The sequence below is a fragment of the Bradyrhizobium sp. Rc3b genome (assembly GCF_900114915.1).
GTDB lineage: Bacteria > Pseudomonadota > Alphaproteobacteria > Rhizobiales > Xanthobacteraceae > Bradyrhizobium.
In genome coordinates this window covers 115,343-227,260 of record NZ_FOUS01000002.1, presented here as the reverse complement: position 1 = coordinate 227,260, position 111,918 = coordinate 115,343, and the positions used below count along the sequence as shown (strand labels likewise).

The window sequence follows — 111,918 nt, the reverse complement described above, 5'->3', positions numbered from 1 at the left end:
GCCTCCGATCAGCAGATTGTCCTCGACAGAGAGCGCACCGAAGATCTGGCGCCCCTCGGCGACCTGAGCGATGCCCATTTCGCAGATGTCCCACGGCGGTCGCCGGGAGATATCGACTCCGTCGAGCCTGACGGAACCGCCCGACGACGGCACGATCCCCGCGATTGATCGGATCAGAGAGGTCTTGCCGGCGCCGTTGGCGCCGACCACGCAGATCAGTTCACCCCTGCCGATGCGGAGCGACACGCCGTTCAGCGCATTGGAGCCGTCATAGGCCACGCACAGATCGTCGATGGCGAGAAGCGCGTCGTCAGGCATGGAAGCCGGCTCCCAGATAACTTTCCAGCACCGCAGGATCCGCCACCACCTCTGACGGTTTGCCCTCGGCGATCTTGGCGCCGTGGTGAAGCACCACCACGGTCGATGCCACCTCCATCACGATCCGCATCACGTGCTCGACCAGCAGGATCGTCAGTCCGCCCTCGGCGAGCCTGTGCAGCACGCCGACGACACCGGCCGCTTCGGTCGGACGCAGCCCCGCCATCACTTCGTCGAGCAGCAGCAGCTTGGGGCGGGTCGAAAGCGCCTTCGCCATCTCCAGCATCTTGCGATCGGGCAACGTCAGCTGATCCGTCCGGGCATTCGCCTTGCCGGCGAGCCCGACATTGTCGAGCGACTCATACGCCTTGTCCCGCGCCTCCTTGACGTTCGTCGTCCAGCTGAAGGCGCCCACCATGGCATTCTCCAGCACCGACATATCTTTCATCGGCCGAACGATCTGGAAGGTGCGGGCAATGCCCATGCGGCACACCGCTTCGGGCGGCTCGCGCTCGAGCGAACGCCCCTCGAACAGCACCTGCCCGGCGGTCGGTCTCAGCGCCCCGGCCACGAGATTGAAGCAGGTGGTCTTGCCGGCGCCGTTCGGCCCGATCAGGGCGGTGATGCGGCCCGCCTGCAGTGAGAAGCTGACGTCATTGACCGCGACCAATCCAACGAACGCTCTGGTCAGGTTCTTCACTTCGAGCAGCGCGGTCATTCCTCGACCTTCCGCAGTTGTGGGATCGGGCCGCGCGCCGGCAGCTGGATCGCCCCGTAGAGCCGGACGATCGACGGCCAGATGCCGTCGGGCAGAAACCACACGACCAGGATCAGCACCGCCCCGTAGGCGACGCTGTTCAGTCCGGGGAGCCCCAGGGCGTCGCCGAGAGCTCCCATGGCGTGATGCAGCGGGATTGCGGCCATCGAGCCGACCAGGGGGCCGAACGCCGTGCCCAATCCGCCGACCACGGGGCCGATCAGGACGTCGACCGAGATCGCCATGCCCATGATCGAATCCGGAAAGATCGCGCCCTGCACCAGGCCCAGCACGCCGCCGCCGATCGCGGCCGTCGCGGCCGATATCGAGACCACCAGCACCTTGTGGCGAAACGTCCGTACCCCCAGCGCGCGGGCGGCCTCGTCGTCATCCCGCATCGCCCGCCAGACATAGCCCCAATAGGACCGCGAGATCAGCTCCGTTCCCGCGACGCCGATGGCCGCAAGCGCGAGCGCGACGAAGTAGTAGAACCGCGCGTCACCGCGCAGCATCCCGAGGTCGATCGCGCTGCTCGGCGCCTGATAGAACAGGCCCTGCATGCCGCCGACATAGTCCCACCCGCCGAACATGATTCGGGCGAATTCGGCGGCTGCGATCGTGAGCAACGCGAAATAGATGCCACGCACCTCGAAGCGGAAGCTCAGCCACGCCAGCACCGCGCCGACGAAGCCCGCAATCACCGCGCCCAGCAGCAGACCGATCCACGGGGTGACGCCGTATTTGATGTTGAGGATCGCCACCGCATACGCGCCGATTCCAACGAACAGCGCGTGACCGATGGATAGCTGCCCGCCGATCCCGAGCATCAGGTTCCACGATTGTCCCATGAAGGTGAACAACAGGACGATCGTCAGAAGCGAGATGACGTATGCGTTGGACATGCCACCCACCACGGCCAGGGCGGCGAAGACCAGAGCGCCGGCGCCCCAACGCTTGATGTCGCTAGCTTGATCAGATGTCCTTTGCACCGAAAAACCCCCTCGGACGGAAAATCAGGATGATGATCAGGAGCGCGTAAGGGAGTGCTGTTTTCATCGACGGCGTGAACATCAAGGCCGCGATCGCTTCGGCGACCCCGATCGTCAGGCCGCCCAGAAGAGCGCCGCCGAAGCTGCCGAGACCGCCGACGATCACCGTCACGAAGGCCAGCAGCGTGAAGTCGACGGCGAGATAGGGCTGCGCATCGAACAGCGGCGAGATCAATGCGCCGGCGACGCCAGCGCAGGCGGTTCCGATGCCGAAGGTCACCGCATAGACCCGAGGGATATTCAGCCCGACCACTAGTCCGCCCAGTCGATTGTTGGCGGCGCCCCGCAGCGATCGGCCGAATGCGGAGTACTTCAGATAGGCTCCCAGTGCGGCGATCAGCAGTCCGGCCGTAGCGGCCGCCTGGATGCGGGCCCAATCCAAGGTGAGCGGTCCCACGCTCACGGTCTGGAAGGACAACTGAGACGCCGTCGGCCGCGGATCCGGACCGAACGACATCAGCAATACGCCGCTGAAAAGCAGTGAGAGGCCGATGAAGACGATGAACTGATAATGATGCGGCCGATTGACGAACCGCTTCACTACGAGCGTCTCTAGCAGATAGCCGAATACGAACATGACGACCGCGGCGATCGCGGCGGCTAAAACGATCGGGACGTCCCAGATTCGAACGGTCCAGTATCCGATGTAGATCCCGAACACGACCATCTCGCCATGAGCGAAATTGACCACGCGCATGACGCCGAAGATGATCGTGAGACCGAGCGCGACGAGCCCGTAAACCAGCCCGATGAGCACCCCGCCGGCGATGACATTGAGCCAGAGCGACAGCATCAGCGACCGACCGCCGATGGATGCGCGATAGAAAGTCTTCGTCTTCCTTGCATGCTGATCGGTTCCATCTTGGCTGTAGCGGAAACGTAGCGGCGCCTGACGTCGTCCTGTGTTTCAGACCGCCTTTGGCGCGGCGAAACATCCGGCGATGTAGACGAGCGACTCACATCCGGCCCTCGTGGTCTGAGCCACCACCTCTCCGGTGAAAATGGTGTGACTACTGTCGCTGTAAGCATTCACCACGCGGCAATCGAAGCTGCAGACCGCGCCGACCAGACTTGGTGCTCCGGTTTTGAGATCGCACCACACACCGTCACCGAAGCGGATATCGCCCTTGCTGCCGTCCTGCCCGGAAAACTTGAGCGCCAGATCGCGATGCTCGACCCCTAGAATATTCCAGCAGAACGACCCACTGCTGAGAATGGTGTCGTGCGCACCGGCAGATCGATTGACGCAAACCAGCACGCTCGGCGGAGCCGCCGACAGCGAGCAGCCCGCCGTCAGTGTCAGACCATGGCGGTTCGGCGCCCGGCCTGTCGTGACGATCGACACGGTGCCCGGCACGCTGCGCATCGCAGCACGGAATGCTGCGGCATCGAGTGGGCTCGTTTCGGACAGCGGCGGTGTTGCGGACGGCATGGCTACGACCCTTGGATTCATGGGATGGATGCGCCCTCTTTGTCTGGTTGTGAGGCCGGGCATGCAGCGCTGCCCCGGCGAACGTCTGAGCTATCCGGCTGCTTGATAGAACTGGATGACGTTACCGCCCGGATCCCGCACCTTCCCCGCACGGCCGTGACTTTCCATGTCCCGGACCGCGCCGACTTGCGCCCCCATGGCTGCGGCACGCTCCATAGCGGCATCGAGGTCATCGACATCGAAGACAAGAACAGCATCTTGCAGCTGGTCCGAGACCGACTCCGTCGGTCCGGCGACGCAGAACGCAGCCGCATCGCTCACGAACTGGATCCACTTGCCGGGATCAGCGAAGCGCACCTTCAGACCCAGGCCTTCGTAGAACTCGGCCAGGCGTCCAGGATCGTTCGCTGTCAAATAGACTTGCTTCAGTTTCACGCTCGACATCCAAACCGTCGCTACCCAAGTGCGATCGTGGGTGGATAGTCGCCCGAGCCTCTCAGCATTACTGCTTGAACAACGCCTGTCACAGAAGCTTCATCAGCATTTTATGCTGTAACGACTTGTCGAGTCGCTAGATCCAACTCTGCATCCGGCCGATCTTTGCCATTTTCTGGTTGACGAGGGTGGGCGTCGTTGCTGCCGAACCTTTTGTCTCGCCCAACGCCCGCGGCATGGTCAGCGACGTGGGACCGGGGCCACACGCGACGACAGGCGGTTGTACGAAACAGGGCAGCTCTCGACATCGAGCTCTGCTGCACGTCCCGTCAAGTGACATGGGGAGCCAATCGATGGAGCGGCGGGCATTACATCTTGACCGAATCCGTGGATCAACGTCGGCCTGCATATCGCATAGGCAAAAAATGTATCGGAAGTAGGCAACTAACCTCCTGATCGCAATGCACAATGCGAAGGTTGACGGTTTTTCGATACAAATCGACGATTTGTCGAAATCCCACAAGCGCAATTGCGGTTAGCTTTTACCACGCGATTGTCATCACCCCGCAAATGACGGTGATACGCGCCGCAGAAGACTGCCATACTTGGGAGATACGCGATGTCGACAACCTCTCTCGACAGAATAGATATCAAGATCCTCAACGAGCTCCAGCAGAATGCGAGCTTGACCAATGTCGAGCTCGCATCACGCGTCAATCTCTCGCCGTCGCCGTGTCTGGCACGCGTCAGAACACTCGAAAAACTCGGCGTGATCGATCGACGGATCGCCCTTCTCGATCCCGCCGTGCTCGGCATTGGTGTAACGGCTTTCATCCAGATCAAGCTGGAAAAGCAGGTCCAGACGTCACTCGAGAGTTTCACCCGATCCATCGACCGGCTGGCCCAGGTGATGGAATGCTATCTGATGACCGGTGAGAGCGACTACATGCTCCGCGTCATGGCGGCCGACATCGAAGATCTCGAAGACCTAATCGTCAACAAACTATCCCGCATCCCCGGTGTCAGTAGCATTCGATCAAATCTGGCCCTCAAGCGCATTTCGTACAAGACGGTGCTGCCGATCGACACCAATCGGCCGGTCACCGTGAAGGCTTGCGTCAACCCCTCGCGCCCTCTGGAGCGCTCCCCAAGACCCCGATACGACGCAGCTGGTCCTTTGCTGTCGGACGCGCCGATCGGGCTCGACACCAATTGTCCCAGCTACAGCGTGGAAAGACTATGAGTCGCCCCGCCATGGGCTCCGGCCAGTTAGCAACAATGGTGAAGTCAAGATCGGCAGAGTGCTCGAGCGGCGCTCCGAGCCTGACAGTCCGCACACGACCCAACGCGAGCACACGTCGGCTCCGGCGAGCAGAGCGACCGAGATGACGGCATCGATCGAAGCGGCCCTGCAGGCGTTCGCCGACGGCGAAATCGTCGTGGTCACCGATGACGACGATCGCGAGGGCGAAGGCGACCTCGTCGTCGCCGCCTCGCGGTGCACGGCTGAGAAGATGGCCTTCATCATCCGCCAAACATCGGGAATCGTTTGCGCTCCGATTACCCTCGAAGACGCGAGACGGCTGCGGCTTGACCCGATGGTTCTCAACAACGACTCGGCTCACACCACGGCGTTCACCGTGTCGGTGGACTACCGGCCGGATAACGGTACGGGCATCTCGGCCGAAGAGCGGGCCTCGTGCTGCCGTGCACTCGCCAACCCCAACGTCGGCGCCGGCGATTTTTGCCGGCCGGGACACGTTTTCCCGCTGATCGCAAAAGAAGGGGGCGTACTCATGCGCTCGGGTCACACCGAGGCCGCCGTCGACCTGTGCAGACTGGCAGGTCTCGAGCCGGTCGGCGTCATCAGCGAACTGATGAACGACGATGGCTCGGTGATGAAGGGTCCGCAAGTCGCGGCGTTCGCCGACAAGCACAAGCTGAAACAGGTCACCATCGCAGACCTCATCAGCTTCCGGCAGGCCCGCGAGACGCTGATCGAGCGCGTCTCGAGCGTCACGGCGGAGAGCCCGATCGGCCCGCTCCAGGGCTATTCGTATCGCTCGCCGTTCGACCCCATTCATCACGTCGCCTATATCTACGGAGAACTGGGCGACGGCACCAACGTCCTCACGCGCTTCTACAAACCCAACATCCTGCGCGATTTGTTCTCGGGTCAGGAACAGGCCAAGATGAACGTCATTCTGCAACGCTTCAAGGATAATGGCAGCGGCGTGCTCGTCTATCTGCGCGACGGCGCGGCGGGCGTTCCGCCTGCGCCGTTAGGCCCGACCGGTTCGCGCGAAGACGACCGCAATCGGCAATGGCGCGAGATCGGCGTCGGCGCCCAGATCCTGCGGGATCTCAAGATCAGTTCCATCCGTCACCTCACGTCGTCGACGCATCACTTCAAGGGACTGTCAGGCTTTGGCATCGAGATCGTCCGAAACGAAGCGCTCTAATTCCAGCCATCTGCGTTGCGAAAGTCCATGAGCGGGTCCCGCACCTCAGGCATCCGGCGACGCTTGCAGTTCGTCTCGTGACAGATCTCCCCCGGCCCAGTCTGGCCGGCCTCGCGCTCGGAGAAGTAGCGCGCCGGCGACTTGCCGAGCGCCTTCTTGAACATGGTGATGAACGCGCTCACCGACTCGTAGCCGAGCGCCCCGGACACGGACTGAAACGTGTCGCCAGCAGAGCGCGCTTGACGAACAGGAAATGCGCGACAACAGCGTTGAACCCGCGACTTTCAAAATTGCCGAACGCTTGATGGCAATCGCACAGGAGCTGTTGCCTGCTGGCGCAATCTGCGGTCCAAATATCTCGCCCATCCAACTTGGCCGCGCATGATCAAGTATCGTGCAACGGGGTCCGAGATCAGCCAGTCCGGTCCATCATGGGTGCCACAGAAAAGCGATAGTGTTGCGATTCCAATGATTTACCTTACACTCTCAATGGGATGAAGCACGAACGTGTGCACTCCAAACTAGCCGAAATTGCACACGTTTGTACCCGTTTTGACCTCTCGGTGCACACATAGTGCACACGAAAGCCGGAGTGCACACGCGTGGCGACCTTCACTCAATTGGCATCGGGGAACTGGCGCGTCCAAGTCCGCCGCAAAACACGTTATGTGGCCGAGACTTTCCGACGGCGCAAGGACGGCGAAGAATGGGCGCTCGAAATGGAGCGCAACATTGACCGCAATGGATCGTCCAAGCCCCGTGCGGTCCGGAACGTTCACACATTTGGCGATCTGGTTGACTTGCACGACGAAGACATGCGCGAAGTCGGCAAGCCCCCTCGCCGATCAAAAGCCGCTGTGATGAGCTCGCTCAAAACTGAGCTCGGCAGTGTGAAGTTGACCGCGCTGAATCGAGAGCGGCTGATCGAGTTTGGAAGAAAGCGTGCCAAGCAGGGCGCCGGCCCCGCGACGTTGGCGATTGATATGTCTTTCATCCGCACAATTATAACGCACGCCGCCGCCGTACACGGCATCGAGGTCTCGGCCGAAGAAGCTCGCCTCGCACGCGTTGCGTTAACTCACCTCAATCTGGTTGGAAAGAGCAAGGAGCGCGACCGACGGCCGACGCAAGATGAACTCGACGAACTCATCGAATACTTCGAGACGAATCGTCGGCAATTCATACCGATGGGACGAATCGTCAGATATGCCGTGGCAACGACGTTGCGCCAAGAAGAAATCTGCAAACCCGAGTGGCCTTTGGTTGACATGAAAAAACGATTGGTCGTCATTCAAGACAGAAAAGATCCGAGGAATAAGGATGGAAATGATCAGAAAGTACCTCTGCTGAACCTAACCGGCTATGACGCGTGGGAGGTCATACTTCAGCAGCGGATTGTGACTCGAGGCTCTGGACGGGTCTTTCCCCATAATCACAGATCCGTAAGCGCGGCTTTCACCCGAGCATGCGATGAACTCAAGATTGAAGACCTGCACTTCCACGATCTGCGTCACGAGGGAACGAGCCGTCTGTTCGAAGCGGGACTTCCAATCGAAAAGGTCGCGCTGGTCACCGGCCACAAGGATTGGCGACAGCTCCAGCGGTACACCAATCTCAAAGTTGAAGATCTTCTCAAACTGCAATACGCGCAGCAGCCATCAATGGAGGAATTTATAAAGATGTTGGCGTAAACCCCTCCATCAAAGAACTCGTAGTTCTCAGCCAGGTCCTCAATCTTGCCTTCAGGGCTATCGTCGGCCCTGGTCGACCTTTAATAGGCTGACCCAACACAACGCGAAAATATCGCCTTGGGGGCACTCGACGTCATTTCGAATTCAAGCCCTGTGCTAACGGGGAACGAATGACGCACACGGCGATTCGTCGTAGCAGGAGCTATTTAAATGCTGATGACGCGTGAACGGACGCCACCGATACGGACGCTTCGCGGATGGGCGATCCAGGTTCTCCAGGAAGCGGGGGCCATCCGCGAGTGCGAAGAACACGGTTGGATGCAAGATCGCGCCGATCCGCATGCACGGGAGCGGGCCTTTGATAACGCCCGTCGAGATCCGCCAGCAGGCGTCTCCCCTGATGCAGCGGCGGCTGAGGTTCGCGACGTGCTGAACTCGATCGGAGATACCTGTCCGAAATGCCCCGCAGACTAAGGGTTGGTGTTAAGCCTCAATGTCAGCCCGGCCTTCCCATTTCAGCGGCCCAGCCTCTTCTCGACGCGCTTGCGAGAATTTCCGACCTTCTTGACGGCCTTCTTCACGGCCGATGCCGAGCGGCCGGCTTTCTTCGCTTCGTATCGGACTTCGTAGTCCTGTCCCTTGGCCACGCGTGCCCGGTCCTGTTTGCGTCCACGCGCGGTTTTCGCCTTCTTAGCTGCAGCCATAGGGTCCTCCTCTTGCGAACGATGCCAGTGCAACGCCGCAAGGACTCGCGAGGTTCCTTGCTGTCGGCGCAGGCTCGCACTTCTGGCGGAGAGGGCGGGACGTGTCAGTCGTCGATAGTTGGCTCAGTGGCCGCAAGGATGCTCGAGCATGGTAGGAGTCCATCCGTCGAGAAGCAGGCCATCCCAGGATACGACCCCTTCGTCCCACTTGGCGGCGTGTTCGCGGTACGCCGCGGCCCACTGGGGTCTCCATTCGATCAACTGGTCGTTGAGCCCGTCGTGGACCTGGCAGGCACGATCCGGATCGAACGTGTCCATGGAATTCACGCGGGATGCCCGGGGTCGACATCCTTTGGCGTCTTCTTCTCCCGCTGAGGTGTCATCTTCGCCGGACTTTCCTTTCCGGGAACGCCGCGAGGACCGAGCTCTTCGCGCTGGATATCGTCTTCGGAGCGTTCGGGCTCGACGCCATCGATGGGCTTGTCGGGCGTCATTCCATCCTCGCCTTGTCCTTAAGGTCGCGGATCCGGATCTCCGCCTCCTCCTTCGAGGTCACGATCTCCGATTCATCGGGCACGCGCGCTATCGCGCTGAGCCTCTTCAGTTCGGCGAGTTGTTCCGAAGATGGCTTTTCCATTGTCGATTCCTCGATCACCTGCACGACGGCTTCGTCGTCGAGCACATCCAGAAGCTGGTTTATGGTTTGCTCGCAATCTCTGGGGCCGGGCTCGACAGAACGGGCCAAATGGCCTGAGCCTCTTGCACCGCCTTCAGCACTCGCTTGTCCAAATCCATGACCGGTACTCCAGATACTCTGAAGGCAAACGCCCCTAAGAACGGCGTGTTCCTTTGCTCAGGCCCTTGAACGAGCTTGCCCGCAGAAGGCCTTCGGAGGTGATGTCGCGGTATTCGATGTCCGCGTAGAACTTGGGCTCTACCCAGGTGGCCTTCGGCTTCCTGATGGTCTTCGTCAGCTTTTGCTTCGGGCTCACGACAGTGTCGAGCGCCTTGCGGATCTGCGCAGACGTGGTCCGGCTCCATCCGGTGCCGACCTTGCCCATGTAGACGAGGTTCTTGCCTTCCTTCTTGCCCAGATATAGAGCGGCCACGCCGGAAGGGTCCTTGATGAAGCCGACCACGGGGAATTTGCCCTTCTGGACGACCTTGATCTTCTGCCAGGCCTCCACCCGCTCCGACCGGTATGGCGCGTCCACACGCTTGGAGACGATGCCTTCGTAGTTCAACCTGGTGGCAGCGGCGAACAGCGCCTGGCCGTCTCCTTCGTGATGCTCGCTGAACAAGATTGGCTCCTTAAGCTCGTGCTCCTCGATCAGCTCCTTGAGCAGCCGCTTCCGCTCGATCTGCGGCTCCTTTCGCAGATCTCTGCCATCGAGCCAGAGCAGATCGAAGGCGAAGTAGATCAGTCGATCCTGATCTCCTCTGCCGAGATCCGCCTGCAGCTCGGAGAAGTTCGTGCGCCCCTCATGGATGACGACGACCTCTCCATCGACGATGGCCTGACGTTCGATATCGAAGGCGCCAGCTATCCGAGAGAACCTGTTGACCCAGTGGTAGCCCTTACGGGTGTAGGCTTGGCGGTCGTCCCCGTCGATCCGGAGCTGGATGCGGTACCCATCGTATTTGATTTCGTGAATCCACTGCGATCCCGAAGGCGCCTTCATCTTCAGGGTCGCAAGCTGGGGACTGATGAACCCCGGCATCTGAGAGGCTTCCGGCTCCGCGGCCGGTGCCTTGGTGCGCTTTGGCACGCTACGCAACTCACAAAAAACCCACCGCCGGTCGGGCCGACGGCGGGCAGTTCACCTACCTTATCAACGAGTCTTCCAACTTCGAAGGCCTTCGCGTGTTCCGAAGGCCGCGGAGGTGTGGTCGTCACGCCCGCCGCAGCCGCCCTCTAGGGTTCCTATCTGTCCGCCGGACCTCCATCCTCATCGAATTCGAACGAACTATGGGCGAGATCCGGCGTTTACGGAGATCATGTCAGACGCCTTCGACTATTTCCGAGCCTATGCCGTCCGAGCTCTTTGCAGGGCCCGATCGATGCCGCGGGGCAAGATGAAGCACCTACAACTGGTGGTCGGTCGAATCTACAATCTTCTCAAGAAAGAGGCCGCCTACGGCCCGAACATCCAACACCTTGACGATTTTCGGGCAGCCCAGAAGCTCGAGAGGTCTCTCGATCGCAAGCCGGATGATGGCTCGATCGCTCAGACTCGCTTTGCTCTAGGGAGTAAGCAAAGCACGGGACGGGAGGCTCGTTGAATGCCCACCGTCGACGCTCCCGGTGTAGCGAGCCTCTTGCGAGAATACGCACAGCGAACTGCCTTGCGTGGCGGCAATCCTTACAGGGCCAAGGCCTATTCGCGGGCCGCGGACAGCCTGGCAGCCCTTGTGATCCCCCTTCATGTGCTCATCGTCGAAGATCGGCTCACCGAGATTCCCGGCGTTGGCGAAGCGATTGCGGACATCATCACCAAGCTGCACACGACGGGCACTCATCCGAGCCTCGAAAAGTTGCGGATGGAGATTCCGGAGGGGGTGCTCGAGATGATGGCCGTGCCTGGCCTCCGCCCCGAGAAAGTCCTGCGTCTCTACAAGGATCTCGGCATCACCTCGCTCGCGGAATTGGAGGCGGCCGCCAGGGACGACCGCATCAAGAAGGCCAAAGGACTCGGCGCTGCGCTGCAGACCAAGATCCTGCAGAACCTCGCCATCGCGAAGAGCGGTGAAGGCCGCCTCCACCTGCACCGTGCCGCCGCCCTGCTCGCGCATGCCAAGGACTCGATCCGCAAATCCCGACCCGAGCTGAAGCGCATCACGATCGCGGGCGACTTTCGCCGGGGCTGCGAGCTTGTCGGCGACCTGGCGATCGTTGCGGAAGCGCCAGGCATCGCCAAGATGTCGAATGCGTCCGAAGCGGACCGGTTGCAGATCCGCCTGTCCGATCGCAAGCACTTCGGCGTCGCCCTTCTTTTCGCCACAGGCTCCGCCGCTCACATCGAGCAGCTTCAGGCTCTGGCGGAGGAGAAGGGAATGCGGTTGGAGGCCGACGGCTTGCGCAAGGGCCGCACATTGATCGCCGGCGAGGAGGCCGAGATCTATCGCGCGCTCGGCCTACCCTTCATCGATCCTGAACTTCGGGAGGGGCGCGGCGAGATCGAACTCGCTCTGAAGGGGAAACTGCCGAAGCTGGTCACGGACCAGGATCTTCGCGGAATCCTGCATTGCCATACCGATGCTTCGGACGGCACCGAGACTCTGGACACGATGGCCAAGGCCACACGCCAGCGCGGGTTTGAGTATTTCGGTGTCGCCGACCATTCCAAGTCCGCCCACTACGCCGGCGGTCTGTCCGTCGAGCAGATCGTCGAGCAGCACCGGGAAGCGGACCGACTAAACAAGCGATTGGGCAAAGATTTCCGGATCCTCAAGGGCATCGAGTCCGACATTCTGGCCGACGGCTCGCTAGACTATACGGACGACGTGCTGGAAAGCTTCGACTTCGTCGTCGCCAGCATCCACGGGCGCTTCAAACTGGATCGTAAGGCGCAGACGCAACGCCTGCTTCGGGCCATATCCGACCCTCACACCACAATCATCGGCCACATGACGGGGCGGCAGCTCCAGCGGCGGCCCGGTTACGAAATCGACATCGAGAAGGTGCTGCGGGCCTGCGCCAAGCACGACGTCGTCGTCGAGATTAACGCCCACCCATGGCGGCTCGATCTGGATTGGCGCTGGCACCAGGCGGCGCTCGAATTCGGCTGCATGCTGAGCATCAATCCAGACGCGCACTCGATTCCCGAGCTCGACCACACGCACTGGGGCGTCGAGATGGCCCGCAAGGGCGGTGTCCCTGCCGACCGCGTCCTGAACGCCATGACGCTTGCGGAGATCACGCGCTACCTCCGCCACAAGCGGTGCTCACTCGCCCGGGCGGCCTGATCGGCGGCAATATATGAATGGGAGATACCGATGACAGATGTTTCCAAGATCAAGGAGCACATGGACGTGCTGTCGTCCGATAGGAAGATGGTGGGAAAAGTCGATCATCTGGACGGATCCGACAAGATCAAGCTGACGAAGCAGAGTTCGCCGGACGGTCAGCATCATCACTTCATTCCGCTCTCTTGGGTCGATCATGTCGATCAGCACGTGCATCTCAACAAGAGCGGCTCCGACATCACCTCACACTGGCAGCACGCTCAAAGCTGACCAAAACGTGCGGAAGGCGGAGGCGCCGGCGTGCGCCTCGTTAGGAGGACAACTTATGGGTATCGCGAAATACGAAATATTTGGGAAAGATGGCACTTGGCGCATACGCCACGACGGCAAAGCGGAGAATGAATACGCTACGAAGGAAGCTGCATTCGAGGCTGCAATTGCAGCGGCTTCAATCGCGCTCCGCGAGGGCCACGATGTCACAGTGACCGCTCCGTCTAGTGAGACCACAACCGGTGCGGCCAAGCACTAACGAATTCTGGAGACCGAAGCGGGTCAAGTGCTTCCAGCGCGCAGCACCGACGCTTCGAGCTCTGAATCGGTGCGTTCCGATGGCAAAGGCCAAGGTGGCAACGGCGGCAAGCCGAGGACTTCACGCACAGGGCCAAACGAACGTCGATGGGCAGCGCATGCGCCTAGCCTGGACAGAGCAGCATAATGGGCGCGCACTGGGTAACCCTTGTGGTCAGCGAAGCCGTAGCCGGGATGACGCATGTCGAGCGTTCGCATCAACGCATCGCGCGAGACCTTCGCCAAAATAGAGGCGGCAGCGATGCTCGCGGATTTGGCGTCGCCCTTGATGATCGCCTGCTGCGGGATCGCGATGTCCTTCAAGCGTTTCGCGTCGATCAGAAGATGCTGCGGAGTCACCCCCAGCCCTTCAACGGCCCGCCGCATGGCAAGGATTCCCCCCCAGTAGATGTTGATGCTGTCGATCTCATCAACCTCGACAAACGCGACAGACCATGAGGCCGCCTTTTCCTTGATCTCTTCGGCGAGAGACTCGCGCGAATTCGCGTCCAGTTTTTTGGAATCGTCGATACCAAGGATGCGCGTGCCGGGCTTGAATATTACCGCCGCAGCGGCGACCGGCCCCGCAAGCGGGCTCATTCCGGCCTCGTCAATACCTGCGACCGCTTCCTTCCCCTCTTGCCAGAGAAGTGTTTCGAAGCGGAGCATCTTGCGAAGCCGCTGCCCTTCGGACCGGTTCTCGAAGCGCCGCTTTTCAATCGAGGCGAGGATTGAACGCGCTCCCGCGCGGCCGTCGGCGCGCAGCATTTCCTCGAGGCCGGCCTCAAGAGGCCTGCCCTCGATAACGTAGCGCTGACGTAATTTTTCGAGTGAGTGGCGGTTCATGAGACCCCTCGACTGGAATAAGACCAGTGATCGCCAAGCTTTGTGGCGATTATCTGATGTCACAGCCAAGGAACTCTCGCGTTCACTCTTGTCGCGGCCTTCTGCGCCGTCCCGGCAAACAGGTAATGGCGGTGCGGTTGGGACTGTGGAGGCCATCGACAGTCCGGGACTTCCGAGCCGCCGCGCCAAGCTTTATTGGACCTCGATCACAATTCAGGAGGCGTTGGCTCTGGCCCGTTCGCGCGCTTCGCGGCGACGTTCACGGCGTTCGCGCCGCCGCTTGGCCCGATCTGCGGGCTGCCGAAGCGGGGGAACGGGCGCTGGCGAGGTCGCGATGGTCTCCCCAACCGAAGGCGTCTGGATCGCCTCCGAGGCTGCTGGGCGGGACTCCATGAACTCGAGAACGGCCCGTCCCTGAGCAGTGATCTTCCATCCGCCGCTTATGCGCTCGACGAGTCCTTGCGAGAAGATGTCGAGATCCGGAACCCGCGCAGCGAGGCGCCGGGTGCGATCCGCCCAATCGCGGCCGCTTGTCGCCAGGATGGCCATGTCGCGTTTGAGGTCCTCCATGACGGCGAAGCCGTCCGGATAGCTCACCAGGATCTTGAGGACCGTCACCTGGAAGTTCACGCCCGCCCCGGATCGATCAGCGCCACATGGTGGGCGCTGGGGACAGGGCGTCGCGGCCGACCTGCCTGAGGCTATCGGGCGAAACCTCGCCTCTGGTCGCGGCCTCCAGGATCTTCGATGCGACGTGAGTACGTGCTTCGATCTCGCGGTGCGAGACGGTTTCGCATACTTCGTCGAGGACCGCGCGCAAAAGCGCGGTTGTTGCGGTGTCGAACATGAGCTGCCCCCATCAGGGAAAACGACACTCTAGCTCAATTTTGGCGCTGAGGAATCAACCATGTTAAGTCTTGCGGCAAGCCTTCCGGCCGGAAAACCGCGGCTTGAAGGATCCATGCGATCTCACGTAGACTGACGGTCCGGGACCAAGCAGACTCCCGGCGAGACTTCGGTCCAAGTTCTGCGCAGCACGCAACACGTGGAGCTTGCGCATGGATACCGAACGACAACCCTCCTCCAGACGTACCGTTGCCATCCTCTCGCGAGGAGATGCCGTCGTACGTCGAGATGCCACCTCGAAAAGCGGCCGCTTCGTCGACGTCTTCGAAGCGCTCGCAGCCGTGGGCGTCGAAGGGCGCCCAGCCATCTACGACGAAAGCTTCGCCGACGCCGTCCGCGAAGAACTGCTCGCAGTGGACGGCGTGCTCGTCTGGGTCAACCCAATTCAAGACGGCCGAAACCGCGCCGATCTCGACGCGCTGCTGCGCGACGTCGCCGCGCAGGGCGTGTGGGTGAGCACTCATCCCGACGTCATACTCAAGATGGGTACCAAGGAGGTCCTTTACCGCACCCGCTCGATGGGTTGGGGATCAGACACGGCCCTGTATCAAACCGCCGCGGTGATGCGCGCCGAGTTGCCGGTCCGGCTCGCCGCCGGGCCACGGGTGATCAAACGCAACCGCGGCAACGGCGGCCAAGGCGTCTGGAAGGTCGAGAAGCTGCGGGATTCATCCAGGATCAAAGTCCTGGACGCGACTAAGGACGCGCCGGAGGAACTGACGCTCGATGATTTCCTGCATCGCTGCGCGGAGTATTTCGAGAACGGCAGCGTCATCGACCAAGCGTTCCAGCCCCGCCTGAGCGAAGGCGTCGTGCGCTGCTACATGGCCGGCGACCGCTGCGCCGGCTTCGGTTATCACAAGGTCAAAGCCCTGGTCGAGCCGCCTTCCGCGCGCGCCGGGGCCGGCCCGCGGCTCTACACGTCCAACGCCGACCCGCGCTTCCAGCGGCTGCGGCGATTGATGGAGGACGAGTGGACGCCGCAGCTCACCTCATTGCTGGACATCGCGCGAGACGACCTGCCCGCGATCTGGGACGCCGACTTCATGCTCGGTCCCGTCCAGGCCGATGGAAGCGACAGCTACGTGCTCGGCGAGATCAACGTCAGCTCGGTGCATCCCTATCCGAGTGAAGCGCCGACAGAGATCGCCAGGCGGGTTGCCGACCGCTGCAGCTTAAGCTCTGACGCATGCTGACGGTCAACGGGCTCAAGCGCCTGCACCTCTGCGTATCATTCGACCTGCAGGACGGCGAATGCGTCGCCCTGCAGGGGCCGTCTGGAGTCGGAAAGACCTTGCTGCTCCGCTCCATCGCGGATCTCGATCCAAACGAAGGAACGGTCAAGCTAGACGGCACGCTCAGAGAGGCGATGCCCGCCCCGGCCTGGCGAAGGCGGGTGACCTACCTCGCCGCCGAACCCGGCTGGTGGTCCGACACTGTGCGGGAGCACTTCACCGCTTGGGATGATGCCCTGCCGCTGGTCACGCGCCTGGGGTTGCCGGACGACTGCGGACCTTGGTCGATCCAACGGCTTTCGACCGGCGAGAGACAGCGATTGGGGCTCGTGCGGGCGCTCGTGCTGCGATCGCGGGTGCTTCTGCTGGACGAGCCAACCTCTGCGCTCGACCCGGCATCCGTTACAGCCGTGGAAGCCTTGATTGCCGAACGCATTGCGAATGGAACGAGCGTGCTCTGGAGTACCCACGACCACGGCCAAGCCCGGCGCGTCGGGTCACGGATTTTCGCAATGAAGTCCGACGGCGGTATCGAGGAAAGCCGGCCGTGACCTACATCCAGCTCTCGTACGGCAATCTCGTACTACCCGCGCTCCTTGTGGTCATAGACGGCGTCCTGTCGCTCGTGCTCCGCCTCAAGCTCGAGAAGCAACTGGCCATTGCGACCGTGCGCATGGTGGTTCAGCTCGTGCTCGTCGGATACGTTCTGACGTTCCTGTTTACCGCGGTGTCGCCGGTCTGGACCGCTCTCGCCGCCCTGATCATGGTCTTATTCGCTTCGCGGGAGATCGTCGCGCGACAGAAGCGACGACTGACGGGTGTTTGGAAGTACGGCCTGGGAGCAACATGCACCCTTCTCGCCGCCGGCACCATCACAATGTTCGCGCTCCTGACGGAGCTACGGCCGGATCCTTGGTATCACCCACGTTATGCGTTGCCTTTGCTAGGCATGATGCTGGGCAACACGATGACCGGAGTAAGCCTCGGCTTGGACGTGCTGACAAACAGCCTGGTGCGCGAACGAACTGCCGTAGAAGCTTGTCTTGCACTCGGTGGCACCCGACACCAGGCCCTGTTGCCGATCATACGGGACGCCTTGAGAAGCGGCTTCATGCCGATCATGAACAGCATGGCGGCGATCGGCCTCGTTTCCTTGCCGGGTATGATGACGGGCCAGATTCTCGCAGGCGTCGAGCCGGTCGATGCAGTAAAATATCAACTGCTGATCATGTTTCTAATTGCTGGCGGGACCGGGCTGGGAACGTTGGCCGCGGTCCTGGGCGGCGCACGTCTGCTGACCGATCACCGACACCGGCTACGTCTCGATCGCATTTTGACCGAAAACTAGGGAAGCGGTCTCGCCCTTTCGAAATAGGTAGCGGATTGAAGAAACCTATTGAGACCGTAGCCGTCAGCGACCTCCAATCAACAGCTCATTATCACCTCCGCTTCTGGCCCTGCGCGTCATTTAGCTGCACCGCAGAACTTGGTCGCCATCGAGGCATAGCGGGCTCTGGCAAGCCGTACCCTGGAAGATAGATTCACGGTCTAACCGCGCGCGCGTCGCAGCGCTGCTTCCAATCGCGCCTTCTCTTTATCCCAGCGGGCTTCTTCTGCCTGCGACCTCTTCTCGATAGCCTCGAGCTCAGCCTGGATGGCCGCAGCCCGCTTCGCGTGCTCCTGCTCGGCCCTGTCCAACGCAGCCTGTGCCTTGTCGACCGCCTGCTGACGGCGTTCACGTTCCTTCTGCCTGGCAGCCTCTTCCTTCGCTCGCTCAAGCTCGCGGCGCCGCTCTTCCCGTTGGTAGTCGAGAGCGGCCTTGCGCTCCGCCGCCTTGTCGACGCGGCGAGAGGAAGGCTTCTTCGCCTTTGAGCCTTTCGACTTGCGGGCAGCTTTCGTTGGTCTGCGGCCCTCAAGATTAGTGGGCAGGTCGGCATGCTCTTTGAAAGATCCGTTGGATCCGACCGGGCGCCTGAGCACGACGCCAGGCTTTGCCATGGTTGCGGCGATGACGTCCGGATCATCGCTTTCCTTCGCCGCGCCCTGATGAAAGAGATTGCTGTCTGCGCCCCACGCTTCGAGCGCAGCTTTCATGGAAGGAGCGGCTATAGCCAGATCGAAGAAGCCCAGCGACGTCTGGTAGGTTTTCAGTTTTCTGGCCACCGGTCTGATCAGACCTTCCCCTTGGTAGTGCGCACTCTGAGATGCCGCGGCGTCTGACGGAACATGCCCTGGCTTTGCGCGTTCCCTCATTCTTGAAGGACGTCCGTGCATCACGCAACTCGCTCTGAAGGATTGGCCCTTGAATGAGCCGGATGTCGACCTTGCCCAAGCGCCTACAACCGATGCTCGCCACGCTCACCGACGCGCCCTTCGACGACGCCGGCTGGGTTTTCGAGGACAAGTACGATGGCTTTCGGATGATCGCGGAAATCCGGCGGGGCAAGGTTGCGCTCTACAGCCGCAACGGCAAGATCATCAGCCGCAGCTATATCGAGGTGGCGAAAGCGCTGGAGGGCGTGAAGGGCGACGCCGTGATCGACGGCGAGCTCGTCGCGATCGGAAAGGACGGCGTCTCGCATTTCCAGCTGCTGCAAAACGCGCTGCGCCATGAAGCCAAGCTCCAGTATTGCGCCTTCGATCTCATGTTTCAGAACGCAGTTGACTTGCGCAAGCAGCCTCTTCTCGAGCGCAAGAAGAGGCTGAAGGCGATCCTGCCGCGCGACAGGCTGATCGCCTTCAGCTCTCACCGCAAAGCGAACGGCACAAAATTTTTCGCCGAGGCCGAACGGAAGGGCCTGGAAGGCATCATGGCGAAGCGCGCCGACAGCGAGTATGCGTCCGGAAGCCGGACGGCGGATTGGCTGAAGATCAAGACAGCAAAGCGGCAGGAAGTGGTCATCCTGGGTTTCACAGCGCCCAAGCGCACCAGGCCCTTCTTCGGCGCCCTGGTCCTCGCCGTGCGGGAAGACGACGCATGGCGCTACATCGGACATGTCGGCACTGGCTTCAGCCACAAGGTCCTGGGAAACCTCCACGCCAGGCTTGTGAAGCTGACGACGCCGAAATCACCCTTCCCTGCCAAAGTGAAGGACGAGGCGACCACGACCTGGGTCAGGCCCTCCTTGGTTGCCGAGGTCAAATTCGCGGAGTGGACGAGCAAGGGCGAACTGCGCCAGCCCGTCTACCTCGGGCTCAGGTCGGACAAGCGGCCGAAGGACGTCGTGCGTGAGCGAGAACGTCCGCGCAAATAGCGCTCCCTTCGGGCGTAGCCGGCAAACGAAACGGATTAACGCATTCGCCTCCTCGGCTGTGAATCCCTCCGCGGTGGCGGTCAATCCCCTCCAAGGTCGTGGATCTCCGGTCGCATGCCGTTAGGCGTGAGTTCGAGGATCGCAAGTGTGCTCGGTAGCTTGAAGCGCCGGGGTCCCGCGCTGCCCGGATTCAGATAGAGAACGCCACCGACCGTGTCGATCTTCGGCACGTGGGAATGCCCGGAGACGATGACGTCAATGCCACCGCCTGGATCTGCCTCCAGCGTCTTCAAGTCATGCAAAACGTAGATCGACTTTCCCGCTAGGCGCACAAGCTTCGTGTCGGGATAATCGCGGGCCCACTCGCCAGTGTCCACGTTTCCACGAATGGCTGTGACGGGCGCGATGCGGCGAAGCGCGTCGACAATGTCGGGGCGCCCGATGTCGCCGGCATGGATGATGTGATCGACGCCCGTCAGGCCCCGTTCCGCCTCGGGCCTCAACAGACCGTGCGTGTCCGAAATGATTCCAATCCTGAACATCATTTCCCGGCGCTCTCCACCACGATTGCCAAAAGACGATCGAGAAACTCTCCCTGAGCGGACAGCATTTTGGTCCGCGCGAGCTCGATATCGAACCATTCCGCGCGGTCGACTTCGGGAAAGCTCTGCCGCCGACCGCTTCGGGGCGGCCATTCGATATCGAAGGTATTGCTGGTCAGCGCCGCCGGGTCAAAATGGCCCTCGCCGGCGAATGCGATGACGCGCTTCCCGCCTCGCTGCCGGACTTGTCCCAGCGTCTGGAGTGGACCGATCGAAGCGCTCGGGCCCAGTTCTTCGGCAAACTCGCGTCGGGCGACCTGCTCCGGAGCGTCATTGGCATCGATTTCGCCCTTCGGAATGGACCAGGCGCCATCATCCTTGTTGCGCCAGAACGGACCTCCGGGATGAACGAGCAGAACCTGGAGCCCACCAGCACCCTTGCGGTATGCGAGAATGCCCGCGCTCGAGGCCGATTTCCTGGAAGTCTTTTTCACCGCAGCCATATCGCTCCTATTGTGCAGAGCAATCCAAAGCTGAGCAGGCAAGGAGCGCTGAGGCGCGACGACTGGCTAACTGCACAGCAAAGATCGTCCGAAACAGGCCAGTAGCGCAGCGGGCCCCCGTTGTACCGCCTTTTGTAAAACCTCGTCGAGATTGGGACTTGCCATCCGCCAAAGCCGCCCGCGGACGACGAAGCAGAAGCCGTCCGGCGTCACCGCCACAAAAATCTAAGCCGACTTCCGCTGTGGCTTGGCCGCCGGCTTTTTCGCCGCGGCCTCTTTCGCCGGCTTCTTGCCCGCGATCGGCATTAGCATTTCCTTCTGCCCTGCCGCCGCCTTGCGCGGCTTTTTGCCTGGCTTCTTGGGTGTCTCTGCCGCCGCCTCTCTTCCAATGCTCTTACGCAGCGCGTCCATCAGGTCCACCACGTTCTCGCCGCGGGGACGCGCTTTCGCGGTGATGGGTTTGCCGGCGCGCTTCTGGTTGATGAGATCGATGAGGGCGGTTTCGTACTGGTCTTCGAACTTGTCCGGCTCGAAGTGACCTGCCTTCTGATTGACGATGTGCCTGGCGAGATCGAGCATGTCCTTAGTGACTTTGACGTCTTGAATATCGTCGAAATATTCCTCCGCGGAACGGACTTCGTAGGGATAGCGCAGCAGGGTCCCCATCAGCCCCTTGCCCAGCGGCTCGAGCGCAACGATGTGCTCGCGATTGGTGAGCACCACGCGACCGATCGCGACCTTGTTCATTTCGCGGATGGTTTCGCGGATGACCGCGAAAGCGTCGTGCCCGACTTTGCCATCTGGAGTCAGGTAGTAAGGGCGGATCAAATAGCGTGGGTCGATCTCGCTGCGGTCGACGAATTCGTCGATCTCGATCGTTCGCGTCGATTCCAGCGCGACATTCTCGAGCTCCTCCTTTGTCACCTCGATGAATGTGTCCGTGTCGACCTTGTAGCCCTTGACGATGTCCTCGTTGTCGACCTCCTCGCCGGTGTCAGCGTCCACCTTGGCGTACTTGATGCGATGGCCGGTCTTTCGGTTGAGTTGGTTGAACGAGACCTTTTCGGATTCCGACGTTGCCGGATAAAGCGCTACCGGACAGGTGACGAGGGAAAGACGCAGAAAGCCTTTCCAGTTAGCGCGCGGGGCCATCGCGGGGAACTCCATTACTGACGCCGGATTCAAGACGAACGACTTGGCTTGGTTCCGACATCGCGCTCCCTTCCAAGAGATGATTTTTTCACGAGGAGGGTCCGAGTGGACTCGACATTTGTTCTTGTTATGTTCTAATTCGGAATGACCGATCGACCCGCGAGCTGGCGTATGCCGACCCCCAAGCAGATGGAAAAACTGGCCGCAGAAGCTGCCCGTAGACCCGCCCCTTCCACTGCGGCCCCGGATGCGCCGCTCCCGGCCGAATATTGGGAATCGGTCCTGAAAGACCCTCGCGTCGCCGTGACCGGAGCCGAGAACCGACACCGCAGTCTTTCCGAGACTCAACGCCACTTGCTGCGCGTCTCCTGTCGCCGCTGCGAACGCACCGTGGAAATCCAAAAGGCCGATGCAGTCCGATTGTACGGCGGCAATGCACTTTGGAAGGACGTGGCGCAGCGGTTGCTCGACAACACCTGCCAGCAGCGCACCGGCAGGCATGAAGAAGACGGCTGCTGGCCGGCGTTCGAGACGCCGTAACTTATCCCGATGCCGATCCGATCTCTTAGCGCCTGGATATCCGGATGGCCCCGAAGTATCACCCCACGCCCCTGTCGGGCAGCGATCGCAAGGCTCTGTCGAAAGAGCTCGGCAAGGCACGTGCGATGGCGAACATGCTGGCTGCTCAATCGTCAGAGATGCGGGCCAAGGGCGAGGCCATGATTCAGCAAGCTGACAGGCTGCTTTGCGAAAGCTGGAATGAGCGTATGTGGAGCGATGGCGAACCTATCGATCCGTCACCCACCATAGATCAGGCCGTGAATGGAGGCTTCCCGTGGCTTGAGATCAGGTGCGCTCGCTGCAAGACGCCGAGCGACGTCGACCTTGCGGCTATGAAACATCCACCGACCACCTTCGTGCATGATCTTGCAAGCCGGCTACGCTGCCGCAAATGCGCCAAGGCGGGCCGGCGTCCATCCGCGACTCTGCTACAACTGGCTTGGCAGCCGCGCCACCCCAGAACCGAAGCCTGACTGATGTGCAATCTCTATTCGATCACGACAAACCAAGCTGCCATCAGCGCGCTGTTTCGCGTCGTAAACCGATACGTGGGCAATCTGGCACCCATGCCCGGCGTGTTTCCCGATTACAAAGCACCGATCGTGCGGAACGGAGCCGAGGGCCGCGAGCTCGCCACAGCGCGATGGGGAATGCCATCGTCATCAAAGGCGCTGATGGACGCCACAAAGAAACGAGCCGAAAAGCTGCAGGCAAAAGGCAAGGCAGTGGATTTCAAGGAATTGCTCAGAATGGAGCCGGACGGCGGCACGACCAACATCCGCAATGTGAAGAGCAAACACTGGACGCGATGGCTGGGAACCGAAAACCGCTGCGTCGTGCCATTCAACTCATTCAGCGAGTTCAACAAGGTCGAAGGCGGCGACATCTGGTTTGCGCTCGACGAGACCCGGCCTCTCGCCTGTTTCGCCGGCATCTGGACCAATTGGACCAGCGTCCGGAAGGTCAAGGAAGGTGAGACGACCAACGACCTCTACGCGTTCCTCACGACAGAGCCGAACGCAGAGGTCGGCGCCATCCACCCGAAGGCCATGCCGGTGATTTTGACATCGCCCGATGAAGTAGAGACCTGGATGACGGCTCCTCCGGACGAGGCCTTGGAGCTGCAGCGGCCGCTTGCTGACGGAACGCTCAGGATCGTCGCCCGCGGCGTCAAGGAAGATCCGCCCGGGTCGACGGCGTGACCGACGAGACTAGTGTGCCAGATTTCCCGATGAACCGCGCACGACGCTCACGACAAACAAGCTGCGCGACTCCGACCATGGGTCTTGAAATCCACGGGCGTGAGCTGCGATCTTATGGCGCGCTCGGAGGGCATTCGCATTTTTTGTGATTTCAAAGGGTTACAGCCAAGCACAACGCGTTTTGGTGCATTTCAGGCTCAAAAGCACCTTTGGCGCAGTTGCCGTGGAAGAGCCCTGTCCTACGCGAGGTCTGATTGGTCCACCTCTCAGAACTGTCTGATTGCGCGTTCAAACCTGCTGCGGCGAGCGTCCTCAAGCTCCTCCACGGGGAAGACACCGGCAGCCACGGCATCGAGCGCCGTGATCTTGTGGAAGCTGTAATGGGCTCTTTGGCCTCCGCCTTGCGGCAGCCGATGTAGAACCAATTTTTGCGGCCTTTGACGTTTCCGATGATGTGGATTGGTCCGCGCGTTGCTGTGAGCGTTGAGCGGACGGCGTGGAAGGCCTCCTCCCTCATCCGGGAGGCTTCGTCCATCACGCAGGCCCAGACATCTTCGCGATACAGGTTGTCCGGCTTCTCCGCCGACTTGAACCGCAAGACCCGATGGTGATGGTCATATCGGTATGGTTGATGACGTTCCGTGTAGCCGACTTCCAGAGCTGACCGCTGAATAAAGTCTCGGGTCATGCGGCCAGTCTACCGGCTCGGGCCTCAAGCTCCGGTGAGGCAAAGTCCCGTAAAACCACGGGTTTTCGACGTTTTTTCGGGGATAAGTTCCAAAAGCCGCCCGTACAACTATGCGAATCTGCGAGGCTTCGCATATAGACAGCAAGTTGAGACCCCCTAAGTATGGTGTCAGGGAGCCTAGGCCGATACAGAATGTAGACATAGCCCGGAGCGATTCGCAATGTCTCTGCAATTGGATATCCCCGAGGAATATTTCGACGCGAAGCCGTACTATCGCAACCGCGCCGCCGCCGAGGCCGTGGTGCGCGAGATCAAGGACCACATCAAGAAGACCGGCGAGCCGCACACCTGGCGGCACCACACGCATTCGAAGCCGGTGACTGGATCTCGCATCGTCTATCTCGGCACCTACGACTTGCCGCCGAGCCACCGCGCGCCAGACCGACACGCCCCTTGCCCTTGCTGCTCGCCGCGGGCGCCGAAGTATTCCCACAACGGCAAGATCGCTTGGTTTCCCGACGAGCACGTTATTCGGATGATCGGCCCTGATTGCTTCGCCACCCTCAATCCCGAGGGACATTGGGAGGCCATGGAGCAGTTCACGCGCGAGGAAGCTGAGCGTCGCACGATCGCGTACCTGCTCACCAACCTGCACTTGAACCGGCCGGCTCGCGAGGTAATCACCGACGCCCTACCCGCTCTCGAAGCCGTCGACGAGGTTCACACGGTCCTTCAGCACCGCCTCACCGAGATCATCCGCATTGACTTGTGGCGCCATGTCGGTCGGGGCTCGCTTGATGTGACGGAGATGTCGCGCCGCATGCGCCGTACCCGCGGCGGAGCCGAAGAAGTCGAGAGTTTCCTGGACGTCAGGAAGCTCTTTGACTTTCCAGGCTACCAAATGTTCAGCCCGAAAACCTCTCGCTTGGCGGGACGCATCAAAGGGACTGCGAAGCGGCTGAGCCTGCTCGATTTGGGTGATGAAACTCAGGAACGCGTTCGGGCAATGACTAAGGAAGATCAGGCTAAAGCAGCTCGCATGCTCTCGCAGGGCATAACAGCGGCGGCCAACATATTCGCTGACGCCGAGGCGATCCGAAGCGGCTTTAGACCGATGAGTATCGCCAACCTCAGAGGCTGGACCAAGCACAAGGGATGCCCGGTACGGCTGGTCATTGCCGGCGACGAGCGCAATTTCTATATCGGCCCCGACGAGCAGCATCAGCTACGCGTGGAAATACCGCCGGCATTCTGGCGCAGCTTTGGAGAGCTTCCCAAGATCCTGACGCTAACGAATTGGAGCGAGGACTAAGTCACATGTATGCGTTTATGAGTTACCAGACCGAGGATCGCGCTGTCGCGGCCAACGTGGCCGGTCTCCTCGAAACCTTGGGCATTCGGTCATTCATGGCCCACGAGCACATCGAGGTATCTGTGCAATGGCGAGACGAGATATTGCGCCAGATCGGCCTTGCCGACCTGTTCGTTCCAATCTTAAGCGCCCGCTACTATGCTTCGATTTGGTGCAAGCAAGAATCCGGCATCGCCGCGTTCCGGCGCATGACGATCATCCCGTTGTCCCTCGACGGATCAATCCCGCAAGGCGCCATCAGCAACATCCAATCGTCACTCCTGCAAAACGGGCAAGCAACCTATCAGCAGATTTTTCCGGGCCTCGCATCCCAGGATGTTGCCTTTACCATCAATGCTGGCACAAGGCTCGTCGCGGGATCGCGTAGCTTTCGCACCGCCGAGTACAATTTTCAGCTACTCCTGCCGTACCTAAATCGCGCAACAGACGCGCAGATTGTTGAGCTTCTGAACGTCTCCCAACGGAACGGCCAGGTCGCTCATGCTTCCTTTTGCGCACGAGAATATTTGCCGCCACTACTGAGAAGCCATGGCCACCTGCTCGAACCGCAAATCCGAGATCAGCTCGCACAGGTGTTGGCGCAATATGCGTTTCCCCCGCCTGGCACATTTTAGGTAGGTACACATGAGTGACTTTGGCAGTGACCCGTACCAGGATTTGCCCGACGACCCTGAAGAGGCATTCCTGAAGCTTGAGAGCCATTTCCGTGCGGAATGCGACCGGCAGTTGGGGGCTCTTGAGCATAACGACCGAACTGACATCGTTTACGTTGACTATATCGCAAGGGTGCTGGCGGCGATCAAAGCTCTGGAACTCGAAGGCGAGTTTAAGAGCGAGGTCCCATCAATCGAGGACGTCAACTTCAACACGTACCTGAACTTCAATAAAGACGTGATGCACTATTGCACGATGCTCCGCATTAGGCGCAGCCAGCGCGAACAGGGGTATTCGGTTCAGTTCGATGAGACAGCGAGGCGGAAGGTCCACCACCACCTTGACCAGGTCCTGGATATTTTTCAGAAACTAGAAGTCGACGACCGGAAGCGGGAGAAACTCATTTCCCGGCTAAATGACCTGCAAGCTGAGGTCGATCAACGGCGCACTCGTTTCGACCGGTTTGCGGCCCTCACAATGGAGGTTGCAGGCGTCATCGGAGACGCAGCCGAGCGATCAAAAATAGTCGACATTCTCGATGCGGTCGGTCGCGTGTTTTGGGGCTCGCAGACGGAGAAGCAAAAGCAGCTGCCAGCACCGAGGCAAAAGAAGATCGAGCCGCCCAAGCCGAAAGTTGAAGAGCGGAAGCAGCCCGAGATGGACGACGATATTCCATTCTGATTATTTGCGCGGCGGTACCCGCTTGCCCATGCTCTTCGCCTCGTCACCATGTCCGAAGATGGGCGCACATACGCCATCTAAAACATCAAGCGCGATACGGAGATCCTTTTCTTTAGGAGTGTATCCACGGTGCATGGCCGCATCGCCGACGTCTAGTGTGGCTCGCATTGCGTCCCGCTGGATGACTGAGATCAGTCCGGCGCTCTGAAATGCGTCAAGATTCTTTTGGAAAGTGCCATGGTCGCCCGTCTTAAAGATCATGATCTGCTCTAGTGCGGCGCGAATACCCATCGCGGCTAAGCGATACTGTTTTGCATCAACAGCCCGATAGACCTCGAAGATCAAGTCTCCGATGGTCTCTTCCGTATCGTCGAGTCCCAGCCGCATATACTGCAACCACCTCGGCTGTTGGCGCGAGACCGGCGATGGGTAATATTCATTCGTCAGGCTGCCATCCGATAAGTAGCGAGTTTGAACACCCATTGAAATGGTTTGGCAGCCACCACAGGAAATCATCACGTACGCATAATTGAAATCGCCATCGGTCTGCGTTGTCTCAAATAGAACAGTGTGGGTGGTCTCTCTGATGCAGGTTGAGCAAGGTGCTTTTATTTTTCTTTCGACCTCAGCCATATGTCCCCTTCTCCTATTATGCTGGACGCTTGAGGTAGAATATTTGGTGCTTCCCTTCAGCCGGCTGGATCGAAACCAGCTCCCAGCCTTCCTGTCCCTGTTGGTTGAGCCACTTCGCTACCACGGCGGCCATCTTCTCTGGCGACGCACTTGGCCAGTCGGAGAAGTGACGCACCTGGTATTCCCACTTCATGTTGCCCTCCATATCGCCGAGAAGAATACGACCCGCGAATAGGCTCAAGCAACAAAAAGGCTCGACTTGGGGCCCTTTTTGTTGAGGGCAGCGACAAGGACAAACGGCAAAGCGACTTCTGGCGCCCTCTCCTCGGCTCCGTTGTTCGACACGGTGGCCTGGTCTCAGCCTACTCCGGGTATGTCTACCGTTGAGGCCATTTCCCGACTTCGGACTTTCCCGCGCGATGTGCTCGCGTGAACGGGACAACCGAATTGGACACAGTTCGACTACACAATTATACGTTTGTCTCTTTGATGCGCAGCACCAGCTGTGTGATCTCCGCGCATTTCGCTTTAATCTCTTTGAGATCTCTGGAATGCAAATCTGGCTTAAGCGAACTCCTTGAAACGTGGCGCGCACCACTCGTACTCCATACACCATGCGCAATCACTACACGATTGGCGGCGTTGAAGCCCTTGCAGTCCTTAAAATACCTATCGACCATTTTTCGCTTAGCATCATCTATTTCCGGCTTTGCCTTCAGCGTCTCTGCGCTCACTGTGCACAGCACCGCAAAGTCGTAAGGCGCCGTGATGATATCAAACAGCTCTTGTTTGAGCCCAAGCTCCTTGAATAGGCGGTATTTAATGAGGAACTCCAGTTGGGAGAACTTATAGACGAACTCCCCGATGGCCTCGTAGTGGTCAACTTCGCGGAAGCGGTTCAGAAACGCCCGCATCTCATCCTTGTTGAGTATCTTCCTGGTCGCCATTTTAATGCCTTGCGGAATTACTTTTTGCAGGGAAACGCGGCGACCAAAGACTCGTGTAGCAGCACGTCGGCACTGTTCTGGCGAACCTCGGGCTTATCTCTCAGATATTTACAGAAGACGTCACCCACCTGCGAAAGAACGACGTTCTCGGGCAGGCAGTATTTCAGTATCTGGTCTTGCAGCTTGCCAATGCCGGTCACGAAGCTCTCGTGATCCTTCATCTCTTTAAACAAGCGGATGTAGGTTGCCCCGGTGAAGTCGGCGTCCGCCATTGCCTTGTCTACGACGCCGGCGACGTACCCATAGACGTGCGAGATATTGCCGTTGCAGTAAGGGAGTATGGTGTTGCCAGTGTAGAATCCAGCCTCGCTTGAGGCACTGGTCAGGCAAACCAACATGCCAACTGCCGCAATCAGCCTTCTTGCCATCGTGCCCGCCCTCAGAAAAATGCCGGAGCACCATATTTCAAGACCAAGCCGCCCGCCACAGTCCCGGCCGCAATCAGCCCGCTCCACCAAAAGGATCGAGGCTTAGCAGCCTTCATCGACAGCCAGTACAGAAGTGCCCCGAGGATGGGGCCGTAGTGCTTGCTGAAGTCGCCGTTGCGCTTCAGCACCTCGATCAAATTTTCATTCCGCAATTCTTGGTCAGACACAGCCGACCTCCTGTTCCGAAGCAGCGACGAATCCGAAATACGCCCCTAAATGCCACGAGTGCCGGGGTTACTGTTCGCTAGCCCGACTTTTCACCGCATTTAGCATTCTGAGGATATTCGTTCTCATTACGTTCCAGCGCACTAGACTACTGTTTTGCCCGACGGCGCAAGTGAAATTTTCGGTAAAGACGAAGCCTACTCATAGGAACAGCCGGCCTCCGAAGGTCTTGATTGCTGCAAGAGCAACGATGGCCCACGCAACGATGCCAAAAACCATGACTGATGAACCCTAGCCGCGGACCAAAAGCGCTGGACACATCGGTGGCCTTTTCCAGGATAGCTGGGAGCCCGAATTTAAGGCGAGCGAAGCCGCGCCCAGAAATGGACGAACGTTGAGACCCCACGATGTCAACCTCCTTTTGCCGCGCACGCTATCGTTCGCGAGAAAACTAATTCTCGCACCAGGCGTAGCGAGTTCCGCTACCTACTGAAACGAAGCCCGTTACTGGACCGTTCCTCAGCCGACCCGTATCGGCGTGAGCACCTGACGATCATTCGACACCCGCATTCAACGCACTGACCTAACTGACGAACGGTTGAGCACACGAATCCCTATCGCGCGGCGCCTTCTAGCGGCGACGCACGGTCTGATTCTCTCAGTTTTGCAGTGATTTAGTTGTCAGTGCCGGAGAGTGTAGCATCGAATGTCAGACTCGCTGCTGACAAACGACAAGGGGCGGAACTAACGTCCCGCCCCACTTTCATCTCTATGATTTGCCGACTGTTTTGCCCGGCTTGTCGAGATTGCGTGCAGAGCATCATGCACTTCCACCAGCGACTTCGCCCGCTCGGCGAGCGAGTATTCGCTGCCGCCGACCGAACCGAGCAGGTAGAGGATCTGCTTACGCCTTCCCCACCGTCCCTATCAGCATCCCGCTCTCATCGTAGATTCTCTAGGTAGTCGCAGGGGTTCATAATTCGCGGCGACTTCAAGAGCTGGCGAGACAAATACGCCAACACCCCACGCAAAGCTGATCTTGCCTGGACGGTGCTAGCGCGCATTCTTTCTTTCGAAGGACCGCGGCATCATCACCAACAATCCTTGCGAGCGCGGAGGACGGCTCAGCGGCCTTACATTTTACGATCTGAGGGGCACTGCGGTTATTCGGCTTGCGATTGCTGGCTAGCGTGCCGCAGATCACGGCCGTGACTCGTTGAAGGACGTCGAAGGCATTCTCGTTGCGCACTATCACCTGCGCCGCGCGCCATAGCTATGAGGTCCCATGTCCGAAGGACCAGCTGACATCGCTGGCCGCGAATACCAAAAAGAGCGCCAAGAGCAGTTCGCAACGGGCGTCGATGCGATCCCGCTTGATGTTTCAGGGCTGGGCAAGGCGATGAACCTGTTGATTCGCGAGGACATACGCTTTATCCCCGTGATCGCGTGCACCTTCGCCGACGATGAAATGGCGGGGATGTTCAAACATTTCCTCCCCGACGATATCCCGGGCGGCAAGAAGAGCATGCTCGGGCGTTACGGTCCGATATCAAGTCTCTTCGCGCGCATCCAATTCGCCTTTGCTTTCGGCATGGTTCATTCCGACATTTTTGTCGGCCCTCGATAAGCTGAGGGGCCACCGGAATGACATCGCGCACGCGTGGGACCAAGACTCGCTTAGGGATTTCATGGAAACGCCCCTCCCCTACATGGAGGAGATGGAGGACGCGCTCATTCACATCGACATCAAAGATGGAGGATACGGCGACAGCCTCTCGCCCGACGCTTCACTGCGGCTTCGAACGTTTTGGCTTCTTGCTAGACTATTCTATGAGGTCCGGTTCTACCCCCTGGCCAAGATGGCCCAGCTCAAACCCTTCAACGCGGTATGGCACTGGCGCCCCGAAGGCGCTCTGCACCATCCAAGATCCAGCAGCCTTTTACACCAAACTAATCTGCGACCGGGATCGCGGTACTTCCTGAGTCCACTTAAGTACGTTGGTTCTCTTCGCCGGTAGCCGAGACTATCGTGGAAATGCTGAAGGCGGGTCAGTAGGCCATTCGTCAGACAGCTTCGTCCTTCCCTTCGGCAACTCTGAGTACGGCCCGTGCAGGCGCAGGAAATCCCGCCAGAACCGCGGAACCACTTCAAAGAGCATTGTAGCAGGGGCGATATTCGGAAGAATGCATGCCCATATCCACCGCGAAGTAAGAATATCCTTCGTTATAGGCCGCCTCGCCGAAGGCAAAAGTATTGAGCGGACCTACCTCGTGCATCCTAATTTGCAGACCGCTGGCAGGCTGGAAATGCTTCGAGCCGTTGGCCAACGGCTGCATCTGAGCAAGCCAGATGCTCTGCGAGTAGAGCCATTCCCGAAACCCGTGGACATTCTTGTCATCGAGGCCGAGCTGTTTCCTCTTCGCTCGATCCTTGTTGAGGAATCCAACCCACACCCAATCGCTCATGTGATGCGCGGTGATGACGAAATTCATCGCATGGCGCGCCGAGCCAGGGTTTTCGCAGAAATCGTCGAAGTCCTGGACCAGCTTTTGATAGAACTCCAGCGGATTTGTGATGCCGAGCACGGCACCCTCCATTCTAAGCGGCCAGTCCTAAGCCTCACGAAAAGTGGTGTCTTTGCAAGTGGAATAGCGCCCCAAATGCCCCTTCGACCGAACATAGTCCCCTCCATGGGCGGTCAGTCGGATCGCGCGGATTTTTGGGGGATTTCAGATGAAAGCCAAGACCGGCCGAAGCAGCTGCTGCAGATCGGGAAGAGCAAGGTGCTTGCAAAAGGCGTTTGGCGCCGTCGACGCGATGAAGTCCCGAGTCGGAGCCTGCCATGAGGTCCAGCATCGACTAGAACCACCTTCCCGCTGTTCGTTTGATCCCACGGAGATGTGGAAATCAATGTCAATGGGCTCCCTTGAGACTTGCTGTTGGCGTATATCCCAATAGAAGCTGATTCGCCCCGCTAACCTGGGCTTCAAGGATCGGCAGGTGCACAAGGTATGATGACTGCGGAAGTCAATTGGCTGCAGTTGAATATCCCGGCCAATTTGTGTGCAGTGACGGACGAAGTACGTCCCTTACAAGTACGTCCCCCAATCGGGGCAAACTAGGTTCTCTACTCGGCTCCGCCGGCGCCGAGTGAACATCGAAGGAGATCTCGCGGCGAGCTTCGGCTTCGCCGCGAAAATGCTTAACGAACGAATCATGAATCAACTCTGAGACGTAAGTGGCTAACGTGGTTGCGACTCATCTCGAAGTGCGGGCGCCGCGCCATGGCTGCGCTTCGAATGCCGGCTGGAGTGGAAGATGCCCGACCTGAAGAGTGTCGAGTCGGTGTACCTGGTGCTTGGCTTCATCGTGCCTGGCATGATCATCACGCTCGTCCGCGCGCAGTTCTTTACCGGCAGGGTGCGTACCCTCTCGGAGAACGTGGTGACCTATATCGCTCTCACCGTTCTCTACTACGGCATGGCCGCGCCGGTCGTGGAATATGTCCTTTCAATCCGCGAACCCGGGCGCGCAAAGATATTCGCCTGGCTGGGATTGATCATCCTTCTGCCCACCGCCATCGGCTTCGCCTTCGGCTTCCTCGGCCAGAACGATGTCTTTCGGCGTATCCTTCAATACTTCAAAATAAATCCGGTCCATGCCGCGCCGTCCGCCTGGGATTACGCCTTCGCCCGATTGCGCGGCGACCACTTCGTGATGGTCACCCTTTCGGACGGTTCGACGGTCAGCGGCGTCTACGGCAGTCACTCGTTCGCATCGTCGGATCCGACGGAGCGCGACCTGTTTCTCCAGGAGATCTACGACGTGGATAGCGACTCCTGGAAGAAAAGATCCGAGCAACAGGCCATTCTCATCCCCTCGAAAGAGATCAAACACGTCCAGATCTGGAATCCGAAAGGAGTTTGAAATGTCACGCACTAACGACGGGTATAAGCCGGCTCCACCGGCCAACATCGTCAATAAAGGTTATCAACCCTCTTCGCCCCAACAGCCCCCGAACCCGCAAAGCGGTCATCAGCCCGGGACAGGCTCGAAGCCTGCCGTTCCGACGACCGGAAGCGGCGTCAAGCCACCGTCCAAGCCATGATTGCCGAGCGAGACTAAACAAGCTCGCGGCGTACCATCCGGTGCGGATGCGGCGACGATACACGAAGAAGGGGTATTGGGGGTGGCCCAAAAACGGAGTGACGTACACCTATGGCGTTCCGAGGTTTGTTCATTGGTATCGATCGCTATCAGTCGCCGGCGATCGGAGACCTTAGCTGCGCACGCCGCGACGCGACGGCACTCGATGCGCTTTTCGCGGACACGCTGGGAGACAACTCGCGTCTCCTGATAGACGCCGACGCGACTCGAGCCCAGATCGAGGCCGAATTTTCGGCTCTCGCCGACTGCGATCCCGAGGACACCGTCGTCATCGGATTCTCCGGACACGGCTCCGAGACGCACGAACTGATCCCGTACGACGCAGACACGGCCGATCTCGGCACAACGGCAGTGCCGCTCGACCTGCTCCAGGATTGGTTCGCCCGGATTCCGGCCCGGCGGCTCGTCTTCTTTTTGGACTGCTGCTTCTCCGGAGGTCTCGGCTCGAAGGTCCTGCAGATCGAGGTCAAGCCGCGCGATCTCAGGTCCGCCGAGGCGAAGCTTGACGAGACCGCGGGCGATGGAAGACTGATTTTCACAGCCTCCCGCGCCGACGAGCCCGCGTATGAGAATGTCCGGCATGGCCATGGCTATCTGACCTTGTTCCTGATTGAGGCGCTGCGGGGAGCGGGCGAGGTCGTTCAGGGCTCGCGCATTCCGATCTATCGATTGCTCGACCACGTTTCGGCCCGCGTGTCAGCGGCTGCGGCCCAATTCGGCCTGCAGCAGCACCCGACCATGAAGGGAAGGATCGAAGGCGACCTTCACTGGCCGATCTTCGTCGAGGGCATGCGCTTCGCTGCGGCGTTTCCGGATCGCCGCAGGTCGAGCGTGACCGGCGATCTTGGAAGCCTGCGGCTCGCAGGCTTCCCTCAGCAACTGATCGAGGCCTGGGCGAAAGCCATTCCCTCGCTGAATCCCCTGCAGATCGCGGCGATCAACGACTACGGCGTCCTGAACGGAGATCACCTAGTCGTCTCGGCGCCGACTTCGAGCGGAAAGACCATGGTGGGCGAACTGGCGGCGCTGCTTGCGGTCCTCGATCGGCGGCGGGCGATCTTTCTCCTGCCCCTCAAGGCCCTGGTCGCCGACAAGCGCCGCCATTTCAACTCCGTGTACGGCGCGTTCGGCATCCGCACGGTCGAGGCGACCGGCGAGACCGACGACATTTCGCCGGTCTTGCTTGGGAAGTACGACGTCGCTCTGCTGACGTACGAAAAGTTCGCGGCCATCGCGCTCACGTTTCCGCACGTCCTGGCCGGTGCCGGCGTCATCGTCGTCGACGAGGCGCAGATGATCGCTGACAAGGGCCGGGGCGCGAACCTCGAATTTCTGTTGACGCTGATCAGGATGCGCCGTCGCGAGGGTATCGAGCCGCAAACGATCGCGCTGTCTGCGGTTATCGGAGACACTAACGGCCTCGAAGGCTGGTTGGGCGCGCGGCTGCTGCGTCACACCGAGAGACCGGTGCCCCTCGATGAGGGCGTACTACGCGCGGACGGCACATTCCGGTTCATCGATGCCGCGACTGGTGTCGAGAAGATCGAAGGACCCATCATTAGGCAGGAGTATCGCAAGGGCACGAGCCAGGACTGGGTGGTACCGCTGGTGCGCCAACTAGTGGGCAAAGGTCAACAGGTCATCGTCTTCAGGGAGATCAAGGGAGAGGCCCGGGGGACCGCAGGATACCTGTCGCAGTCGCTTGGCCTTCCGCCAGCTCGGGCGGCACTCGACCAATTGCCGGTTGCCGACGCGTCGCTGGCCAACCAGGATCTCCGCAAGGCGCTGACGAACGGCGTGGCATTCCACCACGCCGATCTCACTCCGGAGGAGCGCCGGGTGGTCGAGGAAGAATTCCGCCGCCCGGAATCCGGGCTGCGCGTCATCGCGGCGACGACGACCCTCGCTATGGGCGTCAACACACCGGCCTCATCGGTCGTCATCGTCGGATTGACGCATCCTGGCGACGAACCTTACTCAGTCGCCGAGTACAAGAATCTCGTCGGCCGCGCCGGCCGTCTCGGGTTCGCGGAGAAGGGATCGTCCTATCTGCTGGCAACCGATCCACGTGCGGAATACGATTATTGGAACAACTACGTCACGAAGACGCCGGAGGACCTCGTTTCCAGATTCCTCGACGTTGCCACCGACGCACGGTCCCTCATCGTCCGGGTCATCACGTCTCTCAGCCGCCTCAGTCCCAAGGGGGTTTCCAGCGAAGCTATCGTCGAGTTCCTGGAATCGAGCTTCGGCGCGTTCCAGGCGGCGAGGACGCGCGCCGGCTGGAAATGGGATCACGACGAGCTCGTCGGAGCGCTGCACGACCTAGAAACTAACGGCCTGATCTCTGATGTCGCAGGCCTATACCTGCTCACTGACCTTGGACGCCTCGCCGGAGAAAGCGCGACAGAAGTGACGTCGATCGTTCGACTGGTCGAATGCCTGCGCCAGATTCCGCCCGCCCAACTCACCGATCCGGATTTGATCGCCGCTACACAGGTTACTGTGGAGCTGGACGAACTGCTGTTCCCGATCAACAAGAAGAGCACGCAAAAGGAACCGCAGTTCTGGGTCAAGGAGCTCCGGCTGCAACTGACCGGCGGCGCGGTGCTCAACGCATTTCGTAGAGAAGTGGAGGATAGTCACACGGCGACCATCCGGGCGAAGAAATCCGTCTCCTGTCTGCTGTTCGTGTCCGGTCGGCCCATGTCCGAGATCGAAGGCATCGTCGGGCAGTTTGGCGGCGCGTTCGGCGGGGCATCAGGCCCGATCAGAAGCGTTGCCAACAGAACGTCGGATCTGGTGACGACGACAGCTAGGGTCGCCGAGATCCTCCATCCAGAACTCGATCTGGAAGATCGCGTCCGACGGCTCACGATCAGGCTCACTTTAGGCATTCCAGCGGCGGCGGTCGACCTCGCGCGAGAAGTCGGAATCGAGCTACTTCGCGGCGATTACTGCGCTTTGGCGAAAGTCAACCTCTGCGACGCGGACTCGATCGAAGCCGCATCGGAGACCGCACTGCTCTCCTGTCTGGGGGGCGACGCGGCCAAGTTGACAATTATCCGCGAGGCGGCTGCGGCGATGAAACGCCGGCAGAAAGCGGTAGCCATCGCGTCGAGTCCCGTGCTCGAACCTTACGTTGGCTGATCGGAGGTCGCCATGGCGAAGAACATCGTGGTCTATTCGGACGGAACCGGCCAAGACGGCGGCGCGCGACCGGAACAGCGCATCAGCAATATCTACAAGATGTACCGGATTTCGCGCGACCATGCGGACACCGGCATCGATCCGTCGCAGCAGGTGGTCTTCTACGACGCCGGGCTCGGTACCGACATCGGCGCCACCGCCCTCACCGCGCCCGTGCGCTTCGTTCAGAAGCTGCTCGGCTCGGTGACGGGCACCGGCATCAAGCGCAACATCGCGGACTGCTACGAATTCATCGTCAACCACTACGAAGACGGTGACAGGATCTTCCTTTTCGGCTTCAGCCGCGGCGCCTACACGGTGCGCAGCCTGGCGAACCTGCTGATGCTCTGCGGCGTCCCCACCAAGACGCCCGGCGGCCCTCTGATGCGGTACCGCAAGCCCGTCAAGGACATTGCCTGGGAAGCCGTCGACACAGTGCTCGAACACGGCGCCGGTCATCCGCGCGAAGAGTTTGAGGCGGAAAGACTCGAACTCGCGCGGCGCTTCCAGGTCAAATACGGGTCGGGCGACGGCTCCGACTCCAACGCCGCCGCCTACTTCATCGGCGTCTTCGACACGGTAGCGGCGCTCGGCGCCGCGGGCCCCAGGCGCCGTGCCATCCAGGCGGGACTGATATTCGGCATCGCCGCCGCGGCGTTTTTCGCCTCTCTCGTTCCGGCGGCTATTGTGGGCGTCATCGTCGCGCTGGTGACCCATGCAGGGCTATTGTGGGGCTTCATCGTACCCGCATGGTTCGTGACGCACCTCGCGATGCTGATCGCGGTGGGATGGCTCTGGCACCATCAGACCGCCGCCAACCGCAAGACCATCTACGATTTCCCGAACAAGGGCGATCCGCCCCGTACTCACATCGCCGAATGGACTGGCAAATACTTCGATAGACTCCTCAGCAAACACGTACGGTTCGCGCGATCGGCAAACGCCATAGATGAGACGCGCAAGGACTTCCAGCGTGTCGGCTGGGGCGGCACCGAGCCGCCCTCGCATCTAGAAACTCCGGGCGTCGACCGCCTTGTCCAGCTTTGGTTCGCCGGCAACCATTCCGATATCGGCGGATCCTATCCCGAGCCTGAATCGCGCCTCTCCGACATCGCCCTCGCGTGGATGTGCGAGCAGGTGCTTCACGTCCCGGATGGATTAAAGACGGGACCGATCTTCGTGGATGGGGTCAAGCTTGCAGGCAGCGGCGACGCAGGCCCGGCGCTCAATATCTTTCGCGCGGCAAGCGGCGTTCAGCATTGCGAGATCGCTGGGATGCGGGACACGCTCGACGCCTTCGCGGCCAAACTACCCAAGTGGAAATGGCTTCAGCGAATCATCGCCGGAAAGAATTGGGAAGTCGAACTCCGCGAGATCACGCACAACGCGCCGGTGCACCCGACAGTCCGGACGCGCTTCGACCTCCCAGAGGTCGCGCAGTGCGCCCGCGTCGGAGCCTACCGTCCGGACGCATTGGCGCATCATGACGAATTCAAACGGTACTATACGCTCACCTCGGCATCCTGGACGGAAGCGACATCCACGAAAGTGACGATACCCGGCTGAGACCGGCGAGCGCGATCGAACTCTCGCGCGTCGATGCTCGCCATCCCACAGTGCATTTTGACAAGCTTTTGCTGAATCCGCGGGAGATGAACGGCTCCCGCCCAATAAGACCTAATACTTGGGAACGCGATGCGTACGACAGTCAAAAGGTCCGTCTGAGCCAGAGCCCTTGATGTTGGCGTTATAGTATTGCCCCATCGACGGTGCCGCCAAAAAGGCATCGAAGATCGCCGCGGGCATCTCGCAATATGGGTAGTAGACCGATCTCAATTGCACGACCATGAACTGCTGGGACTTGTCATAGCACGCGCGGTTGATGAAGCTGCTCCTCGAGACATCGGTGCAGGCGAAAGGCGCAAGATCCAGCTTGCCGTAGTATTTTACGTCGATGGTCTCCGCCGCCGCCCAAGTGACGCTGGCGAGAGAAGCTGCGATGAGGATGGCAAATCGAAACATGCGGAATGTCTCCTTGTGCCAGACCCTTTGTTAGCATCATGGATGTTTTTCAGTTTTCGAAGCGCGGTCTTCAGCGGCGATTGCCTCCTTCTCGCACATATAGGCGCCGCGCTTCGTGCTGCCGTAGCTCTTCGTTCCCGCGAAGTGATAGATCTTCGACGGCAGGTTGACCCACACGACGGTGTCGGTCGGGCAGCGGGCTTTTGCGGAAGCTTCATCTGCAAACTGCCCTGCCTCGAGCGTAGCGTTGGAGGTTTGCGGTGCTGGAGCCGGCACGGGTGCCGCAGTCGTCGTGGGAGTCGGCTTTTGAGGCGCGGGGGCTGGCGCAGCTTGCGTGGCGGTTGGTGCCGTCCGGCTTGGCGGGGGCGCCGCGGGGGTTGGCTTGGGTTCGGGAGCGGTCGCAGTCGGCATGGTGCTGCCGGCCCTGCACTGCTCGACATAGGCCTTTTCGGTGACACCACGGGCTTGCATGCCCGCCTTGTCAGCTCGCCATTCGGCGATGCACTCCTTGGCGGTCTTCTGGGAAGACGAGGTACTCGTCGACGCTGACGGCGCCGCAGCGGGCGGAGGCGCTGGGGCGCTCGGCCTCGGCGGAGGGGCGGAAGCCGCTGGCGCCGCACCACCCCTGCATTGTTCAACGTACACCTTTTCGGTTACGCCTCGGGCTTGCATCCCGGCCTTGTCGGCGCGCCACTCGGCGGTGCACTCTTTTGCGGTTTTCGATCCGGTGGCCGTCGATTGCCTGGGCGCTGGCGGCGGCGTCGTGTCGGCCGGCTTCGCCGCTGGCGCGGCGGCGGTTGGCTCCGCTCCGCCCCTGCATTGTTCCACATACGCTTTTTCGGTTACGCCCCGGGCTTGCATCACGGCCTTGTCGGCGCGCCACTCCGCTGTGCATTCCTTCGCAGTCTTTGCGAAGGCCGGAGCTGTGGACATGCCGCATACAACCGCTGCGATTAGGAGACTACTACCGATCTTCATGTTCGTTCTCCTGGCTCCGTGGCCTGTTAATCCGCCAACTAGCTCAATTCTTGTTCGGAAGTGATCGCGCGTACGCCGCGACTGAACCGCGGACGACCGGTCGTAAAAAAGCCGCTGCAGGTGGTCTTTGCTTCGCAGCGATCGCATTCTTCCACGAAGCCGTTTTTCCAGTCCGAGATCGACTGGAGCGCGTGCGGCCAAACAGACTTTGGAAGAACACATTTGGGAAGGTTGTACACCGACACGTTGACGCCAGCGGCGCTCAAGTGATCGACGGCCCTCGCGAGTCCGTCGCCATAGTCCACCGGATCCATCCAGAGCATGGCATCGTTTGCAACGGCAAAGCCCGTGTTTTCGAGCCCCATCAATGCGACGTGATCGACGAACGGCAGATTTCGGGCAATCCACCGACCCGTGTCCTCGACGATCGGCGCGGTCAATGCATGCAGGACGACGCGGATTTCGACCCGTTGTCCCCGGTCCTTGAGCTTCAGGATGCCCAGGATCGTCTCGTCGAACGCGCCCTTGGTCTGCACGACGTGATCATGGACATGATCGACGGAGGCATAGACCGGAATGGCAGCCATCAGGTTCGGGTGGCCGATATCCTTCCAAGCGTCGACAATCCGCGAGTCGGAGAACGCGCGGCCGTTGGTGAGCACCTGGATGGCAGTCGCCGGCAGCCGGTCGCGGCACTCCTTGAGGACGCCGGTAAAATCTTTCCAATCCGACAAGGTCTCTCCGCCAGTGAACGTCAGCGCACGGGTCGCCCGATCAATGAGAGGCAGGCTTTCCTTGATTTCGCTGAGTATCCACCGGTCATCCACATCTTTCGGTGGTTGCGAGCACATCAGGCAGTAATTGTTGCACCGTTCCGTGACCAGAAACGAGTTGTGCGCCGAATTCCGGCGATACAGCGTGCGGAATTTCCTCGATGCATGATCGAAGCCGATGACATCGCCGTCCGCGAGATAGTCATATTTCGAGGGAACGACGACGAGCCGTCCTGTGAACGTACCGGGTACATCGATTGAGCCGTCGGAGACGACAAGGATGGACGGCCAATCGGCTACTATCGCGCGCCTGACGTCGTCTGGCGTTCCGGCGAGCGCGAAATCAGCCACGTGACGCTCGGCAGCACTGTCAACTGACCGGAGCCTGAGGACCGATCGAGCCTTGTCCGAGGAAAATCCAGCGCTTTGCGAGGCTGTGCCATAGAGAGGAAGGGTCATGCGGCGGCCCATCGTCGCAAGATGGCAGCATCTTCCGGAGAGTTCTCCAGAATGTCCAGCAGCAGGCCCATGATGCCTTTTTGGCGAGCGCAAAATGCCGAAAGAGGCTTGATTCCCAAGGCTTCACCCTGCGTCGCGTGATGATAGACTGGGTCTGCACCGCAGTGGCTCTCATACACACAGGTCGAGCATTCGGGCGCGCACTGCGTCAGCGACGAGGAAATCGCGCCGATCAGCTTGTCCGACAGGATGAGCGAATTGTAGCTGTCATGTTCGACGTGACCGAGCCGGAAAGCGGCGTCACCGGTCTCGGCCAGCATCCTGCCTTCATCCGACGCGAAAACATTGCCGTCATAGTTGTAGACCAGCGCGCCAAGGCCGGCGCCGGCGGGGCTGCGCAAATCAACGTAGCCGATCGGTCGGTCCGACAGCATCCGTGTGAGAAGCAGCGCCGCGTAGAACTCCCGGAACGGGGTGCCCTGTCTGTTGATGGCCAGAACCCGGCGCAATCCTCGCTCGTAGAACGCAAGCCACTTCGGCGCGTCGTACTTGGCGAACTGCTTCGTCTTGATCGCAAATCCGAACGGAGAAAGCGGGCGCAGGAAGACGCCATCCAGCCCCAATTGGAGATATTCGTCGATGATCTCATCGACGCGGTCGAGGCTCGCCTCCGTAGTGGTCATCAAGGCCCCGACCCTGTCGGGACCTAAAATCTCCCTGGCTCGCCGGATTCCGGCAACGGCTAGTTCGTGACTGTTTCCCCCGGGCCGGGGGCGGTTCTTGTTGTGCAGGTCGGCGGGACCGTCGAGGGATGTCGACAGCAACACGTCGTTCGCCTTGCAAAAGTCGAGAACGGCATCGTCAAGCAAGGCCAGGTTCGATGCGATGACGAAGTCGAGCTTCTTGCCGGACCGTGCCTTCGCAGCGGCAACGATCGTCTGGATCAACGGAAAATTGAGAAGCGGCTCCCCACCTTGAAACTCGATCTTGATGCGAGCCGAGGGGCTGGCGAAAGCGATGTCCAGGGCGCGCATCGCCGTTTCTTCGCTCATGTCGAAGCGCGAGCGATCGGTGCTTTGGCGCGAAACCTGGCAGTAGGGGCAAGAATGCTCGCAACGTAACGTCACGACAAAAATATGCAGCGGAGTCACCTGCTGCAGGAAGGACATGCGGCTTCTCAGCCGAGCCGCCAAGAGCTGGCGTTGGGCCTTCTGGTTCGTGCCGGTGACCAGATGAGCCGCATAGGCCTTTTCGTAGAGGCCGTCGCCGGGCCGGAGCCGAAGGTCGACCAGCCTGTTTAGTTCATCTTCGGTCAGGCGGATGAAATCGCCGACCATGTTGGCCACGAGATACTGGTTCAGGCCGGTGCGCTCAAAATTGAACGGCAACAACGAGAGGTCGTTGGTCGCTGCGCTGAAGCACTCAGTAGGTAAAAACCGCGCCATGGTTCTCCGGGACGACTTTATCCGGCATCATTTTGGTCGGCGGCCAGGGCCCCGAAGGCCAGTGCAAGAATGACGTTCCGAACACCCTCTGTTCTTTCGGCGACGCGAGCCCGCAAGTTTTCGTCGGCGACAAGATTCAGAAACCGCTCCTTCAGCTCGTCCGAACTGAGCACGGCTCCCTTTTGCGGATTGGCAGAAGAAACCAAGCGGCAAAGATAGCGGTTGCCCGTCCGGTCAACCTGGCAGGTCGCCGTTCCGATCAGACGATACGCTGCCGCATCCAAAGCACCGAGGCTTTGGATGCTTGAATCAAAATCGACAGCTACCTCGACCTGAGACGCCGCAAGAAGCTTAGCGGCTGGAGGCATGGGACGCATGAGAGGCATGTGAAGCATGCGACGCGTGGGAAGCATGCTGGGCGACGATGGTGCCGTCGGCCTGCTTCGTCATGACGAACCCAAGAAGGTCTTCACCCACCTGATAATGGGCGTTTGCCTGAAGGTTGGTAACAGTGTTTTCGGCCGATACCGCCGTTGTATCGTTGGCGACTACTACCTTGGCCTCGGCGCCCTGAACCGACACTCCGGTGAGCGACGCGAGCGCAGCACCAAGCGAAAGCACAACTTTCGACTTCTCAGTCATTTAGCCCCCCACTTTCTTAATTTGCTCAATGAATATGCACTCTTACAACTTCTGAGCGCGAGAAGTCTATAGTTCTATTGTTTGAACGCGCGTTCAGTCCAAACCGATGCCTCCGCTGCGCCAATTCGGCACAGGATTGATAACGCAGTGTTTTTTCTCCGAAATGCTGCCAGTCCGCGCGACGTTTTCGATCGGAACCGGTGAAATTGCACGATGCATTGCGATTTCGAACCTCTGGTCTGGCAAAGAAAGAGACGGGGAACATAGACTCATTCGCGCGCGGCGCGGGCAGATGATTTCGATGCTGAGTTCAACGAAAGGGGCCCGCGATCCGGACATTATACGGCCGCGCCGTTTCCGTGCTGCACGAAATAGGCGCCATCCGCGAGTATGAGGGCACGGCTGGATACATGATTGCGACGATCCTTACGCCCGCGAACGCGCGCCCTTACCATCGCGCGTCTTGATCTGCCGGCGTGCGAGTTTCCGAACCCGGTGTCGATCAAACCGGCAGCAGCTCAGCGCGCCAAGGCGTCAGTAAGGCATCGCAGGAACTACTCAGCGAGCAACTTAGTCAAATGCACGGAGAGTGCTTCGGCAATTCTCGCCAATACAAGCAAACTTGGATTGCGTTTGCCACGCTCAATGCCTCCGACGTACGTCAAGTCTAGCTCGGCTTCGAAGGCAAGCTTCTCCTGTGTCATCTCCCGTTCTTGGCGAATCCTCCGCACGTTCCTGCCGACGATTTTCCGCCAATCCTGCATTGCAGGAGCGAACACGGTGAGGCATATAGTCTCTAGGGATTATAGTCTCTATTGATGGAATTCCCCGATCAAGGCGACACCAACCCAGAAGAATGTCATGTGGCCAGATCACAAGCTGCATCTCAGCCCGTTCGCCGAGTGTGGGAGAACCACTTGGAGGCTTGGATATCGAGATGTCTCAAGCAGGATAGTGGTGACTTCGATCGAGTTTCCTGCTGAACTGATCGAACGCACAGTCCTAGCCAACCTCTCGATCGAAGTGAGCTTATCTGGGGCGGGAGAGATTACGTCTACAGCGAGCGGGGTGGCGTCCAACCTCTGCTCCGCAAACAGGACTATTTCGCTTGACGAGCTTGTCGATATGCTCCTCGATCGCAAAAATATCTACATGGAAGAAACGACGGAGAGCGATCTAAAAATACTGCTCGAAAGGCTTCAAAAATCGATCCGTTCTGTGCAGCACGCGATTGCCATGATGAATCCCGTCTCGAGCTAGGAGGGGGGTGTTAGGTCGAGGCGACATCTGCGCTCGTTGTCCTCTTAGCCTTTCGAAACTCTGCATCGCTCTCGAGAAATGCCTCGAGCATAAACGGTATCAGCACAGCCACTTCCTCCCGGCTGCCGTAAGTCTCGGCATAGAAATCAGCATAATCCCGTAGCCGCTTGGCAAGGCTCGGCACCAGCACCAGATTCATTTTAACCGGAGTCCGATCAGGTAGCTTCCCGAGTTTCATCCCTCACCTGCCCTTCGCCACCGTCTGAACGTCCTGATACGGCCTCAGCACCAGATCCTTCGAAACAATCACCCGCAACGGCCAGCCCGGCCGCACCGTGATCGTCGGCTGCACGTCGAGCTCGCGCTCGACCAGGCGCTGGCCGGCCCGGTTTGTCGTCTGCTGCGTGCTTTCCCGCAGGGCCTTCACGAGATCGCTCTCGTCGTTTCCGATCGATAGTTGAGTCCCTACCCCGATCAAGGTCGCCAGAGCCACGCCCTTGAGCAACTGCCAGGTATGGAAGTCCACCTGGTCCTCGAGCCCGGCGTAGCCAGCAACGTCAGTGGCCGGAAGGTTCTCGATCACGATCGAATTGCCGTTCGGTAGGATGAGCCGGCTCCAGACGACCAGCGCCCGCTTCTGGCCAAAGGCGACGACGCTATCGTACTTTCCCACGATCCTTGTCCCTTGCGGGATCAAGAGGTGCTCGCCGGTTACCGTGTCGTAGACGTTCTCGGTGACCTGGCCGATGGTAGCCCCGGGCAGGTCCGAATTCAGGCCCGTGACGAGGCTCGCCGGGATGATCGACCCTGCCATCACTGCATAGGTGGATGGCGCTGGTTTGAGCGCATGGGGATTGGTGGTTTCCGTGTCGGCTTTCGCCCCCACGAAGGCCAGCTTTCGCGCCTGCGACGAGGGAATGATCTCGCTGGAGCGGTCGATCATTGCCTGCGCCGTTCTTGCGAGCTCCGCCGCAGATGGTCCTGTGTCGGGCGTTGAAGGCCGGAATGCGGATGGGGCAGCAGCCGGCGCTTCGGTCGTGCTTGCCTGCTTGCGCTTCTCCTGCTTCTCCGACAGGCGGACGAACAAACCCGACTCCTTTGCCTGCTGAGCGATCCGCGTCTGCCGAATCCGCTCGGCCCGTTCGGCGTCTTCCTCCGGGTTGTTCCGGAAGCCCGCGTCCGACGCAACGCCGGCCTTCTTCTCGTTCTCCGCAAAGGCCCGGCCGATATCCCCAGGAGACGGCGGTCCAAGCCGAGGCGTCGAGGGCGGCAATTCCTCGTAGGACTTTGGCAGCTTGCTCAAGCCCTCGGCGGTCTGCTTGCGGTCGGTATTGTAGAGCTCCGTCCGCTCCGACTGCTTGAAGGATTGCGGCCAGAGCGCAATGAGTATCGCCCCGCCAACAAACAGCGCCGCAACAGCGCATCCGATCATGAGTGCGCGCCTGTTGAGGCGCCGAACGGGCCGCGGACGTGCTCGCAGTTCCAGCGGCTCCGGATCCCGATCCAATCCTGTCGTCATGAGGCACTCCCGGTGCTGAAGACCTGAGATACCGGTCGCGCGTCGATGCGGATGATCCGGACGATGCGCTGCGGTTCTTCGCCAAGGCGAAGTTCAGCGGCGCCGAACATCCGATCGACGATGTAGTAGGAACCGCGGACCCGGTAGTTGACGAGGTTTGGCCGGCCATCGGCTCCGGCGACGAACAAAGGCGGCGCTTCGCCTTGCGACAGGCCAGACGGCATCTGGATATAGACCTTGCGGCCGTCATCGAAAGCGCGCACCGGCCGCCACGGAGGATCGTCACCTTCGATGCGATAGCGGAAATTCAGGCTGTCGAGCCGCACCCCGCGATCGGCGATCCGCTCTTCATTCTGCTGGGCGGCGGCGTTCTGCTTGTGGAGCGCGACGAGCGTATCGGTCGGATAGGTCCACGAGATGGACGCCATGTAGGTCTGCTTGGTCGAGACGAGCTCGAGGTGATAGGCGCGCCGGTCCGTCAGCACCACGAGGTTGGTCTGAATGTCCGGAAGCGTCGGCTTGACCAAGATATGCACGCGCCGCGAGCTCCCCTGCCCGCTTGATGTATCGCCGACGACCCAGCGAACCGTATCGCCTGTGGAAACGTCGATCAGTTCCTCGCCCGGCTGCAGCGCGATGGTCGAGACTTTCTCCGGGCTTGCATAAAGCCGGTAGAGCGCTCCTTCTGTCCAGGGATAAACTTGGATGGCGTTGATATACCCGGCGCGTGTGGGCTCCATCCGCGCGGCCTTGTTCGCTTTCGCGATCGCCTGCTCCGGCGGCAGTTTCTCTTCCTTGGCGGCCTTCGTCGGAAACGGCTTCAGCTGGCCAGGCAACGGCAGGACCTTGGGCGTTTCGACGACTTGCACCGGCGCCGGCGGATCGCTCTCTGGAAGGGCCTTCTCAAATGTCATCTCATCATAGGGCACCTCGAGATTGAGCTTGGTGGCGCATCCGGCGAGCCCAAGCGACAAGGCAAGGAAGCTGGCCGACGCGAGCTTGGTGAGGGCTTTGGAATTCATTTGGCGTCTCCGATGAGGTCGCGCGACCAGTTGAGAGAATGGACGTAGAGGCCGAGCGGGTTCTTCCGCAGTGTTTCGGCATCCGCGGGCGGCTTGAGAACGGTGGTGACGAGACCCGTGAAGCGCTCGGTCTTAGCGATCGCGCCATTCTCGTAGGTGTTCTCTTTCCAGCGGATCTCGAAGCTGTCGCCGGATGCGCGCACCACGGACGTGACCTCAGTGGTCACGGTCTTGGAGCCGATCTTCGTGAATGGATCGGCTTCGCGCGCGTAGTCGTTCAACGCCTGCGCGCCGCGGTCGGTGACGAAGTCGTAGGCACGCAGCCAGTTCGCCCGGACGATGACCGGATCAATCGACAGCGAGCGGACGTTCTCGATGAACCGCGCAAGGAAATGCGCGATCTGTGCATCAGACGGCTGGTAGGCCTCGAGCGCCGGCCCGACTGCTCGGACTTCACCAAGCCGATCGACCTCGACCACGTAGGGAACGATACCGGAGCGAGCGATCTGGGTGAAGATCGTCAATCCGAGAACGCTGGACAGGCCGATGGCTGCCAGCGCTGCAAGGCGCCAGTTGCTGGCCTGAACACGGGCGGACCCGAGCCGCTCGTCCCAGACCTGGGCTGCCTTCTGATAGGGCGTGACCGGCTCTGGCGTTTCGCCGTAGCGGACGGACACGCGCTGAAAGGGGTGACCAGCCATATCCTACTCCTCCCCCAGCTTTGGGCCCGACGAATGCCCACCCTTGTCGCCCTCTTTCAGCGTGTGAGCTGCGACTTGTGCCGCTTCCCTCGCGTGTCCGCGCCCTGACGGCGCCGCTGCACGCCCTGCGCCTGACGCGGCCGCTCCGTTCGTCGCGCCAGTACCCGCGCTCGAGAGCTGATCCACGGTTGAGGCCCGGGCTGATGCGCCGGCTGCCGAAGACGCACCAGTGAGCGACGCTGCTGAGCGAACCGCAGTCATTGAGCTGCCCGCCGCAAGGTGTAAGCCTCCGGCAGCCGCCGCTCCGCCGCCGATCACGACAGCCGCCGCGCCCGCCACCGTTCCGGCGGCAGCTCCAGCGCCGAGCTGGGGTGCACCTGAGACCAATCCCGCCGCGATTCCTGGGCCGAAGATACCGAGGCCAAACAGCGAAAGGGCTGCCAGCAACAAGCTCATGGCCGACACGATATCGACCGGCTTCGTCAGCGTGCTCGCGAGCTGACCGAAGATGGTCGAACCGATGCCGATGATGATCGCGAGAACCATCACCTTCACTCCCGAGGCGACCACGTTGCCGAGCGTCTTCTCCGCAAGAAATGCGGTCTTACCCCACAGGGCGAATGGCACGAGGATGAAGCTTGCAAGCGTTGTGAGCTTGAACTCGATCAGCGTGACAAAGAGCTGCACCGACAGGATGAAGAACGCGAGCACAATCAGGATCCAGCAGAACAGCAGGATCAGGATCGTCGGCAGGTTGGTCAGGACATCAAAGCCCGAGAATTGCCCGGTCTCCTCCAGAAGCGGATGGGCGGCCGTGAACCCGGCCGAGGCGACAAACCCGGGCCGCGCCAGGTCGGCCGCGCTCAAGCTCCCGCCTGACGCCTTCAGACCGATGCTGGAGAAGGACGCGAAGATGATATCGGCAAGGCTCTTGAAGTTGCCGATAATGAACGCGAAAGCACCGACATAAAGCACCTTCTTGGCGAGCGTGACCATGATGTGGTCGTCCGCCCGCATGCTCCAGGCAAGCCCTGCTAGGGTCAGGTCGATGCCGATCAACGTTGAGCTCAAGAATGAGACGTCGCCGGACAGAAGGCCAAATCCGGAGTCGATGTAGCGCGAGAAGGTGTCGGTGAACCGGTCAATGACGGAGAGATCAGCCATTGCGCCCTCACTTACTTGCCGGCGGTGTAGGCATGGCGCCATCGCCGATGAAGCGATTGAATCGCTCCTTCGCGGCCGCCGAAGATGCCTGCTGTTCGGCTGCACGCAACGTGTCCGCGCGCGCCTGCGTTGCCATGAGCGCCTGGGCCTGCAACGACTGCTTGATCTGCAGCGCGAGCAGTTCGTTGCCGGACTGTTGGGCTTGTAGCGAACCGACCGCAGCGGACGAATTTGCCATCAGGGTTCGGAGTGTTTGGCCGTCCTGATCCAACGAGCCGACAATTGCGGACTGAAGCGTGAGCGACTGCTTCAGTCCATCGTAGCTGTTGTCCCAACGTACGGCCGCATCCTGCACCATCTTGTCGGACGAAACCGCCGCCGCGTATTGGCGAGGATACAACCGAGCGAAGTCCTGCTGCGTTTTCTGAACATCGAATGAGATGTTCTTGGCCTGACCAATCAGCGTGTTCATCTGGTTGATCGTCGACGTGAGTTGGCCGACGACGCTCGTCGGCAGGGCGGCGAGATTTTTTGTCTGATTGCGCAATGATTGCGCCTGGTTCTCGAGGCTCCTGATCTGATTGTTGATCTGATCAAGCGCTCGTGCGGCAGTCAGCAGATTCTGGCTGTAATTGGTAGGATCGAATACGATATCAAACGCGCCAAGCCGTTGCGAACCATTCACGGCGATGGCGATCGATAGTATTGTTGTCATGATAACTCTTGAAGTTGTACCCAAGAACATGCGGCCGACGCTTTCGAGCATGGAAGACTCCAGGAATTGAGATTGAGGTCAGGCCTTGGCCTGTTCGAAGGTGCTGATCAGGTTCGCTGCCCAGTGCAGCTCTCGCTCTGCGAGATAGCGCTTGGCGAAGTGATGGGGGCCGGAGCGAGACAGGACCGCATCGACGGTCCGTTGATCTTCCGGCGAGGACGCCGCGACCAGCGCGAGCGCCACCGGTCCGAGGCCGAGTTCAAACAAGCGGTTTCCGGCGCGGGATTGCAGGTAGTAGTCGCGCTTCGGGAAGGCTTCCGCGATCAGACGAATTTGCGTGTCGTTCAGGCCGAACCGGCGATAGGTCTCGGTCTGGGTCGGCTCCAGCGCTCTGGGGTTCGGAAGGAAGATGCGGCTTGGACAGGATTCGATGATCGCAGGGGCAATCTGGCTGTCGGCGATATCGGCCAGCGATTGGGTCGCAAAGATCACCGAAACGTTCTTCTTGCGCAGTGTCTTCAGCCATTCGCGAATTCGGCTCGCGAAGAGCGGATCGTCCAGGAAGACCCAGGCCTCATCAAGCACCAGCAGCGTGGGCCGGCCGTCGAAGCGGTCGTCAAGGCTGTGGAAGAGATAGGTCAGGACCGGAGCGACCAGCCCCGGCAAAGCCATGAGTTCTTCCATCTCGAAGGTGAGCACGTCGGCACCGGAAAGACGGTCGGCATCCGCGTCCAGGAAGCGGCCATAGGGTCCTTCCAGCGTGTAGGGTTGCAGCGCCTGCCGCAGCGCGTCGCGGGCAAGCAGCGCCACGAGGCCGGTCATCGTCCGCTGCGAGACCGGCGCGGACCCGAGACTCCTCAGCGCCGACCAGAGCGTCTCCTTGACATCGGGGGTCACGGTCACGCGCTCATGGGCGAGCACGCCACAGAGCCAGTCGAGCGCCCAGACTCTCGCCCCCTCGTCCGCGACGTCCTTGAGCGGCTGAAAGGCAATGCCGCCCTTGGCGCCTAGCTCGTACCAGGAGCCGGACAATGCGAGCGTGGTGACCCGGGCTGACCGGCCCTTATCGAACGTGATCAACTGCGCGTTCGGATATCGACGGAATTGCAGCGCGAGCATCGAAAGTAGGACCGACTTGCCCGCTCCCGTAGGGCCGACGATGATGGTGTGCCCGACGTCGCCGGCGTGGAGCGATAACCGGAACGGGGTTGCCCCCTTGGTCTTGGCGACCAGAAGCGGCGGGCCGTCGAGGTGCTCGCACCGTTCGGGTCCGGCCCATACTGCCGACAATGGGCACATATGGGCGAGGTTCAGGGTGTGGACGATCGGCTGGCGGATGTTGGCATAGGCTTGACCCGGCAGACTGCCAAGCCAGGCTTCCACGGCGTTGACGCTCTCGCGGATGGCCGTGAAGCCCCGGCTATTGATCACCCGCTCGACCGCACGGATCTTCTCATTAGCCTGATGGGAGTCCTCATCGCTTACGGTAACGGTCGTGGTGATATAGCCGAAGGCAACCAGATCGTCGCCGAGCTCGGAGAGCGCAGCGTCGGCATCAAGCGCCTTGTTGCTGGCGTCAGTGTCGAGCAGCGCTGCCTGCTCGTTGAACATGACTTCCTTGAGGATCGCTCCCAGCGACTTCCGCTTGGCAAACCACTGCCGACGGTAGCGCGACAGGGTTGCGTTTGCCTGCGTACGGTCGAGCGGAATAAACCGGGTGGCCCAGCGATAGGCAACGCCGAGCCGATTCAGTTCATCGAGCAAGCCTGGAAAGGTGACGTGCGGAAACCCAAGGACGGTCAACGCCCGCAGATGGCTCCGCCCGATCGCCGGTGACAATCCCCCGGTCAAGGGTTCATCGCTCAGGAAACAATCAAGATAGGCCGGGATCTTGGGAACGCTGACCGGATGGCGCTTCGTCGAGACGCAGCTATGAAGATAGGTGAGCACCTCCGCATCACTGAGAGGCCAGATCTCAGGCAGGACCGACGATAGCAGATCGATCGCCCGATCGGTTTCCTGGATGAATCTTTGGAGGTGATCGCGATAGCCTTTCTGGTCGCTGTCAAATCTTCGTTGGCCGTCGGTCTCCCCGTCGTCAATGTCACCGCCCTCATGAGGTTTGGGTGTTTGACCACTACGAACGCGTTGTCCCCCAGCCCCGCGATTCCTCGCCTTGGGACGCTCCAGAAACAGGCCTTCGAGGCGCGAGACCGTTTCGGCCGGCGGCAAATACATCAAGGTCAGATGCAGCACACTTTCGAAGTGCTGCCCGCCGGGGCGTGACGGATCCTCCCACGCCACTCCGGCCGGCCCTTCGAAACCGGCCCGTCGCTCCTCATCCACCAGCCACGACACCGGATCTGGAAATTCCGACCGCGGATATTCCCCAGTTGGGATCCGCGTGGCATCGAAGAAGAGGGCCCAGCCTGAGCCAAAGCGCTTCAGAACGTTGTTGACGCGAGATACGACGCTCATCAGTTCGGCCTCGGTCGCACTGTCGAGGTCCGGCCCGCGGTAGCGTATCGTCCGTTGAAAGCTGCCGTCCTTGTTGAGGATGACGCCTGGCGCGACCAGGCATGCCCAAGGCAGCCAATCAGCCAGCCGATAGGCATTGCCGCGGAATTCTCTCAAGTTCAGCATGCGAGCCGTCCCTTGTGCTTGGTGTGACGGATGGCGACTTCGACGAAGGCCGGGTCGCGCTTTGCGAGCCACACGGCCGCGCTGTGGCCGATGACCCAGAGGATGAGGCCTGCTAGCCAAAGGCGCAGGCCGAGCGCCAGCACGGCCGAGAGCGTCCCGATCAGGATCGCGGCGGCACGCGGGGCGCCGCCGATCAGGATTGGTTCGGTCAACGAACGGTGCAGGACGAGTTCAAATCCATCGGGACGCATCAGATCAGAGCTCCGCCGCCGAACGAGAAGAACGACAGGAAGAACGAGCTCGCAGCGAAGGCTATCGAGAGGCCAAACACGACCTGGACCATCTTGCGGAATCCGCCGGAGGTGTCGCCGAAGGCCAGAGATATGCCGGTCACTGTGATGATGATGACGGCGACGATCTTGGCGACGGGTCCCTGCACGGATTCCAGGACTCGTTCGAGCGGAGCTTCCCATGGCATGCCCGAACCCGCGGCGTGCGCCGCCGTGACACTGAGAAGCACGCAAGCCGACGCTGCACCGAGCGCGACGAGCGGCAATCCACTAACCGAGCAGAAGCCGCGCAGGCGAGAACGCACCTTGAGAGATAGACGAATGGACATTTGCAGTCTCCTTGAGGTCAGGGGCGATGGGATGTGTTTGGAAGTCCGGGCGGAGTCTCGAGCAGGTAGTCGCCAGATGGATCGAGACCTCTGAGTTCGGCGACGGCCTCGATGCGTCGCGCTGGCCCTCGCCCCTTGATGAAGACGATCAGATCGATTGCCTCGGCGATGAGCCGGCGCGGCACGGTTGCGACTGCTTCCTGGATGAGCTGTTCGATCCGGTAGAGCGCAGCTCGGGCCGAGTTGGCATGAACAGTGGCAATCCCGCCGGGGTGACCGGTATTCCAGGCTTTCAGCATGTCGAGGGCTTCGGCACCTCGGACCTCGCCGACGATGATGCGGTCGGGCCGCAGCCGCAGCGTCGATCGCACAAGATCGGCAAGGCTCGCCACGCCCGGCTTGGTCCGGAGCGTCACGGCATCCTTTGCATCGCAGCGTAGTTCTCGGGTGTCCTCGATGATGACCACCCGCTCTTCAAGGCCGGCGATCTCAGCAAGAAGCGCATTGGCGAGCGTCGTTTTGCCCGAGCCAGTGCCGCCGGCAATCAGGATGCTTCGCGCCTCCGTGACGGCGGCGGTCAGCACCTTCGCCATCAATGGCGAGGCAATCTGCGCCTTGACATAATCGGATAGCCGGAACGTGGTCGTTGCGGGCTTGCGGATGGCAAAGCAAGGCGCGAGCGCAACCGGCGGCAAGACGCCTTCAAAGCGCTCACCGGTTTCGGGGAGTTCCGCCGAGACGATTGGCGACGAACCGCTCGCTTCCGCCCGCACATGGCTGGCAACAAGGCGGATGATCCGCTCGGACTCCTGCGGCGTCAGGACAACGCCGGTATCGGCGCGGCCCGTCCCGTGCCGATCAAGCCAAAGTCTTCCATCGGGATTGACCATGACCTCGACGACATCAGGCTCCTCCAGAGCGAGCGCAATTGCCGGCCCCATCGCGGTCCGCAGCATGCCCCGGCGCCGTTCACGGGTTTCTGGCGAGAGGAGATCAGACATTGCCGACCTCCTCTCGCCCTGCCGGAGGATGCTCCGGCGGCTCACCCGCCGCGCTCTGCGCGCGGGATCCAGTATCGCCAGTTTGAGCAGCGCCCAATGGGGCGCCCTCCTCGATGTTCCGCATGAAGAGATCCGGCTTGACGGCGCTGACACGGTCCATGACGTCGGCGACAAGCCGGCCACCGGAGGCGACGCGTTTGCCGACCTGGGCGACAAACATCTCGAACCGCTCGCGGCCGAGCGCTCGCGCTGCATCCTGATCCTGCGACGGCAGCGGCGGGGTGATGGTCAAGTAGTAGCGGATGAAGAGCGCGATGGTCTCCGCCATCACCGACAGATCGCGATCGGCTCGATCGAGCTGACGGCTCATGCGATCGAGCCTACGGATGAGCGCCGCATCGCCGCTGGTGTCCCGCTCAGGGTTGAGAAAGCGATCCAGCGCGGCATCCACAATGGATGACTTGTTGGCTCCTGGACGCTTGGCGGCGATCTCGAGCCTCTGCGCCACACTTTCAGACACGTAGGCCGACAGTTTCGGTTTCATTAGGGATACTCTCAGAATGAGGGGAGAAGATCGTCGTCGTCGCGGCTGACGGCGTGGGCGCGGCGTACGGTGCTTGACGCGCTTGCTACCTGCTGCATCTGGTTGCGATCGGCGGCGACGTCGGTCTCGTCATCGAGCAATCGCTCCTCGAAGGCGCGCGGCTCGTTCGCGGCAAGTAGGGCCTCGTCGAACAACGGCAGTTGCTGCTTGAGGCCGCCTTCCTCGCCGCCCGTCTGCATGAGCTCGCGATACGGCAGGGTCGCAAGGCGAAGATCGGTGGAGCGCACCTCGCCGCGCCAATCGTCGCTGCGGGCTGGCGGCCGATCGGCGTACGCATCGCCCGCCAAGGACGGCGGCTTGCGTAGACGGCTGACGAAGTTTGCGTCCTCATAGTGCCGCAGCTTGATCGCGCGGACCGGCGCCAGCCCCGAGACCAGCACGATGGCCTGGTCGGGCGGCAGCTGCATCACTTCGCCTGGTGTCAGCAAAGGACGCGCGGTCTCCTGGCGGCTGACCATGACATGGCCGAGCCAGGGAGCTAGCCGATGGCCGGCATAGTTGCGCTGGGCACGTAGCTCCGTCGCGGTGCCCAGCGCATCCGAGATCCGCTTGGCGGTGCGCTCGTCATTGGCGGCGAAGGCGATGCGGACGTGGCAATTGTCCAGGATCGCGTTGTTCTCGCCGTAGGCTTTTGCAATCTGGTTGAGCGACTGGGCGATCAGATAGGCGCGGATGCCATAGCCAGCCATGAATGCGAGCGCGCTTTCGAAGAAATCGAGCCGGCCGAGCGCGGGAAACTCATCCAGCATCATCAGGAGTTGGCGCTGCGTGCGGTCGCCTGCCCTGGTATTCAGCGTCTCGGTCAGCCGGCGGCCGATCTGGTTGAGGATCAGCCTGATCAGTGGTTTAGTCCTGCTGATGTCCGACGGCGGAACGACGAGATAGAGCGTGACGGGCTTCTCGGCGTTCACGAGGTCAGCGATGCGCCAATCACAGGATTCGGTGTTTCGGCTGACGACGGGATCGCGGTAGAGACCGAGAAAGCTCACGGCGGTCGATAGAACGCCGGAGCGTTCGTTTTCAGACTTGTTGAGCAGCTCTCGTGCGGTCGCAGCGACGACCGGATGCACCTTCGGCTCCGCCTCGGTGCCGAGGTGATTGGTCGCCAGCATGATCCTGAGCGTCTTCTCAAAGGACTGCGCAGGGTCGGCCAGGATCTCGGTGACGCGGGTGAGCGTTTTCCTCTCTTCTGCGTAAAGGACGTGAAGGATGACGCCGACCAGAAGCGAATGACTGGTCTTTTCCCAATGGGTTCGACGTTCGAGCGCCCCTTCGGGGTCGACCAGGATGTCGGCGATGTTCTGGACGTCGCGGACTTCGGCGGCCCCCTTGCGCACCTCGAGCAATGGATTGTATCGGGCGCTCCTTGAATCGGTCGGATTGAACAGGAGGCAATGCGAGAAGGTCGAACGCCAGCCGGAGGTCAATTCCCAGTTTTCGCCTTTGATGTCGTGCACCACCGCCGACGAGGTCCAAGAGAGCAATGTCGGCAAGACCAGTCCGACACCCTTTCCCGACCGGGTCGGCGCAAAGCACATGACGTGCTCCGGTCCATCGTGGCGCAGATAGTTGTTCTCGAGGCGCCCGAGGAAAACGCCCTTGGATGCAAACAAGCCGGCCGCCTTGATTTCCTTTGCCGTCGCCCACCGTGCCGAACCATATGTCGTTACAAGTTGGCTTTGGCGCGCGCGCCACACCGAATTGACGATCGCAAACAGCGCGCCTGCGATGCCGCCGCCAGCGGCGATGGCTCCGCCCTCCTCGAATATCTCGGGCGCATAGGCCTCATAGGCGAACCACCATTCGAACAATCGCCAAGGCAGATAGACGGGGTAGCCGACGATCAGGAACCAGGGCTCGCCCAACCGGTGCTGATAGCCGAGAGCTGCGGCGGTCCACTGCGTCGCGCCCCAAGTCGACACGACAACGATGCCGAACACGACGGCGATCTGACCGACATAGATTTTTGCTGGAAACATCCGCGCGCCCCACACCCACGCAACGTGAGCGGCGCGATGAAAACGGCGAATGCGGTAAGCCTTCAATCGAAATAAAAAGTCGCGCCGTCAGCGAGCGCGAGATTGATCAAGTCTGATCAGGCGCCCGACTTGAAGATCAAGGTCAGCGCAGCGTCATCGAACGCTTCAACAGCGTGTGAACACTTGGCGCAAATAGTATCTCGTCGCCATGCGCCCCACCGAGCCTTGGCGTTCGTGCTCAACACCGTAGCAACCATGCGCGAGTCGGCGCGACCATGAAGCGTCACGATTCGATTCTGTGAGACTGAGCTGTATCTAATTGTATTCGGGCCGCGAACTACCGGACGGGACAGTGATCAACATGTCGTTTGGCGGGCAAGAGTCAGCACCGCGTGGACGGCCCGATCACTCCCGCGGTCACGTTAGGCCAGACGCAGCGTCCAACATGATGGGGACGTTGACGTGATCGGCATGCCGATATCGCCAGCTTCATCGGCAGCACTCGCGTGACAGAGGCGATCATGTTGACGGCAGGCTTGCGCTTGCGATGCCGCTGCTGGCCGAGGCAACGTTGAGACAGGGAGCTCGAGGCCGACACCTGGCCTGCCGTCCGCAGGTCATTTTGGCGAGGGCGGCTCGTCGGTGGGCTTATCTACCAGATCGTAGTCGGCTGGATCGGAGCCGAGCTCGGATACACCCTTCGCAAGCTCGGTTCGGAGCGACTTCTGGAAGTCATCGTCATAGGTGGCGATGCTGGTGCGGATGGCGGCTCTCCACTGATCGCCGCGATCCCATGCCTCCATGAAGGCGGAAGCAAGATCGGCGTGCTGCCGATTTGCGATCATCGCTTCGATGATCGATCGGGCCTGAATCCGATCCTTCGAACTCTTTACGGTTGCGTCGCGATCCTCCTTGCGGCGGGAACCGACGATGAGCTTGTGGATGGCGTAGCGTTCGGGCGATGGAATGAGGACTGACACGCCAGCACCGTGGAGGAGCACGGCGCGAATGGGCTGGTGGATCAGGTAGTCGAGGAAGCGGAGCGGAAGTGCGGCCGCCCCGCCCAAGGCCGGCATCGGGACTGGTTTGCCGGCCTGGTCATCGGACCACTGGTTCGGCGTCAGGAATTCCACCTTGAAGTTGTCCCTCGACACGAACTGAGTGGAGACCCTGCCGTCGGCTTGGCTCGGTATCTCTCGGAAGGTTGGATCGACCTGTCGAAGCACCTCCAGGATCGGAGGCATGGAATCTTTGATCGCGACCGAGATTTCATGGAATTGCGCAAAGTCGGCGTCGCCGGTCTGCATCGCGACCGCATCCAAGCGACGACCGAGCACGGCGGAATAACATTGATAGGCAACGGTGCCGACGAGCACGCCCCTCATGCGGAAGAAGCCCGCCTTCGCCAATTCTTCCACCACCTGGCCGGCCACCGGCAGCGGCCGCGGCAGATAGGCCTCGCGCGTAAGTGTGGAAACAAGGCGGCGGCGTCCCTTGAGGTCGGCCTTCAGATCCTTGAACGCTTCAACCCTCTTGGTGATTTCGGGGTCATCCACCAGACCGACATAGCGGCGATCCTGGGCGCCTCCTTCAGGTTTGGGCGTGTCGAAGTACCAGTATTTTTTGCCCTTGACCGCGACGGCCACGAACCGGCCGTTGGCGGAGAAGTCGGACGTGAAGCTTTCGTCGAGGCTCCGCTGGACGAGCTCCGAATAGAGCGTCTGATAGGAGATATCGAGGCGTTGGTTCGGCGGCACGGCACACCTCCATTATACTATTTTCGCGAGAACAGTATAACTTTTGGAACTCCGATGAAATAGAGATATACTAAAATCGCCAAAATAGTATAACTACTAATATATTCAGCTACTTATATGGTCAATATCGAAGCTTCTCGCGAACAACCTCGCGGGGAAAGTAAGCTGCCGCCAGCGAGATCCAGCCTCTAGCGTCCAATCCCGCGCTTGATGCCGATCGACCAGGATATGCCTTCCCCGCCGACCTGACCGGAGACCCATTGCCCACGTGCGCGCTCCAGCACCGGCCGCCAGGGCACCAGCACGAACTCATGGGATCGCTCGATCAGGGCGAACCGCCCGCTGTTCAGCGTCAGCATGCGCCGGTAAACGCCATCGATCTTGTCGCCGGCCTTGGCATCGACGTGTTCGAGGCCGGTGCGCACGGAGATCTCGGCTGCTGTCCGCGTCAGCTCGCGCGCCTCGAGCGTGTCGAGCATGTTCCGCGCAAAACGCATCTGGCCACCCTCCTCTCGCGCCAGCCCCTGCTCGATCAGCCATTGCCGCCTTGCTCGCAACGCGGTTTCGACTTCCGCGCCAAAGCCGGTCGATGCGAGCTCACCGGGCTCTTTCCCAACGAGCTTGCGATCGAGCCAGGTTGCACCCAGCGCCTGCGGCAAATCTTCAAGCCTTTGCCATGACAGCACGGCGACCCGCACCGGATTGCGCGATTGCTGGAGCTTCTCGTATTGAAGCGCCCGGTCCAGATAATCCCGCCCAACGTTCCAGCTGCCATCGGCAAGACGACTGACCATCCCTTCGCGCCGCATCGCCTCCAGGCGCCGCACGTGGGATCCGACAAATTCGCCCGATGCTTGGGGATCGAATTCCCGATGCAGGGGGTCGCTGTAGATGCCGCCATGCGCGTCGGCGACGCTAGCGATCGTCCGATCGATCGGGCGCTGCTCAACAACGCGTGACCTGAGCTCCAGAATCGTGTTTCGGACAGGCGCCTCTTCGTTGGCGCGAACAGCACCGATCTCCGCATAGTGCGTACGTCCGTCCACCCCATCGAGCACGACATAGCGGCGCTCGGTCAGTTCGTCGGCGAACCCTTCGCCAACGACCCGACCGACCAGACGATGAACACCTCCTTCCGGATTGAAGATCGTGTAGTCGCCGGCCGCCCGTGAAACTCCTGCCGCGGCCATCTCGCGGTGCATGGTCTTGATGATGTCGCCGCGCTCCCCCATGCGTCTCAGCTTGGGCTCGAGCTGAGGGTCAAGCCGCCAACGCCCCGGTTCGGCCTCTTCTGCCAAGCCCATCCGCTCCAGGGTCCGCAGCCGTCCGATCCGTGCCGTCTGCCAGGCAGGCTCCCGTCCAGACAACGCCCCCAATTCAAGAGCTCCGCTCGGAGCATCTCGCAGGATGCTCCGGTCGAGCCGCGTCAGCCGTTCGGCCGCGATCTCCTGCTGAAGCTTGCGCGCGACCTCAATCTCGGTTTCAGGGCCGAGCTCTCGCGTGATGAGTTCCGCTGCCCGCGATCGAAATCCATGCGCGATGTAGTCGCGCGCGATGACGAGGTCATTTCCTTCGCCGTCCTTACCGCGCAAGACGATGTGGGTATGAGGATGGCCGGTGTTGAAATGATCGGCAGCGACCCAGTCGAGCCTGGTGCCGAGGTCCTGCTCCATCTGCCGCATGAGGTCGCGGACGAATGGCTTGAGGTCCGCCAGCTCTGCACTGTCCTCCGGCGCCACGATAAACCGGAACTGGTGGCGATCGCCGGTGCTGCGCTCCGTAAAGCTCTTGCCATCGGCGCGATCACTGCTGGCGTCGTATAGCTCCCCCGGCTCGGCCTCGCGCGTGACCCCGTCGCGCTGGACGTATCGGAGATGAGCTCGCACGGCGCCGGCGTCACCCGACTTGATCCGTACGATGCGGGCCTTGATCACGACACGGCGTTGGCCTGGACTACGTCCGCGCCCGGCCGACACTGCGCCTTGCGCGTGGCCACGGCCGATGCGGCCACCTGTGAACGACGAACCTACGCGCGCACTGCTGCCGGCTTTGGCCGCCTCCTGCCGGACGCGTCGAAGATAGCTTGTCGTCCTGGCCCTGCGGTTGCCGATCCGCCCGAGTTTCACTTCGAATTTGTCGTCGATCTCTCGCATGGCCCGCATCCGACGTTTGGCGAAGACGCGGATATGTGGAGCCGACGAACGCTCGCCAAGACGCAGACGCAATTGCACAAGATCGCCAATGCGTTTGTTCGAACATGGTGACAGCGAGGATTCCGATAGCGCCAAAGCTTGGATGTGCAGACAACGGCTTAGGCGCTCTGTGGCGCCAGTGCTTTTATCTTGCCCTCCCGCATTTTTTCCCCTTGACCAAGAGGTCAAAGGTGGCCCGCGTCCGAATGAAAATGGCTGAAGTCATCAATGGCCCTTGGGCCGTACCGACGAGCGCCGAAATTCATCAGGCGCCCGGAGACTGAGCGAAACAGGCTTGCTGCCTGTCTCGCTCAGATGGCAATTATGCGGACGAAATTAGCCGCAGCAACCGTCAGCGCTTGGGTGCGTTGGGCCCAAGATCGGTGAACAAGTCGGCCTGGGCGGGGCGTTCGTCAAACCGAATTCCGCCCCTAGCTTTGGCATCGATCTCGCTAATTATCGCGTCCTGCCGCTCCGCCGGGACGCCCTTTTTGCTCCACAAAGCGCGCAATTCCGCCTCCGGGTCGGTTGACGATTGGACCTTGTTGCGAGGGATTTCTTCGAAATTGGCACAGACGATTTCGACATTGGGCGCGATGCCCTTCCACGCGTCACGATAGTAGGAACAGTCTACGCCGCAGCCCGCTTCAAGATGGATTCCGGTCTGCTCGGCGAACTTGAGATAGTCCGCGCTCTTGCGTTCGCGGTAGCACTGCACGCCGCTATATTGGAACGGCGCCGACGTTTGCGGGATGATGAACGTCCCATAATCGGCGATGTCAGACGCGAGATCGATCACGTGAAACTCAAAAGATCGGCCGGTGTAGCGCGGTCCGCCTGCGATTCTGGAAGTGGATCCGAACGGGGGATTTGCGATCGCACATCCGAAAAGACCCAAGCCCGCGAAGTCGCAATCGAACACGTCGGCGCAAATCCATTTGGCTTCCGGCAGCACCTTGCGACCGACCTCGACATAGGCAGGATTACGCTCGATGCAGACGATCTCTTTTTGTGGTTCGTCCTGGCCGCGTGCATAGTGTGCCCTCCAATAGACGTGGAATGCGAGTGCTCCAATCCCGGCGCAAAGGTCGACGGTTCGGCCGCCGTAAGCGTCGATTGCGAAGTCTCCGGCAAGCCCGCTAGGGGTAAAGAACGCACCCGCCGATCCATTGATGTGGCTTGCGCCCTCGTGCCAGTTGTCGAGCACAAACACGCGCTCATCGTAGGTGAGGACGTCTTTCTTGAGTAGTTCGACAGCCTCGGCATGTGCCTTGGCTTCCGCCTTCGTCAATTTTGCCATCGTGATGTCTCGCTTGTTGGCCCTTGAATGGGCGTTTGATCGGCGCAGTGCGCATGGCCTTCGCCATGCCGCCTGCCCGTCGGCGAGACCGGGGTTTCGGGGGCAAGAGCTTGTTTCGGCGCCGGCGTTAGCGGCGCGCATCCGATGGTGCGCAACGCGGTTGCACCGAGCCGCGTAAGCTGCGACGTGCGACCGACTTGCTGCACCGGAGGACGAAAGAAGGTCTTGCAGGGGTGACGGGGCAGCGCCCCTCAAGTCCCCCTCTCAAAAAGAAAAGTGGCTTACGCATGCCAACCCGCGCACGAGCTGGCGATCGATCTTCTGATCATCAACGTCGCGATCCGGCGGGCCGTCGTGGAGGTTTGTCAGCTTTGCGCTGGAAGGCCTTGCCTGCCGGCCTGACGCGGCTTCTGCTGATCGGGGCCTTTAGCTGAGGGGCAAATAAGACGGCGCGCGCCTTGTTTCGGACGCGCGCCTGTTCAGCCAACCGCTCACATATCCGGATTCCACGTCCAGAGTGGACGTGCCACACCCAGGATATCGCAGCGAAGCACTGGCCCGAAGTAGCGCGAGTCGAAGGAATTCGGGTGGGGCTGCAGCAGGAAATATTCGCCTTCCACGAGCCGCATACAGCCCTGCCAGACCGGCAACGGGCGCCCATCCCGATCCTTCTCGAGCACCTCGGCAACGACCTTTCCGTTGATCGCAATACTGCCGACCGGCTCCTTGGCGCGGCAGATTTCGTCTCCGCCGATAGCCTCGACCCGCTTCAGGAGCGGCACGGGCATGGGGAGGATCTCGTGTGCGATGATCAGGAGTTCGATTCCAGGAGGTGGCTTGAAGACGGCAAGCTCGCCGCGCGCCGGCAGCCGCGGATCCAGATAGTAGAAGCCCAGCGGCGCGCTGCCGGTGGCATTGTAGATCAGAACCGGCACCGCGGGGGCGGACGACATCAGAAGCGTGATGATGCCGGCGCACATGGCTGAAAGCGTCGAGGCCTGCCGCCATAGTCTCTTGCGATCAATCCGCATCGGACGTCGACCTCCGCTTGCTCGCCCTCGACCATTCGACGAGGTCCTCGATGTGGTAGCGGACATAGCGGCCGTGCTTGCGGTAGGCCGGCCCCCTGCCCTGGACCCGCATCTTCTCCAGTGTGTTCTTGGTGAGCCGCAGCCAGGCGGCCGCCTCCACCGTATTGAGGAACGGCTTGTCCGGTTCCTTGTCGTCAGTTTTCGTGGTCATCCAACTTTCCTTCCGACACCCCATACAACCAAGAGGTGCAAGAAGAAGCGTCGTCAGATCGCAGGCGCTTTGTGGAGTGGCGAAGATGGGAGGCGAGCTTTCGCCATCCTGCGCGGGCAAAGTTCGTCAAAAGAGAAGGAAAAATTCTATCAGGCCAGAAGGTCGAGGTAACCGCCCTTCATCAATGCGGTGCCCTTGGCGACGAGGCGTCGCGTGCGATCGCGCAAGAATTGACTATGACTGTGCCATTCCTCAGTGACTTTCTTCTCCCCGAAGATCGCAATGGCGATCTGTCGATACGTCTTGCCTTTGAGGCTCTCGTCGAGCGCGATGAGAGCCTGCTGGAGGCGCTCATCGGCAGCAAAGGACGGTTTTTGAACCACTCTAAGGTCGGCATCGGTGAGGCGCTGCAGACGCCTTAAAAGCTCGGTCTGGGCTGTGAGATCGTCGAGATCGTGCAGCTCGTAGACGGGCGTGAACGCCGCTGTCAGTACCGAAAGGCCGTGGATTTCGAGGGGAATGCGAACGCCATTGCGCTTCATCACGACCAGCGGAACGCCATCTACGCCGATCACCGCATGTCGCTCGGCGTTGAAATCCGCAAGCCGCCGGACGCTCGCTTCCCCCTGGTCCGGTTTTCTTGCATTCAGCCGCACCACGCGCTTCAAAGCCTTGGCGTGCCAGAATGCGGTTGTCTCGTGAGCGCAAAGTCGTGGATCGGCGAAGGCATAAAGCCCCCACTTCTCCGCTTGCAGGAACCGCCGCCGCAGGCGCAGCAGCTTCGTCCCGTCGTTCAGCATAATACATGGCAGATGCCTGGGAATGCTGCTTCGCCAGTCGGAGATATAGTCGTCGTTCCGGCGCAAGAACTCCCACGCCCAGTCGCCGCCGTCATAGGCGGCGAACGAGCATGAAGCAGCGTGATCGTCGTCTCTACCTGCCTTCGAATTCACCGAACAGTTCAATAAGCGGGCTCCACTAGCAATACCAATACAACTTTGGATGGTTCTGTCCAAATGGGGCAAGAGCACGGCCCCCGCGAGCGGCTCTCGCGGGGGCCGAGGGGCGTCAGTCCGCCGGATTCCAGATCAGCGCAAACACGCTGTCGTCGTCCTGGCCGGCGGCGCGGCCGAGATTGGCGTAGAGCTTGCGCGGGCCGAACTCGGGCGCTGCCAGCGACAGGCTCACATAGTCCTTGCGGCTGTTCTCTCCGCGGCGGATCCAGCCTGCCCCGATCTCGACGCCTTGCGTGAAGACGCGGAAGTCGGGATGGGTCTCGGCGGTCTTGTCGCGGTTCGGGATGATGTCGATGTCGGCCCGGATAGAGACGGTCTTGAGCTGGCCCTTGTAGCTGCCGTTGTCGTTCTTGGTGACGTATCCGATCGCGGTCATGGTCTTGTCCTCTTCTGTTGTTTTCGCGAGGAGCCGATCCCCTCGCGATGGCGAGACCGTGATGGGAAGCGAAACGCCTTCGAACCCGCCTTCGGGGCGCAGCGCATGCGGAGCACCTGAGCGATAAGCTTTTTTGCAGCGAAGCGGCCGCGAGGAGCCGGACCTTTTCGTCCGGCGGGGAAAAAAGCTGGCGCGGAGGGTTTTGGCAGGCGGAGCGCTTCCCATAGGTCTCTTCGCCACGCATGAAGGGATCGGCCGCGCTGACAACAGAAGAGGACAAGACCCGCCCGGTCGGGCGGCATAAGATGATCTTGCAGCTACAATGTGGAGGCGTGACAGGTCTTCCTACTGGACCGCATCTCCGTCATCCGAGCTGCGGCAAGAGCGCCGAGACTTATCACGACCACCGGGTCATCCTCTCTGGACGCCGGGATCGGAGCGGGCGAGGTCCGCCGAGGCGAGACAGCCGCAAGGAATATGTGAGCCCTGTTGCTGGCAGCCGCTGAATTGGCCCCGATGCACGCTCTACGCCAATCTCGGCCGCGCCGCCGGCCAGGGCGGCGACGGTGTATTTGCACTGATCTGTAGCATCGGCGGGCTAACGCTCATCGGCGCACCAGAGCTGCTCGCGGCGGCCGTGCCGCTCGTTATTGCTGCGCCTTGACTGCGAAGAGATACGACGCCTCGAAGGCGCAACACGCGTGCCGACGTGCCGCGATGTCAATCTCGCAGGTTCGATGTTACGATCATTTTTGTGCATGCCGATTCCCGGTCTGCACCTTTTAGCTTCGAAGGATTGACGGAGGGCTCATGGCCAAGAAAGCGAAGAAGGCGAAGAAGACCGCGCCGAAGAAGGCGAAGAAGGCCACCGCGAAGAAAAAGAAGTAGCTCTTCGCCTATCCGCTTTCAGTCTCAAGAGGCACCGGGGCTAACGCAGCGTCAAGCTTGCGCAAGACCGATTGGGCGCCTTGACCGAGAGTGGTCTGAGCTAACTATGAGGCCGGATCGTTGAGCGTGGTATCGCATTGAACGGTCCGGCTTTTGATTTGAAGTGCCCGGCTTTCCCCGGCGTTCGTTTGAACGCCAGAGACGGGGCGATCAGTTGAACCCGCTGATTAGCGTCGGCACGATCTTCGAGAGCAGGACAGCGTTGGAAGTCAACGCAGAAGCGCAGACGACGACCTGCGCAATACAGATGTGGCTGAGCCTTACCGCTTGCGGCTCGGGAAACAGCTTGAACGGGTTCATCATTGCCAACTCCATGATGCAGTGCACTGCCGTCAACACGACCGACCTATAGGATGAGTCGTCCCGTTTTCGATTCCGGGAATTTGCTGTTCGCCGGATTGACTCCGATGCGACTCGGACGCCGCAAGATCCGGGCGCGGCGAGCATGTCCGCGTCCGAATCGGCGGCCTAAATTCAGGTAAACAAATCGTTAATACTCTCTGATGCCCGTGCGATTTCGAGGGTCTTGTTCGGATCGTAATGGCCGATCGGGAAGCTCATGTAGCGCGGCACGAACCCGTCGGCGCGCTCCCTTCCCTCGCCGTTCAGGCAGTCGTGGATGATCTTCTTCTGCACCTTGCCGGGCTCCGACACATTGGCATCCGCGACAGCCTTGCCTGCAATCTCGGACAGCAATGCGTTGATCGCGGCCCGATCCTTGAGTAGGTCGAGCAAGACGTCGTCCAGCTTCCACCACCGCTTCACGTCCGGCTTCATCGCCAGCCCTGCGGCCTCAGTGAGGATCGAGCCGGCCGCCAAGGTTTCGGCCATAACCAGGGCAAGGATCCGCAGCACGGTCTCCTCGGGCAGCGCCAGAAGTCTGGCAAACAGGCTGACTGCCGTGAACGCATCGCCATTGCCACGCGTGACCGTGCCGTAATAGCTCTTCTCGATCTGCAAGAGCTCGAGAACGGTGTCCTGCTCGCTATCGAGGGCTAGTTGGGCCGGACTTGCTGCAACGCTTTGGCCGGTCGTTTCCTTGTCCGCTCGCTGCGGGTCAGGTTTGACGCTCCAGAGCGGTGAACTGCCGATCATATGCGCGACCGCGAGGCGCAGGGCGATGCCAGGGTGAACCAATAGCTCCGCCCCGACGATGGCATGCCGATGCAGGGCAAGATAGTTCTCGGCAGCCTTGGTGAGTTCGGATCGTGCGGCTTGCGGTGCCCCGCCGGCCTTGTCTGGCTTGCCCGGGCTGCACCTGCCCGCGTAAACTCGATAGCCTTCGTGAACCTCCACCTCACCATTGTTGCGCACCTCGATGAAGGCTTCGCCCCCCTCCTCCAAAGAAGCCTCGTCGTATTGCCATGACGGAAAGCGCGTCCCCTTGTCGAGCATAGAGACCTTCCAGCCCTTGGCCCCGAGGTCGTCTCTGAGGCTCGCAATGGCGACGTTCTGCAAGGCCCAGAACGCTGCGGCATCGGCAAAATAGCTGGTGTCGCCAAACAGATCGGTGACGATGTCGCCCTTGTAGGCTTCATGCGGAAACAACGCAGCGGTCGTTGCGATCTGCTCCGTCCCGAACAGCCATTGCTTCAACTGGTGCCCTCTGGGCGCTCCATCGGCATCGCCATCCGGACCATTCTCCGCTTCAAATGCCGCTACCCAGTGTTTTTGCTGGCTACGCGTGGCGGTGGCGAGCAGTTGCAGCTCCTCGGGCTCGATATTGCCGTTCCGTTAGGCCTCCTTGATGGCGCCGTTGAGACCTGCCAGCGCAAGGCGCTGTTTGATGTAGCGCTCCGTCTGCCCGAACGTTTGGGCGATGTCCGCGACGGTCTTACCCTGCTTCAGCAGCTTGGCAAACGCTTCATATTCCTGCAGTTCGTCCATGGGGGCGCGTGCCACGTTCTCGATCAGGGACGCTTCCAGAGCGTCGGCATCGCTGCCAGATTCTGTAACCGCGCATGGCAACAGGACGTCTTCGGTCGGCATGCCCCGCTCCTCGGCGACCTTGCTTGCGGCAAAGTACCGGCGTCGTCCGGCGACGATCTCGAAGACATTGTCGCGGGGCCGCACCAGCAAGGGCTGAAGGACACCGCGTGCCCGGACCGAGGGCAGGATGTCGGAAATATCAGGGACTTTGCGGCTATGCCGAACGTTGACGTTTGCGATCCTGAGATTGCTGAGAGCGATGTTACGAAGTTCCATGTCAGGCTTCCGTATTAGCGAGAACGGGCTCATTTGATTGCAGGCGACCTCGTCGATGAACCCGATGTCGAGAGGCCGTTTACGGGAGGTGAGCGAAGGTGGGCAGTCAGGTTCGCCGTGTCGTCACGGGCCGACCTCGGCTTGCGTCGAGGTTGCGGGGGTCGCGTGGCCATCTGCGAAGGCAAGCAGGAAGTCGGCGGCCTTCGAGGCCTTGCTGGCGGCGCGGAAGATCGCGCGGCTATCTTCCCGAAGGACCTTGAGCCACGAGCCGAGATAGTCGGCATGGCGTACGGTGGGCTCGATCGATAGCGCAGCGCAGACGAAGGCTGCGGTCAGTTCGGCGATCAGCTCTTCATTGGCGTAGAGTTTTGAACCGAATGCGCCTGACAGCTCCCGGTTCAGGCGCGAGAGGTGACCAGTCCAATGCCCAAGCTCGTGAAACAGAGTTCGGTAATAGTTGATCTGCTCGAAAAAGGCGGGCTGTGGCGGAACGTGGACGGTGTCTTTCGAGGGTGAATAGAACGCCTGTGCGCCACCGATGCGGATATCGGCGCGTGTTGCGAGAGTGAGCGCTTCGGCCTGCGGCACGATCTCGCGCTCGGGTAAGGGTGGTGGTTCTGCGAGGCAATGACCCGGTAAATTGTCGCACTGATCAACGTTGAAGACCGTGTAGCGCCGCAGGAACGGAACGGCCGCCCCTTCCGTCTCCTGCTGGACTTGAGAGGTGCTGCTTGCCGCCCCGTGTTCGCGCTTGGGAATGAAGCGGTCGGCGTAGCAGACGGTAACGCCGTGCTCGCCTTTGCGCACTGTGCCGCCCAGGCTTGAGGCTTGGCGGAAGGTAAGCCAGCGCGACGAAGCAAAGCTGCACTCGAACAGCCGTCCCCACAGGATCAGGACGTTGATCCCGGAATAGGTTTTGCCCGTGGCAGCATTTCTCGGCAGAGCGAAAGCCTGACTGCCGCCACCAGTGCCCCATGGCCGGGCCCAAGGGAAGATGCCCGCCTTCAGATCCGCAACGATGTGAGCGGTGATTTCTTCATAGAGACTTGCCTTCGGCTTGGCCGCGCGATGGCGTGTCGAATTGTTGGACATGACGATCTCCGCTCGCTCCTCTTCTGCGCCCTGCCCCCGAAAGGCGGGGTGGGCGGCGAAGAGCGACCGGAAAGCCCCGAACGTAGAGGTGGACCGCACCGGAACGGCCGGAGCGTCAGCGGAGGACCGTGCCAAGCACACGAGCGACGAAGACAGCATCAGCGAGGCGCGGTTGCGGACCGCCGGTTCGGGGCTATGCGGGAGCGCAGCCCACCCCGCCTCCCGGGGGCTCATTAAAAGCGCCGGCCGCCTGCGGCCGGCTCAGCATCGCCCTCAAAGGCATCGTCGGCGCGTCAGCGAGAGCGTGGGGCTCCATCAATCACATAGACGACATGTGGGCTCCTGGATCCGTGCACGACGTGTTTGCGCCAGGGATCGAAGCCGCAAGGCCGAGACCGCAAAGCGGGCTCGGTTCACGAGAGCCCGGCCCGCAAGCGGCCGCTTGCGGGAGGCGCCATTTACGAGAGCAATTGCTGAACCGTCCGGCTGACAGCCTGATCGCCGAGAAACACAGCCCATTCAAGGAGAGCTTGCCGGATCGTGGTGGCGAGGATGCCATGATGGGCTAGTCGAGCTAAAGCGATCGACCGATCGGCTTCATCACGTGCGATCGACAAATCCGAGAGCAATCGGATGTCGTACCCGTGCCGCACCCCTTCCAATGCTGCGATCAGCACCTCTTCTTCAAGAAATGATCCGCCCAGAAAGACGACGCTAGCCTCCGATTCCGCAAGGAAAGCTCCAAGCTGCGGATCCCGCCAAACGGACAAGGCATCGATATCGAAGTGCTCGATAGAGGCGGCGATTTGATCGGGAACATTGTCCCGTTCATACTCGCCGACTGCGATGTGGCGGATACCCAAGACCTCACGGCATGCCGGCAGCAATGTGAGGTTTCCGCGTCGACCGAGGGCCGACGCCTGAGCGTCGACTCCACCGCCTCGCGTCATGTTCACGAGAACAACGCAGCTTTGTCGCGGATCAGCCAGCATGTAACGAGACTTTGTCAACCGCCGAAAGTTCAGGCGACCTTGCGCTCCGAACCTAGTGAGATCAGAACCGGTCCGTCTACCCCGGCTTGCTGGTACATGGCCTCGAGCGCCTGTTCTGAATCGTGAAGAAATCCTGCAAGCGCTAGGGTCTGTCCAAGCGGCTGGGGCTCACACAACCGCTCCAGGGGCCAACCCGCTCGCCTCAGGATGCGCTCCATTCGAGCATCAGTGACGGTCACGATGGATTGCGCTCCCCCTTCTCGCATCGCCTCGAGCATCGCGGCAAACAGCACGAAGGTGGCGCGGTTGAAGCCGGTTCGGCCGGCATCGACGCTGCGCTCGGTGTCGACGCAAAATCTTGAGCTTTCGAGAATGCGCTCGTCACGTGGCGCCGCCCTGTTGCCCAGAAGATTGGCAAAGATGTCGGCGAGCATGGTTGGGCCAGTCGTCGGCAGAAGCCTGACGCAGCCAAGAACCTCGTTCTCATCTGAGACGACGAGAAGATAGTTGGGACCCAAGGCATCATAGACGTCGATTTCCAGGTCACCCGATACCGACACACTCCAATCCAATCGGTCTTTGAAGACGCGCCGACGGAGCCGATACATCGACGTTAGAAGGTCGAGATGGCGACCAAACTGAGACGTATGAAGCGCGATAGCGTGCATACCGACCTCCTAGAGCTACCAGGAGGCTTTGACAGCAAAACGCCCGCGTAGGCGCCTGTCAGATTTTGCAGGTGGGACGCGATTAGCAGGACTACGCTAGACCACTTTAGAATAAATGCAATGAGCCCTTCGTCTTGAAGGCCGCACGCACGCGCCTTCCTTATCCTACCCTGCTGGAAATCAGATACGAGGCCGTCAGCTCAACAGACCGCGGCGCAATGCTATAGCAACACACTGAGCGATCGACGCCGCCCCCAGTTTGCGACGTGCATTTTCAAGATGAAAGACGACGGTACGCGGCGCGATCGCGACGAGAACCGCAATATCGGCGACCGTTTTACCTTGCGCTGTCCATGCAAGGCACTGACGCTCGCGCTGGGTCAGCTCGCTTTCGGTGAGCTGCCGCGTGACGAACGGAGCGCCGAGCCGGGCATCGACGTGGGCATGGAAATACAATCCCGCCTGGTGAATGATGTCCCTCCATTCGCCGGCAAGACGGTCGAGATCGACCTCTCGATCGCTCGTCGCCAACGTGAAGGCCGCTGTCTGTCCGAAACCGCCTCTGATCGGCACGGTGATTCCAGAGCGGATGCCAAAGGTTGCGGCCTCGTCAAAGAACTGACGCTGTGCTCGCGACCCCATGGGCGCACGAGCTCTCCCACCCCAGCTAAAGAGGTCGCGCTCGGCCTTGGCACGGAGAACTACGGGATCAAGCTTTTGATATCCAAGATCAAAATAACGGCGGGTCCAGGACTTCGGGTAGGACGAGATGAGCACGGGCGCCTCGCCGGTCAGGCGCAAATAGGCAAATCGCTGAAAGCCGAGCCTTTGCGCGAGCCGCGTGGCAAGACGTTCGAATGCGTTGACATCGCCCGCCGTCTGGATTGCGTCAGCGAATTCCTGGAACACGTCCTCGATCGGATTCATTCTGTTTGCGATCGCCAAGCCATCACCGCCGAGCATATCGAAGCGCCGGATTCGTCGGTTCGATAATTCCTTACAGCACGTTCGGAGCTTTACGACTTTCCATGATATGGGGGGCTGATAAATTGACAACTCAAGAAGTAAAACACTCATGAAGTGAAAGAAACAATGCGCAAACTAGAGAATAAGGTAGCGCTCATCACCGGCGCGTCACGCGGAATCGGTCGCGCGATTGCGGAGGTCTACGGGCGCGAAGGCGCGAAGGTTGTTGTCAACTATGTCTCGAACAAAACTGCAGCGGATGCGACTGCGGATGCAGTAAAGGCGGCTGGAGGCGATGCCGTGGTTTTGCAGGGCGATAGCATGGACCCTGTGGCAGTACGCCGGCTGTTCGAGGAAGGGCAAAAGGCATTCGGAGGTCTGGATATCGTGGTCGCGAATGCTCATCCCGGGATGCCTGGAATCGCTGCAGGGGCGCCAACTCAGCTCTCCGAGGAAGCCATCGACCATCAGTTGAAGGTGCTGAAGGGCTTTATCGTCACGTTTCAAGAAGCTGGCCGTCGTGTGCGCGACAATGGCGTCATCATTAGCCTGTCCTCGGGAACGACCCGACTTGCTGTGCCGGAGCACTGCCTATACTCGTCCACTAAGCTCGCGATCGAACAGCTGACCCGGGCCCTCTCGCGAGAGGTTGCGATTCGCGGCGTGCGTGCCCTGACCCTGGCCCCCGGACTGATACGGACCGACCGGATCGCGGGCCTGGCGGTCGGTCCGACCGGCTCGGCCCCGGCCCCCGCCATTCCGACCCCTTTCACACGACCGGGTGAACCGGAAGAAGTTGCTGACGCGGCTTTGTTCTTGGCGTCCAATGACGCGCGTTGGGTGAACACGACCACCGTTTACGTGAATGGCGGCGCCGTCTACGCCCAATGATTTCAATCCCCTCGGCGCGATCCCGCTTCATCGACGGCGAGGATCGCAAGATCGACGATCGCCATCTGCCTTCAACTGACGGCGCGCTACGCCGCGGCGTTTACTGCGGGTAGCGGAGGATAAGACCACTAGACCTCACCCCAGGTCACAAAAGTATGTCCCCAACGGCGGTCGAAGGCACCTCTGAAGCCGTCGTTGGCGGTTATCGCTTCGTGTCAGTCGCCGTCGGCGGGCAAATGTTTGAGGATTGACCTGGGTTGACCACCTTGATGCTGGCCTCTCAAGATCATCCGGACAGAGGCCGAGCGCCTCAAGCCGAATGGTGCGTCGCCCATTCGCACAAGGCGCCCGCGCTGACGGCATTCCCGCCGCATGCGATCACCACGATGTTGTTGCACTTATCGAGCGGAAAGTTGCCATGTTGGACGGCTGCCAGCGCGGCGCCGCAGGCAGGCTCAACCAGAACACGAAGCTCATTTGCAAATGTAAGGCACGATGTGAAGGCGTCTTGATCGGTGACCACAGCAGAGTGGATAGGATGCCTCGTGGTCCAGCGGAAGGCTTCGTCGGACACTTTAAGGGCGCCTAACGATGTTGCTTTCGAGGTAATGCCCCCCAGGGCGACCGGGCGGCCGGCAGCAACGGCCGCAGCAAAGGACTCTGCGCCTTTGGTTTCCGCCGCTATGACGGGCACGTCGCTCCAGCCATGCTTGTGCATCCCCTGTAACACTCCGCATAAGAGCCCGCCACCGCCGACGGACAAAACGACCGCGTCGGGTCGCTCGATCTGAAACGCGAGTTCATCAACAAGGGTGCTGTGCCCTTGCCAAAGCACGGGATCATTGAATGGCGATACGTAGACCGCGCCTTCAGCCGCGCAGTGGTCACGTGCTGCTTTATCGGCCTCATCCCAGACCTTGCCCGCTACGTGGACCGTTGCGCCATAGCTCGCGAGCAATTGATGCACGCTCGGCTTCGTGGTCTCGGGGACGAAGATTGTCGCTCGCGCTTTGAGGGCCGCAGTGCAATAGGCGAGCGCCAGTCCTGCGTTACCCCCCGATGAGCAGATGAAATGATCAGCGCCGGCGGCAACATGCTGCGCCACGACATGGCCGATGCCTCGGATCTTGAATGACCCCGCGGGCTGATGGCAGTCCATCTTAAACATAATGCGGCGACCTAGCCGCTGATTGATCGTTGGCGACTCAACAACAGGCGTTACATGATGGAAAATCGAATGCATCGTGGGATATCTTTCTGAGATCGCTCGAACCCGTCGCCGCGTTGTTGCAGAACCGCCTGCTTTTCCCCAAATTGGGAATGAGGGAGACATCGTTGCATCAACATCGCAGTCGGGTGATCTAGGAGTTGGAGCCGGCGCCCGACGGTTTTGATTTGCGTTCTTGGCCTGATTCTATTCTGCGCCATAACAGCTCCTTGATGCCTGCAGGGGCGTCGCGCGAGATAAATACGTCCTGGTCGGCATGGTTTTCCGAGATCTCCGGGGCCATTCGGTCAAACATGCTCGTTTCATATGCGCGGATAGCCTGCGCAGCGTCGGGGTACTTTCCCGATGTGAGATTGTCGGCCAGCTCGGCCGCATCCAGCATCGCGAGATTGACACCCCGTCCTGTAAAAAACGGCATCACGTGAGCAGCATCCCCCAGCAACGTGACGTTCGCTCGATCGAGCCAAGCGGCTTGCCTTGGGGGATGTGTGTATAGTGAGCGGGGAATAAACATATCCGGTATCGTCAGCACCTCACGTAGATGTGGCGCCCATCCTTCAAAAATTTGCAACAGGCCTTGCCGGGTCGCATCGAGTTGATTGAAAGCAAACCCACAGCGCTGCGTCCAATCCTCAGGAACGCGCAGAAGCACGTACACCCGAACGCTGCCATTGCCGTTCCGCTGAGCGAGCAACCCCTTGTCGTCCCCCGTCGCCAGAAAAATGCCGGCACCAACAAGCTCAGCCACACGAGGGTGGTGCGCCTCTACTGACGGAATCCATGTTTCCGCAATCGTAATTCCGCAATAATACGGTTTCGTCGTAGAAACAAACGGCCGAACCTTCGACCAGGCGCCATCACATCCAAACACCAGATCTGCATCTACGTGCCGCCCGTCCGCAAACATCAATCGCAGATTTCCCTGCGCAGACCGCTCGACGCTCTCTAACGGCCACCCCCATTGTATCGTCTCGGCATCCAGTGAGTCGATCAGCAGGCTGCGCAGCACGGCCCGATCGATTTCCGGACGTGTTTCCGCCTCATCTTTCGGCTGCAGATCCACGACCATCTTGCCATGCTTGTCCACGACTTTGATGGCTTGCCCTTCCGGTCGACATGCCGCGACGAACTCCTCGTGCAGACCAGCTCTACGCAAGGCGAGTTGGCCCGAGTCTTCATGCAGATCAAGTGAACCGCCCTGATTACGCGCCGTGCTCGACGGCTCCATTTCGAAGACCCGTACGTCGGCACCTTTCTGTTGTAGGAGCCGCGCTAGCGTCAGGCCGCATGGTCCTGCGCCGATAATGGCAATCTTCTTGTCATTCAGGAGCGATGAGGACCCGCCCACGAGATGAACATTGCTGGCAGATTTTTTGGTCATATTTTCTCTCAGTCTTGCTTCATCCGGCCATTTGCACGATCAACCGTGCCGTTTAGGCGCCCACCTGGTACACAGCGCTCGGTCGCTTTTCGAACCGCTCGTACCAGGCGGTCAGCCGCGGGTAGCCTTCGGTAAGAGCGGTGTTCATCCGAACTCTGAACGCCTGGGTGAAGGAGAAGAGAGTGATATCCGCGATGGTCGGTCGTTCCCCCGCCAGGAAGGGCTTATCGCCGAGATGTGCTTCGAGAAGGCTAAGCTGCTGAGCGACGATCCCCTGCACGGCCTCAGCCACGGCCGGAACCTGATCAACGTTCTTTGCGAACATGGGGTTGGAGTGCTTAAGCATCACACCTGAAACGATCGCGAGATCGCTGGCGATCCTTTCGAGTGCTCGGACCCTTCCTCGCATCTCTGGCGTGCCGCCGATCATTGTCGGAGCCGGACACTTGTCCTCTAGATATTCAACAATGGCCGACGATTCAGCGAGGAATGTTCCATCATCTAACTCCAAAACCGGTATAAGGCCCGCTGGATTCTTCGCACGGAACGCCGCGCTCTTGTGCTCGCCTGATGCCAGGTCAACCTCAACGAGTTCGAGGTCAAGACCCTTCTCCGCAAGATAGATGGTCACCCGACGGCAATTCGACCCCACTCTGTTTCCGTGCAACCTCATGCTCTGCCCCGCCTCCGCTCCGTGTTGGCTCCAGGTCGACGCAAGCGATACTGCGTCTCCGAAGTTCTGATTTGCGCCGAGCGTACCAGCCATGGATATCGGCGGAAGTAGTAAATGACCGAACTCGACGTTAGAGATTCACGAAGCGAACGGACCAATAGGCAACCTATTTTCGAGATGGGAATGATCGCTCTTCCGACGGCCGCTTCTGTTGCATTCCCGCCCCGACGCGATTGCCGATGGGTCCTTCTTTCCGCCATTCGCGTTAGCGGGCTCGGCTGGTTCGCTCGCCAAAGGCAGCGTTCTGCCCGAATAGGAGTCCGCCTCAACACCTCCGGGCCCATGGGCCGCGAGGCAGAGATCCAGGAATTCTTCCACGATCGAGCTCGACCGTTTGTTGGTGCGCTGGACGATGCTCAAGGTCTGTTGGAACGAGACGCCATTCAGGGGGACGATGTCCAACTCGCCGCGCCGGACCTCCGCCGCCACTGCCGACGCCGCGACGCAGCTGAGGCCCAGCCCGCGCATCACGGCGGCCTTCAAGAGTTCATTGCTACCAACGGTCATAAGGACACAGGGCTCAACCGGCCAATCAGCGACAGCTGTCTCGAAAGACCGACGCGTGCTCGATCCATGCTCACGCAGGATCCACTTCGCTTCGCCGAGAGCCGCGGGGTCGGTGCTTCTCGCGAGCGGATGGTCCGGCGCCGCGATGATCACCAGCGAATCTCTTCGCCAAACACGAACATCGAGCGAGGAATCGGTGACACGCCCTTCGACAATCGCCGCGTCCACCGCATGCTCCGCCACCAGGTTGACGACGTCGTCCGTGTTGCGAACTTGCACCGTGATCTCGGTTTGGGGGTGCCTCAGCGCGAAATCATCGAGCAGTGGCGGCAAGATATAGTTCCCGACCGTCGTTGAAGCGCCGATACAAAGCACCGATCGGCTGCGGTGTCGCAACGTCAGCGCATGCGCCTCACGCACAAGCTTTTTCGCGTCAGGCAGCAGTGCGCGGCCGTCGGCCGACAGCCGCATCTTGCGTGATGATCGATCGAACATTTCCTTACCGAGCGCGGCCTCGACATCTCGAATAGCATCGCTCAGGGTCGCCGCGGAGAGGCCGAGTATCCGGCCGGCGGCCGCCAGATTCTCGTGGTCGCCCACCGTCGCGAAGATATTCAGCTGGCGAAACGTGAGATGTCTCATTTCGACGATCGATTCCGTGGCAGTTCGATTATTCCATGAAAGGGAGCTGACCCACTGATTTGAGCTTGGCAGGCATGACAGCCACTACCGGCCGGCGGCGCGCGCGGATGTGACCTCAACGGCAATCTGATAGAGCATGGGGTTGCCGCGGATCCATGGGCTGTAGAAACGCTGGCGATGGATCTTCCAGCCGTCTGGATAGCGGCGCGAGTCAAATTGATAACGGCCGCCCAGCGACACGCTACGATCACCGCGGTCGTTGTTTAGAAAATGCTCAGCATAGAGATAGGAGTTGGTTACGGCTTTGTCGCCATCGATCGTGTGCACCATATTCGTGACATGATGTTGAGCAGTGTCAAAGCCCTCGATCACCGCGCGCTGCAAGGCCAGAAAGTTGTCTATCCCGGTAATCACTTGGCGGGCCTCAGGCGGGGCCGCGCCATGCTCGCGGAAGTCGAAGGCGACATCATCCACGAACGACGTCCGGTAAGCAGGCCAGTCGCGCGCATCCAGCGCATGCATCGTTTTGAAGATCAATTCGTCTAGCGCGCGCTTGTCCAGCAGGTCCTTCAAGGGATCGGTCATCGTCGTCCTTTCGCTGATCATTTTGGATTTGCGCCGCTGTCCGGCCCTCGGAAGCGCGGCGGCCACCTGACGCCGAAATCAGAGCGAGCAACGCACGAACTGCCCGCTCTTCATGATCATCGGGATGTTGCGCGCCGCGTCCTCGAAAAGTCCGAGATCCGCAAAGGGATCGCCTTCCAAAACAAGGATGTCGGCAAGAGCGTCTGGGCGAATGCACCCGAGCTCGCCACTCTTTTGGAGAATTTCCGCACCGATAGAGGTGGCCGAGCGCAACACGTCGATCGCCGGCGAAACTTCGCCCCGCAATTTCAGTTCACCTCCTTGCATGACGTGAAACTCCTCGCCGAACAGATCGGTGCCGATTCCGAGCTTTACGCCGGCCCGAGTCAGATTTTCGATGGAGCGTGCCATAAGCGTGATGATGCCCTTGACTTTCTCGACGCCAGCGGGGGGTAGCCCCACCCGCGCACCGTGCCGCTCGAGGAGCGCGGCGGGCGACAGCGTGGGAACGACGTAGGTGCCGTGCTCGGCAAGGAGGGCCGCCGTCTCCGGACTTATGTCTGTTCCGTGCTCCACAGTACGCACGCCGAGGGCGGCGCAGCGGCGCGCCGCATCGTCGGTATGTGCGTGCGCCATCACGTAGACGCGGCGTGTACCGGCTTCCTGGACCGCTGCCAGGATCTCGTCGTCGGTGAACTGGGGCATCCACATCGGGTCGGTCGGCGAGGTGACGCCCCCAGACAGCATCAGCTTGATCTGCGTGGCGCCTTTACGCAGCTCTTCGCGGACAGCGAGCCGCACGGCGTCGGCCCCATCCACGACCAGTCCGGTACAGCCGGCGTAGCCGGCGCAACCGCATTGCGGGACATAATCAGCTGGACGGTTGTCCGAATGACCTCCGGTCTGCGACAACGCCTTCCCAGAGAAGAAGAAGCGAGGCCCCTCGATAACCCCCCGTTCGATCGCCAGATGCAGACCGACGTCGCCACCCCCCGCATCGCGCACGCTGGTGAACCCTCGGTGCAACGCGCCCTTCAACCATCTGACCGCATGGGACGTTAGCAAGGACGCCGGCAGATGATCCGCAACAGGCAAATTGTACGTCGGTGAACAAGCGTGGACGTGGCAGTCGATCAGTCCGGGAATCAGATAGCGGTTGCGACAATCGATGACACGGGCGTCGCTGAGGCGCACAGCGCCCGATGTCACATCCCGAATCCGATCGCCTTCAATGACCACTGCGCCATTCTCAATGATATTTTCGGAGACCCCGTCAAAAATGCGCGCGTTGCTTAGCACTGTAATCACAGCCCATCTCCCCTGCTGACGCGCGCTTGCGAGTCGTATGCCGGCGAGCGCTTACCCGGTCTTAGAGTCGCCTCAAGCGAGGCCAAGCACAAACGCGGCGTGACGTAGCTCAGTAATCTGATCATGGCAGCCTGCTTCAGGTGCTTGAGGTGAAGGCTTGGGGTTCGACATCGCTGGGGCACGAGGCGCCCTGAACGGGTTCGAACTTCGTAGGATAGGGACCCAGCGACAAGAGACAGAGACCGGATGCGACCAGGGCGCCTGCGCAGGCTAAGAGGCCCGTCGTATAGCTGCCGGATAGATCATAAGATCGACCAAGCAGCGCTGGCCCTCCACCGGCTCCGATCGCGAAGATGCCGAATAAGATGCCGTAGATAGATCCGTAGCGGCGCAGGCCGATGTACCTGGCGACCAGATAGGCCAGAATGTCATACTCCACGCCGGCGGCGAGGCCGATCAATACAATGGCGGCGCCTGCACTGGTGTCCGTCACCACGGACGCTGACAGCAGCACGCAGCCCGAGGCGGCGCTGAGCAACATGATCATAGCCAAGGCTGGGACCCAGAAGCGATCCATCAACCAACCGCCAGCAAGACGGCCCACAACGATGGAGAGGCCAATGAGCGCCGCCACATTTACGATCACGCGCGCATCGAGCTGCTTGGTGTTGAGGATCGCTTCGATGTTTGGCACGGGTGCGCCGATCCCAAAACCCATGCCAATAAAGGCGACGATCAGCACCCAGAAAGCCCAACTTCGCAAGGCATCCCTGACGCTGAGCCCCGTATCACCCATCACGACAACGCCTTTCGGTCCTGTCCAGCTTCTTGGGAACCCCCACCACACGAGCGGCGCCGCAAACAAAACCGGCAGAGCACCGATGGCAACCAGGGCAACGCGCCAACCGAAGGCGGCGATCAGCCATGCCGCAAAAGGTTTCACCAGCAAAGCGAAGACACCTGATCCTGCCAACACCAAGCCAAGCGCGAGCCCACGACGCCGGCTAAAAGCGCCGCTGATCACGCGCGTGAAAGATATGGCACTTGCCCCGAGACCGGTGACGCACATAGCGACCCAAGCGGCATAATAGACCGTCATGGAGCCGTCGGAGGCGGCAAGCCCCATATAACTGACTCCCATGCCAACCAGCGAGACCATCGTGATCAGGCGGGGCCCTCTCCGATCGATGAATGCTCCGATAAAGGTGCCGAAGACAAGAATCATGACCGTGGCAAGCAGCAGCCCACCCAGAATGGCAGCTTGACTCCAGCCGAAGACGCGCTGGAACGTCGGCGCGAAAGCGCCAATGCTGAAGAATGGAAGCGTCGGGAATCCAACAGCCGATCCGACAAACGCAGCAAGCAGCAGGCGCCAATTTGCTTTGAGCTCGGAATAGTCCCGCGTCGAAGTCATCCCATTTCCTCCCCTTAGTCTCGTCGATCGCAATTGCAGTTTTTCAAGACTCCCCCGGTCGGATGGAGAGAGGAGTTGCCGGCTGCTCAAACATCCAGCTCGATCACGTTCGTCGCCGGCCGGGCGCAGCAGATAAGCACCTTGCCGCTCTCCAAGGGCACCGATGGCTGCGGGTCGTACTGGACAGCACCGGCCATGATCGCGCACTCGCAACTCTGGCAAAGACCGGAGCGGCAGGCATAAGCAGGGCTCAGGCCCGCGGCCTCCGCCAGGTCCAGCAAGGTCTGGCCATCGTCCGCGTGCCACTCGGCGGTTACCCCGGAGCGGATGAAACGCACCGCCGCCTTCTCGATCAGGGCCGCCTGCCCTTCGTTCGCCGCTCTTTTGACGACGAATGCCTCGGAACGAATGTCGGCGGGTTTCACACCGATCGCCAGCAGTGAATCCCGCACCAGATCCTGGAAGCTCTCTGGGCCACAGACGTAGGCCTCCGTCTCCTGTCCGGGAAACGGCAGCTCCCGGCCAAACAGGTTGAGCGGATAAGGCGCCCCGAAAATCTCACGCAGATCCTCCGCCGCCGGGCGACCCGCGCGGTCGTAGTCAACACCAACGCGATCCGCGGGATCAGGCCGCGTGTAATAGATGATCCGGCGAACATCCGGGAGCTGCGCCAGCAGCGCGGAGATCTCCTGCTTGAACGGGTGAGCCCGCCCATTCACGGCCACCTGCATCCACACCAGGGGCGGCGCGCCCTGCCCCCGCTCGATGTAGCCCTTCAGCATCATTATCATCGGTGTGACACCGATACCTGCACTGAACAGCGCGATACGGCGGTGACCGCTGCGATTGAGGACGAACTGACCTGCGGGTGGACGACACCAGATGGCGTCTCCCACCTGCAACTGCTTGTCCATGCGGCGAGATCCGGCGCCACCTTCTATGACCTTGATGCTAATGCGGTAAAGGCGCCGTTGCAGGTCGACGTCACTGATGCTCCAGGTGCGCACCAGGTCCGGCTCGCCCTCGCGCTGGGTCTTGACGCTCAAAAATTGGCCTGGCGCCGGGGGAGCCAGGGGCTGATCGTCATCAGGCTGCAAGTGGAACGAACGGATCCCCTCGACCTCGTCGTTAGCGTTCGCCAAGATGAACCGGCGCCACCCTCGCCAGCGGCCGACACGCATGCGCTCGCGATCCTCGATCAGCGCAATTCGGCGGCGGACTGCTCCCGCCGCCTTTTTGCCGAGGGCCGGGATCGCCAAAGTGGCGCTCAGCTGCTCCACGCTTTCGATGGAGGTCGACAGCAGCAGCCGCGACAGGTCGGCGACGGTGATGTTTTCAGGCTGTGGAGAGGAAACCTCGATTGCGTCACCGAGCGAGACCAGGCCCGGCTTGAGCACCGCCAGATGGAAACCAACGCGCCCCGTCTCCATCATACGCAAAAGGATGGAGTCCGGTTGACCGATGCGCCAAGCCACCTTGAAACAAGGAATCCGCGGCGACGTGACCTCAAACTCGGCAGTACCGATCTTGACCAGGTCCCCGATGCGCAGCATTTCTTCGTCTACGCCATCAACCGTCAGATTCTCTCCCCACCAGGCCCAGTTCCATGCATCGCGAGCCACGCCGAGTTCCCGCGTCCAGAAATCGTAATGCGCGGCAGGAAACGCCAGCATGTGCTCGGTGTGTACAGCGGTCGAATTGTCGACCGGTCCTTCGGGACCGATTTGCAGTGGCCCCTCGATGGGGTCGCGGACGATCGACGTCATCAGCTGCCGGCCGCGAATCTCGGTCGGGACGGGATGAGCGCTGCTGAGGGCGATGATCCTTGGCGTGCGAGGCGCCTCCGAAGATTTGCCACTAAGGCGTGTTTGGGGCACGACGACTCTTCATCTCTGCTAGCTTGGAAATTGTTCGCGATCTCCGAATATTCTGCGTAATCATTCACTCCTACAACTCGCTTTTGGAGCACGCTCGAGAGCGCTCCGAAGGGAGGTCTAGACAGCAGGAAATTCAGCAAAACAAACGATCCACGGCGCCTTCCGCTTCGACAATCGAGGTGTCTGCTCGCATTTTGGATTAGGCGAGAGTTAACGGATGCGATTAGAACGCTACAGCGTATCGCGCCCAGGCCGAAAGCGGCTCAGCTGCACAAGTATCCTACGATCACCAACGCCCCGATCGAAAAGGAAACACTCATCCAGCTCTGCTCGTCGGGCAGCGCAAGACGCTCATCAGCGAACCCGTGATCTGCTCGGTATCGTGCGCGGATTGCCGAGGGTACGGCTGCCAAGAGCGAAATACGACATCGCCCACATCGTTGAGCGACCATCGCATGTTGAGCGCGAGGAGCGACAATCGGCTCGGCGGGCCTTCGGGTTTGCCGCCACTGACCCAATCGGCCTCTCTTGATTGCAGGCAAAAGATGCCGAGTAACAACACTTCGCTCAGAGAGCGACGTCACACTTCATCAACGATCGATTGGGTTCACCGCACCACGCTCAGCGCAAAATTTGCAAATCCTTTGGAACGAATGAGATAGGGCGCGAGGAGGATCAGTGCTTCGGTACCACGCGCGCTATTGATCCTTCCAAGATCCTCGATGGAGCGATCCGACCAGCCGAGGTCGCGCAGTAATTCCCGCGTGACCGCCTTCGCACCGTCATCGTTTCCGGACACAAAGACGGTCGCTGGCGATCTCAGCAGATCGGGATTCGCCATCACGGGCGACAACACGGTATTAAGCGTCTTGACCACGAAGGTCTAAGGTAATGCTGCCTGAAGGACTTCCGCCAAGCTCGAGTTGGGGTAAAGCAAGGCACTCGGAATTCCATCCGGACCACGTACCGTTGCGTTAGCAACATCGATCAGCACCTTTCCCTTCAACTCTGCGCGAAGAACTGAAAGGCACTCGACGCTACTCGCTCCGGGCGTAGCGTTGATAACAACCGAGGCGTCGCGCGATGCCTCGGCCAGGCTGGCGAACATCGCGTTAGGTCCCGTCCATTTGCCGCGCGCCGTTTCTGGGTTTCGCACGCCGAGTTTCAAAGAATGCCCGGCCGCAGCCAAACCGGTGGCAAGCGTCGCTCCTACTCGACCAGATCCGAAAATTGCAATATTCCGCATTTTAAAACGTGCCTTTGTTGATTGACCGAAACAGAATTTGTGAATTCTCGCTTCGAGGAGCACCACACTCTCACGCTGTTTTAAAACCAATCACACCAATCGGACGTGACTTCGAATGATGTGTGTCTATGGCGCGCTCGGATGGGGACGCGATCCCAGCACTACCGACAGGCACAAAGAACCGCGCTTGCATCGGCTTCTGGTTCAGCGCCAAGCAAGCATCTTTTGGAACACGGTTCAGTGCGCAGCGCACACTCGCCGAGTGTTCGCCTCCGCGACCGCTCTCCAAGTTCGCTTATCGGCTATCTTTCCCCTTTTGTATTCGCAACTCGGGAAACTCCTCTTCTCGGAACTCCTGGCCACGCAACGGGCTGATGCCATTGGCGTCCTGTTCAAGCTTGCGCAGCTGGACGCGGCGGATCTTGCCAGAGATTGTTTTGGGAAGTTCGGAGACGATTTCGAGGCGCCGAATACGCTTGAATGGCGCAAGCCGCGCATTCAGGTGCTGGAAGATTGATAGTACAGTATCGCGTGAACATTCGGCACTTGAAACGAGCAGTACGAAAGCCTTGGGCACCGCGAGGCGTACAGGATCCGGGCTGGGGACCACCGCCGCTTCCGCGACGAACTCGTGCTCAAGCAGAACGCTCTCCAGTTCGAACGGGCTGATGCGATAGTCCGAGGACTTAAACACATCGTCAGACCGTCCTATGAAAGTGAGATAGCCGTCCTCATCTGCAACGGCGACGTCGCCGCTGCGGTAAAGCACGCCATTGACGCCGGAAAGTCCGTCGTCCTCGGTTTGGTAGCCCTGCATGAGCCCAGCCGGCCTGCCCGCGTTGAGCTGAAACGTGATCTCGCCCTCGGTTGCGGGAAGACCATCAGCATCGCTAATCTGCACTTGATAACCGGGCAGCGGGCGCCCCATAGATCCGATCTTGATCTTCTGACCAGGAGAATTGCCAGCCAGCGCCGTGGTCTCCGTTTGGCCGTATCCATCGCGGATGGTGAGCCCCCACGCGGCACGCACCCGATCGATCACTTCCGGATTGAGTGGCTCGCCTGCGCCACAGACCTCACGCAAGCTCACCTTGAAGGAGCCAAGGTCCTCCTGAATGAAGTGACGCCAGACCGTCGGCGGTGCGCATAGCGTGGTCACGCCGAAACGGCCGATGGCCTCGAGCAATGCTTTTGCTTCGAAGCGGGCTTGATTGAAGACGAATACGGTAGCCCCCGCATTCCAGGGCGCGAAGAAGCAACTCCAGGCATGCTTGGCCCAGCCCGGCGAAGAGATATTGAGGTGAATGTCGCCGGGTCTGAGGCCAAGCCAGTACATGGTCGAAAGATGGCCGACTGGATAGCTGCGCTGGCTATGGCGCACGAGCTTGGGTTTGGCCGTGGTGCCCGAGGTGAAGTAGAGCAGCATCGGATCGTTTGGCAGCGACGGACCGTCCGGGACGAAATTCTCCGATGCCAGCGCAGACTCTTCGTAGGCGAGCCAGCCGGGCTGCGATGTCGCTCCAACGGCGATACGGACGAGGTTGTTTGTCGCCAGGCCCCCGAATTTTTTCAGTTGGTCCTGCCCTGCGGCCACCGCTGTAGCTCTCCCGCGCTCCAATCGATCCCTCAGTTCCTCAGGCGTCAGTAACGTCGTTGCAGGAATCACGACCACACCAAGCTTGATGGCCGCCAGCATGGTCTCCCATAGCGGCACAACATTGCCGAGCAGCAGCAGCAGATGGTCGCCGCGCCGCAGCCCTTGCGCGCGCAGGAAATTCGCGACCTGATTGGAGCGGCGCGACAACTCCGCAAAGGTGAGCTTGTTCTCCGTGTTCCGGCCGGCATCGACGATCCACAGAGCTGGGCGGTTTCTGCTCTCTTCTCTCGTGGCAAGATCGGCATCGAACCACTCCAGTGCCCAATTGAAAGGGACAGGATCAGGCCAATGGAATCCCTTCACCGCCGTATCGTAATCGGTGCGATGCTTCAGCAAAAAGGCGCGCGCGTCCTGGAACGTTGTCATCATACTTTTCCTGCAAAACCTGCGCCTTTGGTGCGTTCGACCTTCATCAGAAGCAGGTCCCGATTGCGAATTCCCGTGGGGGTCGACCGAAATGGGCCGCCTAGCACAAGCTAGGCGGCCCAAGTCAGGGAGGAGCAGAACTGACCGGCCTGCTAGCGGAGGCGTCTTCGATCTATGGAGTGCGTGGCCACGCCGCCGAGCCGTTGACTCGATGCCGTGAGCGGCTCCGGACATCTTCGGATTGTCGTACCAAGCTAGGTGTTTAGAACTTCACCGTAATGCCGGAGTATAGAGATGATCCTCTGCAATTGAGCGACAGGCACGCTAGATTGGAAGTGTCATCAAGCCCCAGAAGATTGCGCCAATACTTGTAAGCGACCCACACGTCGACGAAATGAGAATACTTGGGACCCCACAGGACTTTGCTGGCGTCCAACGTCAAGCGGACCGGCTCACCATTGTACTCCGTTAAGGTGGGAGCAATCAGGGCCGCCGGAAGGACGCCTGGCTTCGCGCCCGTGCCCATTGGGCCAATGATGGTGAAATTGCCACTGACAGAGAGCGGGATCGACTCCGGCAAGAAACCCAACGGCATGTAATAGCTCATGAAAACAGACCATGTCGGGTCGAAGTCCAGCCATCCGTTGGGAGCTCCCGGAAATGCCGGTGCGAATGATATCGCCGCATAGCTCCCGGCGTACTGCCAAGCCTTGTACATTTGCGGCGTAATATTGAAATATCCCTTGTAAGGCAAAGCGAAGTCGAATTGGAGGCCTGCGGTAGTCGAGTTTCGGTTGATTGCGGAGAATGTATTCTTGAACTGCACGCCGCCTCCGACCGCGAGCGAAACGTTTTGTAGCGGCCCGACAGAGAACGCCTTGGTGTCAAATACTTGATTGAAACCGAGCGTGCTCCTGAGGAACCCGTGGAATTCCAGCGAGCCGGCACAGCCTTGATTTGGTAGCCTACAAGATGAAGCTACGTCCCCCTGTTGGTTTTTGGCCAAAAGGCCGTTGAAAGAATTCGTACCGTATGCCCAAGCGTCAAAGTGCGTAAACGCGGCTACGTTTTTCCCTCCCGGAGCCAACGGAGTGTTAGCGTCAAACAAATATGCGTAAGTCAGTCGGTTGTCATTCACGGTAAAGAAGGGAGTGTCGACAGCCGGCACAGCCTTCACCGGCTTATCAGGCCAATCCGCCGCGTTGACAAAGCCTATTGGGCCAAGCATCGTCGCGGACAACATCGCCAGTGCGATCCTCCAATGACAGCAAGACACGTGATATCCCCCATGTAACGTTGTTTGAGTAAAGCGTTTTGGTTACGCCAGCGGCGACGTCGCTCGGCGAGAGGATTCTTACCGAAACTGTCCTCTCTCAGTGGTTCGGTCTTAGTCTTCAGCAATACGATCAGCCGCTTCCAACGCTACGATCTGTCCGGTCGCGACTAGCGCGCACCAAAGCTTCCCCACCGCTTTCACGAGGTAGTCGAGCGCTCTGAGAACCGCTGCTTTGATTGAACTGCGCGGAGGCGACTTGATCCATTTGAACCCTCAAGCTGCCGCCTCGCTGGCCAGATTGTATCGCTCGCGAACTCTCCCTTCATTATTGTTTTGTCGCTGAGCGATCGAACGTCACTCCGTTTTCATGCGCACAGGGTAGCGATTGCTCGCCATTTCGGTACTCGCATCAGGCTCTCGCGTTATTTCCTGCAAATGCTGCCGTTGACCGCAGAGCCGGCCACACCTGCTCACATTTCGGCTGTCGAGAATCCGCCTGCCTCCAGTCGGCCTGCACACCAAACAGATTGCTTAAGTCGGCGCCGACTCCTGACCCGAGCGGATGAAAGTCCCATCACGAATGATGCAATCCCTATGCGTCCTCGAGCTACGGAGCTCCCAACATTCGCACGGCCATTGGCACGACTTCCCCGCCCCTCAGCTAGACCGTTGCCGCGTGCGTCGCCGAACATGAAGGTCGAGTTCGGGCATGGCAACCGTCGGGAAGACCGTCGAAAGAACATCAGAGCAATGCGTACAGTGACGTCCGCTGGATCAACGGATACCCTTGACGACAGCCAGAAAAGGTACGAGCATTTCTCATATGAGGTCATCTGGCTCCAAAAAGGTTGGCACGCAGCGGCTGAACCCCAGAAAAACGCCCGCTCAAACCCGCGCGGCCCTAACGGTGGATACGATACTCGAGGGTGCGGCCGATATTCTTGAACGTTACGGCTTTGACGGCTACACGACGAACGAGATCGCGGCTCGTGCCGGAGTAAGCATAGGGTCGCTTTACCAGTATTTTCCAAACAAAGACGCAGTTACCATCGCACTCATCGAGCGCGAGACGACCAGTATGGTCGACGCCGTCTTGGCAGCGCTCGCCTTAACCCCGCCGAGACAGGCACTGCGGGAGGTGTTTAAGGCGGCCGTCCGAAATCAGGTACGACGTCCACTGTTGGCAAGATTGCTGGATTTCGAGGAAGTTCGATTGGCATCGCTCATGCCAGCGTCGCGCGCCGGCACAATCATCCGAGCTTCGCTAGAAGAGTTCCTACGGAAGAGCTTCGGTCTCTCAATGTCCGCATCTGAAGCGACGGCTATGGACATAGTCGAGATTGCCAAGGCGCTAAATTACGCCAGCGGCCGACGAGGAGAGGTCGATGCATCCTCTCTAACGCGCTCTATCGAGGCGGCGGTGTGGGGTTATTTGGACATGAAGGTGAAGTTGGCTCAGCAGCAAACGGGGCACCTTCGAAAGATCGATTCCCAGGCGTCAGATCCGGGAAATCCGCGGGGCTATAAAGTCGGAGTGCGAAATGCGCACCATCGTCAGCGGCTCGCTGATGATGAACACCGTCACAAGTAGTGACTGGCTCAAGACCTAAGATTTCGTCGAAACGCTTTTATGACCGGGACGACGCGCGGGTTGAATGCACGGCATTCTCCGCCGCCTAACAGGCGCGCGGCGTACGGACAATTCCTAGACATCGGCCCAATGCTCACGATCCTCTTTTGAGAACGCACTTTTCAATACTAAACCGCGGGAGCGGCTGATCGCGAGCCGCGCGCCGTCCAGAATGACAAACGAATAGGACGACCTCTCACGCAGCATCACCACCTGGATAAGTGTGAACTTCCTTCGGTATATTTCCTCAGGCTGATTTGAGGTCGCTTCACAACAGACAATGTGAGCTTTCAATTGTAGCTGCACGTTTCCCGCTGCTTGCCCCGCTCCAAAGCGCGCGAATGGGATCGCTTGTAACGCGAGTACTACAATCGCACACAAGCACGCACAATACAGCGCGGATCTAGCCAAGCACGCTGCCCCACAGACTGAGCTAGGTTCTCTCTTCTCGATGAGGGTGGAACGCCCTCGAATGGGTTTTGCATAGGCTCACATGTTCATCTTGATCAGCGCGCCTGCATTCTTCAATGCGGCGTTCGGCACCTTACAATCATAGAATGCTGCACACTGTTCGCTCCTTTCGGGGTATGGTTGTCTCACCACATCATTTGGCGAGCCAGACGGGGCTCGACGTCCTCAAAGATGGTGGTGACGCAATCGAGGCGGCAGTTGCCGTCGCCGCCTGCCTGGCAGTCGTCTACCCTCACATGACGGGCATTGGTGGGGATGGATTTTGGCTAATAGCCGAACCTGACGGTCGTACGCATACGATCGACGCCTCTGGACGCTCGGCAAGCCACGCGAATCTCGGCTTGTATGAGAATTTAGCCGAGATACCTCGCCGCGGACCGCTAGCCGCTAACACGATGGCAGGAGCAGTCTCTGGATGGGCTGCAGCCCTCGAGGCGAGCCCTCGCCGCCTTTTATCTCCCTCGCGGCTACTTCGTGACGCCATTCAATACGCGGAGCACGGTGTAGCCCTCACCCGTGATGGCGCCGAGGTCGCGGCCAATAAGAGCCCGGAGTTGAAGAATTTGCCCGGTGCCTACGCAAGCATTTTCGAGCGTGCGGGGCGACCGATGGTGGAAGGCGAACGCTTCCGGCAGCCCGCCCTCGCGGCATCTCTCCGCCGCCTGGCTTCCGAGGGACTCGGAACTTTCTATAATGGTCCTCTTGCTACGATGATTGCGTCCGATCTGGAGGCGCTGGGAAGTCCACTTACAGCGGCCGACTTCGCCGAGCATTTGGCGGACCGCCCTGAACCGCTTTCGGTAGACATTTCCGGCGCCCGGCTCTTCAACACCGCTCCACCAACTCAGGGGCTCGCGTCGCTGCTCATTTTAGCTTTGTTCGACCGCATTCCCGCAGACAAGCCAGAAAGCTTTGCGCATTTGCATGGTCTCGTCGAGGCCACGAAGCAAGCTTTCTTGGTGAGGGACACGCATGTGGGCGACCCGGCCTGGATGAAGCTAGATCCGCAGGCGCTCCTGGATGACAGCGACGCCCTCGACAAAATGGCGGCTCGAATCGAAAGTCACCGTGCCTTGCCTTGGCCTCGGTCCCCTTCTGCCGGCGACACCACTTGGTTCGGGGTGATCGACAATGAAGGGCGGACTGTAAGTGCAATCCAGAGCACCTACTTCGAGTTTGGCTCCGGGCTTGTTCTGCCACGCTCCGGCATTGTATGGCAGAATCGAGGGAGCAGTTTCCGATTGTCGCGCGGCGGCTGGAATGCTCTGGAACCGCGCAGAAAGCCGTTCCATACGTTGACTCCTGGCCTGGCCCGTTTCCGAGACGGACGGGTGATGACTTACGGCACAATGGGGGGCGAAGGCCAACCACAAACGCAGGGCGCAATTTTCTCGCGCTATGCCCGCTTTGGCATGCCCTTGCAGCAGGCGATCACGGCACCCCGCTGGCTGCTCGGGCGCGCTTGGGGGGACGCTAGCACTTCTCTAAAATTGGAGGACCGCTTCGATCCGGCGCTTTATGAGGCACTACGCAAAGCCGGTCATGAGGTTGAGCTCGTCGGTCCTTTCACGTCTCAGATGGGCCACGCCGGTGCGATCGTGCGGCATCCCGATGGCCTCCTTGAGGGCGCGTGCGATCCTAGAAGCGATGGGTGCGTGGCGGCATGGTGATCTATTGTGCGCCAAGCATAGATCATTCTTGTCTCGCAGTGGAGGGATGAGAGCGACGACATCTGTCGTTTCGATTGGAGCTGTCGACTAGCGTCTTTAATCCCTGAGGGTTACATCTGTCTTGTAAGCCCCCCATCTTCCGTATTCGACGATAATGAACACGCTCTTCGTATTCATGGAGTTGCAGGGAGTTGATAAGAGACTGAAGCGTCCACGACATCGTCGGCCTGGACCCTTTCCAAGCTCAGCGATTGTTGAAGAGACAAGCCATTTGCCGCGAACGTCGAGCGGCACATCCAGAAACTAACTCGCTGGACGGCGCGATTCAGTCAGAGAGCCAGGTTAAGAAATTGAACTAGGCGCGGCGCGAGGCTCGTGTCCTCGCCTGACGAGAAATCAAGGGATTGTCCAAACCAAAAGTGCGAGGCACCGAGTATTTTGTGTGTTCGAACAGTGAAGCGAGCCTGTTGCAAGGCGCGCACGAACGACTCCGACTGTCCGGGATCTACGAATTCGTCCGATGTGCCCCAGCTCACAAACACCGACATTCGGTTCTTGTCGTAAGTGACATGCCGCAACGGCGATGCCGCGAAATAGCTCCGCTGATCCTCATAGGGGTCTCTGCCGATGAGATTGCGCGTCATATTCCATTCGGGATCCGGATTGCGACTGACATCATCCTGCCATTGTCTGAAGAGATCGAATACTCCGTAAACAGCCACCAGCACCTTTACACCAGCTGGTGTTGAGGCGAACGCATCGCCGGGATGCCCCCCACCGAAAGCAGTCGTGTCGCCTCCAAGCGCTGCTAGTGCGGCAAGATGCGCCCCTGCCGATGCGCCTAGCAGCCCGATGCGCTGTGGATCGATGGATAGTTCGGCCCCTGAGCCGCGAATAAACCGAACGGCCGCGACGACATCTTGCACCGCCTCGGGAAAGGCCTTGCGGGTTGCGGTCGCAAGGCGATAATCGATAACGAATAGGCCATATCCGCGAGAGGCGAGATAAATACCCCATTGATGAAGGCTGGCCCGTACGCAGATACGCCAACCTCCTCCGGGCACACCTATCAAGATCGGAAAAAGCCTATCTCCCTTAGGAAGGTAAAGATCACCACGCAGCTCTACTCCGTCGTGAGTACAGTACGTTACGTTTTCTCTGCAGATGTAGTCCTGCATGTCCGGCACACTCATTCATACCATTATTCGCCTTGGACGCCCAAACGTAATTCAGCATTGAACGCCCAGTCGAAATCATCCGAGCCTATCTGATCGCCATACCGACGATAACACTTTCGATCATCATCTCCAGATCAGTGTGAGCCGCTGCTCGCGATTTTAATACTCGCATTTCCCAATTTTCACCCACGCCTGCTTTTCCCCGCGGATGGACCACATTCCCACTGAACCCACGACACGTGCTCACATTGCTGATCGTCAAAACGTGCTTGGAGCTGAAGCTATGACATCTGAGCCTCGAACTTGCACGCCTCAATCAATAGAAGTACTCAACGGTCGAAGCGAGGCGCGATGAAGCCTGCGACGCATCGCATCGAGATGGCCTGTATATGTCGAATTGAGCCATGCACAAAAAATCGAGCCGAAGCCTTTTAGAGCCCAGGAAGAAGCCGGTTCAAGCGCGCTCGGCGGCAACAGTCGCCACCATCATTGAGGCTGCGGCATGCATACTAGAACAGAGAGGATTGGCGGATTACACCACAAGTGCCATTGCCAACCTCGCAAGAGTGAGTCCTGGGTCTATCTATCAGTACTTCCCGAGCAGGGACGCGATCACTCGAGCCTTGATAGAGCGCGAAACAGACTTACTGCTCGGCGACTTTGGCGAATTGAATGACTTCTCGAGCGGAAGAGACGGTTTAGGGTCTCTCATCAGTGCGATGGTGAACCGGCAACTGAAGCGGCCAACGCTTACCTGTCTGCTTAACATCGAACGAAAAAGACTATTTGCAAATGACGGGGACAAGCGCCTCAAAAACGAACTTGTCCGCATTGTTTGGAGCTGTTTGGAAAGATCTGACCTGCCGTCAACTGCTCGACATTCCTCCGCAGCTGCCGATTTGATCGCAATCATTGGCGGCATAGTCGATTCTGCGGCGCAGAGAGGCGATGCAAATGCACCGCTTCTAATCTCCCGCGTCAGAAGGGCGATCTTTGGATATCTCCAGATCACATACGACGGCTTGGAGTAGCTAGATCACCCAGGAAAAGGTCGAGCGCGTGCGCGCCGAGACGCTGTAGGCTTATCAGCAGCAGCTGTCGGGATACAACGCTCCTTCCGAAACTTGGGACGACGGAATGATCGATCCTGACGACACCCGAAACGCGCTCGATGTCGCCATCACCGCTTCGCTCAACGCGCAGCTGGCAGATGCCGGCTATGGGATCTTTCGTTTCTAACCCCGGCGTTGACGACGCGAGCATGTCGCGACGCATGAGAGATGGACGAGGTCAGACGAATGCTCAGGAATACCTGCATCGCGAAACCGATCGCAGGCTATCACTGGTCGAACATCTATCAGCCGGTCTAGCGGACACAGTCGCGTCGGATGAGGTCGGCGGCCTTCTCCGCGACCATGATCGTCGGCAAGTTGGTGTTGGCGCTAGGCACGCAAGGCATGACCGAGGCGTCGACGACACGCAAGCCCCCGAGCCCGATAACGCGGCAATGCGCATCGACGACCGCATTTGCATCCTCGGCCCGCCCCATGCGGCATGTGCCAGAGACGTGCCCCATCGGCGCAATAGCGCTCAAGATTTCGTCGTCGTTCAGCACCCGCTGGTGCCGGCGGTTGGCGATCCAGAAGCCCGGCGCCAACCGGCGCGACAATATGAGACGTGAAATGGGCGGCGGCGCGTTCAGCACCAAGGAAGCGCCCAGCGCGGTCAACGCACCGGCAAGCCCGGTCTTGCCGAATTGATCGAGCGACATCACCGGCGGCAGCAGAAAGGCGTCATGGTAGTGCCGCCCGAAGAGAGGATCGGCGAGCAGGCTTTCAGCGAAACGAGCGGCCTGCAGAATCCGCGGCGCATCGCGCGGATCGTCCAGGAAGCGGAAATCAATGGCCGGAGGCGCTTCCGGCGCGGCATTGGTCAGGACCACTGTGCCCTGCGAATACGGCGCATACAGCGCAGCGCTGAACATGGCGAGATCGACACCGAAACTGTGGGAGCTTACGCGGCCAATCGCTGTCAGCACCAGATCACCCGCCGGGCAATCCGCCAAGCCGGATGAATGCCGCACGCCGGCCAGCGCAAAGCGGCGCAACGCCGCCGGTAGCCGCGCGCGTGCCGGCAGCGTCATCGCGATATGCAGATAGGGATGGTTCTGCAGATTCTGCCCGACGCCGGGGCGGTGCAGGCGCGGCTCGATGCCGACGTCGCGCAGCGACTCGGCGTTACCGATGCCGGCTCGCATGAGCAACGCCGGCGAATGGATGGCGCCGGCACTCAGGATGACCTCGCCGGCCGCAAGTTCGCGGCTCCCGCCTGCCCGCTCGACACTGACGCCCGTGGCGCGACCATTTTCGATTCGCAGTGCCCGCACCGTGGCGCCCGCAAGAATGGTCAGGTTTGATCGAGCGCGCACGGCAGCGGTCAAGTAGCGGGACGCGGTCGAGGAACGCTTATGTGCCGTTGCGGCATTGGGCATCGCGAAGAAGCCGCAGCCGGGCGTCTCGTTGATGTCCTCGATATGCCCAAAACCACGGGTCTGCATCGCCGCCTCGATGGCACGCACAAAGCCCGGCCATTCCGCGCGCGGCGGGATACGGATCGGATAGGGACCGCCCGACGATGGCTCATCGGCATGCGCCTCGGCCCGATGGAAATAGGGCACGACGTCCGGCCAGTCCCACCCCTCAGCACCGGCCTCGGACCAGCGTCGATAGTCCGACGGCATGCCGCGTAAGGCCCACATACCCATGATGCTGGATCCGCCACCCATGATCCGTGCCTGCGGATAGGGATGGAGCCGTCCGCCCTCCCGTCGACGCGCCTGCAACTCCGGCCAGAAATATTCGGGGTTGAGGCTCGAACTCGGGAAGGTGTCGTCGATATCAGCGGGCGTGGCATCCGGCGGCGTATCGGCCCCTGCCTCAAGCAGGACCACGCGGTTCGCCGAGTTCTCGGACAAGCGCGATGCCAGCACCGCACCGGCACTGCCGCCGCCAACGATGACATAGTCCGCGATCATGCCGGATACCCGCGAGCCGCCAGCTCCCCCCGATCCGCCATGAACTGTCCTCCCTCTTCCCGGAAAGACCACAGTCCACTTCGCACCGGCTTGCGGCAAACAAGAATTAGTCCATACTGGATAGAAATATGTTCAGTATGGATATTCTCCGGCATGAACGAAGGAGAACTGCTGAGAGTCATCGGTTTCCTCGACCGGCTGCACGAGCCGTTCGACGAGCTATTCCCTGTGGCGCAGCAGGATCCGACCTGGGCCATCGCCACCAGCCTGGTGACCGCACAGCTGCGCGGCGAAATCCTGACAGTCTCCGCACTGGCCCAGGTCTCCAGCGTGCCTCACGCGACGGCGCTGCGCCGGATCAATGAGCTGATCGCGAGCGGCTGGATCATTCGGCTGCCACGCACGCGCACGGGCAAGAGCTTCACACTGCATCCCGGCGAGCCGATGATGGCCGCCTTCACCGGCTATGCCCGGCACATCAAATCCGTTTTGGCGCAAACCGTCGGCGTGCGGTCGAGCGCCGAGAGCGACGAGGATTTCAGCTTTGGCGTCAACCGCATCGACACCTTTCTCGCGCCGCCCCCTAGCATCATGCGGCGTACGATCGACAGCGGCCGGACTCTACGCTTCCTGCTGCAGGACGATGCCTTCTTCGCTGCGATGCGCGACCTCTGGGCCGATTGGCGCAACAACCTGGCATCTCGCCGCGACTTCGATCTGCTGAAGCTGGACGACATGTATGAGTGCGCCGTGGCCAATGCACAGAGTCCGGTCTCCGAATACGACGTCATCACCCTGAATGCACCCTGGCTCGGCTCCTTCGCCGAGAGCGGACGGGTGCAATGCCTGGATGCGCATCTGTTGAATGTCGGCATCGATTCGCTGGATTTCGATCCGTCAGTCTGGGCCACCGGGCGATGGGCCAGCCGCCAGTACGGTGTGCCGATCGTCTCTTCGATCGAGCTGTTCGCCGCACGCACCGATCTGTTCGCCGAGAAATCGCTCAATTTCCCCCGGAATTTCGACGAGGTGATCGCGGCGGGGCGGAAGCTGCACGCGCCCGCTGAAGGCCGTTTCGGCATCACCTGGAACGGCGTCCGCGGCATGCCGATCGCGTCCAGCTTCATGTCCCTGGTCGGCTGCTGTGGCGGCGCCGTGCTGGAGGGGCCACGTGGTCCCGCCTCACACCGGGCGATCGACTGGAGCGCCGCTGAACTGATGCCGTCCCTGCAGAGTGACGCAGCGCGCGCGGCGCTCGACTATATGCACCGGCTTTGCACCATTTCGCCGCCGAACGTGTTGGATCTCAGTTGGGATCCTTCTGTCGAGCTGTTCCTGACCGGTCGTGCGGCGATGGCCTATGCTTGGTCCATGCGCGCGGTGCGCTTCGAGGCGGACGTGCGCTCGCGAGTCAAGCGCCGCGTGCGCTACCTGCCTCAGCCCGCGGGGCCACGCGGCGGCAATGTCACGCCGCTCGGCGGCTTCTTGCTGGCGATCCCGGCCAATCTGCCGCCCGACCGCGTCGAGGCCGCCGCGGCCGCGATTGGCAGGATGACCTCACGCGAATCGATCCAGAGCCAGATCGACAATGGCTTCCCTGTCCTGCCACGCTTCAGCATGGCCGCCAATCCCGACACGACCGCGGGCTCCCCGATCGTGCGCGCCATTGATCAGATGGCTCGGCGCGGGCAGCTTCAGGCTTGGCAACGTCCCGCCGTGCCGGGCTACATCGCCGTCGAAACGATCATTGGTGAGGAGGTGCATGACGCACTGACTGGTCGCAAATCCGACCCAGCGGCTCTGAGCGATGCGCAGCACCGCATCACCGCGATCCTCAAGCGGGAGCGGCATCTGACCAACGTCAAGCGATCATGATCGCCGTGTCCGGTCCGACGCGATGTTGGCGGACTTGGCTCGATGACTTCCATTCGCGAACCATCAAACGAGATATCGCATCGCGGTCGTATAGCTAACCTCGGGAGGACGGCTTCGTCGTCGCCCCTCCCCTAACATCTCACCAACCAGAAAGGCGTCCCAGAACTGACCGATCGAAGGGCGTCCCGGCGTTTGGCGCGAGACGTTCGACGATGCGGATCGGCCCGAGGTCTCTTGTCCATCGTGCCTCGCTGAAAAGTCCAAAACGGACAATTCCATTGTTGCGTCTCCTGCGGTGGGCTGCTGTGCTCTCGAACGACGGACCAAGAGCTATTGCTAAGGGTCCGTGTCGCAACAATAAACTTGGAGTGGGGAAATGTCTCAAGACGATCTTGCGACGCTCAAGACGCGTGTCCAGGCTTTGGAGGATCGAAACGCGATACTCGACACCCTGAAGCAGTACGGTCACGCCCTCGACTACGGTGACTTCGACCGGTTGATGGATTGCTTCACGGCTGACGCGGTGCGCGAGACGAGGCGACCGGATGGCTCGGTCAACCGATGGGAAGGCGTTGCTGGCACCAGTGATTTCGCCAGCCGCCATTCGCACGCTCCAGAAATTTTTCATAAGCACCTCGTCCTCAACAGCCTGATCGAATTGCACGGCGACACCGCAGATGTCGTGAGCTACATGTTCCGCTTCGATCCGCGCGACGGCGAACCGTCGTTCATCTGGGGGATGGGGCGATATCTGGATACGCTGAGGCGAGATCCTGATGGCCGCTGGCGCATCATGCGGCGCATTTCCGAGATCGAAGATCAATGGCCCGGTCGATTTGTCTTGACCGGACATCAGGTGAAAGCCTGAGGCCCGCAAGAGCCTCGAGAACTGTTGATTTCCAGCGATTCCCGGCCCTGTTCGCCAACGGGCGCCGCAAGCTGCTGCCGTGTCCATTCCTGCATCACAGCGGTCTATATCCAAGCTGGGTACTTACGTGCGGACAGTAGCAAAGAATATCGACCTGCCGTCCAAGCGAAAGCAGAACAACGACGAGGGAACGTCCATGATGCTTCAGGAAGCGAATACCTACTCTATCGCCGGGACGGCTGCCGTGGCGGCAGTCTCGGACGACACACGCCATGAAAATTCGGATCGCCGCGAGGTGAGGCGCGTCATCATCTCCGGCTACCTCGGATGTGCAATTGAGTTCTACGACTTCCTTTTGTACAGCACTGCTTCCGCGCTCGTGTTCGGGCCGGTCTTCTTTGGCAACCTCTCGCCGCTGATGAGCACGGTTGCTGCCTACGCGACGTTTGCCGCTGGGTATTTGGCTCGACCCTTGGGCGGCATCATCTTTGGCCACTTCGGCGACCGACTCGGGCGTAAGAGCATGCTCGTCATCACAATGTGGATGATGGGCATCGCTTCGACATTGGTGGGTCTTCTGCCAACGCCCCAGACTATTGGCTGGGTGGCTCCTGCGCTATTGCTGCTCATGCGCATCATCCAAGGCCTCGCGGTGGGCGGCGAGTACGGTGGGGCATTGATGATGGCCATCGAACACGGCGATCAGAAGAGACGGGGCTTTTTCGCATCGCTCATCCACATCGGCGCGCCGACGGGGACGCTGCTCTCCGCGCTCGCCTTCGGACTGGTCAGACTGCTACCCGAGGACCAGTTTCTGCAATGGGGATGGCGCGTGCCTTTCCTCTTCAGCGCTCTATTGCTGGTCATCGGCGTTTACATCAGAAACCGGATCAGCGAGTCACCGCTTTTCCTCGAGGCTTTGAAGCGCGAAGGTGAAATGAGCCGATTTCCCCTCGCCCATCTGCTGCGCTTTGAGTGGAAGGCCGTTATTCTCGCTGTCGTCACGGCAGCAGGACCGCTTGCCGTCTTCATCGTTGGGGCAACCTTCACACAGACCTATATCCGGAATCTGGGATTGGACTCGAGCATCGCGCTGTTCGCGCTCGCGTTCGCAAACGGTGTCAACCTCGTGTGGTTCCCGGTCTGCGCTCATCTCAGCGACAAGTATGGACGCAGGCCAGTGTTAATCACGGGCTTTTTGCTTTCGATTATGCTGATTGGCCCCAACTTCCTCCTGGTGTCGACGGGTGACCCGATCCTGACTGTCCTCGCCTTCTGGCTCTTGGGTTCGTTCGCAGCAGGCCTGCTCTATGGACCCATGGGCGCCTTCCTGAGTGAGAAGTTTAGCACCAAGACCCGCTACACTGGCGCCTCCATCGGCTATCAGCTTGGCTCGACCCTCGGCGCTGGCCTAACCCCGCTGATCGTGACGTGGATCTTCGCCTCTACCGGGGGAACGAGCGCCATCGGAGTTGGTGCCTTCCTGGCAGTGTTCTGCCTCGTCTCGATGCTTTGCGTCGTCCTGTCCCCAGAAACACGCCAGGCCGACATCTCGCACTGACGCCGGTTGACGCGCTTCCGATATCCGCTTCACCAGGAGAAAAACGATGACATCATCCGAACTGCGGCAGAGGCCATTGTATCTGCTGAAACGTAATCCGATGATCAGCCAGGAGCAATTCGGCAAGCATTGGTTCGAGGTCCACGCAGCGGTCCTCAAGTCGATCCCGGAATGGCCTCGGTTGCGCAGCGGTTACGTGCAGAACCATCTAATTGGTTCGGGTCTCCTGGGCGAATTGCCGTTCCCCTATGACGGGGTGGCGCAGGTCTACGTTCGTCCCGGCACCGAGGGTGGCCCGTCCTTTCCCGAGATGCCGGTATTTCGGGAGCGCGTGATCCCCGATGAGGAGGCTTTCCTAGATCGGGGCCGCGTTGTCGTTCTCAAGACACTCGAGCACGTGGTCCTTCCAGGGGCTGGCGCCGTGAAAGTGTTCATCTTTCACCGCCGGCGTGCCGGGCTGTCGCCGCAGGATTTCAGCAATCGCTGGCGCACGGCGCACAGGGACATCGTGCTGGCTCAGGAAGACTTCACACGGGGACTTCGTGGCTATCGCCAGGATCACACAATTCCAGACGCCACGCGATATTTGGCGGGCGGAGTGGTCCCTGCCCATGAGGATTTCGATGGTGCCTCGGAATTCTGGTTTGATTCATCGGAGGCAGCGAATGCGGCCTTCAATGCGTCGGGTTACACGAGGAGAATTCGTGACGATGCATCTGACGTCTTCGATTTGAGCCGCGAAATTGCGTGTCTTGTCGACCCCCGTGTAATCCTTCCTGAATGAGCATCTCTCGCAGAGCTTTGGGCCTTAAGGTCAAAGTCGGCTTAACCGTCCTCGCCGATCGAGTCATGGAGAAACGGATGACATCGCCAACGAGTTTGGAGAAATCACGGAGCGCTTGGCGCTTCATTGCCGCCGCGACCATAGCAACTATGATCGGAATCACGACGGCTGCCGGCCAAACGGCGGCGCCGATCCAGGTCCCCGGTCCGATCGTGGCGTCAGGCGCCAGGCTGGAAAAACTATTCGACGGAGGGTTCTGGACTGAAGGTCCTGCGGTCGGCCCCGACCGTAGGATTTATTTCTGCGACATAACCATGACGTTCGCGACCGGGATGGATGCCGGGAATATTTGGGTCTTCGATCCTGCCACTAACAAGACCTCCATCTTCCGTTCACCAAGTGGCATGGCCGCTGGGATCAAATTTGATCGCGAAGGACGAATGATCGTCGCGCAAGGCGCCGATTTTGGAGGCCGTTCTATCGTTCGCACGGACAGCAAGACCGGCCGAACAACGATAATCGCGGCGCTCTATAAAGGACGCCCTTTCAATGCACCGAACGACCTCGATATCGACGATCAGGGTCGTATCTACTTTACGGATCCCCGCTATTTTGGTCATGAACCGGTCGAGCAGCCGATCCAGGGAGTCTACCGCCTCGACACGGACGGCTCCGTCCATCTCATCCTTGCCGATGTTGCCAGGCCGAATGGTATTGTGATTTCGCCCAATCAAAAGACCCTGTACGTTGCCGAGCTCGATTCTTTAGTGTCCGACTTTCGCATCGACAAGGTCCCGCAGCGGAACGGCAACATGCGACTATTGGCATATGACTTGGCCGCGGACGGGACGGCCAGCAATCAACGCGTTCTTGCTGACTACGGCAGTGAGATCGGCCCTGATGGCATTACCGTCGATGCACGGGGAAATGTCTACGCTGCGGTATCAGCGGCGAGTCGTCGCGGCGTGCGTGTCTACGCAGCGAGCGGCGAGGAGATCGCATACATTCCCGTGCCTGACGAACCCGCGGTGTCTAACGTCGCGCTTGCCACTCGTGACGGCCGAACGTTTCTCTATATGACCGCGAAGAACAGTCTCTATCGGATCGAGACGTTGATCCCCGGTCGATGAGGTGAGCGGCATTCGATTTCGCGTTGCATCCAACCTCTTCCATATGAACCGCTCGATTGCATTTCGACCCCTGGGTGATCCGTGAACTGCTGCAGCTGCGAGGTGATCTTTGCTTAGGGCTCTTTGTCTGAATCTAGATCCAGATGACTAGCAACCATGCCTTGTCCCACGGGTCGAAGGGGCGGGATCAACTTCGAACAAACGTCCATTGCCGACGGACATCGCGTACGAAAGGCGCAGCCGGATGGCGGTTTCAGAACGCTTGGTGGCTCGCCAGTCAGCAGTTCGGAGCCGTCGTCGCGCCGTTCATCAACGTTGGCGATCGGAACGGCTTTCAGCAAGGCGCGCGTGTAGGGATGAAGCGGCCGGCTGTAGAGCTGATCGCGCGGGGCAAGCTCTACAATCCGTCCGAGATACATCACGGCGCCGCGGTCACAGACTTGACGGACGATCGCAAGATCATGAGCGATGAAAAGATATGACAGGCCCATCTGCCGCTTGAGATCCACGAAGAGGTTCGCGATCTGCGCCTGGATCGAAACGTCAAGCGCAGACACGGGCTCGTCGCAAACCAGCAACCGGGGAGAGAGCGCCAGAGCCCGCGCGATGCTGATCCGCTGCCGCTATCCTCCGGAAAATTCGTGCGGAAGTCTCGCGCCAATTGCGGGGGTCAGTCCGACGAGGTCAAGCAGCTCATCAACACGCTTTTTGCGCTCGGACTGCCCCTTGCAAAGCCCGTGAATGGCAAGCGGTTCGCCGACGATATCATTCACGCGCAGCCGCGGGCTCAGAGAGCCGAACGGATCCTGATAGATGATCTGCATCCGCCGGCGCAGTGGCTTCATCTGCCGGAAGGAGCGATGCGTAATATCGCTGCCCTCGAAGACGACGCGTCCTTCGACCATCGGTATCAATCGGAGGATGGCCTGGCCCACGGTCGATTTTCCACTGCCGCTCTCGCCCACGAGTCCGAGCGTCTCGCCGGCACCGATCGTGAACGACACCCCGTTGACGGCGCGAACAATTCCTCTCTTTCCGGACCCGAGGCCGGCGAGAGAATAATGAACGCGCAATCCCTCGACGCGAAGAACTTCAGGCGAATTGGGGGAGTTCGACAAAACACGCTCTCCGTTGTTCGCTGCCGACGTCCGCCAGCTCCGGACGCTCCAGCCGGCAACGTGGGATTGCAAAATCGCAACGCGGATTGAAAACGCAGCCGTGCGGCAGGAGGCCGGGCGTCGGCGGCTGCCCCTTGATGGCGTTCAGGCGTTCAGAAACGTTGCGGTCCAGACGCGGTATGCTGGCCAGCAGGCCTCGCGTGTAAGGATGCGCCGGAGCCTTGAATAGTTGACACCACCGGCCCGCTTTCGACGATGCGGCCGGCATACATCACGCCGACGCGGTCGGCATACTGCGCCACCAGGCTAAGTTCGTGCGTGATCAGCATCATGGCACACTGCGTTTTTCGCACGAGCCGCTTCAGCAGCTGCAGGATCTGGGCCTGAACTGTGACATCGAGCGCCGTTGTCGGCTCGTCGGCAATCAAAAGACGAGGCCGACAGGACGGTGCCGTCGCTATCATGGCGCGCTGCCGCATGCCGCCCGAGAATTGGTGAGGGAATTGCGAGAGCCGATGGGGAACGTCGGGAATTTGCGTCTCGCTGCACAGCGCCGCGGCCCGCGCCCACGCTTCGCGGCGTTTAAGCCCGAGGTGCCGCTCGAGCGGTTCTGCCACCTGCGCGCCGACGGTCATGGACGGGTTCATGGCGGACATCGGATCCTGGAAGACCATCGCCATCCGCCGCCCCCGGACGTCCCGCATTTCGGCGTCCGGGATGGCGAGCAGGTCGCGGCCAGCGAGAATCTTGCGCTCCGGCGTCTAGCGAGTTGTAAGAGTGGGCCAGAAAGAGACACCATCTCAGTTCGTGGCGCGTCGATAGACCGCCATGGCTCCAGCGAGGGCGAGAAATACTCCGCCGCAAAGGCGATCCAGCCAGATCGATGCAGTGGAGCGCAGGAATTTCGCTACTCGAGAGCCGAAGCTGGCGTAGGCGAACATGACGACGAAGTCGATCGTCGCGAACACGATTGCCAGCGTCACGTATTGGACGAATTGTGGCCTGGCCAAGTCAATGAATTGCGGGAGGAACGCCGAGAAGAATAGATAGCCCTTTGGATTCGTTGCAGCGACAAAGAAGCTGCGAGCTAAGATATCGGCCGCCGCAACATCTGCTGAATGCGATGTCCGATCCAACGCAACCGCTGCCGAACCACTAGACCTCAACAGCACAAGGCCGAGGAACGCGAGATAGCCAACACCGATCCACTTCACGACGTTGAACCAGAACTCTGACGCAGCCAGGAGTGCCCCCAGGCCGAGAGCGGCTGCTCCAATAAGGACAAAGTCTGACAGCACCGCCCCGCACATTCCGGGAATTGCTCGTCGAACTCCGAACCTCGATCCGTTCGATAGCGCCAATAGGACCGTCGGTCCTGGCGTCGCTATACCAATGAAGGCGACGACTGCGAACGCCAGGATAGTCGCTTCTGTCATGTCCGCCCCCAATCAACTACTGAGTCGGATGGAAATCTTTCAGACTGGCCGCTTGTCTGCAAGGGGCCACGAGCGTCGATCTGGCCCGTGCAGACCGCGCCGGGATACCCCTATTGAAACATGAGCATTGGCGAGCTGGCAGCGGGCGTCGACGGGGACGCCCACGGAAGCGGCTCGCCCGCCCAGTGGCACGGAGGCATCCGGGGCTGACCATGACCTCGTGAGCCGGCCGGGCGGGCGCCCGGGCTGATCACCAGATAATTGGATCGCGTACATTGCCCCAAGATTGCATGATCAGCCGCGAGCGAACTCAGAACGGTGTCGGTCGAGGGAGCCGCGTTGCCCATCCGAGAGAGCGTGTCCTTGCGGGCGCGGCGACAAGGAAATTCGCTGAGCTTGAGCAGGTCGTCTATGCGCCTTGTGCGAGGTGTGGCCGGCCAAGGAACGCCGGCACAGCCTGAAGCTCGCTGCCATTGCCTCGGTCAGGGGCGCTCCGCCTTTCGACCTAGTCTGTTCCTGATCGAGGCGCCTGACCGGGCCGCGGTTGAGGCCTTCAACCGAGCCGATCCCTTTGCGATCGCCGGGATATGGGAGAAGGTCACGATTACCGGTTTCCTCCGCCGCCAGGGCTGAGCGGCGGCGACCGGGCTGGCGACCGCTCGGTTTCGACGGCAAGCAAGACGGCGGCTTTGATGCGGCCCCCCTGGCAACCTGAATGCGCTGACTATCTTAGGGGTTAGCCCGCTTTTTTCGGGCTGGAGAGCGTGTTACCGGTAGGCGTGTGCTTCTCGCCAGGAAACTCGCCAAAGTGAACATACCCATCCCCAGCCGTGGCACCGTCGCCGAGCGGATTCGCGTCGTTCGAAACCATCTCTCGCCGTCCGAACTCGCCGTTGCTAACGGAATCATCAAGAACTACCCGACCGGCGGACTGGTCCCGATCGCTCAACTGGCTTCGGACGCCAAAGTGAGCGGGCCGACAGTGCTACGGCTGGTTGCAAAGCTGGGATTCGATGGTTACGCCGAATTTCACGCCGCTCTCAGGGATGAAATACAAAAGCGGATCTTCTCGCCGGTCGACCTCTACCCGGCACGAACTCGGGGCGGCAAGCTGGAGTCACCGACGAGTAAGGCACAGGCCGCGTATTACGAATGCATTCGGTCCACATTCTCTCGCTTGGACGAGAACGAATTGCAATCTGCGGTATCGGCCTTGTCCAATCCGGACCGGCCCGTTTACATCATGGGTGGAAGGGTCAGCTCAGTATTGGCGACCCATCTTGGGACCTTTCTTTCGCTGTTGCGCAAGGACGTGACGGTTGTCAGTTGGGAAGGGTTTAGCAGAAGCGCTGGCATAATCGATATGGGACCGAAGAGTACGGCTGTCTTGCTCGACTTTCGTCACTATCAAGAAACCGTCGTCGGATGGGGTGTTGAAGCAGCGAAGCGTAAGGCGCACATAGTGGTCTTCACCGATCAATATCTGTCACCGCTAGCTCAACATGCGACTTCGCTGCTAACTTGCAGCACAGAAGGGTTGAACCCGTTCGATTCAATGGTGGGAGCATTTGCCCTGGCAGAGCTGGTCATTTCTGAGGTCGCCCGTTCACTGGGCGCTCCTGCAAGGAAGCGTTTGTCTGATCTCACGGCTTACCAACTCAATGAGAGCGAAAACTTGCCAAAGCTGACGCCATTCCAGCGAGGAGCACAGGAATAGCTAGCGGGCCGTGGGGACTGACGCTGTTTCAGCCCGGCTTCCTATGAACTCTTCGTGCAATCGAAATTTCGGGCAGCGCTAAGCAATCCAGGACACGATCTAGCGCGCATGGAGCATAACGATCGCGGAACAGAGCGCCCAAAAGACATGGTACTCGCAACCGCCCAGATTCCACATCCACTTGCCATGAGAGACCTTGATGACGGCGAGCGCGGCCGTCAGCATGAAGACGGTAGACAAGGCTCCAGCGTAACTCATGAACACACCGAGGATCATGCAAACCGTCACGATTATCTCGACCAAAAGCGAGAAATAGACAAATACTGCAACGGGACGAAAACCGGCAGCCTGAAAGAATCCGAAGACACCTTCACGAGCGGTGAATTTTGCGACGCTGTGCGGAATGTAAGCCAATCCGCATATCAAGCCGAGCAGCCGAATGGGATCGTTGAAATCGTAAGTCATGACACAGGCCCGCATACTTGCTTGAGCGATTTGAAATGCTCAGGTGACGAATAAGTCGGAACGCAGATGGTTCGTGATGACGGACCCTCCTCATAAAGCACCGGCCGACGCCGCAAATCTCAGAGCGGCACGTTCGCGAACCCGTTCAAGGAGAGGCATGCCCGAGATACGCGCCGGCGATTTCCGGTCGGGATCTCAATTCCGAGGGCGCGCCTTCGGCGATCAACCGCCCGCAATCAAGCACGTACGCGCGCTCCGCCACATCCAGGGATTTGTTGACATTCTGCTCGATGAGCAGAATCGACATTCCGCCCCGGTGTATCTTCTGGATGATTTCAAACACCTGCGAGACCATGATGGGCGCCAAGCCTAGCGAGGGCTCGTCGATGAGCAACACCTCGGGCCGCGACATCAGAGCCCGCGCAATAGCCACCATCTGCTGCTGCCCGCCAGACATGGTCCCCGAGATTTGATGACGCCGCTCGCGCAGAATCGGAAACAACGCATAGACTTCCGCCAGGCTTTGGTCTCTGAAAGCTCGACTATTTCGGCGGTAACAGCCCATGTCGAGATTTTCCTCGACAGTCATTTGAGTGAACAATCGTCGCCCTTCCGGGATGACCGCTATTCCGTGGGCGCCCATGGCTTGCGGGCTGATTTTCGTGACGTCGGTGCCTTGGAAATGCATCGACCCCTTGCGGAACGGGAGCAGCCGCGCGATAGCATTCACAAGCGTTGTCTTGCCGGCACCGTTCGGGCCGACAATTGCGACCAGTTCCCCGCGGTCGACATGAACTGAAACATCGAAGAGCGCGGGCGCATCGCCATAGGCGATCTCGACACCTTCAAGCCGCAACATGGGGAACCCCGAGATAAGCTGAGACGACATCGTCTTGGTTCATGACCTGCCGCGGCGGGCCATCCGCGATTTTCTTGCCTTGATTGATCACGATCAAACGGTCGGACAGTTCCATGACAGCCCGCATGTTGTGTTCGACAAAAATGATGGATGTTCCCGTGTCCCTGATCCGGCGAACCATGTCGATCGCCTTTGAAACCTCGGGAGGCGTCAATCCAGCAAGCACTTCGTCGAGCATAATGAGACGTGGCTGAGTGGCCAAAGCCCGCGCCAGCTCGAGGAACTTGCGTTGATGAAGATTGATCTCGGACGGAAGCGCGTCGGCCCGATCGGCAAGACCAACGAATGCCAACCAGTAGTCAGCTTCATCAGCTGCTCGCTGCGGATTGCTGGCGGCTGCGCCGAACATCGCCGCCAACTCGACATTCTCACGAACGCTCAACCGGGCGAATGGCCGCGGAATCTGATATGTGCGGGCGATACCCGCCCGCGCGACACGATGACCTCCGATATAGGCAACGTCGCGGCCTTCAAGGAAGACGTGGCCTTCATCCGGCCGATAGAAGCCGCTTATGACATTGATCAAGGTCGACTTGCCTGAGCCGTTTGGACCGACCAGGCCGAGAATTTCATTCTCCCGTACTTCAAAGCTGACCTGACTTAACGCGCGCAAGCCCGAAAACGCCAGCGAGATACCTTCGCACTTCAGCAGAACCGATTCCGGCGACGCTCCGGCAGGCCCAACGCCGGGAGGCTGGCTTATTGGCTTGCCCTCACCCGCAACTGCAGTCGTCTGGTCGACGTTAATGCGACGAAAGCGCGAAACAACGCCCATGATGCCACCGGGCATGACCAGTGTCGCGACAACCAGCGTTGCCCCGATCGCAATTTTCGTGACTAGAGCATAGTCGCCGCTCACGAACAGATACGTCGCCGAGGCGATGAGCGTCGCTCCAATGCAAGGACCGGCCCAATGCCTCGTGCCACCGAGCACACTCATGAGAAGCACATAGAGCGGAACCGTGATCGAGAAGGTCTCCCCGACCGTTACGTAGCTTATGAATAACGCGTGAATGCCGCCTGCAACCCCCGCTAGAAACGCCGAGATCGCAAACGCTGCGAGCTTGTAGGCAAACGTCGGGATGCCCTGCGCCTCTGCCACGCTCTCATCATCGGCGACGGCGAACAATCCCCGGCCTAATGATGAATACTGGACCGAATATGCTACCGCAACTGATAGCAGAGCAACGCTCATCCCCATTAGATAGAGCGTCGACATTTGGCTGCCGAAGAGCGACGGAACACTCACTAACAAGGACACGCCTGGACCACCATCAATTGGCGTATTCAGTACGATCGTCGACAAGATGAATGTGGAGGCAAGCGTCAGAAGAGCAAACAGCTCTCCTCGAAGGTGCTGTATTCGGAATACGATTGCGCCGATAACAATAGCCACGACGGCGGATAGAATACCGGCGAGCAAGATTGCCGCAGTCAGCGGCATGTGTTCGGATAGCCTGGCAACTGAGTAAATGCCAATGCCGTAAAACGTCCCATGACCGAACGAAACGTACCCGGAAAACCCGCTCAAGATCGTCCAAGACGTAGCGAGCGCAATCCAGAAAAATATCAGGTATAGGAACGATTCAACGAATGCAGGCGGTTGAAAAAACGGTAGTGAGCCGAAGACCGCTAATGCGGCAAACAGACCAACCCCAAATATGTAACTGGCTCGTGTACGCGCCATGCGAGGCATGCCGGCGAGTGTCAGGTTCTTTACCATGCTAAATCCGCCCGGGCCGCAGGGTGAGAAGCGATACCATCAGCGTGAAAGGCACTATGGGTGCCCACGAGGGCGCAACGAGAGCCATGGCAAATGACTCGGAAACTCCTACTAGCAATCCGGCCACCAGGACGCCCAGGGGGCTGCCTAATCCACCCATAATCACAGTCGCGAATATCACCCCGAACCACGAATACATTTGACTTGGCGTGAGCGCGAACAACAGAGCGATGAAAACTCCTCCGAACGCGGCCAATCCGCCGGCGCTACCGGCCACCAACAGTGACAACCTACGGCTCTGAACTCCGAAGATCGAGGCGATGGCCGGATTTTCGACATTTGCGCGCAACGCTTTCCCGATATACGTGAATCTTAACAGCCCCCAGGCCCCAACGCATGTTGTGACTGCGCACATGAACATGAACGCATCTGCCCATGGAACGAGGAGACTGCCGAGCACCATCGATCCCTTGAGGTGATCCGTCTCGAGTCTCAGGAAGTCAGCTGACCAAATTAGTTGAAGCAGCGCTTCCACAACGATAGTGACGCCGAAGGTGGCGACAATGGACCCAAATTCATCGATTCCAAACCGGATGATGGCAAGCTGCTGCAAAGCGGCCACCACAAAGAACAACGGGATCAGGAACAGCGGCACGAGATATGGATTGATTTTCCAGATCGCGGTGCATTGGTACGTCAAATATGCAGCAAGGAAGATCATCGCGAAGTGAGACAGATTGATGATCCGTAAAAACCGCCATGAGAGCGAAAGCCCTAGCCCCAGCAAGGCATACAGGCCGCCCGAGAACAGCCCGGATAGCGCGGATTGAGCGAGAAGGTTGGCGTTCATATCAATTTCTCACACGTTGCGGAACTGAAGTCTGCGGCTCTCGAACAGCGATATCGGCGGGTAAGACGCGCCACGGAACAGAACAGACAGGCCGATGGAATATTTCGTCGTCGGCCTGCCGTTTCTTGAAACGAGAGGCCATCACACCTTTGCGGCGACAGTTTCCATTTCGACCAGCCAACTTGGGTTGGCGAGTTGTGAAACAACTACCCAGGTCGATCCCGGAAGTTTTCCGCTGGTAATGTACTTCTCCCGGTGCGGGCGCAGGAACTTCAAGCCGCTTGGATCCGTGGCATAGACGTTCAAATGCACGATATCGTTCGTCGTCATGCCGGCGTCTTCAAGAATCTTCACCGTGTTGAGCCACACCTGCTCGTGCTGATCCTCGAAGCTTGAAGGGACAGATCCATCCAACCTGTTTCCCACTGTCCCGGCGATGTAGAGCCACCGCGCATTTGGCGGGACTTCAACGCTGTGACTGTACGCGCCGACCGGCGCTGCGATCGTCTTTGGATTTCTGAATACCAACATCTGGACACGTTCTCCTTTGTTTAAGCCGCATGCTTGGGCAAGAGAAGGAATTCACGCTCAACTCTGCCGAAGAAAGTTACTGAAACGCCTCTTTATGATCTTGGACGAATTCAAGCGTTGAGATTGGCTCACGGCCCAACACTTCTCTGATTGGCTCACACTGTTCGGGAGTGAAACCACCGTTTGCAATGGTGCGAGCAATTGCTATCGAATGCTCGATCAACCACGGCGGCGATCCCAAGGACGACATTCGCTCGCCGACGCCTTCAGGCGATATTGTAGAAACGAAGATCGGCCTCCCGAGAACCTTTGAGAATATTCCAGCAAAGTCGTTGTACGTTGTCTGCCTTCCGGTGAGCTCAATGAGTCTCCGGCGGTACCGGTCCGGATTCACCAGAATTTCGGCGGCCACGGCCGCGGTGTCGCGGACATCGATGAACGACAGTTTCAGGTCACCGTCACACGGGATGACAAGGTTGCTCTGCTCTGTGACAGACCGCCCTTGCTCCAAGGTGTTTTGCATGAAGAGGCCCGGCCTCAAGATGCACCACGATGGAACGACGCTCTGGAGCATCTGTTCGACGTGGTAGTGATCTCGGCCCAACATCACGACGCTGTCTCGCCCGACAATGCCGCGAGCTCCCGAAACCTTGAGCGCAAAGTCAACACCGGCTTCCCTGGCCGCCTCCAAGATATTGACCTGCTGCTCGCGAAGGGTTCGGCTTCGCCCGGTCACAAACATAAGGCGATCGACACCCCGCAACGCCGTCGCCAGATCTGCACGACTGTCAATGTCTGCAATCGCTACCCGCGCGCGTTCCCCAAGGATGCTTCTTGCCCGATCCCTATCACGTACGACGCAGAGGGGATCGAAGCCTTTACGTGACAGCTCACGAACAGTGGCACTTCCGGTCATGCCAGTCGCACCAATCACAGCGATGCTATTCATCATGCTCACCGAAAGCGTCCTTTATCGACCAAAACGCACTATTTCGCGATGACCGTTGCACCCGGAGTGGCAAATCCCTTCGGCGCCACGACGACCCATTTCCCGTTTTGCACCTGCTTGATCTTCGTGAGGTCAGCCCCGAAATTGCCCGGCCCGTCGAACCGGAGCTTCCCGATGAGAGTTTCGACAGAATTGACCTTCAACCAGTCGGCAATCTTGCTATCATCGAGCGACTTCGTTTCCCTGACCGCGGCGGTCAACGTCTGTAACGTCGAATACATGGCGGCCGGCTGGGTGTCAGCTTCCTGGTAGGGAAGATTCGCTTGCGCCGCCGCGGAGCGATACGCGGAGATAAAGTCCGATGCAGCCTTTGACTGATTCATCGGAGGCAAGTCTTCGAAGAGCGCGGTCGCCAGCGCATTTGCGCCGAGCTTCGAGGCAGCCAGCGGACCAGGCGAGGGGTAGAGGTAGAAGTGATTGCGAGGTGCGTAATTCAACTTTTCGAGCGCCTCGAGCAGCATGTTGCCCTCTAGTCCTAGGGCCCCGACGAAAAGCAGATCTGGATCAGCCTGGCGAACACGTGCGGCGATCGGGCCAAAGTCACGGGTGCCAAATTCGTATTCGAGATACAGATTGACGTCGACGCCACGCTGTTTCGCCACTTCCCGGGCACCAGCAGCGATGAAATCCGCAGCGGGAGTCTTGCCCGTCACGATAGCCATCGTTTTCGGTATTTTCCCTGCTCCAGCGAGCGTATCGAGCACCAGGGTTGGTATCGACACTTCGGGCGTCGGCCCGACCGACCATGCCGTGAAGTGTCGCGCATATCGCGACAGTTTCGGCATGCTGAACGTGCTGGTGATGAGCGCTTTTCCGTAGCGCTCGGCGACCGGCATCACCGCCAGGGCGATATTGGCGCTGTATGGACTCGATATGAAGTCGACCTTGTCCTTGGTGATCAGGCGCTCATACAGGGTTCGCGCGAGCTCCGGCTTGGATTGATCGTCCAGAAGGATCCACTCGACCTTGCGGCCGTGCAGGCCATCGCCTTCATTGAGCTGCTTGACATAAACCTCGCCCGCAATCTTGTGCATGGCGGCTGTCGGAGCGAGCGGGCCGGTCAATGAGAGCGTACCGCCAATCTTGATCGTATCGGAATTCTGCTGCGCGACCGCACCAGAGGGCGCGATAACGAAGGCTACGCTCAACGTCAGCGTGATCGCCGAGACCGAGCGTACGACTTTCATTATAAATGAATTCATGACAGTGCGCCTCCGAAAGCAGCGGCTTCGCCGCAGCTGTTACAATCCAAATTGAAGTCGTTACCTCTAGTCATCAGTAGCCGTAAGGCGCGCGCTGGCTGGAGGGCGTGTTACATACATTCCGCTTATGACGAAGCACGTTTTTTTATAACAACGGCCTGCAAACAAAACTCGACTTAGCTTCGTTTCTTTCCTGCCTTGCGCCGTCGGCGGACGGTTGAAGTGATCGGCTGCGGCGCGAACTAGCGCACGTCGCGCAGCATCGTATCGACGACGGGAGCCAACGCCTTTCCGAGTGTTCGGTGGTTGTCGACTGTAAGGTGAACCCCGTCATCGCCTTCGGTTTTGACGACCGTCGAAGCATCGAAAACAGGTACCCGGTCGATGCGCGACGCCTCCAAGAAGGCATTTGAAAGCAGAGCCGCTTTCGCCGGCGCCCCAGCAAATAGTTCGTTCATTGGTGGGCTGGTGAGATTACCGAGAAGGGGCGGCACAACGACAAGTACCTGGGGCGCAGGATAAGATGTTGCAGTCCCCCCCTCGCTTGAGCGGACTATGGAAGCCAGACCCATCGCACTCTGAGCTATCGCCGTTGGTGTCTTGTCAAAGGCCGGCGCAAGATCGTTTGTTCCGAGCATGAGAACCACAAGGTCCAGCGGCATTTCACGTGCGATCGCCGCCCGCAACGCCTTGGCCCCATTGAAATCCGACCCGACCGTGACGGCCCCGATCCCTTGTTTACGATCTACGTCTACCGTACGGCCGCTCA

At 60.1% G+C, this 111,918-nt stretch carries 118 protein-coding genes and 3 pseudogenes (2 of these 121 only partly in view); 35 read left to right on the top strand and 86 right to left on the bottom strand.

The genetic code is table 11. From position 1 onward, the window contains the following. The 6 genes from BM190_RS04570 to BM190_RS04545 all read right to left on the bottom strand — a co-directional run. Positions 1-318, bottom strand: the 5' end (the start) of a protein-coding gene (locus BM190_RS04570) for an ABC transporter ATP-binding protein (RefSeq protein ID WP_092252332.1). It extends 402 nt beyond the left edge of the window; 318 of the gene's 720 nt are visible here — the first part of the coding sequence; it begins with the start codon at positions 316-318; its stop codon lies beyond the left edge, outside the window. Beyond that, entirely contained in the window at positions 311-1,036 is a 726-nt protein-coding gene (locus BM190_RS04565; protein ID WP_092252330.1) for an ABC transporter ATP-binding protein, read from the bottom strand. The genes BM190_RS04570 and BM190_RS04565 overlap by 8 nt, the downstream gene beginning before the upstream one ends. Next, positions 1,033-1,977, bottom strand: a complete 945-nt coding sequence (locus tag BM190_RS04560; protein ID WP_092252328.1) for a branched-chain amino acid ABC transporter permease — start codon at positions 1,975-1,977, stop codon at positions 1,033-1,035. The genes BM190_RS04565 and BM190_RS04560 overlap by 4 nt, the downstream gene beginning before the upstream one ends. 70 nt (positions 1,978-2,047) lie before the next feature. Continuing rightward, complete coding sequence (locus BM190_RS04555) at positions 2,048-2,917, bottom strand: branched-chain amino acid ABC transporter permease (RefSeq protein ID WP_092252326.1); 870 nt, start codon at positions 2,915-2,917, stop codon at positions 2,048-2,050. A gap of 114 nt (positions 2,918-3,031) precedes the next feature. Further along, positions 3,032-3,619, bottom strand: coding sequence for a flavin reductase family protein (locus BM190_RS04550; protein WP_244550595.1), 588 nt, complete (start codon positions 3,617-3,619; stop codon positions 3,032-3,034). 27 nt (positions 3,620-3,646) lie between these two features. Next, positions 3,647-4,000, bottom strand: a complete 354-nt coding sequence (locus BM190_RS04545; protein WP_092252322.1) for a VOC family protein — start codon at positions 3,998-4,000, stop codon at positions 3,647-3,649. Between the two features lie 610 nt (positions 4,001-4,610). Here BM190_RS04545 and BM190_RS04540 point away from each other — a divergent pair. Both BM190_RS04540 and ribB read left to right on the top strand, forming a co-directional pair. Then, entirely contained in the window at positions 4,611-5,234 is a 624-nt protein-coding gene (locus BM190_RS04540) for an Lrp/AsnC family transcriptional regulator (protein ID WP_092252320.1), read from the top strand. A 142-nt stretch (positions 5,235-5,376) separates the two neighbouring features. Further along, complete coding sequence (gene ribB / locus BM190_RS04535; protein ID WP_092253030.1) at positions 5,377-6,453, top strand: 3,4-dihydroxy-2-butanone-4-phosphate synthase; 1,077 nt, start codon at positions 5,377-5,379, stop codon at positions 6,451-6,453. Here the strand turns inward: ribB and BM190_RS41035 are convergent. Continuing rightward, positions 6,450-6,662 carry a hypothetical protein gene (locus BM190_RS41035; protein WP_502686977.1) on the bottom strand — a complete coding sequence of 71 codons (213 nt, stop codon included), beginning with the start codon at positions 6,660-6,662 and terminating at the stop codon, positions 6,450-6,452. The genes ribB and BM190_RS41035 overlap by 4 nt on opposite strands. 44 nt (positions 6,663-6,706) lie before the next feature. Here BM190_RS41035 and BM190_RS41585 point away from each other — a divergent pair, with 44 nt between their 5' ends. From BM190_RS41585 to BM190_RS40935, 3 genes are all read left to right on the top strand, one after another. Next, positions 6,707-6,838 (top strand): hypothetical protein, encoded by a 132-nt coding sequence (locus BM190_RS41585; RefSeq protein WP_283806116.1) that lies wholly within the window; start codon positions 6,707-6,709, stop codon positions 6,836-6,838. 217 nt (positions 6,839-7,055) lie between these two features. After that, positions 7,056-8,144, top strand: a complete 1,089-nt coding sequence (locus tag BM190_RS04525) for a site-specific integrase (RefSeq protein ID WP_092252318.1) — start codon at positions 7,056-7,058, stop codon at positions 8,142-8,144. 210 nt (positions 8,145-8,354) lie between these two features. Further along, the gene (locus BM190_RS40935) at positions 8,355-8,618 is read left to right on the top strand and encodes a hypothetical protein (protein WP_092252316.1); all 264 of its coding nucleotides are present in this window, start codon (positions 8,355-8,357) and stop codon (positions 8,616-8,618) included. 41 nt (positions 8,619-8,659) lie between these two features. Here BM190_RS40935 and BM190_RS04515 read toward each other — a convergent pair whose 3' ends face one another. The 5 genes from BM190_RS04515 to ligD (BM190_RS04500) form a co-directional block, all read right to left on the bottom strand. Beyond that, on the bottom strand, positions 8,660-8,848 hold the full coding sequence (locus tag BM190_RS04515) for a DUF3606 domain-containing protein (RefSeq protein ID WP_092252314.1): 189 nt from the start codon (positions 8,846-8,848) through the stop codon (positions 8,660-8,662). A gap of 123 nt (positions 8,849-8,971) precedes the next feature. Then, a complete protein-coding gene (locus tag BM190_RS04510; protein ID WP_092252312.1) occupies positions 8,972-9,166 on the bottom strand; it encodes a hypothetical protein in 195 nt (64 codons plus the stop codon). A 5-nt stretch (positions 9,167-9,171) separates the two neighbouring features. Next, entirely contained in the window at positions 9,172-9,342 is a 171-nt protein-coding gene (locus BM190_RS40255) for a hypothetical protein (protein WP_177236912.1), read from the bottom strand. Beyond that, positions 9,339-9,593 (bottom strand): hypothetical protein, encoded by a 255-nt coding sequence (locus tag BM190_RS04505; protein WP_143109014.1) that lies wholly within the window; start codon positions 9,591-9,593, stop codon positions 9,339-9,341. The genes BM190_RS40255 and BM190_RS04505 overlap by 4 nt, the downstream gene beginning before the upstream one ends. A gap of 85 nt (positions 9,594-9,678) precedes the next feature. Continuing rightward, the gene (ligD, locus tag BM190_RS04500) at positions 9,679-10,617 is read right to left on the bottom strand and encodes a non-homologous end-joining DNA ligase (protein ID WP_502686976.1); all 939 of its coding nucleotides are present in this window, start codon (positions 10,615-10,617) and stop codon (positions 9,679-9,681) included. 229 nt (positions 10,618-10,846) lie between these two features. Here ligD (BM190_RS04500) and BM190_RS04495 point away from each other — a divergent pair, with 229 nt between their 5' ends. The 4 genes from BM190_RS04495 to BM190_RS04480 are packed head-to-tail and all read left to right on the top strand — an operon-like array spanning position 10,847 to position 13,343. Further along, complete coding sequence (locus BM190_RS04495) at positions 10,847-11,131, top strand: hypothetical protein (protein ID WP_092252308.1); 285 nt, start codon at positions 10,847-10,849, stop codon at positions 11,129-11,131. Beyond that, complete coding sequence (locus BM190_RS04490) at positions 11,132-12,814, top strand: DNA polymerase/3'-5' exonuclease PolX (RefSeq protein ID WP_092252306.1); 1,683 nt, start codon at positions 11,132-11,134, stop codon at positions 12,812-12,814. A 30-nt stretch (positions 12,815-12,844) separates the two neighbouring features. Next, the gene (locus BM190_RS04485) at positions 12,845-13,084 is read left to right on the top strand and encodes a DUF2171 domain-containing protein (protein WP_050631498.1); all 240 of its coding nucleotides are present in this window, start codon (positions 12,845-12,847) and stop codon (positions 13,082-13,084) included. A 55-nt stretch (positions 13,085-13,139) separates the two neighbouring features. Next, positions 13,140-13,343, top strand: a complete 204-nt coding sequence (locus BM190_RS04480; protein ID WP_092252304.1) for a hypothetical protein — start codon at positions 13,140-13,142, stop codon at positions 13,341-13,343. Positions 13,344-13,366: 23 nt separating this feature from the next. Here the strand turns inward: BM190_RS04480 and rnhB are convergent, their stop codons facing one another. From rnhB to BM190_RS04465, 3 genes are all read right to left on the bottom strand, one after another. Beyond that, the gene (gene rnhB, locus BM190_RS04475) at positions 13,367-14,227 is read right to left on the bottom strand and encodes a ribonuclease HII (RefSeq protein WP_092252302.1); all 861 of its coding nucleotides are present in this window, start codon (positions 14,225-14,227) and stop codon (positions 13,367-13,369) included. 213 nt (positions 14,228-14,440) lie between these two features. Beyond that, a complete protein-coding gene (locus BM190_RS40250; protein WP_177236911.1) occupies positions 14,441-14,857 on the bottom strand; it encodes a hypothetical protein in 417 nt (138 codons plus the stop codon). Between the two features lie 16 nt (positions 14,858-14,873). Continuing rightward, the gene (locus BM190_RS04465) at positions 14,874-15,074 is read right to left on the bottom strand and encodes a hypothetical protein (protein ID WP_092252300.1); all 201 of its coding nucleotides are present in this window, start codon (positions 15,072-15,074) and stop codon (positions 14,874-14,876) included. Positions 15,075-15,285: 211 nt separating this feature from the next. On the opposite strand from BM190_RS04465, the gene BM190_RS04460 reads away from it, so the two are divergent. Genes BM190_RS04460 through BM190_RS04450 form a run of 3 tightly spaced genes read left to right on the top strand, consistent with a single transcriptional unit; the run spans position 15,286 to position 17,716 of the window. Next, the gene (locus tag BM190_RS04460) at positions 15,286-16,329 is read left to right on the top strand and encodes a Cj0069 family protein (protein WP_092252298.1); all 1,044 of its coding nucleotides are present in this window, start codon (positions 15,286-15,288) and stop codon (positions 16,327-16,329) included. Further along, positions 16,323-16,919: an ABC transporter ATP-binding protein gene (locus tag BM190_RS04455; RefSeq protein WP_092252296.1), complete on the top strand. Its 597-nt coding sequence runs from the start codon at positions 16,323-16,325 to the stop codon at positions 16,917-16,919. The genes BM190_RS04460 and BM190_RS04455 overlap by 7 nt, the downstream gene beginning before the upstream one ends. Beyond that, complete coding sequence (locus BM190_RS04450) at positions 16,916-17,716, top strand: ABC transporter permease (protein ID WP_092252294.1); 801 nt, start codon at positions 16,916-16,918, stop codon at positions 17,714-17,716. The genes BM190_RS04455 and BM190_RS04450 overlap by 4 nt, the downstream gene beginning before the upstream one ends. Before the next feature lie 200 nt (positions 17,717-17,916). Here the strand turns inward: BM190_RS04450 and BM190_RS04445 are convergent, their stop codons facing one another. Continuing rightward, positions 17,917-18,531, bottom strand: a complete 615-nt coding sequence (locus BM190_RS04445; RefSeq protein ID WP_092253028.1) for a cell envelope biogenesis protein TolA — start codon at positions 18,529-18,531, stop codon at positions 17,917-17,919. Between the two features lie 143 nt (positions 18,532-18,674). On the opposite strand from BM190_RS04445, the gene ligD (BM190_RS04440) reads away from it, so the two are divergent. Beyond that, on the top strand, positions 18,675-19,622 hold the full coding sequence (gene ligD / locus BM190_RS04440) for a non-homologous end-joining DNA ligase (protein ID WP_092252292.1): 948 nt from the start codon (positions 18,675-18,677) through the stop codon (positions 19,620-19,622). 80 nt (positions 19,623-19,702) lie between these two features. Here the strand turns inward: ligD (BM190_RS04440) and BM190_RS04435 are convergent, their stop codons facing one another. The 3 genes from BM190_RS04435 to ku all read right to left on the bottom strand — a co-directional run bounded on the left by BM190_RS04435 (position 19,703) and on the right by ku (position 21,819). Beyond that, complete coding sequence (locus tag BM190_RS04435) at positions 19,703-20,167, bottom strand: metallophosphoesterase family protein (protein WP_092252290.1); 465 nt, start codon at positions 20,165-20,167, stop codon at positions 19,703-19,705. Continuing rightward, on the bottom strand, positions 20,164-20,667 hold the full coding sequence (locus tag BM190_RS04430) for an NUDIX hydrolase (protein ID WP_092252288.1): 504 nt from the start codon (positions 20,665-20,667) through the stop codon (positions 20,164-20,166). Before BM190_RS04430 ends, BM190_RS04435 begins: the two co-directional genes overlap by 4 nt. A 225-nt stretch (positions 20,668-20,892) precedes the next feature. Next, positions 20,893-21,819, bottom strand: a complete 927-nt coding sequence (ku, locus tag BM190_RS04425; RefSeq protein ID WP_092253026.1) for a non-homologous end joining protein Ku — start codon at positions 21,817-21,819, stop codon at positions 20,893-20,895. Between the two features lie 144 nt (positions 21,820-21,963). Here ku and BM190_RS41030 point away from each other — a divergent pair, with 144 nt between their 5' ends. The 3 genes from BM190_RS41030 to BM190_RS04410 are packed head-to-tail and all read left to right on the top strand — an operon-like array spanning position 21,964 to position 23,582. Further along, positions 21,964-22,359 (top strand): hypothetical protein, encoded by a 396-nt coding sequence (locus BM190_RS41030; protein ID WP_244550593.1) that lies wholly within the window; start codon positions 21,964-21,966, stop codon positions 22,357-22,359. 44 nt (positions 22,360-22,403) lie between these two features. Further along, entirely contained in the window at positions 22,404-22,853 is a 450-nt protein-coding gene (locus BM190_RS04415) for a hypothetical protein (RefSeq protein ID WP_092252286.1), read from the top strand. Positions 22,854-22,856: 3 nt separating this feature from the next. Further along, positions 22,857-23,582, top strand: coding sequence for an SOS response-associated peptidase (locus tag BM190_RS04410; protein ID WP_092252284.1), 726 nt, complete (start codon positions 22,857-22,859; stop codon positions 23,580-23,582). Positions 23,583-23,733: 151 nt separating this feature from the next. Here BM190_RS04410 and BM190_RS40245 read toward each other — a convergent pair whose 3' ends face one another. Then, on the bottom strand, positions 23,734-24,270 hold the full coding sequence (locus BM190_RS40245; protein WP_177236910.1) for a hypothetical protein: 537 nt from the start codon (positions 24,268-24,270) through the stop codon (positions 23,734-23,736). A 220-nt stretch (positions 24,271-24,490) separates the two neighbouring features. Here BM190_RS40245 and BM190_RS40240 point away from each other — a divergent pair, with 220 nt between their 5' ends. The 3 genes from BM190_RS40240 to BM190_RS04395 are packed head-to-tail and all read left to right on the top strand — an operon-like array spanning position 24,491 to position 26,977. Continuing rightward, positions 24,491-25,582, top strand: coding sequence for a hypothetical protein (locus BM190_RS40240; protein WP_177236909.1), 1,092 nt, complete (start codon positions 24,491-24,493; stop codon positions 25,580-25,582). 5 nt (positions 25,583-25,587) lie between these two features. Next, positions 25,588-26,256, top strand: coding sequence for a toll/interleukin-1 receptor domain-containing protein (locus BM190_RS04400; protein WP_177236908.1), 669 nt, complete (start codon positions 25,588-25,590; stop codon positions 26,254-26,256). A gap of 10 nt (positions 26,257-26,266) precedes the next feature. After that, complete coding sequence (locus BM190_RS04395) at positions 26,267-26,977, top strand: hypothetical protein (protein WP_092252280.1); 711 nt, start codon at positions 26,267-26,269, stop codon at positions 26,975-26,977. On the opposite strand, the gene BM190_RS04390 is transcribed toward BM190_RS04395, so the two are convergent. From BM190_RS04390 to BM190_RS41845, 6 genes and pseudogenes are all read right to left on the bottom strand, one after another. After that, positions 26,978-27,610 (bottom strand): DUF4145 domain-containing protein, encoded by a 633-nt coding sequence (locus BM190_RS04390; protein ID WP_092252278.1) that lies wholly within the window; start codon positions 27,608-27,610, stop codon positions 26,978-26,980. It abuts the gene before it with no gap. 16 nt (positions 27,611-27,626) lie between these two features. Continuing rightward, positions 27,627-27,803 carry a DUF4177 domain-containing protein gene (locus tag BM190_RS04385; protein ID WP_143109013.1) on the bottom strand — a complete coding sequence of 59 codons (177 nt, stop codon included), beginning with the start codon at positions 27,801-27,803 and terminating at the stop codon, positions 27,627-27,629. A gap of 277 nt (positions 27,804-28,080) precedes the next feature. Beyond that, positions 28,081-28,557, bottom strand: coding sequence for a hypothetical protein (locus BM190_RS04380; RefSeq protein WP_092252274.1), 477 nt, complete (start codon positions 28,555-28,557; stop codon positions 28,081-28,083). Positions 28,558-28,574: 17 nt separating this feature from the next. Beyond that, entirely contained in the window at positions 28,575-28,985 is a 411-nt protein-coding gene (locus tag BM190_RS04375) for a Rap1a/Tai family immunity protein (RefSeq protein WP_143109012.1), read from the bottom strand. An 11-nt stretch (positions 28,986-28,996) separates the two neighbouring features. Further along, positions 28,997-29,212, bottom strand: a complete 216-nt coding sequence (locus BM190_RS04370) for a hypothetical protein (protein ID WP_092252270.1) — start codon at positions 29,210-29,212, stop codon at positions 28,997-28,999. A 742-nt stretch (positions 29,213-29,954) separates the two neighbouring features. Continuing rightward, positions 29,955-30,119 (bottom strand): annotated as a pseudogene (locus BM190_RS41845) (hypothetical protein); the annotation flags it as partial. A gap of 376 nt (positions 30,120-30,495) precedes the next feature. Between BM190_RS41845 and BM190_RS04360 the strand changes: the two are divergent. Then, on the top strand, positions 30,496-30,837 hold the full coding sequence (locus tag BM190_RS04360; RefSeq protein ID WP_092252268.1) for a hypothetical protein: 342 nt from the start codon (positions 30,496-30,498) through the stop codon (positions 30,835-30,837). Positions 30,838-31,358: 521 nt separating this feature from the next. Here the strand turns inward: BM190_RS04360 and BM190_RS04350 are convergent. After that, positions 31,359-31,796, bottom strand: coding sequence for a hypothetical protein (locus tag BM190_RS04350; RefSeq protein WP_143109011.1), 438 nt, complete (start codon positions 31,794-31,796; stop codon positions 31,359-31,361). 733 nt (positions 31,797-32,529) lie between these two features. Between BM190_RS04350 and BM190_RS04345 the strand changes: the two genes are divergently transcribed. From BM190_RS04345 to BM190_RS04335, 3 genes are all read left to right on the top strand, one after another. Beyond that, the gene (locus BM190_RS04345; RefSeq protein WP_092252262.1) at positions 32,530-33,138 is read left to right on the top strand and encodes a DUF6338 family protein; all 609 of its coding nucleotides are present in this window, start codon (positions 32,530-32,532) and stop codon (positions 33,136-33,138) included. Positions 33,139-33,444: 306 nt separating this feature from the next. Next, positions 33,445-36,528, top strand: a complete 3,084-nt coding sequence (locus BM190_RS04340) for a DEAD/DEAH box helicase (RefSeq protein WP_244550592.1) — start codon at positions 33,445-33,447, stop codon at positions 36,526-36,528. A 12-nt stretch (positions 36,529-36,540) separates the two neighbouring features. Beyond that, a complete protein-coding gene (locus BM190_RS04335) occupies positions 36,541-38,133 on the top strand; it encodes a phospholipase effector Tle1 domain-containing protein (protein ID WP_092252258.1) in 1,593 nt (530 codons plus the stop codon). 111 nt (positions 38,134-38,244) lie between these two features. Here the strand turns inward: BM190_RS04335 and BM190_RS04330 are convergent, their stop codons facing one another. The 7 genes from BM190_RS04330 to BM190_RS04305 all read right to left on the bottom strand — a co-directional run bounded on the left by BM190_RS04330 (position 38,245) and on the right by BM190_RS04305 (position 43,650). Beyond that, positions 38,245-38,589, bottom strand: a complete 345-nt coding sequence (locus tag BM190_RS04330; RefSeq protein WP_092252256.1) for a KTSC domain-containing protein — start codon at positions 38,587-38,589, stop codon at positions 38,245-38,247. Positions 38,590-38,625: 36 nt separating this feature from the next. After that, a complete protein-coding gene (locus tag BM190_RS39425; protein ID WP_143109010.1) occupies positions 38,626-38,865 on the bottom strand; it encodes a hypothetical protein in 240 nt (79 codons plus the stop codon). A 740-nt stretch (positions 38,866-39,605) separates the two neighbouring features. Further along, positions 39,606-40,691, bottom strand: coding sequence for a His-Xaa-Ser system radical SAM maturase HxsC (gene hxsC / locus BM190_RS04325; RefSeq protein ID WP_210189088.1), 1,086 nt, complete (start codon positions 40,689-40,691; stop codon positions 39,606-39,608). Between the two features lie 104 nt (positions 40,692-40,795). Beyond that, positions 40,796-42,244, bottom strand: coding sequence for a His-Xaa-Ser system radical SAM maturase HxsB (gene hxsB, locus BM190_RS04320; RefSeq protein ID WP_092252254.1), 1,449 nt, complete (start codon positions 42,242-42,244; stop codon positions 40,796-40,798). Positions 42,245-42,261: 17 nt separating this feature from the next. Then, complete coding sequence (locus tag BM190_RS04315) at positions 42,262-42,630, bottom strand: HxsD-related protein (protein WP_143109009.1); 369 nt, start codon at positions 42,628-42,630, stop codon at positions 42,262-42,264. Then, positions 42,596-42,886, bottom strand: coding sequence for a His-Xaa-Ser repeat protein HxsA2 (gene hxsA2 / locus BM190_RS04310; protein WP_092252250.1), 291 nt, complete (start codon positions 42,884-42,886; stop codon positions 42,596-42,598). Before hxsA2 ends, BM190_RS04315 begins: the two co-directional genes overlap by 35 nt. 554 nt (positions 42,887-43,440) lie before the next feature. Continuing rightward, positions 43,441-43,650: a helix-turn-helix domain-containing protein gene (locus BM190_RS04305; RefSeq protein ID WP_092252248.1), complete on the bottom strand. Its 210-nt coding sequence runs from the start codon at positions 43,648-43,650 to the stop codon at positions 43,441-43,443. 193 nt (positions 43,651-43,843) lie between these two features. On the opposite strand from BM190_RS04305, the gene BM190_RS04300 reads away from it, so the two are divergent. Next, the gene (locus tag BM190_RS04300) at positions 43,844-44,146 is read left to right on the top strand and encodes a hypothetical protein (RefSeq protein WP_143109008.1); all 303 of its coding nucleotides are present in this window, start codon (positions 43,844-43,846) and stop codon (positions 44,144-44,146) included. A 10-nt stretch (positions 44,147-44,156) separates the two neighbouring features. Here BM190_RS04300 and BM190_RS04295 read toward each other — a convergent pair whose 3' ends face one another. The 26 genes from BM190_RS04295 to BM190_RS04170 all read right to left on the bottom strand — a co-directional run bounded on the left by BM190_RS04295 (position 44,157) and on the right by BM190_RS04170 (position 70,864). Beyond that, complete coding sequence (locus BM190_RS04295; RefSeq protein ID WP_092252244.1) at positions 44,157-44,384, bottom strand: DUF2274 domain-containing protein; 228 nt, start codon at positions 44,382-44,384, stop codon at positions 44,157-44,159. Positions 44,385-44,387: 3 nt separating this feature from the next. After that, on the bottom strand, positions 44,388-45,578 hold the full coding sequence (locus tag BM190_RS04290; RefSeq protein WP_244550589.1) for a TraB/TrbI/VirB10 family type IV secretion system protein: 1,191 nt from the start codon (positions 45,576-45,578) through the stop codon (positions 44,388-44,390). 83 nt (positions 45,579-45,661) lie between these two features. Further along, positions 45,662-46,687 (bottom strand): P-type conjugative transfer protein TrbG, encoded by a 1,026-nt coding sequence (gene trbG / locus BM190_RS04285; RefSeq protein ID WP_092252240.1) that lies wholly within the window; start codon positions 46,685-46,687, stop codon positions 45,662-45,664. Beyond that, positions 46,684-47,388: a conjugal transfer protein TrbF gene (trbF, locus tag BM190_RS04280; RefSeq protein ID WP_092252238.1), complete on the bottom strand. Its 705-nt coding sequence runs from the start codon at positions 47,386-47,388 to the stop codon at positions 46,684-46,686. Before trbF ends, trbG begins: the two co-directional genes overlap by 4 nt. A gap of 3 nt (positions 47,389-47,391) precedes the next feature. Beyond that, entirely contained in the window at positions 47,392-48,552 is a 1,161-nt protein-coding gene (trbL, locus tag BM190_RS04275; RefSeq protein ID WP_092252236.1) for a P-type conjugative transfer protein TrbL, read from the bottom strand. A 7-nt stretch (positions 48,553-48,559) separates the two neighbouring features. Beyond that, the gene (gene trbJ / locus BM190_RS04270) at positions 48,560-49,318 is read right to left on the bottom strand and encodes a P-type conjugative transfer protein TrbJ (protein ID WP_092252234.1); all 759 of its coding nucleotides are present in this window, start codon (positions 49,316-49,318) and stop codon (positions 48,560-48,562) included. A 27-nt stretch (positions 49,319-49,345) separates the two neighbouring features. Then, entirely contained in the window at positions 49,346-51,910 is a 2,565-nt protein-coding gene (trbE, locus tag BM190_RS04265) for a conjugal transfer protein TrbE (RefSeq protein WP_092252232.1), read from the bottom strand. Further along, positions 51,904-52,161 (bottom strand): VirB3 family type IV secretion system protein, encoded by a 258-nt coding sequence (locus tag BM190_RS04260; protein WP_092252230.1) that lies wholly within the window; start codon positions 52,159-52,161, stop codon positions 51,904-51,906. The genes trbE and BM190_RS04260 overlap by 7 nt, the downstream gene beginning before the upstream one ends. Continuing rightward, positions 52,161-52,529: a TrbC/VirB2 family type IV secretion system protein gene (locus BM190_RS04255; protein WP_244550588.1), complete on the bottom strand. Its 369-nt coding sequence runs from the start codon at positions 52,527-52,529 to the stop codon at positions 52,161-52,163. The genes BM190_RS04260 and BM190_RS04255 overlap by 1 nt, the downstream gene beginning before the upstream one ends. Before the next feature lie 17 nt (positions 52,530-52,546). Beyond that, positions 52,547-53,530 carry a P-type conjugative transfer ATPase TrbB gene (gene trbB / locus BM190_RS04250; RefSeq protein ID WP_177236907.1) on the bottom strand — a complete coding sequence of 328 codons (984 nt, stop codon included), beginning with the start codon at positions 53,528-53,530 and terminating at the stop codon, positions 52,547-52,549. After that, positions 53,523-54,074 carry a hypothetical protein gene (locus tag BM190_RS04245; RefSeq protein WP_092252224.1) on the bottom strand — a complete coding sequence of 184 codons (552 nt, stop codon included), beginning with the start codon at positions 54,072-54,074 and terminating at the stop codon, positions 53,523-53,525. Before BM190_RS04245 ends, trbB begins: the two co-directional genes overlap by 8 nt. An 11-nt stretch (positions 54,075-54,085) precedes the next feature. Beyond that, positions 54,086-56,113, bottom strand: a complete 2,028-nt coding sequence (locus BM190_RS04240) for a conjugal transfer protein TraG (protein ID WP_092252222.1) — start codon at positions 56,111-56,113, stop codon at positions 54,086-54,088. A gap of 617 nt (positions 56,114-56,730) precedes the next feature. Further along, positions 56,731-57,870 (bottom strand): nucleotidyltransferase family protein, encoded by a 1,140-nt coding sequence (locus BM190_RS04235; RefSeq protein ID WP_092252220.1) that lies wholly within the window; start codon positions 57,868-57,870, stop codon positions 56,731-56,733. 188 nt (positions 57,871-58,058) lie between these two features. Next, a complete protein-coding gene (gene rlxS / locus BM190_RS04230) occupies positions 58,059-60,023 on the bottom strand; it encodes a relaxase/mobilization nuclease RlxS (RefSeq protein WP_092252218.1) in 1,965 nt (654 codons plus the stop codon). Between the two features lie 391 nt (positions 60,024-60,414). After that, positions 60,415-61,362 (bottom strand): class I SAM-dependent methyltransferase, encoded by a 948-nt coding sequence (locus BM190_RS04225; RefSeq protein ID WP_177236906.1) that lies wholly within the window; start codon positions 61,360-61,362, stop codon positions 60,415-60,417. A gap of 491 nt (positions 61,363-61,853) precedes the next feature. Beyond that, positions 61,854-62,393 (bottom strand): S26 family signal peptidase, encoded by a 540-nt coding sequence (locus BM190_RS04220; protein ID WP_177236905.1) that lies wholly within the window; start codon positions 62,391-62,393, stop codon positions 61,854-61,856. Beyond that, positions 62,383-62,604, bottom strand: a complete 222-nt coding sequence (locus BM190_RS04215) for a helix-turn-helix domain-containing protein (RefSeq protein ID WP_092252214.1) — start codon at positions 62,602-62,604, stop codon at positions 62,383-62,385. The genes BM190_RS04220 and BM190_RS04215 overlap by 11 nt, the downstream gene beginning before the upstream one ends. Positions 62,605-62,753: 149 nt before the next feature. Continuing rightward, a complete protein-coding gene (locus tag BM190_RS04210; protein ID WP_143109007.1) occupies positions 62,754-63,569 on the bottom strand; it encodes a DUF2285 domain-containing protein in 816 nt (271 codons plus the stop codon). Between the two features lie 103 nt (positions 63,570-63,672). Beyond that, entirely contained in the window at positions 63,673-63,996 is a 324-nt protein-coding gene (locus BM190_RS04205) for a DUF736 domain-containing protein (RefSeq protein WP_018316693.1), read from the bottom strand. Positions 63,997-65,094: 1,098 nt separating this feature from the next. Continuing rightward, on the bottom strand, positions 65,095-65,247 hold the full coding sequence (locus BM190_RS40235) for a hypothetical protein (RefSeq protein ID WP_177236904.1): 153 nt from the start codon (positions 65,245-65,247) through the stop codon (positions 65,095-65,097). A 171-nt stretch (positions 65,248-65,418) separates the two neighbouring features. Next, entirely contained in the window at positions 65,419-66,540 is a 1,122-nt protein-coding gene (locus BM190_RS04195) for a hypothetical protein (RefSeq protein WP_092252208.1), read from the bottom strand. A 138-nt stretch (positions 66,541-66,678) separates the two neighbouring features. After that, the gene (locus BM190_RS04190; RefSeq protein WP_092252206.1) at positions 66,679-67,182 is read right to left on the bottom strand and encodes a ParB/RepB/Spo0J family partition protein; all 504 of its coding nucleotides are present in this window, start codon (positions 67,180-67,182) and stop codon (positions 66,679-66,681) included. Between the two features lie 90 nt (positions 67,183-67,272). Further along, a complete protein-coding gene (locus BM190_RS04185; RefSeq protein ID WP_092252204.1) occupies positions 67,273-68,241 on the bottom strand; it encodes an ArdC family protein in 969 nt (322 codons plus the stop codon). Between the two features lie 458 nt (positions 68,242-68,699). Continuing rightward, entirely contained in the window at positions 68,700-69,233 is a 534-nt protein-coding gene (locus BM190_RS04180; RefSeq protein ID WP_143109006.1) for a cysteine hydrolase family protein, read from the bottom strand. 29 nt (positions 69,234-69,262) lie between these two features. Continuing rightward, positions 69,263-69,901: an acyl-homoserine-lactone synthase gene (locus BM190_RS04175; RefSeq protein WP_177236903.1), complete on the bottom strand. Its 639-nt coding sequence runs from the start codon at positions 69,899-69,901 to the stop codon at positions 69,263-69,265. A 195-nt stretch (positions 69,902-70,096) separates the two neighbouring features. Further along, positions 70,097-70,864: an autoinducer binding domain-containing protein gene (locus tag BM190_RS04170; protein WP_177236902.1), complete on the bottom strand. Its 768-nt coding sequence runs from the start codon at positions 70,862-70,864 to the stop codon at positions 70,097-70,099. Positions 70,865-70,993: 129 nt separating this feature from the next. Between BM190_RS04170 and BM190_RS04165 the strand changes: the two genes are divergently transcribed. Continuing rightward, the gene (locus BM190_RS04165) at positions 70,994-71,758 is read left to right on the top strand and encodes an SDR family oxidoreductase (protein WP_092252198.1); all 765 of its coding nucleotides are present in this window, start codon (positions 70,994-70,996) and stop codon (positions 71,756-71,758) included. 310 nt (positions 71,759-72,068) lie between these two features. Here BM190_RS04165 and BM190_RS04160 read toward each other — a convergent pair whose 3' ends face one another. The 12 genes from BM190_RS04160 to BM190_RS04110 form a co-directional block, all read right to left on the bottom strand. After that, on the bottom strand, positions 72,069-73,001 hold the full coding sequence (locus BM190_RS04160) for a pyridoxal-phosphate dependent enzyme (protein WP_092252196.1): 933 nt from the start codon (positions 72,999-73,001) through the stop codon (positions 72,069-72,071). A 118-nt stretch (positions 73,002-73,119) separates the two neighbouring features. Continuing rightward, positions 73,120-74,367: an FAD-dependent oxidoreductase gene (locus BM190_RS04155; RefSeq protein ID WP_092252194.1), complete on the bottom strand. Its 1,248-nt coding sequence runs from the start codon at positions 74,365-74,367 to the stop codon at positions 73,120-73,122. A 52-nt stretch (positions 74,368-74,419) separates the two neighbouring features. Then, on the bottom strand, positions 74,420-75,133 hold the full coding sequence (locus BM190_RS04150) for a glutathione S-transferase family protein (protein ID WP_244550587.1): 714 nt from the start codon (positions 75,131-75,133) through the stop codon (positions 74,420-74,422). A gap of 45 nt (positions 75,134-75,178) precedes the next feature. Further along, a complete protein-coding gene (locus BM190_RS04145) occupies positions 75,179-76,249 on the bottom strand; it encodes a LysR family transcriptional regulator (protein WP_092252192.1) in 1,071 nt (356 codons plus the stop codon). Positions 76,250-76,333: 84 nt separating this feature from the next. Beyond that, positions 76,334-76,834 carry a nuclear transport factor 2 family protein gene (locus BM190_RS04140; RefSeq protein ID WP_092253015.1) on the bottom strand — a complete coding sequence of 167 codons (501 nt, stop codon included), beginning with the start codon at positions 76,832-76,834 and terminating at the stop codon, positions 76,334-76,336. A 78-nt stretch (positions 76,835-76,912) separates the two neighbouring features. Beyond that, positions 76,913-78,142 (bottom strand): metal-dependent hydrolase family protein, encoded by a 1,230-nt coding sequence (locus BM190_RS04135; RefSeq protein WP_092252190.1) that lies wholly within the window; start codon positions 78,140-78,142, stop codon positions 76,913-76,915. Between the two features lie 136 nt (positions 78,143-78,278). Continuing rightward, positions 78,279-79,556 carry an MFS transporter gene (locus BM190_RS04130; protein ID WP_092252188.1) on the bottom strand — a complete coding sequence of 426 codons (1,278 nt, stop codon included), beginning with the start codon at positions 79,554-79,556 and terminating at the stop codon, positions 78,279-78,281. A gap of 86 nt (positions 79,557-79,642) precedes the next feature. After that, a complete protein-coding gene (locus BM190_RS04125; protein WP_092252186.1) occupies positions 79,643-81,322 on the bottom strand; it encodes an MOSC domain-containing protein in 1,680 nt (559 codons plus the stop codon). Between the two features lie 718 nt (positions 81,323-82,040). Further along, positions 82,041-82,310, bottom strand: coding sequence for an NAD(P)-binding domain-containing protein (locus BM190_RS40930; protein WP_210189087.1), 270 nt, complete (start codon positions 82,308-82,310; stop codon positions 82,041-82,043). A 6-nt stretch (positions 82,311-82,316) separates the two neighbouring features. Continuing rightward, positions 82,317-82,742: an NAD(P)-binding domain-containing protein gene (locus BM190_RS40925; protein ID WP_210189086.1), complete on the bottom strand. Its 426-nt coding sequence runs from the start codon at positions 82,740-82,742 to the stop codon at positions 82,317-82,319. Between the two features lie 232 nt (positions 82,743-82,974). Next, positions 82,975-84,702, bottom strand: a complete 1,728-nt coding sequence (locus BM190_RS04115; protein WP_092253013.1) for an AMP-binding protein — start codon at positions 84,700-84,702, stop codon at positions 82,975-82,977. 262 nt (positions 84,703-84,964) lie between these two features. Further along, positions 84,965-85,945: a hypothetical protein gene (locus BM190_RS04110; protein ID WP_244550586.1), complete on the bottom strand. Its 981-nt coding sequence runs from the start codon at positions 85,943-85,945 to the stop codon at positions 84,965-84,967. Between the two features lie 820 nt (positions 85,946-86,765). Here BM190_RS04110 and BM190_RS04105 point away from each other — a divergent pair. Both BM190_RS04105 and BM190_RS04100 read left to right on the top strand, forming a co-directional pair. Further along, positions 86,766-87,569 carry a TetR/AcrR family transcriptional regulator gene (locus BM190_RS04105; protein ID WP_210189085.1) on the top strand — a complete coding sequence of 268 codons (804 nt, stop codon included), beginning with the start codon at positions 86,766-86,768 and terminating at the stop codon, positions 87,567-87,569. Between the two features lie 596 nt (positions 87,570-88,165). Further along, positions 88,166-89,749 carry a gamma-glutamyltransferase family protein gene (locus tag BM190_RS04100; protein ID WP_092252182.1) on the top strand — a complete coding sequence of 528 codons (1,584 nt, stop codon included), beginning with the start codon at positions 88,166-88,168 and terminating at the stop codon, positions 89,747-89,749. A 329-nt stretch (positions 89,750-90,078) separates the two neighbouring features. Here the strand turns inward: BM190_RS04100 and BM190_RS04095 are convergent, their stop codons facing one another. Further along, positions 90,079-90,927 carry an alpha/beta hydrolase family protein gene (locus BM190_RS04095; RefSeq protein ID WP_244550585.1) on the bottom strand — a complete coding sequence of 283 codons (849 nt, stop codon included), beginning with the start codon at positions 90,925-90,927 and terminating at the stop codon, positions 90,079-90,081. Positions 90,928-91,331: 404 nt separating this feature from the next. Between BM190_RS04095 and BM190_RS04090 the strand changes: the two genes are divergently transcribed. Continuing rightward, on the top strand, positions 91,332-91,958 hold the full coding sequence (locus BM190_RS04090; protein ID WP_092252178.1) for a TetR/AcrR family transcriptional regulator: 627 nt from the start codon (positions 91,332-91,334) through the stop codon (positions 91,956-91,958). 335 nt (positions 91,959-92,293) lie between these two features. Here BM190_RS04090 and BM190_RS04085 read toward each other — a convergent pair whose 3' ends face one another. Beyond that, on the bottom strand, positions 92,294-93,961 hold the full coding sequence (locus BM190_RS04085; RefSeq protein WP_092252176.1) for a GMC family oxidoreductase: 1,668 nt from the start codon (positions 93,959-93,961) through the stop codon (positions 92,294-92,296). Between the two features lie 153 nt (positions 93,962-94,114). Here BM190_RS04085 and BM190_RS04080 point away from each other — a divergent pair, with 153 nt between their 5' ends. The 5 genes from BM190_RS04080 (at position 94,115) to BM190_RS04060 (ending at position 100,179) form a co-directional block, all read left to right on the top strand. Continuing rightward, positions 94,115-95,836, top strand: coding sequence for an extracellular solute-binding protein (locus BM190_RS04080; RefSeq protein WP_177236901.1), 1,722 nt, complete (start codon positions 94,115-94,117; stop codon positions 95,834-95,836). 376 nt (positions 95,837-96,212) lie between these two features. Continuing rightward, positions 96,213-96,704, top strand: a complete 492-nt coding sequence (locus tag BM190_RS04075; protein ID WP_092252172.1) for a nuclear transport factor 2 family protein — start codon at positions 96,213-96,215, stop codon at positions 96,702-96,704. Between the two features lie 196 nt (positions 96,705-96,900). Beyond that, a complete protein-coding gene (locus tag BM190_RS04070) occupies positions 96,901-98,265 on the top strand; it encodes an MFS transporter (RefSeq protein WP_092252170.1) in 1,365 nt (454 codons plus the stop codon). A 46-nt stretch (positions 98,266-98,311) separates the two neighbouring features. Beyond that, a complete protein-coding gene (locus tag BM190_RS04065) occupies positions 98,312-99,049 on the top strand; it encodes an EthD domain-containing protein (protein WP_092252168.1) in 738 nt (245 codons plus the stop codon). 77 nt (positions 99,050-99,126) lie between these two features. Continuing rightward, positions 99,127-100,179 carry an SMP-30/gluconolactonase/LRE family protein gene (locus tag BM190_RS04060; protein ID WP_177236900.1) on the top strand — a complete coding sequence of 351 codons (1,053 nt, stop codon included), beginning with the start codon at positions 99,127-99,129 and terminating at the stop codon, positions 100,177-100,179. A 113-nt stretch (positions 100,180-100,292) separates the two neighbouring features. Here the strand turns inward: BM190_RS04060 and BM190_RS41840 are convergent. From BM190_RS41840 to BM190_RS04040, 4 genes and pseudogenes are all read right to left on the bottom strand, one after another. After that, positions 100,293-101,297: pseudogene (locus BM190_RS41840) on the bottom strand (ABC transporter ATP-binding protein). Further along, a complete protein-coding gene (locus tag BM190_RS41835) occupies positions 101,272-101,565 on the bottom strand; it encodes an oligopeptide/dipeptide ABC transporter ATP-binding protein (RefSeq protein WP_092252164.1) in 294 nt (97 codons plus the stop codon). Before BM190_RS41835 ends, BM190_RS41840 begins: the two are co-directional and overlap by 26 nt. Beyond that, positions 101,450-102,001 carry an ATP-binding cassette domain-containing protein gene (locus BM190_RS04045; protein ID WP_092252162.1) on the bottom strand — a complete coding sequence of 184 codons (552 nt, stop codon included), beginning with the start codon at positions 101,999-102,001 and terminating at the stop codon, positions 101,450-101,452. The genes BM190_RS41835 and BM190_RS04045 overlap by 116 nt, the downstream gene beginning before the upstream one ends. A 96-nt stretch (positions 102,002-102,097) precedes the next feature. Next, positions 102,098-102,733 (bottom strand): LysE family translocator, encoded by a 636-nt coding sequence (locus BM190_RS04040; protein WP_092252160.1) that lies wholly within the window; start codon positions 102,731-102,733, stop codon positions 102,098-102,100. A gap of 507 nt (positions 102,734-103,240) precedes the next feature. Between BM190_RS04040 and BM190_RS04035 the strand changes: the two are divergent. Further along, positions 103,241-103,366, top strand: a pseudogene (locus tag BM190_RS04035) (YciI family protein); the annotation flags it as partial. 175 nt (positions 103,367-103,541) lie between these two features. After that, the gene (locus BM190_RS04030) at positions 103,542-104,450 is read left to right on the top strand and encodes a MurR/RpiR family transcriptional regulator (protein WP_092253009.1); all 909 of its coding nucleotides are present in this window, start codon (positions 103,542-103,544) and stop codon (positions 104,448-104,450) included. 99 nt (positions 104,451-104,549) lie between these two features. On the opposite strand, the gene BM190_RS04025 is transcribed toward BM190_RS04030, so the two are convergent. The 8 genes from BM190_RS04025 to BM190_RS03990 form a co-directional block, all read right to left on the bottom strand. Beyond that, entirely contained in the window at positions 104,550-104,915 is a 366-nt protein-coding gene (locus tag BM190_RS04025; protein WP_177236898.1) for a DoxX family protein, read from the bottom strand. Between the two features lie 145 nt (positions 104,916-105,060). Next, positions 105,061-105,774, bottom strand: coding sequence for an ABC transporter ATP-binding protein (locus BM190_RS04020; protein ID WP_092252156.1), 714 nt, complete (start codon positions 105,772-105,774; stop codon positions 105,061-105,063). Continuing rightward, positions 105,761-107,557 (bottom strand): branched-chain amino acid ABC transporter ATP-binding protein/permease, encoded by a 1,797-nt coding sequence (locus BM190_RS04015; RefSeq protein ID WP_210189084.1) that lies wholly within the window; start codon positions 107,555-107,557, stop codon positions 105,761-105,763. The genes BM190_RS04020 and BM190_RS04015 overlap by 14 nt, the downstream gene beginning before the upstream one ends. Before the next feature lies 1 nt (position 107,558). Then, complete coding sequence (locus BM190_RS04010) at positions 107,559-108,407, bottom strand: branched-chain amino acid ABC transporter permease (protein WP_092252154.1); 849 nt, start codon at positions 108,405-108,407, stop codon at positions 107,559-107,561. Between the two features lie 141 nt (positions 108,408-108,548). Then, positions 108,549-108,938, bottom strand: a complete 390-nt coding sequence (locus BM190_RS04005; RefSeq protein WP_092252152.1) for a RidA family protein — start codon at positions 108,936-108,938, stop codon at positions 108,549-108,551. 76 nt (positions 108,939-109,014) lie between these two features. Continuing rightward, positions 109,015-109,890, bottom strand: coding sequence for an NmrA family NAD(P)-binding protein (locus tag BM190_RS04000; RefSeq protein WP_092252150.1), 876 nt, complete (start codon positions 109,888-109,890; stop codon positions 109,015-109,017). 35 nt (positions 109,891-109,925) lie between these two features. After that, a complete protein-coding gene (locus BM190_RS03995; RefSeq protein ID WP_092252148.1) occupies positions 109,926-111,149 on the bottom strand; it encodes an amino acid ABC transporter substrate-binding protein in 1,224 nt (407 codons plus the stop codon). A gap of 242 nt (positions 111,150-111,391) precedes the next feature. Beyond that, on the bottom strand, positions 111,392-111,918 hold the 3' portion of the coding sequence (locus BM190_RS03990) for a GDSL-type esterase/lipase family protein (RefSeq protein WP_177236897.1). It continues 229 nt past the right edge of the window; 527 of the gene's 756 nt are visible here — the last part of the coding sequence; the start codon falls outside the window, past its right edge — the gene reads right to left on this strand; it ends in the stop codon at positions 111,392-111,394.

What these genes read in the sequence shown, in the direction of transcription:
- BM190_RS04330 (WP_092252256.1), bottom strand. Translation starts at nt 38,589, where the DNA reads ATGTTTCGATTTGCCATCCTCATCGCAGCTTCTCTCGCCAGCGTCACT.
- BM190_RS04240 (WP_092252222.1), bottom strand. Translation starts at nt 56,113, where the DNA reads ATGTTTCCAGCAAAAATCTATGTCGGTCAGATCGCCGTCGTGTTCGGC.
- trbG (WP_092252240.1), bottom strand. Translation starts at nt 46,687, where the DNA reads ATGAATTCCAAAGCCCTCACCAAGCTCGCGTCGGCCAGCTTCCTTGCC.
- trbE (WP_092252232.1), bottom strand. Translation starts at nt 51,910, where the DNA reads ATGCTGAACTTGAGAGAATTCCGCGGCAATGCCTATCGGCTGGCTGAT.
- BM190_RS04155 (WP_092252194.1), bottom strand. Translation starts at nt 74,367, where the DNA reads ATGACCAAAAAATCTGCCAGCAATGTTCATCTCGTGGGCGGGTCCTCA.
- BM190_RS04485 (WP_050631498.1), top strand. Translation starts at nt 12,845, where the DNA reads ATGACAGATGTTTCCAAGATCAAGGAGCACATGGACGTGCTGTCGTCC.
- BM190_RS04205 (WP_018316693.1), bottom strand. Translation starts at nt 63,996, where the DNA reads ATGACCGCGATCGGATACGTCACCAAGAACGACAACGGCAGCTACAAG.
- ku (WP_092253026.1), bottom strand. Translation starts at nt 21,819, where the DNA reads ATGGCCCCGCGCGCTAACTGGAAAGGCTTTCTGCGTCTTTCCCTCGTC.
- BM190_RS04145 (WP_092252192.1), bottom strand. Translation starts at nt 76,249, where the DNA reads ATGAGACATCTCACGTTTCGCCAGCTGAATATCTTCGCGACGGTGGGC.
- BM190_RS04245 (WP_092252224.1), bottom strand. Translation starts at nt 54,074, where the DNA reads ATGAAACCGAAACTGTCGGCCTACGTGTCTGAAAGTGTGGCGCAGAGG.
- trbB (WP_177236907.1), bottom strand. Translation starts at nt 53,530, where the DNA reads ATGTCTGATCTCCTCTCGCCAGAAACCCGTGAACGGCGCCGGGGCATG.
- BM190_RS41585 (WP_283806116.1), top strand. Translation starts at nt 6,707, where the DNA reads ATGCGCGACAACAGCGTTGAACCCGCGACTTTCAAAATTGCCGAACGC.
- BM190_RS04010 (WP_092252154.1), bottom strand. Translation starts at nt 108,407, where the DNA reads ATGAACGCCAACCTTCTCGCTCAATCCGCGCTATCCGGGCTGTTCTCG.
- BM190_RS04495 (WP_092252308.1), top strand. Translation starts at nt 10,847, where the DNA reads ATGTCAGACGCCTTCGACTATTTCCGAGCCTATGCCGTCCGAGCTCTT.
- BM190_RS04465 (WP_092252300.1), bottom strand. Translation starts at nt 15,074, where the DNA reads ATGTTCGACACCGCAACAACCGCGCTTTTGCGCGCGGTCCTCGACGAA.
- hxsB (WP_092252254.1), bottom strand. Translation starts at nt 42,244, where the DNA reads ATGGCGCGGTTTTTACCTACTGAGTGCTTCAGCGCAGCGACCAACGAC.
- BM190_RS04490 (WP_092252306.1), top strand. Translation starts at nt 11,132, where the DNA reads ATGCCCACCGTCGACGCTCCCGGTGTAGCGAGCCTCTTGCGAGAATAC.
- BM190_RS04130 (WP_092252188.1), bottom strand. Translation starts at nt 79,556, where the DNA reads ATGACTTCGACGCGGGACTATTCCGAGCTCAAAGCAAATTGGCGCCTG.
- BM190_RS04415 (WP_092252286.1), top strand. Translation starts at nt 22,404, where the DNA reads ATGGCCCCGAAGTATCACCCCACGCCCCTGTCGGGCAGCGATCGCAAG.
- BM190_RS04190 (WP_092252206.1), bottom strand. Translation starts at nt 67,182, where the DNA reads ATGAGCCCGTTCTCGCTAATACGGAAGCCTGACATGGAACTTCGTAAC.
- BM190_RS04225 (WP_177236906.1), bottom strand. Translation starts at nt 61,362, where the DNA reads ATGGCAAAATTGACGAAGGCGGAAGCCAAGGCACATGCCGAGGCTGTC.
- BM190_RS04480 (WP_092252304.1), top strand. Translation starts at nt 13,140, where the DNA reads ATGGGTATCGCGAAATACGAAATATTTGGGAAAGATGGCACTTGGCGC.
- BM190_RS04385 (WP_143109013.1), bottom strand. Translation starts at nt 27,803, where the DNA reads ATGAAGTGGGAATACCAGGTGCGTCACTTCTCCGACTGGCCAAGTGCG.
- BM190_RS04000 (WP_092252150.1), bottom strand. Translation starts at nt 109,890, where the DNA reads ATGATGAATAGCATCGCTGTGATTGGTGCGACTGGCATGACCGGAAGT.
- BM190_RS04565 (WP_092252330.1), bottom strand. Translation starts at nt 1,036, where the DNA reads ATGACCGCGCTGCTCGAAGTGAAGAACCTGACCAGAGCGTTCGTTGGA.
- BM190_RS04375 (WP_143109012.1), bottom strand. Translation starts at nt 28,985, where the DNA reads ATGGCAAGAAGGCTGATTGCGGCAGTTGGCATGTTGGTTTGCCTGACC.
- BM190_RS04140 (WP_092253015.1), bottom strand. Translation starts at nt 76,834, where the DNA reads ATGACCGATCCCTTGAAGGACCTGCTGGACAAGCGCGCGCTAGACGAA.
- BM190_RS04540 (WP_092252320.1), top strand. Translation starts at nt 4,611, where the DNA reads ATGTCGACAACCTCTCTCGACAGAATAGATATCAAGATCCTCAACGAG.
- BM190_RS04185 (WP_092252204.1), bottom strand. Translation starts at nt 68,241, where the DNA reads ATGTCCAACAATTCGACACGCCATCGCGCGGCCAAGCCGAAGGCAAGT.
- BM190_RS04125 (WP_092252186.1), bottom strand. Translation starts at nt 81,322, where the DNA reads ATGACGTCGATCGTCCGCGACCCCATCGAGGGGCCACTGCAAATCGGT.
- BM190_RS04090 (WP_092252178.1), top strand. Translation starts at nt 91,332, where the DNA reads ATGCACAAAAAATCGAGCCGAAGCCTTTTAGAGCCCAGGAAGAAGCCG.
- BM190_RS04075 (WP_092252172.1), top strand. Translation starts at nt 96,213, where the DNA reads ATGTCTCAAGACGATCTTGCGACGCTCAAGACGCGTGTCCAGGCTTTG.
- BM190_RS40235 (WP_177236904.1), bottom strand. Translation starts at nt 65,247, where the DNA reads ATGATGAACCCGTTCAAGCTGTTTCCCGAGCCGCAAGCGGTAAGGCTC.
- trbL (WP_092252236.1), bottom strand. Translation starts at nt 48,552, where the DNA reads ATGGCTGATCTCTCCGTCATTGACCGGTTCACCGACACCTTCTCGCGC.
- BM190_RS04015 (WP_210189084.1), bottom strand. Translation starts at nt 107,557, where the DNA reads ATGGTAAAGAACCTGACACTCGCCGGCATGCCTCGCATGGCGCGTACA.
- BM190_RS04435 (WP_092252290.1), bottom strand. Translation starts at nt 20,167, where the DNA reads ATGATGTTCAGGATTGGAATCATTTCGGACACGCACGGTCTGTTGAGG.
- BM190_RS04550 (WP_244550595.1), bottom strand. Translation starts at nt 3,619, where the DNA reads ATGCCCGGCCTCACAACCAGACAAAGAGGGCGCATCCATCCCATGAAT.
- BM190_RS40255 (WP_177236912.1), bottom strand. Translation starts at nt 9,342, where the DNA reads ATGACGCCCGACAAGCCCATCGATGGCGTCGAGCCCGAACGCTCCGAA.
- hxsA2 (WP_092252250.1), bottom strand. Translation starts at nt 42,886, where the DNA reads ATGACTGAGAAGTCGAAAGTTGTGCTTTCGCTTGGTGCTGCGCTCGCG.
- BM190_RS04095 (WP_244550585.1), bottom strand. Translation starts at nt 90,927, where the DNA reads ATGCAGGACTACATCTGCAGAGAAAACGTAACGTACTGTACTCACGAC.
- ribB (WP_092253030.1), top strand. Translation starts at nt 5,377, where the DNA reads ATGACGGCATCGATCGAAGCGGCCCTGCAGGCGTTCGCCGACGGCGAA.
- BM190_RS41030 (WP_244550593.1), top strand. Translation starts at nt 21,964, where the DNA reads ATGACCGATCGACCCGCGAGCTGGCGTATGCCGACCCCCAAGCAGATG.
- BM190_RS04020 (WP_092252156.1), bottom strand. Translation starts at nt 105,774, where the DNA reads ATGTTGCGGCTTGAAGGTGTCGAGATCGCCTATGGCGATGCGCCCGCG.
- rnhB (WP_092252302.1), bottom strand. Translation starts at nt 14,227, where the DNA reads ATGAACCGCCACTCACTCGAAAAATTACGTCAGCGCTACGTTATCGAG.
- BM190_RS04545 (WP_092252322.1), bottom strand. Translation starts at nt 4,000, where the DNA reads ATGTCGAGCGTGAAACTGAAGCAAGTCTATTTGACAGCGAACGATCCT.
- BM190_RS41835 (WP_092252164.1), bottom strand. Translation starts at nt 101,565, where the DNA reads ATGCCGGCCGCATCGTCGAAAGCGGGCCGGTGGTGTCAACTATTCAAG.
- BM190_RS04455 (WP_092252296.1), top strand. Translation starts at nt 16,323, where the DNA reads ATGCTGACGGTCAACGGGCTCAAGCGCCTGCACCTCTGCGTATCATTC.
- BM190_RS04065 (WP_092252168.1), top strand. Translation starts at nt 98,312, where the DNA reads ATGACATCATCCGAACTGCGGCAGAGGCCATTGTATCTGCTGAAACGT.
- BM190_RS04400 (WP_177236908.1), top strand. Translation starts at nt 25,588, where the DNA reads ATGTATGCGTTTATGAGTTACCAGACCGAGGATCGCGCTGTCGCGGCC.
- BM190_RS04335 (WP_092252258.1), top strand. Translation starts at nt 36,541, where the DNA reads ATGGCGAAGAACATCGTGGTCTATTCGGACGGAACCGGCCAAGACGGC.
- BM190_RS04390 (WP_092252278.1), bottom strand. Translation starts at nt 27,610, where the DNA reads ATGGCTGAGGTCGAAAGAAAAATAAAAGCACCTTGCTCAACCTGCATC.
- BM190_RS04215 (WP_092252214.1), bottom strand. Translation starts at nt 62,604, where the DNA reads ATGACCACGAAAACTGACGACAAGGAACCGGACAAGCCGTTCCTCAAT.
- BM190_RS04460 (WP_092252298.1), top strand. Translation starts at nt 15,286, where the DNA reads ATGGATACCGAACGACAACCCTCCTCCAGACGTACCGTTGCCATCCTC.
- BM190_RS04005 (WP_092252152.1), bottom strand. Translation starts at nt 108,938, where the DNA reads ATGTTGGTATTCAGAAATCCAAAGACGATCGCAGCGCCGGTCGGCGCG.
- BM190_RS04170 (WP_177236902.1), bottom strand. Translation starts at nt 70,864, where the DNA reads ATGCTCGGCGGTGATGGCTTGGCGATCGCAAACAGAATGAATCCGATC.
- BM190_RS04040 (WP_092252160.1), bottom strand. Translation starts at nt 102,733, where the DNA reads ATGACAGAAGCGACTATCCTGGCGTTCGCAGTCGTCGCCTTCATTGGT.
- BM190_RS04290 (WP_244550589.1), bottom strand. Translation starts at nt 45,578, where the DNA reads ATGATCGGATGCGCTGTTGCGGCGCTGTTTGTTGGCGGGGCGATACTC.
- BM190_RS04045 (WP_092252162.1), bottom strand. Translation starts at nt 102,001, where the DNA reads ATGCGGGACGTCCGGGGGCGGCGGATGGCGATGGTCTTCCAGGATCCG.
- BM190_RS04510 (WP_092252312.1), bottom strand. Translation starts at nt 9,166, where the DNA reads ATGGACACGTTCGATCCGGATCGTGCCTGCCAGGTCCACGACGGGCTC.
- BM190_RS04515 (WP_092252314.1), bottom strand. Translation starts at nt 8,848, where the DNA reads ATGGCTGCAGCTAAGAAGGCGAAAACCGCGCGTGGACGCAAACAGGAC.
- BM190_RS04100 (WP_092252182.1), top strand. Translation starts at nt 88,166, where the DNA reads ATGCTGCACACTGTTCGCTCCTTTCGGGGTATGGTTGTCTCACCACAT.
- BM190_RS04380 (WP_092252274.1), bottom strand. Translation starts at nt 28,557, where the DNA reads ATGGCGACCAGGAAGATACTCAACAAGGATGAGATGCGGGCGTTTCTG.
- BM190_RS04305 (WP_092252248.1), bottom strand. Translation starts at nt 43,650, where the DNA reads ATGCAGGATTGGCGGAAAATCGTCGGCAGGAACGTGCGGAGGATTCGC.
- trbJ (WP_092252234.1), bottom strand. Translation starts at nt 49,318, where the DNA reads ATGCTCGAAAGCGTCGGCCGCATGTTCTTGGGTACAACTTCAAGAGTT.
- BM190_RS04295 (WP_092252244.1), bottom strand. Translation starts at nt 44,384, where the DNA reads ATGAAACTCGGGAAGCTACCTGATCGGACTCCGGTTAAAATGAATCTG.
- BM190_RS04360 (WP_092252268.1), top strand. Translation starts at nt 30,496, where the DNA reads ATGTCCGAAGGACCAGCTGACATCGCTGGCCGCGAATACCAAAAAGAG.
- BM190_RS04555 (WP_092252326.1), bottom strand. Translation starts at nt 2,917, where the DNA reads ATGCTGTCGCTCTGGCTCAATGTCATCGCCGGCGGGGTGCTCATCGGG.
- BM190_RS03995 (WP_092252148.1), bottom strand. Translation starts at nt 111,149, where the DNA reads ATGAATTCATTTATAATGAAAGTCGTACGCTCGGTCTCGGCGATCACG.
- trbF (WP_092252238.1), bottom strand. Translation starts at nt 47,388, where the DNA reads ATGGCTGGTCACCCCTTTCAGCGCGTGTCCGTCCGCTACGGCGAAACG.
- BM190_RS04175 (WP_177236903.1), bottom strand. Translation starts at nt 69,901, where the DNA reads ATGCACGCTATCGCGCTTCATACGTCTCAGTTTGGTCGCCATCTCGAC.
- BM190_RS04070 (WP_092252170.1), top strand. Translation starts at nt 96,901, where the DNA reads ATGATGCTTCAGGAAGCGAATACCTACTCTATCGCCGGGACGGCTGCC.
- BM190_RS40240 (WP_177236909.1), top strand. Translation starts at nt 24,491, where the DNA reads ATGTCTCTGCAATTGGATATCCCCGAGGAATATTTCGACGCGAAGCCG.
- rlxS (WP_092252218.1), bottom strand. Translation starts at nt 60,023, where the DNA reads ATGCGAGAGATCGACGACAAATTCGAAGTGAAACTCGGGCGGATCGGC.
- BM190_RS04410 (WP_092252284.1), top strand. Translation starts at nt 22,857, where the DNA reads ATGTGCAATCTCTATTCGATCACGACAAACCAAGCTGCCATCAGCGCG.
- BM190_RS04115 (WP_092253013.1), bottom strand. Translation starts at nt 84,702, where the DNA reads ATGACAACGTTCCAGGACGCGCGCGCCTTTTTGCTGAAGCATCGCACC.
- BM190_RS04220 (WP_177236905.1), bottom strand. Translation starts at nt 62,393, where the DNA reads ATGCGGATTGATCGCAAGAGACTATGGCGGCAGGCCTCGACGCTTTCA.
- BM190_RS04165 (WP_092252198.1), top strand. Translation starts at nt 70,994, where the DNA reads ATGCGCAAACTAGAGAATAAGGTAGCGCTCATCACCGGCGCGTCACGC.
- BM190_RS04160 (WP_092252196.1), bottom strand. Translation starts at nt 73,001, where the DNA reads ATGCATTCGATTTTCCATCATGTAACGCCTGTTGTTGAGTCGCCAACG.
- BM190_RS04430 (WP_092252288.1), bottom strand. Translation starts at nt 20,667, where the DNA reads ATGGCTGCGGTGAAAAAGACTTCCAGGAAATCGGCCTCGAGCGCGGGC.
- BM190_RS04255 (WP_244550588.1), bottom strand. Translation starts at nt 52,529, where the DNA reads ATGTCCATTCGTCTATCTCTCAAGGTGCGTTCTCGCCTGCGCGGCTTC.
- BM190_RS04085 (WP_092252176.1), bottom strand. Translation starts at nt 93,961, where the DNA reads ATGATCGCGGACTATGTCATCGTTGGCGGCGGCAGTGCCGGTGCGGTG.
- ligD (WP_092252292.1), top strand. Translation starts at nt 18,675, where the DNA reads ATGAGCCGGATGTCGACCTTGCCCAAGCGCCTACAACCGATGCTCGCC.
- BM190_RS04260 (WP_092252230.1), bottom strand. Translation starts at nt 52,161, where the DNA reads ATGCGTCCCGATGGATTTGAACTCGTCCTGCACCGTTCGTTGACCGAA.
- BM190_RS04150 (WP_244550587.1), bottom strand. Translation starts at nt 75,133, where the DNA reads ATGGCTGGTACGCTCGGCGCAAATCAGAACTTCGGAGACGCAGTATCG.
- BM190_RS04345 (WP_092252262.1), top strand. Translation starts at nt 32,530, where the DNA reads ATGCCCGACCTGAAGAGTGTCGAGTCGGTGTACCTGGTGCTTGGCTTC.
- BM190_RS04060 (WP_177236900.1), top strand. Translation starts at nt 99,127, where the DNA reads ATGACATCGCCAACGAGTTTGGAGAAATCACGGAGCGCTTGGCGCTTC.
- BM190_RS40935 (WP_092252316.1), top strand. Translation starts at nt 8,355, where the DNA reads ATGCTGATGACGCGTGAACGGACGCCACCGATACGGACGCTTCGCGGA.
- BM190_RS04025 (WP_177236898.1), bottom strand. Translation starts at nt 104,915, where the DNA reads ATGACTTACGATTTCAACGATCCCATTCGGCTGCTCGGCTTGATATGC.
- BM190_RS04560 (WP_092252328.1), bottom strand. Translation starts at nt 1,977, where the DNA reads ATGTCCAACGCATACGTCATCTCGCTTCTGACGATCGTCCTGTTGTTC.
- BM190_RS04395 (WP_092252280.1), top strand. Translation starts at nt 26,267, where the DNA reads ATGAGTGACTTTGGCAGTGACCCGTACCAGGATTTGCCCGACGACCCT.
- BM190_RS04180 (WP_143109006.1), bottom strand. Translation starts at nt 69,233, where the DNA reads ATGCTGGCTGATCCGCGACAAAGCTGCGTTGTTCTCGTGAACATGACG.
- BM190_RS40245 (WP_177236910.1), bottom strand. Translation starts at nt 24,270, where the DNA reads ATGACCCGAGACTTTATTCAGCGGTCAGCTCTGGAAGTCGGCTACACG.
- BM190_RS04080 (WP_177236901.1), top strand. Translation starts at nt 94,115, where the DNA reads ATGAACGAAGGAGAACTGCTGAGAGTCATCGGTTTCCTCGACCGGCTG.
- BM190_RS04110 (WP_244550586.1), bottom strand. Translation starts at nt 85,945, where the DNA reads ATGTTGTCCGCGACGATGCTTGGCCCAATAGGCTTTGTCAACGCGGCG.
- BM190_RS04315 (WP_143109009.1), bottom strand. Translation starts at nt 42,630, where the DNA reads ATGCCTCTCATGCGTCCCATGCCTCCAGCCGCTAAGCTTCTTGCGGCG.